This window comes from Nocardioides sp. NPDC047086 (genome assembly GCF_040643685.1).
Lineage (GTDB): Bacteria > Actinomycetota > Actinomycetes > Propionibacteriales > Nocardioidaceae > Nocardioides.
Genome location: NZ_JBEYUV010000025.1, coordinates 1 through 90,455 on the forward strand (window position 1 = coordinate 1; position 90,455 = coordinate 90,455).

Annotated in this window: 90 protein-coding genes and 1 tRNA gene; 27 read left to right on the plus strand and 64 right to left on the minus strand. The window is 69.0% G+C overall.

The window, feature by feature from the left end:
- The 4 genes from ABZ796_RS17845 to ABZ796_RS17860 form a co-directional block, all read right to left on the minus strand.
- The coding region (locus tag ABZ796_RS17845; RefSeq protein ID WP_357338605.1) for a DUF222 domain-containing protein at positions 1 to 459 on the minus strand (459 nt) is incomplete at its 3' end.
- 553 nt (positions 460 to 1,012) lie between these two features.
- Entirely contained in the window at positions 1,013 to 2,086 is a 1,074-nt protein-coding gene (locus ABZ796_RS17850; RefSeq protein ID WP_357338607.1) for an MFS transporter, read from the minus strand.
- Between the two features lie 7 nt (positions 2,087 to 2,093).
- Complete coding sequence (locus tag ABZ796_RS17855) at positions 2,094 to 2,990, minus strand: RNA polymerase sigma-70 factor (RefSeq protein ID WP_357338609.1); 897 nt, start codon at positions 2,988 to 2,990, stop codon at positions 2,094 to 2,096.
- Positions 2,987 to 3,571, minus strand: a complete 585-nt coding sequence (locus tag ABZ796_RS17860; RefSeq protein WP_357338611.1) for a carboxymuconolactone decarboxylase family protein — start codon at positions 3,569 to 3,571, stop codon at positions 2,987 to 2,989. Before ABZ796_RS17860 ends, ABZ796_RS17855 begins: the two co-directional genes overlap by 4 nt.
- A gap of 94 nt (positions 3,572 to 3,665) precedes the next feature.
- Here ABZ796_RS17860 and ABZ796_RS17865 point away from each other — a divergent pair, with 94 nt between their 5' ends.
- Positions 3,666 to 4,409: an NUDIX hydrolase gene (locus ABZ796_RS17865; protein ID WP_357338612.1), complete on the plus strand. Its 744-nt coding sequence runs from the start codon at positions 3,666 to 3,668 to the stop codon at positions 4,407 to 4,409.
- Positions 4,410 to 4,431: 22 nt separating this feature from the next.
- Here the strand turns inward: ABZ796_RS17865 and ABZ796_RS17870 are convergent, their stop codons facing one another.
- Positions 4,432 to 5,661 carry a glycosylhydrolase-like jelly roll fold domain-containing protein gene (locus tag ABZ796_RS17870; protein WP_357338614.1) on the minus strand — a complete coding sequence of 410 codons (1,230 nt, stop codon included), beginning with the start codon at positions 5,659 to 5,661 and terminating at the stop codon, positions 4,432 to 4,434.
- 22 nt (positions 5,662 to 5,683) lie between these two features.
- Positions 5,684 to 6,622 (minus strand): EamA family transporter, encoded by a 939-nt coding sequence (locus ABZ796_RS17875; RefSeq protein ID WP_357338616.1) that lies wholly within the window; start codon positions 6,620 to 6,622, stop codon positions 5,684 to 5,686.
- Between the two features lie 73 nt (positions 6,623 to 6,695).
- Between ABZ796_RS17875 and ABZ796_RS17880 the strand changes: the two genes are divergently transcribed.
- On the plus strand, positions 6,696 to 7,622 hold the full coding sequence (locus tag ABZ796_RS17880; protein WP_357338618.1) for a LysR family transcriptional regulator: 927 nt from the start codon (positions 6,696 to 6,698) through the stop codon (positions 7,620 to 7,622).
- Here ABZ796_RS17880 and ABZ796_RS17885 read toward each other — a convergent pair.
- The 4 genes from ABZ796_RS17885 to ABZ796_RS17900 form a co-directional block, all read right to left on the minus strand.
- The gene (locus ABZ796_RS17885; protein WP_357338619.1) at positions 7,595 to 8,554 is read right to left on the minus strand and encodes a tetratricopeptide repeat protein; all 960 of its coding nucleotides are present in this window, start codon (positions 8,552 to 8,554) and stop codon (positions 7,595 to 7,597) included. The two genes, ABZ796_RS17880 and ABZ796_RS17885, sit on opposite strands and share 28 nt — an antisense overlap.
- A gap of 60 nt (positions 8,555 to 8,614) precedes the next feature.
- The gene (locus ABZ796_RS17890) at positions 8,615 to 9,118 is read right to left on the minus strand and encodes a PH domain-containing protein (protein ID WP_357338621.1); all 504 of its coding nucleotides are present in this window, start codon (positions 9,116 to 9,118) and stop codon (positions 8,615 to 8,617) included.
- A gap of 204 nt (positions 9,119 to 9,322) precedes the next feature.
- The gene (gene meaB, locus ABZ796_RS17895) at positions 9,323 to 10,288 is read right to left on the minus strand and encodes a methylmalonyl Co-A mutase-associated GTPase MeaB (RefSeq protein ID WP_357338623.1); all 966 of its coding nucleotides are present in this window, start codon (positions 10,286 to 10,288) and stop codon (positions 9,323 to 9,325) included.
- 12 nt (positions 10,289 to 10,300) lie between these two features.
- The gene (locus tag ABZ796_RS17900) at positions 10,301 to 11,488 is read right to left on the minus strand and encodes an acetyl-CoA C-acetyltransferase (protein WP_357338624.1); all 1,188 of its coding nucleotides are present in this window, start codon (positions 11,486 to 11,488) and stop codon (positions 10,301 to 10,303) included.
- 144 nt (positions 11,489 to 11,632) lie between these two features.
- Between ABZ796_RS17900 and mce the strand changes: the two genes are divergently transcribed.
- From mce to ABZ796_RS17920, 4 genes are all read left to right on the plus strand, one after another.
- A complete protein-coding gene (gene mce, locus ABZ796_RS17905) occupies positions 11,633 to 12,094 on the plus strand; it encodes a methylmalonyl-CoA epimerase (RefSeq protein WP_357338625.1) in 462 nt (153 codons plus the stop codon).
- A 141-nt stretch (positions 12,095 to 12,235) separates the two neighbouring features.
- A complete protein-coding gene (ccrA, locus tag ABZ796_RS17910) occupies positions 12,236 to 13,576 on the plus strand; it encodes a crotonyl-CoA carboxylase/reductase (RefSeq protein ID WP_357338626.1) in 1,341 nt (446 codons plus the stop codon).
- 320 nt (positions 13,577 to 13,896) lie between these two features.
- On the plus strand, positions 13,897 to 15,060 hold the full coding sequence (locus tag ABZ796_RS17915; RefSeq protein ID WP_357338627.1) for a hypothetical protein: 1,164 nt from the start codon (positions 13,897 to 13,899) through the stop codon (positions 15,058 to 15,060).
- Entirely contained in the window at positions 15,057 to 16,256 is a 1,200-nt protein-coding gene (locus tag ABZ796_RS17920) for an AI-2E family transporter (protein ID WP_357338628.1), read from the plus strand. Before ABZ796_RS17915 ends, ABZ796_RS17920 begins: the two co-directional genes overlap by 4 nt.
- A 52-nt stretch (positions 16,257 to 16,308) precedes the next feature.
- Here the strand turns inward: ABZ796_RS17920 and ABZ796_RS17925 are convergent, their stop codons facing one another.
- The gene (locus ABZ796_RS17925) at positions 16,309 to 17,271 is read right to left on the minus strand and encodes a DMT family transporter (RefSeq protein ID WP_357338629.1); all 963 of its coding nucleotides are present in this window, start codon (positions 17,269 to 17,271) and stop codon (positions 16,309 to 16,311) included.
- Between the two features lie 38 nt (positions 17,272 to 17,309).
- On the opposite strand from ABZ796_RS17925, the gene ABZ796_RS17930 reads away from it, so the two are divergent.
- Positions 17,310 to 17,870, plus strand: a complete 561-nt coding sequence (locus tag ABZ796_RS17930; RefSeq protein WP_357338630.1) for a CGNR zinc finger domain-containing protein — start codon at positions 17,310 to 17,312, stop codon at positions 17,868 to 17,870.
- Here the strand turns inward: ABZ796_RS17930 and ABZ796_RS17935 are convergent.
- A complete protein-coding gene (locus ABZ796_RS17935) occupies positions 17,852 to 19,138 on the minus strand; it encodes an ArsB/NhaD family transporter (protein ID WP_357338632.1) in 1,287 nt (428 codons plus the stop codon). The two genes, ABZ796_RS17930 and ABZ796_RS17935, sit on opposite strands and share 19 nt — an antisense overlap.
- Positions 19,139 to 19,322: 184 nt before the next feature.
- Here ABZ796_RS17935 and ABZ796_RS17940 point away from each other — a divergent pair, with 184 nt between their 5' ends.
- Both ABZ796_RS17940 and ABZ796_RS17945 read left to right on the plus strand, forming a co-directional pair.
- The gene (locus ABZ796_RS17940; protein WP_357338634.1) at positions 19,323 to 20,270 is read left to right on the plus strand and encodes a sensor histidine kinase; all 948 of its coding nucleotides are present in this window, start codon (positions 19,323 to 19,325) and stop codon (positions 20,268 to 20,270) included.
- Positions 20,267 to 20,929, plus strand: a complete 663-nt coding sequence (locus ABZ796_RS17945) for a response regulator transcription factor (RefSeq protein ID WP_091047850.1) — start codon at positions 20,267 to 20,269, stop codon at positions 20,927 to 20,929. The genes ABZ796_RS17940 and ABZ796_RS17945 overlap by 4 nt, the downstream gene beginning before the upstream one ends.
- Before the next feature lie 19 nt (positions 20,930 to 20,948).
- Here the strand turns inward: ABZ796_RS17945 and ABZ796_RS17950 are convergent, their stop codons facing one another.
- From ABZ796_RS17950 to ABZ796_RS17965, 4 genes are all read right to left on the minus strand, one after another.
- Positions 20,949 to 22,640 (minus strand): FAD-dependent oxidoreductase, encoded by a 1,692-nt coding sequence (locus tag ABZ796_RS17950; RefSeq protein ID WP_357338636.1) that lies wholly within the window; start codon positions 22,638 to 22,640, stop codon positions 20,949 to 20,951.
- Positions 22,641 to 22,690: 50 nt separating this feature from the next.
- Positions 22,691 to 23,470, minus strand: a complete 780-nt coding sequence (locus ABZ796_RS17955; protein WP_357338637.1) for an alpha/beta fold hydrolase — start codon at positions 23,468 to 23,470, stop codon at positions 22,691 to 22,693.
- Positions 23,471 to 23,487: 17 nt separating this feature from the next.
- Entirely contained in the window at positions 23,488 to 24,276 is a 789-nt protein-coding gene (locus ABZ796_RS17960) for a hypothetical protein (protein WP_357338639.1), read from the minus strand.
- 73 nt (positions 24,277 to 24,349) lie between these two features.
- Complete coding sequence (locus tag ABZ796_RS17965) at positions 24,350 to 26,128, minus strand: 3-hydroxybutyryl-CoA dehydrogenase (protein ID WP_357338640.1); 1,779 nt, start codon at positions 26,126 to 26,128, stop codon at positions 24,350 to 24,352.
- A gap of 62 nt (positions 26,129 to 26,190) precedes the next feature.
- On the opposite strand from ABZ796_RS17965, the gene ABZ796_RS17970 reads away from it, so the two are divergent.
- Positions 26,191 to 26,709, plus strand: a complete 519-nt coding sequence (locus ABZ796_RS17970) for a polyketide cyclase (RefSeq protein WP_357338641.1) — start codon at positions 26,191 to 26,193, stop codon at positions 26,707 to 26,709.
- A gap of 116 nt (positions 26,710 to 26,825) precedes the next feature.
- On the opposite strand, the gene ABZ796_RS17975 is transcribed toward ABZ796_RS17970, so the two are convergent.
- A complete protein-coding gene (locus ABZ796_RS17975; RefSeq protein ID WP_357338643.1) occupies positions 26,826 to 27,992 on the minus strand; it encodes a 3-hydroxyacyl-CoA dehydrogenase NAD-binding domain-containing protein in 1,167 nt (388 codons plus the stop codon).
- A gap of 88 nt (positions 27,993 to 28,080) precedes the next feature.
- On the opposite strand from ABZ796_RS17975, the gene nucS reads away from it, so the two are divergent.
- Positions 28,081 to 28,755, plus strand: coding sequence for an endonuclease NucS (nucS, locus tag ABZ796_RS17980; protein WP_357338645.1), 675 nt, complete (start codon positions 28,081 to 28,083; stop codon positions 28,753 to 28,755).
- 89 nt (positions 28,756 to 28,844) lie between these two features.
- Positions 28,845 to 29,093 carry a hypothetical protein gene (locus ABZ796_RS17985; RefSeq protein ID WP_143033774.1) on the plus strand — a complete coding sequence of 83 codons (249 nt, stop codon included), beginning with the start codon at positions 28,845 to 28,847 and terminating at the stop codon, positions 29,091 to 29,093.
- A gap of 106 nt (positions 29,094 to 29,199) precedes the next feature.
- Here the strand turns inward: ABZ796_RS17985 and ABZ796_RS17990 are convergent, their stop codons facing one another.
- The 6 genes from ABZ796_RS17990 to ABZ796_RS18015 form a co-directional block, all read right to left on the minus strand.
- Complete coding sequence (locus tag ABZ796_RS17990; RefSeq protein ID WP_357338646.1) at positions 29,200 to 31,038, minus strand: 5'-nucleotidase C-terminal domain-containing protein; 1,839 nt, start codon at positions 31,036 to 31,038, stop codon at positions 29,200 to 29,202.
- An 82-nt stretch (positions 31,039 to 31,120) separates the two neighbouring features.
- Positions 31,121 to 31,297, minus strand: a complete 177-nt coding sequence (locus tag ABZ796_RS17995; RefSeq protein WP_008362162.1) for a hypothetical protein — start codon at positions 31,295 to 31,297, stop codon at positions 31,121 to 31,123.
- 21 nt (positions 31,298 to 31,318) lie between these two features.
- Positions 31,319 to 32,212 carry an FAD-dependent oxidoreductase gene (locus ABZ796_RS18000; protein ID WP_357338647.1) on the minus strand — a complete coding sequence of 298 codons (894 nt, stop codon included), beginning with the start codon at positions 32,210 to 32,212 and terminating at the stop codon, positions 31,319 to 31,321.
- 19 nt (positions 32,213 to 32,231) lie between these two features.
- On the minus strand, positions 32,232 to 32,654 hold the full coding sequence (locus ABZ796_RS18005) for a DUF6069 family protein (protein WP_357338648.1): 423 nt from the start codon (positions 32,652 to 32,654) through the stop codon (positions 32,232 to 32,234).
- A gap of 136 nt (positions 32,655 to 32,790) precedes the next feature.
- Positions 32,791 to 34,818, minus strand: coding sequence for a protein meaA (locus ABZ796_RS18010; RefSeq protein WP_357338649.1), 2,028 nt, complete (start codon positions 34,816 to 34,818; stop codon positions 32,791 to 32,793).
- 83 nt (positions 34,819 to 34,901) lie between these two features.
- Entirely contained in the window at positions 34,902 to 35,210 is a 309-nt protein-coding gene (locus ABZ796_RS18015) for an STAS domain-containing protein (protein ID WP_357338650.1), read from the minus strand.
- Between the two features lie 198 nt (positions 35,211 to 35,408).
- On the opposite strand from ABZ796_RS18015, the gene ABZ796_RS18020 reads away from it, so the two are divergent.
- A complete protein-coding gene (locus ABZ796_RS18020; RefSeq protein ID WP_357338651.1) occupies positions 35,409 to 35,981 on the plus strand; it encodes a cob(I)yrinic acid a,c-diamide adenosyltransferase in 573 nt (190 codons plus the stop codon).
- 9 nt (positions 35,982 to 35,990) lie between these two features.
- On the opposite strand, the gene ABZ796_RS18025 is transcribed toward ABZ796_RS18020, so the two are convergent.
- On the minus strand, positions 35,991 to 36,986 hold the full coding sequence (locus ABZ796_RS18025) for a helix-turn-helix domain-containing protein (protein ID WP_357338652.1): 996 nt from the start codon (positions 36,984 to 36,986) through the stop codon (positions 35,991 to 35,993).
- Positions 36,987 to 37,364: 378 nt separating this feature from the next.
- Here ABZ796_RS18025 and ABZ796_RS18030 point away from each other — a divergent pair, with 378 nt between their 5' ends.
- Positions 37,365 to 40,532 carry a DEAD/DEAH box helicase gene (locus ABZ796_RS18030; protein WP_357338653.1) on the plus strand — a complete coding sequence of 1,056 codons (3,168 nt, stop codon included), beginning with the start codon at positions 37,365 to 37,367 and terminating at the stop codon, positions 40,530 to 40,532.
- A 93-nt stretch (positions 40,533 to 40,625) separates the two neighbouring features.
- Here the strand turns inward: ABZ796_RS18030 and ABZ796_RS18035 are convergent, their stop codons facing one another.
- From ABZ796_RS18035 to prmC, 18 genes are all read right to left on the minus strand, one after another.
- The gene (locus ABZ796_RS18035; protein ID WP_357338654.1) at positions 40,626 to 41,783 is read right to left on the minus strand and encodes an MFS transporter; all 1,158 of its coding nucleotides are present in this window, start codon (positions 41,781 to 41,783) and stop codon (positions 40,626 to 40,628) included.
- 56 nt (positions 41,784 to 41,839) lie between these two features.
- The gene (locus ABZ796_RS18040; protein ID WP_357338655.1) at positions 41,840 to 42,463 is read right to left on the minus strand and encodes a DUF1707 and DUF4870 domain-containing protein; all 624 of its coding nucleotides are present in this window, start codon (positions 42,461 to 42,463) and stop codon (positions 41,840 to 41,842) included.
- 103 nt (positions 42,464 to 42,566) lie between these two features.
- Complete coding sequence (locus tag ABZ796_RS18045; protein ID WP_357338657.1) at positions 42,567 to 42,983, minus strand: DUF2550 domain-containing protein; 417 nt, start codon at positions 42,981 to 42,983, stop codon at positions 42,567 to 42,569.
- A 51-nt stretch (positions 42,984 to 43,034) separates the two neighbouring features.
- Positions 43,035 to 43,427, minus strand: a complete 393-nt coding sequence (locus tag ABZ796_RS18050; protein ID WP_357338658.1) for a F0F1 ATP synthase subunit epsilon — start codon at positions 43,425 to 43,427, stop codon at positions 43,035 to 43,037.
- Complete coding sequence (gene atpD / locus ABZ796_RS18055) at positions 43,427 to 44,863, minus strand: F0F1 ATP synthase subunit beta (RefSeq protein ID WP_357338659.1); 1,437 nt, start codon at positions 44,861 to 44,863, stop codon at positions 43,427 to 43,429. The genes ABZ796_RS18050 and atpD overlap by 1 nt, the downstream gene beginning before the upstream one ends.
- A 26-nt stretch (positions 44,864 to 44,889) precedes the next feature.
- On the minus strand, positions 44,890 to 45,816 hold the full coding sequence (locus tag ABZ796_RS18060) for a F0F1 ATP synthase subunit gamma (protein WP_357338660.1): 927 nt from the start codon (positions 45,814 to 45,816) through the stop codon (positions 44,890 to 44,892).
- 3 nt (positions 45,817 to 45,819) lie between these two features.
- Positions 45,820 to 47,460 carry a F0F1 ATP synthase subunit alpha gene (gene atpA, locus ABZ796_RS18065; protein WP_357338661.1) on the minus strand — a complete coding sequence of 547 codons (1,641 nt, stop codon included), beginning with the start codon at positions 47,458 to 47,460 and terminating at the stop codon, positions 45,820 to 45,822.
- Between the two features lie 109 nt (positions 47,461 to 47,569).
- Entirely contained in the window at positions 47,570 to 48,382 is an 813-nt protein-coding gene (locus tag ABZ796_RS18070) for a F0F1 ATP synthase subunit delta (RefSeq protein ID WP_357338662.1), read from the minus strand.
- Entirely contained in the window at positions 48,382 to 48,918 is a 537-nt protein-coding gene (locus tag ABZ796_RS18075; protein ID WP_357338664.1) for a F0F1 ATP synthase subunit B, read from the minus strand. Before ABZ796_RS18075 ends, ABZ796_RS18070 begins: the two co-directional genes overlap by 1 nt.
- A 26-nt stretch (positions 48,919 to 48,944) precedes the next feature.
- Entirely contained in the window at positions 48,945 to 49,163 is a 219-nt protein-coding gene (locus ABZ796_RS18080) for an ATP synthase F0 subunit C (protein WP_357338665.1), read from the minus strand.
- 79 nt (positions 49,164 to 49,242) lie between these two features.
- Positions 49,243 to 50,049 carry a F0F1 ATP synthase subunit A gene (gene atpB / locus ABZ796_RS18085; RefSeq protein WP_357338666.1) on the minus strand — a complete coding sequence of 269 codons (807 nt, stop codon included), beginning with the start codon at positions 50,047 to 50,049 and terminating at the stop codon, positions 49,243 to 49,245.
- 114 nt (positions 50,050 to 50,163) lie between these two features.
- Positions 50,164 to 50,580, minus strand: coding sequence for a hypothetical protein (locus ABZ796_RS18090; RefSeq protein ID WP_357338667.1), 417 nt, complete (start codon positions 50,578 to 50,580; stop codon positions 50,164 to 50,166).
- A 103-nt stretch (positions 50,581 to 50,683) separates the two neighbouring features.
- Positions 50,684 to 50,944 carry a hypothetical protein gene (locus ABZ796_RS18095; RefSeq protein WP_357338668.1) on the minus strand — a complete coding sequence of 87 codons (261 nt, stop codon included), beginning with the start codon at positions 50,942 to 50,944 and terminating at the stop codon, positions 50,684 to 50,686.
- Positions 50,944 to 51,483 (minus strand): hypothetical protein, encoded by a 540-nt coding sequence (locus ABZ796_RS18100; protein ID WP_357338669.1) that lies wholly within the window; start codon positions 51,481 to 51,483, stop codon positions 50,944 to 50,946. Before ABZ796_RS18100 ends, ABZ796_RS18095 begins: the two co-directional genes overlap by 1 nt.
- Positions 51,484 to 51,540: 57 nt before the next feature.
- Positions 51,541 to 51,999 (minus strand): hypothetical protein, encoded by a 459-nt coding sequence (locus ABZ796_RS18105; protein WP_357338670.1) that lies wholly within the window; start codon positions 51,997 to 51,999, stop codon positions 51,541 to 51,543.
- Between the two features lie 98 nt (positions 52,000 to 52,097).
- A complete protein-coding gene (locus ABZ796_RS18110; RefSeq protein WP_357338671.1) occupies positions 52,098 to 53,273 on the minus strand; it encodes an MraY family glycosyltransferase in 1,176 nt (391 codons plus the stop codon).
- Positions 53,273 to 54,004 carry an L-threonylcarbamoyladenylate synthase gene (locus ABZ796_RS18115; RefSeq protein WP_357338672.1) on the minus strand — a complete coding sequence of 244 codons (732 nt, stop codon included), beginning with the start codon at positions 54,002 to 54,004 and terminating at the stop codon, positions 53,273 to 53,275. The genes ABZ796_RS18110 and ABZ796_RS18115 overlap by 1 nt, the downstream gene beginning before the upstream one ends.
- Positions 54,001 to 54,858 carry a peptide chain release factor N(5)-glutamine methyltransferase gene (prmC, locus tag ABZ796_RS18120; RefSeq protein ID WP_357338674.1) on the minus strand — a complete coding sequence of 286 codons (858 nt, stop codon included), beginning with the start codon at positions 54,856 to 54,858 and terminating at the stop codon, positions 54,001 to 54,003. Before prmC ends, ABZ796_RS18115 begins: the two co-directional genes overlap by 4 nt.
- 175 nt (positions 54,859 to 55,033) lie before the next feature.
- Here prmC and ABZ796_RS18125 point away from each other — a divergent pair, with 175 nt between their 5' ends.
- On the plus strand, positions 55,034 to 55,945 hold the full coding sequence (locus tag ABZ796_RS18125) for a hypothetical protein (protein WP_357338676.1): 912 nt from the start codon (positions 55,034 to 55,036) through the stop codon (positions 55,943 to 55,945).
- A 67-nt stretch (positions 55,946 to 56,012) separates the two neighbouring features.
- On the opposite strand, the gene prfA is transcribed toward ABZ796_RS18125, so the two are convergent.
- From prfA to ABZ796_RS18165, 8 genes are all read right to left on the minus strand, one after another.
- Positions 56,013 to 57,092, minus strand: coding sequence for a peptide chain release factor 1 (gene prfA / locus ABZ796_RS18130; protein ID WP_357338677.1), 1,080 nt, complete (start codon positions 57,090 to 57,092; stop codon positions 56,013 to 56,015).
- An 87-nt stretch (positions 57,093 to 57,179) separates the two neighbouring features.
- The gene (gene rpmE / locus ABZ796_RS18135) at positions 57,180 to 57,392 is read right to left on the minus strand and encodes a 50S ribosomal protein L31 (protein ID WP_350832694.1); all 213 of its coding nucleotides are present in this window, start codon (positions 57,390 to 57,392) and stop codon (positions 57,180 to 57,182) included.
- A gap of 132 nt (positions 57,393 to 57,524) precedes the next feature.
- Entirely contained in the window at positions 57,525 to 59,267 is a 1,743-nt protein-coding gene (gene rho, locus ABZ796_RS18140) for a transcription termination factor Rho (protein ID WP_357338678.1), read from the minus strand.
- 212 nt (positions 59,268 to 59,479) lie between these two features.
- A complete protein-coding gene (thrB, locus tag ABZ796_RS18145; RefSeq protein WP_357338680.1) occupies positions 59,480 to 60,403 on the minus strand; it encodes a homoserine kinase in 924 nt (307 codons plus the stop codon).
- Between the two features lie 5 nt (positions 60,404 to 60,408).
- On the minus strand, positions 60,409 to 61,482 hold the full coding sequence (gene thrC / locus ABZ796_RS18150; protein ID WP_357338681.1) for a threonine synthase: 1,074 nt from the start codon (positions 61,480 to 61,482) through the stop codon (positions 60,409 to 60,411).
- Positions 61,482 to 62,795 (minus strand): homoserine dehydrogenase, encoded by a 1,314-nt coding sequence (locus ABZ796_RS18155; protein ID WP_357338682.1) that lies wholly within the window; start codon positions 62,793 to 62,795, stop codon positions 61,482 to 61,484. Before ABZ796_RS18155 ends, thrC begins: the two co-directional genes overlap by 1 nt.
- Positions 62,796 to 62,857: 62 nt before the next feature.
- Positions 62,858 to 63,802 (minus strand): zinc-binding dehydrogenase, encoded by a 945-nt coding sequence (locus ABZ796_RS18160; protein WP_357338683.1) that lies wholly within the window; start codon positions 63,800 to 63,802, stop codon positions 62,858 to 62,860.
- 53 nt (positions 63,803 to 63,855) lie between these two features.
- Positions 63,856 to 64,518: a hypothetical protein gene (locus ABZ796_RS18165; RefSeq protein ID WP_357338684.1), complete on the minus strand. Its 663-nt coding sequence runs from the start codon at positions 64,516 to 64,518 to the stop codon at positions 63,856 to 63,858.
- Between the two features lie 81 nt (positions 64,519 to 64,599).
- Between ABZ796_RS18165 and ABZ796_RS18170 the strand changes: the two genes are divergently transcribed.
- Positions 64,600 to 65,172 carry a hypothetical protein gene (locus tag ABZ796_RS18170; protein WP_357338685.1) on the plus strand — a complete coding sequence of 191 codons (573 nt, stop codon included), beginning with the start codon at positions 64,600 to 64,602 and terminating at the stop codon, positions 65,170 to 65,172.
- A gap of 108 nt (positions 65,173 to 65,280) precedes the next feature.
- On the opposite strand, the gene lysA is transcribed toward ABZ796_RS18170, so the two are convergent.
- Positions 65,281 to 66,669: a diaminopimelate decarboxylase gene (gene lysA / locus ABZ796_RS18175; RefSeq protein WP_357338686.1), complete on the minus strand. Its 1,389-nt coding sequence runs from the start codon at positions 66,667 to 66,669 to the stop codon at positions 65,281 to 65,283.
- 148 nt (positions 66,670 to 66,817) lie between these two features.
- Positions 66,818 to 68,482, minus strand: a complete 1,665-nt coding sequence (gene argS, locus ABZ796_RS18180) for an arginine--tRNA ligase (RefSeq protein ID WP_357338688.1) — start codon at positions 68,480 to 68,482, stop codon at positions 66,818 to 66,820.
- 86 nt (positions 68,483 to 68,568) lie between these two features.
- On the opposite strand from argS, the gene ABZ796_RS18185 reads away from it, so the two are divergent.
- Together ABZ796_RS18185 and ABZ796_RS18190 are read left to right on the plus strand one after the other, a co-directional pair.
- A tRNA-Arg gene (locus tag ABZ796_RS18185) sits at positions 68,569 to 68,641 on the plus strand.
- A gap of 118 nt (positions 68,642 to 68,759) precedes the next feature.
- Complete coding sequence (locus ABZ796_RS18190; protein WP_357338689.1) at positions 68,760 to 69,905, plus strand: AAA family ATPase; 1,146 nt, start codon at positions 68,760 to 68,762, stop codon at positions 69,903 to 69,905.
- Positions 69,906 to 69,943: 38 nt separating this feature from the next.
- Here ABZ796_RS18190 and ABZ796_RS18195 read toward each other — a convergent pair whose 3' ends face one another.
- On the minus strand, positions 69,944 to 70,150 hold the full coding sequence (locus tag ABZ796_RS18195; RefSeq protein ID WP_357338690.1) for a DUF4287 domain-containing protein: 207 nt from the start codon (positions 70,148 to 70,150) through the stop codon (positions 69,944 to 69,946).
- 101 nt (positions 70,151 to 70,251) lie between these two features.
- Between ABZ796_RS18195 and ABZ796_RS18200 the strand changes: the two genes are divergently transcribed.
- From ABZ796_RS18200 to ABZ796_RS18210, 3 genes are all read left to right on the plus strand, one after another.
- Complete coding sequence (locus ABZ796_RS18200) at positions 70,252 to 70,857, plus strand: acetoacetate decarboxylase family protein (protein WP_357338691.1); 606 nt, start codon at positions 70,252 to 70,254, stop codon at positions 70,855 to 70,857.
- 176 nt (positions 70,858 to 71,033) lie between these two features.
- Positions 71,034 to 71,381: a VOC family protein gene (locus ABZ796_RS18205; RefSeq protein ID WP_357338692.1), complete on the plus strand. Its 348-nt coding sequence runs from the start codon at positions 71,034 to 71,036 to the stop codon at positions 71,379 to 71,381.
- 54 nt (positions 71,382 to 71,435) lie between these two features.
- A complete protein-coding gene (locus tag ABZ796_RS18210; RefSeq protein ID WP_357338693.1) occupies positions 71,436 to 71,714 on the plus strand; it encodes a MazG-like family protein in 279 nt (92 codons plus the stop codon).
- On the opposite strand, the gene ABZ796_RS18215 is transcribed toward ABZ796_RS18210, so the two are convergent.
- Positions 71,711 to 72,487: a lysophospholipid acyltransferase family protein gene (locus tag ABZ796_RS18215; RefSeq protein ID WP_357338694.1), complete on the minus strand. Its 777-nt coding sequence runs from the start codon at positions 72,485 to 72,487 to the stop codon at positions 71,711 to 71,713. The genes ABZ796_RS18210 and ABZ796_RS18215 overlap by 4 nt on opposite strands.
- 134 nt (positions 72,488 to 72,621) lie before the next feature.
- Between ABZ796_RS18215 and ABZ796_RS18220 the strand changes: the two genes are divergently transcribed.
- Positions 72,622 to 73,479, plus strand: coding sequence for an alpha/beta fold hydrolase (locus ABZ796_RS18220; protein ID WP_357338695.1), 858 nt, complete (start codon positions 72,622 to 72,624; stop codon positions 73,477 to 73,479).
- Here the strand turns inward: ABZ796_RS18220 and ABZ796_RS18225 are convergent.
- Together ABZ796_RS18225 and ABZ796_RS18230 are read right to left on the minus strand one after the other, a co-directional pair.
- Entirely contained in the window at positions 73,457 to 74,404 is a 948-nt protein-coding gene (locus ABZ796_RS18225) for an LCP family protein (RefSeq protein ID WP_357338696.1), read from the minus strand. The genes ABZ796_RS18220 and ABZ796_RS18225 overlap by 23 nt on opposite strands.
- Entirely contained in the window at positions 74,401 to 75,054 is a 654-nt protein-coding gene (locus ABZ796_RS18230) for a hypothetical protein (protein ID WP_357338697.1), read from the minus strand. Before ABZ796_RS18230 ends, ABZ796_RS18225 begins: the two co-directional genes overlap by 4 nt.
- A 220-nt stretch (positions 75,055 to 75,274) precedes the next feature.
- Between ABZ796_RS18230 and ABZ796_RS18235 the strand changes: the two genes are divergently transcribed.
- Positions 75,275 to 79,021 carry a multifunctional oxoglutarate decarboxylase/oxoglutarate dehydrogenase thiamine pyrophosphate-binding subunit/dihydrolipoyllysine-residue succinyltransferase subunit gene (locus ABZ796_RS18235; RefSeq protein ID WP_357338698.1) on the plus strand — a complete coding sequence of 1,249 codons (3,747 nt, stop codon included), beginning with the start codon at positions 75,275 to 75,277 and terminating at the stop codon, positions 79,019 to 79,021.
- Between the two features lie 175 nt (positions 79,022 to 79,196).
- Here the strand turns inward: ABZ796_RS18235 and ABZ796_RS18240 are convergent, their stop codons facing one another.
- Complete coding sequence (locus tag ABZ796_RS18240) at positions 79,197 to 81,368, minus strand: MMPL family transporter (protein ID WP_357338699.1); 2,172 nt, start codon at positions 81,366 to 81,368, stop codon at positions 79,197 to 79,199.
- 77 nt (positions 81,369 to 81,445) lie between these two features.
- Between ABZ796_RS18240 and ABZ796_RS18245 the strand changes: the two genes are divergently transcribed.
- Complete coding sequence (locus ABZ796_RS18245; RefSeq protein WP_357338700.1) at positions 81,446 to 82,141, plus strand: TetR/AcrR family transcriptional regulator; 696 nt, start codon at positions 81,446 to 81,448, stop codon at positions 82,139 to 82,141.
- A gap of 13 nt (positions 82,142 to 82,154) precedes the next feature.
- Complete coding sequence (locus ABZ796_RS18250; RefSeq protein ID WP_357338702.1) at positions 82,155 to 82,331, plus strand: DUF6104 family protein; 177 nt, start codon at positions 82,155 to 82,157, stop codon at positions 82,329 to 82,331.
- A 99-nt stretch (positions 82,332 to 82,430) separates the two neighbouring features.
- Here the strand turns inward: ABZ796_RS18250 and ABZ796_RS18255 are convergent, their stop codons facing one another.
- From ABZ796_RS18255 to ABZ796_RS18265, 3 genes are read right to left on the minus strand one after another with little or no spacing between them, the layout of a single operon-like run.
- A complete protein-coding gene (locus ABZ796_RS18255; RefSeq protein WP_357338703.1) occupies positions 82,431 to 82,634 on the minus strand; it encodes a hypothetical protein in 204 nt (67 codons plus the stop codon).
- 26 nt (positions 82,635 to 82,660) lie between these two features.
- Positions 82,661 to 83,785 carry an acyl-CoA desaturase gene (locus ABZ796_RS18260; protein ID WP_357338704.1) on the minus strand — a complete coding sequence of 375 codons (1,125 nt, stop codon included), beginning with the start codon at positions 83,783 to 83,785 and terminating at the stop codon, positions 82,661 to 82,663.
- A 24-nt stretch (positions 83,786 to 83,809) separates the two neighbouring features.
- Positions 83,810 to 84,904: an iron-sulfur cluster-binding domain-containing protein gene (locus tag ABZ796_RS18265; protein WP_357338705.1), complete on the minus strand. Its 1,095-nt coding sequence runs from the start codon at positions 84,902 to 84,904 to the stop codon at positions 83,810 to 83,812.
- A gap of 146 nt (positions 84,905 to 85,050) precedes the next feature.
- Here ABZ796_RS18265 and ABZ796_RS18270 point away from each other — a divergent pair, with 146 nt between their 5' ends.
- Positions 85,051 to 85,686: a TetR family transcriptional regulator gene (locus tag ABZ796_RS18270; RefSeq protein WP_357338706.1), complete on the plus strand. Its 636-nt coding sequence runs from the start codon at positions 85,051 to 85,053 to the stop codon at positions 85,684 to 85,686.
- A 7-nt stretch (positions 85,687 to 85,693) separates the two neighbouring features.
- Here ABZ796_RS18270 and ABZ796_RS18275 read toward each other — a convergent pair whose 3' ends face one another.
- The 4 genes from ABZ796_RS18275 to ABZ796_RS18290 all read right to left on the minus strand — a co-directional run bounded on the left by ABZ796_RS18275 (position 85,694) and on the right by ABZ796_RS18290 (position 90,279).
- Positions 85,694 to 87,259 (minus strand): MDR family MFS transporter, encoded by a 1,566-nt coding sequence (locus tag ABZ796_RS18275; protein WP_357338707.1) that lies wholly within the window; start codon positions 87,257 to 87,259, stop codon positions 85,694 to 85,696.
- A gap of 200 nt (positions 87,260 to 87,459) precedes the next feature.
- Positions 87,460 to 88,428, minus strand: coding sequence for a zinc-binding dehydrogenase (locus tag ABZ796_RS18280; protein ID WP_357338708.1), 969 nt, complete (start codon positions 88,426 to 88,428; stop codon positions 87,460 to 87,462).
- Between the two features lie 121 nt (positions 88,429 to 88,549).
- Positions 88,550 to 89,743, minus strand: a complete 1,194-nt coding sequence (locus tag ABZ796_RS18285; protein WP_357338709.1) for an NADP-dependent malic enzyme — start codon at positions 89,741 to 89,743, stop codon at positions 88,550 to 88,552.
- A gap of 161 nt (positions 89,744 to 89,904) precedes the next feature.
- Complete coding sequence (locus ABZ796_RS18290) at positions 89,905 to 90,279, minus strand: S24/S26 family peptidase (RefSeq protein ID WP_357338710.1); 375 nt, start codon at positions 90,277 to 90,279, stop codon at positions 89,905 to 89,907.
- Positions 90,280 to 90,333: 54 nt separating this feature from the next.
- Between ABZ796_RS18290 and ABZ796_RS18295 the strand changes: the two genes are divergently transcribed.
- A partial coding sequence (locus tag ABZ796_RS18295) for a superoxide dismutase [Ni] (RefSeq protein ID WP_357338711.1) occupies positions 90,334 to 90,455 on the plus strand: 122 nt, incomplete at its 3' end.

Here is a 90,455-nt window from a genome sequence, read left to right on the forward strand (position 1 = left end):
CTTTTCGGCGTGGGCCAGGTCCTCAGCGCTGACGGCGGGGTCGGTCTTGATGGCGTCCAAGGCTTGGGTGATCACCTGGGCCTTGTCCTGGGACACCACCCCCTCAGCCAGGCCGGCAGCAACCAGGTCGTACTTGGCCACGACGGCGGCGAATTTGAGCTGGGAGCGGGCCATACCCCTGTCGATGAGGAGTTCGGTCCGCATCCACCCGGAGGCGTCCTTGGCCCCGGTCTCCTCGGCGATATCACCCGCCGTGGCGAGGACCCGTAGCTTCAACGCGGCCTGTTGGGCCTGGAGTTTCTCCAAGCGTTCCAGCAGGTCTTTCTTCAGCTCGGTGCGCCAATAAGCCGGGTCACTCGCGAGGAGCTCGTGGAGGGCGGTCTCGATGGCCTCGAGGGCAGCGTCAATCGCGTCGCCGGGGCTGGTGCCCCAGTGGTCGATGTCGCGGCCGAGACTCATCAGATGCCTCTCATAGAGGTGTGTTGTGATGGCTCTGATTCTACGCCTCAACCACCGATCTGACTATCTATTTACGCAGGTCAAACCCTGTTTTGCGGCGAGCGAACGGCATCGCTCCTGTGGAGCGTAAGTGGCCCGGAGGGCCACCCCTCCGCCCCCAGCAACACCACCGGTCCCAAGTAAGAATGCGCTGCGCCACACCCGGGCCGCCGCCCCGATAGCCAGCCAAGTTTTTTCTCGACGGGCGCCGGTGTCCAGGACCGCGAAGCGGCCGGCGAAGCCGGCGGCCGTAGGCCGTCCTTGACTCCGGGGTTCGTCGAGAAGACCCTCAAAGAACGGGTCGGCGGCCCAGGCCAGCCCTCGGGCGAAACGTTCCGGCAGGGAGTTCTCGGTAGGCTCGATCAGTCGAGGACTGTGTTGGTCTCGACACGCCTCCGCCTAGCGGCTCCGGCGGCTCGACCAGCGGGGTGGGGTGGTCTCGACCAGCGGGGTGGGGTGGTCTCGACCAGCGGGGTGGGGTGGTCTCGACAAGCCCGACCACCGGGCAGAGAGATCACCGCTCGAGCGATGCCAACGCGACCCAGGCAAGCACCCCGGCAACCAGGACAGTCCCGGCAAGAACCCAGTAGAGCGCGTCGTACCCACCGAGCACAGCAGCGAGCGCGGCACCCACGGCAGGAGCGAGCGCACCCGCGACCCCGGCAGGAGCGGAGTAGACCCCGTTGAGCGCGGCGTACCTCTCCGGCCCCCACACATCGCTGACGACGGTCGCGGAGATGAGCGTGTAGAGCCCGCGGGCGGTGCCGGTGAGCACGGCGACGACGATCATCACCCAGCCGACCGCGGGCAGCAACGGAAGCAGCGCGACCGAGGCGGCGAACCACAGCACTCCCCCGATCATCCGGGCACGGACGCCGAAACGTCGCGCCAGCATCGGGTAGAACGCACGCCCGGCGACCTGGCCGGCGCCGCTGAGCCCGAGGGCCCAGGCGGCGGTGGTCGCGCTCAGCCCGTGCTCGACGAGGAACGGCACCAGGTGGACGATCGACGCGAACACGACCATCGAGACCAGTGTGCCCGCGAGCGTGAGCAGCACGAACCGGCGGCTCCGCAGCACGTCCCGGTCCCGTACAGGTCGGCCGTCCTTGCTCGCGGCGGTGGGCTCCCAGGCGAGATCGAGCACGACGACGCTCGGTACGAACGTCAGCGCGACGAAGGCGCCGGCCAGGATCACGTACGTCCATCGCCACTGCACCCACCCCGCCAGTGCATCGGTGAGCGGCGCGAAGATCGTCGAGGCGAACCCGCCGGCGAGGGTGAGCGTCGTGATCGCATCGACCCGCCGCGTACCGAACCAGTGGGTCAGCGCCGCGAAGGCCGGCGGGTAGAAGGTTCCGGCGGTCGAGAGCCCGACCAGCAGCCAGCCCAGCGCGAAGATCCAGTACGAGGACGCCGCGGCGACCACGAGCAGCGACACCGCCCCCAGCAGGCTGGCCCCGGCCATCACCCACCGCGGCCCGAAGCGCTGGATGACCCGCCCCACCGGGATGCCCGCCACGGCCCCCACGAGCGTGCCCAGCACCGCGACCAGCGGCCGGTCCTCAACCAGCCGTTCGTCCGCTACCACGCCTTCGTCAGCGTTCCAGGTGGATCTGTTCGGCGACGCCGCTGAGCTTGGAGGGGTTGCGTACGTAGTAGAGGCCGGTGACGAGACCGTCCTCGACGTGCAGCGTGACGACGCCGTCGACCTCCTCGCCGAAGTAGAGCAGCATCCCCGGGGCGCTGTTGACGCTGGTGAGCTCGAACCTGGGGACGCCGTACTTCGTCGCCAGCCCCGCGAAGAACCGCAGCACCTTGTCGGCACCGTGGATCGGCTTGCGGGCCGCCTGGACCACACCGCCGCCGTCGGAGAACAGCACGACGTCGGGAGCGAGCACGTCCAGCAGCGACTGCAGGTCACCGCCGGTCGCGGCGTCGCGGAACCGCTCCAGCGCGTGGCGCGCCTCGGCCGCCGAGACCGGCGCCCGCGGGCGCCGCTCGGCGACGTGGTCGCGGGCGCGGTGCGCGATCTGCCGCACCGCGGCGGGCGACTTGTCGACGGCTGCCGCGATCTCGTCATAGCCGAGCGCGAACACCTCGCGCAGCACGAAGACCGCCCGCTCGGTCGGCGAGAGCGTCTCCAGCACCAGCAGCACCGCGGTCGAGAGCGAGTCGGCGAGTTCCGCGTCCTCGGCGACGTCCGGTGCGGTCAGCAGCGGCTCGGGCAGCCAGGGACCGACGTACGTCTCCTTGCGACGCGACAGCGTCCGGATGCGGTTGAGCGCGAGCCGGGTCGTGATCCGCACCAGGTAGGCGCGGGGGTCGCGCACCTCCTCCAGCGGCACCTCGGCCCAGCGCAGCCAGGTCTCCTGGAGCACGTCCTCGGCGTCGGCGGCCGAGCCGAGCATCTCGTAGGCCACCGTGAAGAGCAGGTTGCGGTGGGCGACGAAGACCTCCGTCGCGGCCTCGCTCGTCGGCTGGGGCTCACTCATGTCGCCGACCCTACCGACGCGGGAGCCAGCGGGATCTCGCAGACATCGGAGTAGCCCTGGCTCTGCAGCCCGGCAGCGGAGTTGAACCGGGAGCGCATGTTCTCGAGCGCGATCATCTGGGTCAGCTCCACCATCGCCTCGGTGCCCAGCTCGGCCAGCAGGTCGGCGACCATCTCGTCGGTGACGGTCATCGGCGTGGACGACATCGCCTCGGCGTACTCGATGACCTTCCGCTCGGTCGCGTCGAAGACGTCGGCGGTCCGCCACACCTGCACCTGGCTGATCTTCTCGAGGTCGAGACCCTCGTTGCGGGCGAGGTAGTAGCCGAAGTCGAGGCACCAGCTGCACCCGATCGTGCTCGCCGCCGCCAGCTCGGCCAGCGACTTGTACGTCGGGTCGAGCGCCTTCCACTTCCCCACCTTGGTCTCGAAGCCCATCACCGCCCGCAGCAGCGGCTTGTGGTGGAAGTAGACGTAGCCGACATCGGGAACCTCGCCGTACATCTTCCTGCTCACCCGCCTCACCACCGCTCCGTAGAGACCGGTCAGCTCCGCCTTCGGGATCCGGAACGTGCTGGGCATGTCGCCCTCCTCTTTCTGGGGTCGAGCATCTCGTCACCATCCAGACACCGACAACCGCCGGGCTGTGACAGGTCCGGCTCGCTAGGGTGGTCGCGTGAGCGAGCCAGAGACGACGACGGTGGCGGAGGGCGTTGCCCGGATCGAGTGGGCCGCGGGTGAGGCCGTCGATGTCGTACGCCGCGAGGTGGCCGCCGCGCTGCTCACCCATCATCGGGTGGAGGCGCTGATCGACCCGCAGGACCCGTCCGAGCAGCGCACCGCGACCTGGTCGGGGCTCCACCGCGAGGGTCTGCTCCGGGGCGTGGCCGGTGGCCAGGACCGGATGCTCTACGCCCGCGTGGCGAGCGATGCCCCGGTGGAGGCTCCCGAGGGCTTCCGGGCGCTGCTCAACTCCTTCCTCCCGCGCAAGCGCGCGATCGGCCAGATGCTGGTCCGTGACGCCGACGAGCGGGTCCTGATGTGCCAGCTGACCTACAAGAAGGACTGGGACCTGCCCGGCGGGATCGTGGAGGTCGGCGAGTCGCCGAAGCTGGCCACCACCCGCGAGATCGAGGAGGAGCTCGCCCTCGTCCTGCCCGCCGGTGACCTGCTCCTCACCGACTGGCTGCCGCCGTGGGGCGGCTGGGACGACGCCGTCTGCCTCGTCTTCGACGGCGGCGTCCACTCGTCCTCGATCCTCGAGCAGACCACCCTCCAGCCGCGCGAGATCCGCTCGGTGGCGTTCTGCACCCTCGACGAGGTCCGCGAGCGGGCCGCCGACTTCACCGCACGTCGGGTCGAGGCCGCTCTGGCTGCGCTGAAGGGCGGCCCGACCTATACCGAGTCGGGCCACCCCTAGCGCGCCTACCTCACCGCGAGCCTCACCGCGACCGGGTCAGCTCCGCGAGGACCACGGCTCGCGGACGGAGGCTGACCGGCCCCAGCAGACCGGAGGTCGGCGGGACCTGGTTGGCCTTGCCGCGCTGGTTCAGCAGCGTGTTGGTGACGCGGACCTCGATCGTGTTGGCGCCGGCACGTAGCGCCTCGGTGGCGTCGACGACGTACGGACTCCACAGCGCCCGCGGCAGCACGACACCGTTGATGGTGACCTGGGCGATGTCATGCACCTCGCCGAGGTCGAGCAGCATCCGGCGGCCGATCAGGTCGGCGGCGGTGATGTCGACCGAGGTGCGGTAGGTCGCGCTTCCGGAGAAGCGGGGGTCGATGGTCGTCCACGATCCCAGCGGCCGGGCCTGCTCCGTCTCACCTTCGCGCTCGAGCTTCACCGTCCACGGACCGTCCAGCGCGATCGGCGCCAACGAGTCGGTCACCGTGGCCTCGCCGCGGTACGTCCCCTGCCCGTCCTTGGCGGCGAGCCTCGTCGTCCCAGGCCCGTCGACGAGGACGGTCGCTTCGAGCGACTTCCCGCTCCGGGTCACCGACTCGGCCACCTGGTCGCCGACCAGGTGCGCTCCCGCCTTGGTGCCCTTCGGGAAGACGATCGCGAGCGTCTCGTAGGGGTCGAGGCGCAGCGGCACGATGGTCTCCTCGCGCCCGCCCTCCTCGTACGTCGCGGCCACCTCGGTGCTGCCGGCGCGCGGGTCCCAGATCTCCGGTACGCCGTCGACCGGGAGCGTCGCCGAGGTGCTGATCGGCCGGTCGCTCTCGTTGTTGACCAGGAACGCGACGTCTCCGTCCCGACCGGTACGCAGCACCCGCACCGCCGGCGCCGCCGGGCTGAGCTCGGCCGCGGAGACACCGGCGTCGGCCGCCAGCCCACCGAGAGCGTCGGCGTCGGACACGACCGCGACCGCCCCGTCCCCGGCTCGGGTCCACCTCTCGGCGGCACCCGCGAACAGCGAGCCCATCTCCCGGTCCAGCGCGGCGTCGCGACCACCGGCCTCGCGCTCCGGCAACGGCCCGGCGGCCACCACTCGCCCACCGCTACGTATGAACTTCTTCAGGGTCTTCGCCGTCTCCAGGTCCAGCACCGGCGTCGTCGGCAGCACCAGCATCCGGTAGCTCGCCTCGCCGACCCTCAGCTCGCCGTCGTCGGAGCGAGCCTGGTAGCGCGTGCCCGGGTCGCCGGAGAGCGAGCCGCATGCGGCCATCGCCGGACGGATCCGGCTCCGCTCAGCGGCGCCGGCCGCTCTCGACGCTCTCGACGAGATCCGGGAGCGGCTCGACGCCGCGCGACCGAGGCATGCGCACCACCCCCTGCGCGACGAGCGCACCGATCACCAGGAGCGCGCCACCGGCGAGCTCGCCAGCGCTCGGCACCTCCCCGAGCAGCAGCCACGCCGAGCCGATCGCGACCGGCGGCACCAGCAGGATCCACGGCACCACCGACGACGCCGGGTGCCGTGCGAGCAGCGAGTTGAAGATCCCGTAGCCGACGAACGAGGCCAGCACCACCGTGTAGGCCGTGGACACCAGCGCCTCCCAGCCGAAGGCGGCCACTCCCTCGCGGACGCCCTCGGGTCCGTCGAGAACCAGCGAGAGCACGAGCAGCGGGAGCGGCACGACCAGCGCGGACCAGACCGTCAGCGAGAGTCCGCCGGGCACCTTCGCCGCCCGCGAGATCACGTTGCCGATCGCCCACGACAGCGCAGCCAGCAGGCACAGCACCAGCGCGACGACGGGCACGTGACCACCCCGCCCGAGCGCCACCACGACCAGCCCGAGGGCACCGGCGACGACCCCGACCACCTGCATGAGGGTCGGCCGCTCGCGCAGCACGCCGGCCGCGATCACGATCGTGAGCACGACCTGCGCCTGCAGCACGAGCCCGGCGAGGCCGGGCGGCATCCCGGCGGCCATGCTCGTGTAGAGCAACCCGAACTGGCCCAGGCTCATGAAGATCCCGACCGCCGCCACGACCCGCCACGACGCCTTCGGACGCGGGAGCAGGAAGACCGCCGGGAAGGCGACCAGGACGAAGCGCACGGCGAGCAGGAGCAGCGGGGGAACCGAGTGCCCGTCGCGCGTCTCGAGGCCCCAGTCGATGACGACGAAGTTGAAGCCCCACAGGACGGCGACGAGGACGGCGAGCAGCGAGTCACGACGGTTCACACCATCCAGGATGAGGGCCGAGACAATGAAGCACCAGCGACTTGTTCTTCACCGAACGACGTAGCATTGCTTCATGATCGATCTGGCCGCGCTGGTCGCGCTCCGCACCGTCGACACCCACGGCTCGGTCGTGGCGGCCGCCGACGCCCTGGGCTTCACGCCCAGCGCCGTGTCACAGCAGGTCAAGCGGCTCGAGCGGCAGGTCGGCGTACCGCTTCTGGAGCGAATAGGGCGCGGCGTGATGCTCACCCATGCCGGCCGGCACCTGGTCGAGGAGGGGTCGCGGCTGCTCGCCGACATGGAGTCGCTGGAGTCGGGGCTGCACGAGCAGGCGACGACCGTGGCCGGCCGGCTACGGCTGACCGCCTTCTCGACCGCGATGCGCGGGCTGATCGCGCCCGTCGCGGGCGAGCTCCGCGTCGCCCACCCCGAGCTCGCCCTCACCCTCTCCGAGCGCGAGCCGTGGGACACCGTCGACCTGGTCGCCACCGGTCACAGCGAGATCGGCGTCGTCCACTCCTGGGGCGACGTGCCGCTCTCCATCCCCGACCACCTCGTCACCACCGAGCTCCACCGCGACATCGCCGACGTGATCGCCCACCGTGACCATCCGCTGGCCCAGCTGGCCAAGGTGACCCCGCACGACCTCGTCGCCGAGGGCTGGATCGCGACTCCAGAGGGCACGATCTGCCGGCAGTGGCTGAACCGGATGTACGCCGGCACCGGCCACCTGCCGCGGATCGCGCACGTCTCGATGGAGTTCGACAGCCATCTCGCGCTGGTACGGGCCGGCCTCGGGATCGCGCTCATCCCCCGCATGGGGCGTGCGGCGCTGGGTGAGGACCTGGTCGCCGTACGCGTCGTCGACCCGGTCCCCACGCGCGAGATCCTCGCGCTGCACCGGCGCACGATGGCCGCCTCGCCGGCGGTCACCGCCGTGCTAGCGGCCCTCGCGGCTCAGAACAGCTCCGATCAGAACAACGCCGAGGCCAGCGACTGACGACCCTTGAGCACCCGCTCGTCGTCGTTGCCGACCGCGGCGAAGAGCCCCAGCAGGTGCTCGCGCGCCTTGTTGCGCTCATCGCCCGACGTACGCCGCACCAGCTCGACCAGCCGGATGAAGGAGTCCTCCACGTGGCCGCCGAGCAGGTCCAGGTCGGCAACGAGGGTCTGGGCGTCGACGTCGTCAGGAGCGGCCGCCGCGGCGGCACGGGCGGCGTTGAGGTCGACCCCCTGCGTACGCTGCAGCACCTTGGCCATCGCCAGTCCGGCGGCGGCCTCGGAGTCGGCGGGGTTGGAGGCGATCAGCTTCTCGTACTCGGCCACGGCCGCGTCGATGTCGCCGCGCTCCAGCGCGTCCTGGGCCGGGGCGTAGCGCGGGTCGAGGGCCGGCTCCTCGCCGTCCTCGGTCGCCACGGCACCGCCGAGGGCGTTCGGCTTGTGCCGACCGCCGATCCCCTGGGTGGTGAGCTGCTGCCCGAGCTGCTGGAAGACCGTACGCAGCTCCTCGAGGGCGAGCGCGCCCGGGATCGGCTGGGTGACCGGCCGGCCGTCGAGCAGGATGTAGAGGAGCGGCACCTGGGGCACCTGCAGCGCCTGCGCGATCTGCGGGTTCTTGTCGATGTCGACCAGACCGACCAGGAAACGGCCGTCGTACTCCTCCACGACCGTCGAGACGTCGCGGGCGTAGGTGACGCTCTCGGGAGCGCGGGAGGCGGAGTAGAAGACCAGGACGACCGGAGCGGTCATCGACGCCTCGAGCACCGACTGGAAGATCTGCTCGTCGACCTCGACGGTGTAGGAGCCGGCGCTCCGCCCCGGGGCGGGAGCCGCATCGGCCGGACCACCGAAGGAGGCGTCCTGTGCGGGCGTGGTGCTGGCGAGCCCGGAGAGGTCGACGGCTCCGGGACGGGAGAACGGCTGCTGCGTCATGTGGTCAATCCTAGGGGCTCGGGGCAGGCACCGGCGTGGCAGCCACCCGACGCCGGCCTATCACACGCTGCCGCGCAGACCGGCGCGCTGCACGACTCGCTGGATGGTCAGGTCACGCTCGTTCGGCCGGCCGACGAAGTAGATGTTGTTGAGGCCCTGCTCCTGGGCGGCCGACTCGAAGACGAAGTGGCCGTAGTTGAAGATCTGGCCGGTGAAGGACTGCTTCACGGTGATGTCGAGAACTCGTGACAGGGGCATGGTCGCCAACTCGCTCGAGAGCACGCCATGGACACGGAAGATGCGCATGTTGGTGACCACGAACCGGTCCCGGCTGACCACCAGCGCCCGCCAGAACGCGTGGCCGACCAGTGCGAAGGCGAGCAGCACGAGGATCCAGGCGACGTTCATGTCGATCGTCGCCGCGACGATCATCAGCGCCAGCCCGAGGATCGCCTCACCCACCGGACGGAGGTAGGAGACCCAGTGATGGGTGACCTCGTCGACGACCACCTCACCTTCGTCACGAAGAAGGTGCTTGGAGATGTCGACACCGAAGAGGTTCACGGAGTCAACGATAGTGAGTTCTCGAAGCGGGAGTCGACAGAACAAGCCGTACGCCGGGACAACCTCTCCCGAGAAGTCGGTTTCTGAGCGCGAAAGGTCAGTTATCGATGCCGAGACGCCAGTTATTGACGCCGAGACGTCGGTCCGCGACGTACGCCCTGCCCATTCACCGCCGAGATCTGACCTCTCGACGTCAAAAATCGACTACTCGGCGCCAGAAACCGACTTCTCGGCGAGGAGGGTGTCGGCGGCTGCATAGGGGTCACGTGCGCCTTTGACCACATCCGCCGCCAGGACGTCCAGGTCGCTTGCCGAACCCACCGTCGACCATCTCGCCCGCAGGGTCTCGACGGCGATGGCCTCGACCTCGGCCCGGGCACGACGCGTACGCCGCAGCTCCAGCGTGCCGCTGGAGCGCAGCCACTCGCGGTGCTCGTCGAGCGCGCCGACGACCTCGGCCAGCCCCTTGCCGGACTGAGCGACGGCGGTGAGGACGGGCGGCGTCCAGGCCCCCTCGGAGCGGTCGGTCAGGCGCAGCATGCCGCGCAGGTCGCGCTGGACCTTGGTCGCGCCGTCGCGGTCGGCCTTGTTGACGACGTAGAGGTCGCCGATCTCCAGGATCCCGGCCTTGGCCGCCTGGATGCCGTCACCCATCCCGGGCGCGACCAGCACCACGGTGGTGTCGGCGAGACCGGCGATCTCGACCTCCGACTGGCCGACACCAACGGTCTCGACCAGCACCACGTCGAACCCGGCGGCGTCGAGCACCCGGATCGCCTGCGGCGCCGACCAGGCCAGGCCGCCGAGGTGCCCCCGGGAGGCCATCGAGCGGATGAAGACACCCGGGTCGGTGGCGTGGTCGGTCATCCGGATCCGGTCCCCCAGCAGCGCGCCACCGGAGAACGGCGAGGACGGGTCGACCGCCAGCACCGCCACGGTGCGACCCTCCGAGCGCAGCTCGCGGACCAGTGCGGAGGTGGTGGTCGACTTCCCCACCCCGGGCGCCCCGGTGAGCCCCACGATGTGGGCGTGCCCACCGTGAGGAGCAAGGGTGGCCATCACCTCGCGGAGCCGCTCTCCCCCGCCGACGGGGGCGTTCTCGACGTACGACACCAGCCGCGCGACCGCCCGGGGCTCACCGCCCCGGGCGCGCGCGACCAGGTCGCTCACATCAGAGATGGCTCAGGCCTTGGGCACGCGCACGATCAGGGCGTCGCCCTGACCGCCACCGCCACACAGCGCGGCGGCACCGGTGCCACCGCCGCGGCGCTTGAGCTCGTGGGCCAGGTGGAGCACGACCCGGGTACCTGACATGCCGACGGGGTGGCCGAGGGCGATCGCACCGCCGTTGACGTTGACGATCTCGGGGTCGAGGCCGAGCTTCTTGGTGGACTCGATGCCGACGGCGGCGAACGCCTCGTTGAACTCGACGAGGTCGAGGTCGGCGGCGGTGATGCCCTCCTTCTCGAGAGCCTTCGCCGTGGCGTTGGCCGGCTGCAGCTGCAGCGAGGAGTCGGGGCCGGCGACCATGCCGTGGGCACCGATCTCGGCCAGCCACTCCAGACCCAGCGACTCGGCCTTCTCCTTCGACATGACCACGACGGCGGCAGCACCGTCGGAGATCTGCGAGGCGGAGCCGGCGGTGATGGTGCCGTCCTTGGAGAACGCCGGGCGCAGCTTGCCGAGCGACTCGGCGGTGGTGTCGCCACGCACGCCCTCGTCGGCGCTGACCACGACCGGGTCGCCCTTGCGCTGCGGGATCGACACCGGGACGATCTCGTCGTCGAAGACGCCGTTCTTCTGGGCCGCGGCGGCGCGCTGGTGCGACGTGGCGGCGAAGGCGTCCTGCTCCTCGCGGGTCAGCTTCACGCCCTCGGCGTTGATCTGCTCGGTCAGGCCGCCCATCGCCTGCTGGGTGGCCTGGTCGTAGAGCGCGTCGTAGGCCATCGAGTCCACCAGCGTGGTGTCGCCGTACTTGAAGCCCTCACGCGACTTCGGCAGCAGGTGCGGCGCGTTGGTCATCGACTCCATGCCGCCCGCGACGATGACCTCGGCCTCGCCGGCACGGATCAGCTGGTCGGCCATCGCGATGGTGTTCAGGCCGGAGAGGCACACCTTGTTGATGGTGATCGAGGGCACGTTCATCGGCAGCCCGCCGGCGATGCCGGCCGCGCGCGCCGGGTTCTGGCCGGCCCCGGCCTGGATGACCTGGCCCATGATCAGGTAGTCGACCTGCTCCGGCGTGACGCCCGCCTTCTCCAGGGCGCCCTTGATGGCGATGCCGCCCAGATCGGCCGCGGACAGGCTCTTCAGCCCGCCGAGCAGGCGGCCGATCGGCGTACGCGCCCCGGCGACGATGACGTTGGACATGGGTCCTCCAAGAATGTTGGGTGGTGCTGATCTGCCTTGAGGTTACTAATTAGTAACCTCAGTGGGAAGAGTGTTGAGCACAGCCTGATGTGGCTGTCATCACACATTGTGCCCGTTGCCCCCGACCTCAAGCAGAGTAGGCCCATGACATCCACTGCGAACACTGCCGGGATCCCGCCGCACCTGTTCACCCAGATCGATCACGTCGGTCTCGCCGTCGCCGACCTGGACGCGGCGATCGACTTCTACGAGAAGACCTTCGGCATGAAGCTCGCCCACCGCGAGACCAACGAGGAGCAGGGCGTCGAGGAGGCGATGATCGCCATCGGCGACTCCGACAACAAGCTCCAGCTGCTCGCGCCGCTCAACGAGAACAGCACCATCGCCAAGTTCCTCGACCGCAACGGCCCGGGCATGCAGCAGCTCGCCTACCGGGTCACCGACGTGGAGCAGGTCTCCGCGATCCTCCGCGACCGTGGCGTACGTCTTCTCTACGACGCACCGCGACGCGGCACCGCCGACTCCCGGATCAACTTCATCCACCCCAAGGACGCCGGCGGCGTCCTGGTCGAGCTCGTCGAGCCGGCCGCGAACCCCGCCCACTGAGCTCGTCCCACCGAGCCCACCACGGCACGTGAACGATCCAAGAGTCATGTGTCACATCAGGCTGGCAATAACGGTTACTCACCAGTAATGTCCAGCGAACTAGAGTCAACCGCGACCCCTACGACGACGCAGGAGCCGACCATGCAGAACATCCTCGACGCGATCCTCGCCGGTGATACACCGGGCGAGGAGTTCGCGAACCTCGAGATCCCCGACCACTACCGTGCCGCCACCGTCCACAAGGACGAGGTCGACATGTTCGAGGGCGTCGCGACCAAGGAGAAGGACCCCCGCAAGTCCCTCCACGTCGAGGACGTCGCCCTCCCCGAGCTCGGGCCGGGCGAGGCGTTCGTCGCGGTGATGGCCTCGGCGATCAACTACAACACCGTGTGGACCTCGATCTTCGAGCCGGTCTCCACCTTCGGGTTCCTGGAGCGCTACGGCAAGGAGTCCGAGCTCGGCGCCCGCCACAACCTCGACTACCACATCGTCGGCTCCGACCTGTCCGGCGTCGTGCTGGCCGTGGGCGCCGGCGTGACCAAGTGGAAGCCGGGCGACCGCGTGGTGGCCCACTGCCTCTCGGTCGAGCTCGAGGCCCCTGACGGCCACAACGACACGATGATGGACCCCTCCCAGCGCATCTGGGGCTTCGAGACCAACTTCGGCGGCCTCGCCGACGTGGCGATGGTCAAGGCCAACCAGCTGATGCCGAAGCCCGAGCACCTGACCTGGGAGGAGGCCGCCTCCCCCGGCCTGGTCAACTGCACCGCCTACCGCCAGCTCGTCTCCGCCAACGGCGGCAACATGAAGCAGGGCGACAACGTCCTGATCTGGGGTGCGTCCGGTGGCCTCGGCGGCTTCGCGACGCAGTACGCCCTCAACGGCGGCGCCAACCCGGTCTGCGTGGTCTCCAACGAGGAGAAGGCCAAGATCGTGCGCAACATGGGCGCCGAGATGGTGATCAACCGCTCCGAGATGGACTTCAAGTTCTGGAACGAGGACGGCACCCAGCAGAACCCGAAGGAGTGGAAGCGGCTGGGCAAGGCCATCCGCGAGCTCACCGGCGGCGAGGACATCGACATCGTCTTCGAGCACCCGGGCCGCGAGACCTTCGGCGCCTCGGTGTTCGTGACCCGCAAGGGCGGCACCATCACCACCTGCGCCTCGACCTCGGGCTACATGCACGAGTACGACAACCGCTACCTGTGGATGAACCTCAAGAGGATCATCTCGAGCCACTTCGCGAACTACCGCGAGTCGTGGGAGGCCAACCGCCTCATCGCCCAGGGCAAGATCCACCCGACCCTGTCGCGGACCTACACCCTGGAGGAGGTCGGCCAGGCCTCGCTCGACGTGCACCACAACAAGCACCAGGGCAAGGTCGGCGTGCTCTGCCTGGCTCCCGAGGAGGGCCTCGGCGTCCTCGACGAGGAGAAGCGTGCGGCGCACATCGACAAGATCAACCTGTTCCGCGGAATCTGAGACGTCGAGTCCGGGGTAAATAGCCCATTTGAGACTGGATTCACGGCCGGTCTCCCCTTGCGCGACGGGTGACCGGCCGTAGTCTTGCCCTTTGGGAGCAGAGGGCAAGACACAAACCCCCCTAAAGTGTGAGGAATCCGCCACAAATGACGAATGAGGGACTATCCATCTTCAACGAGGCTTCAGAGCCTCGGAAGAAGCCCGACCAGGACTCGACGGAGACACAGGTTCTCCCTCGGGTTCCTGGCGCTTCCGGATCGCCCAGCTCCGGCCACAGCTCGACCCCACCGGCTCCAGGCTCACTCCCAGCCTTCCCGGTCGTGCGGCGTGGCGGATACGACCCCGGCACGGTGAACGCGCGGGTGCAGCAGCTGCTCCAGGCCAACGGCCAGGGTCAGTCGGCGCTGCGCAACGCCCAGCGACGCATCGCCGAGCTCGAGCGCAAGGTCGCCGACCTCAAGGCCGCTGCCACCCAGGGCAACGAAGCCCCGTCCTACGCCTCCCTGGGTGGTCGCGCGAGCGCGATGCTCCGGCTGGCCGAGGAGGAGGCCGCCGCGGTCAAGGAGTCTGCTGAGAAGGAGGCCGCGGTCATCCGCGAGGCCGCTCAGCGCGAGGCTGCCGCGACCAAGGCGTCCGCCCAGCGTGACATCGAGGCGCTGCGTACGACGCACTACAAGGAGATCGACGATCACCGCGAGAAGGTGACCTCGGAGGTCCAGCAGGCCCGCAAGATGGTCCAGGCCGAGAGCGACGAGCTGCTCGCCGCCGCCAAGCGCGAGGCCGACCAGATCCGGCTCGCCGTGCAGCAGGAGGTCACCCAGCTGCGCACCTCGACCCAGCGTGAGGTCGAGAAGGCACGCGCCGGCGCGGACCGTGAGGTCCAGGAGGCCCGCCGGATGCTCGCCGTCGAGCGGGAGCGTCTCGCCCGCGAGGCAGCCGACCACCACGACCAGGCGATGGCCGAGACCGCTCGGATCGTGACCGAGGGCGAGACCCGCGCCGCGGACGCCGAGGAGCGGGCCCGGATCGCCGCCCAGCACGTCGCCGACCAGCGCGCCGAGCTGGCCAAGGAGTCCGAGGGCATCGTCGCTCGCGCCCGCCGCGACGCCGAGGCGATCCTGTCCAAGGCTCGTGCCGAGGCCGACCACCTCGCGTCCACCGCGACCGTCGAGGCCGAGAAGGGCCACGCGATCATCAAGGCCGAGGTCGACCGTCTCACCAAGCGCCGCGACGCGATCGCCGCTCAGCTCTCCTCGCTCACCGACCTGGTCTCCGGGTTCGGCAAGACCGAGGACCCGGCCGAGCTCGAGGCGCCGAAGCCGATCACCGAGGACGAGGACATCGTCGACGGTGAGCTCGTGGTCGACGAGAGCGTCACCCTGGTCGACTCCGACGACGACCTCTCGGACGACTACGACGACTACGACGAGCCCTCCGAGAAGACCGCCATCCGCGATCCCGAGACTGCGACCGAGAGCCGGTGAGCGGGGCCGCTGCCGACCGTCCTGCGGACGGTCCGGAGACGACGTCTGCCCAGACCGACTCCACCGACGAAGCGACGGCCGACAGCGAATCCGCGATCGACGTCACCGAGCCGGAGGAACAGGAGAGCGAGCGGGACAAGCGGTTCGGTAAGCCCGGACCGCCGTTCGACCGTAGGTCTCCCTACCTGTTCGGGCTGCTCCTGGGTCTCGGCCTGCTGACGGCGTACGCGGCAGGCAACCTCCTCACCACGATGGGGAGCGTGATCCTCCAGGTGGTGGTCTCGCTCTTCATCGCCGCTGGGATCAACCCGATGGTGGTGTTCCTGCAGAGACGGGGCTTCCCGCGGCCGTGGGCGGTCCTGTCCGTCATCCTCGGCGTGCTGGGCGCCCTCGCCCTCTTCTTCGTGGCGCTGGTGCCGGTGATCAGCGACCAGGTCGCCAAGATCTCGGCCAACGTCCCGGACTGGATCGAGGAACTCCAGCGCAACCAGCGCGTTCAGCAGCTCAACGAGGAATATCAGATCCTCGACAAGGTGCAGGACTACGTCGCCAGCGGCGACTTCGTCAGCAGTGCCTTCGGCGGAGCGCTCGGCGTGGGCCTGGCGGTGATCAACGTGCTCGTCACGGGCTTCATCGTCGTCGTCCTGACGCTCTACTTCATCGCAGCCTACGACCAGACGAAGAACGCCATCTACCGCCTCGCTCCGGCCTCGCGCCGCGAGCGGGTCAGCAAGCTCGGTGACCGGGTCTTCGACGGCATCGGGGGCTATGTCTCCGGGGCGTTCATCGTCGCGCTGTGCGCCGGCCTGTCCACCCTGGTGCTGCTCTTCGTCATCGGGATGGGCGAGTACGCCGTGGCCCTGGCGTTCGTCGTGATGATCACCGACGTGATCCCGATGATCGGGGCCACCATCGGTGCGGTCATCGTCTGTGCGATCACCTTCGCGACGACCGACCTGAAGACGGGGCTCATCGCGGTCATCTTCTACATCGCCTACCAGCAGTTCGAGAACTACGTCGTCTACCCGCGGGTCATGTCCCGCTCGGTCGACATCCCCGGCGTGGTCACCGTGATCGCGGCCCTCGTCGGCGCCTCGCTCCTCGGTGTCGTCGGCGCGCTGCTGGCGATCCCGACCGCGGCGGCCGTCCTGATGCTGGTCCGGGAGGTCTACATCCGGGCCCAGGACGAGCGCTAGCAGGACCCCTCGAAGCGCCGCACGCAGCTGATGCGTGCGGCGCTTCGTGCGCTCAGGAGGCGGTCGTGGACTGCTCGCCCTGCTGGACCGCGATGATGCCGGCCAGCACGACCAGCCCGCCGATGAGCTGGATGAGGCCGGGCGCCTCGCCGAGCAGGAGCCAGGCGACGATGACGGCGGAGACGACCTCGAGGAGGCCGACGAAGGAGGAGAGCCGCGAGCCGAGGGTGCGGGTGGCGGCGATGCCGGTGGCGTACGCGACCGAGCAGGTCAGCACACCCAGACCCACCAGCGGCATCCACCAGGCCAGCTGCACGCCCGCCAGGACCACCGGCGAGGTCTCCATCGCGAACGGGATCGCCCCGATCAGGCAGAGCAGCGCGAGCAGGATCGTGGCCCCGGTCAGGCCGAGCCAGGCCAGCGCGAGCGGCGGCAGCGTGGTGCTGGAGTGGGCGTTGAGCACGTAGTAGCCGGCCAGTCCGACGGCGGCCGCGGAGCCCCACAGGACACCGAGCGGGTGCACGTTCGCACCGCTGACCAGGTCGAGGACCAGGACGAGCCCGGCGATCGCGACCAGCGCCCCCACCATCGTCAGCCGCGAGGGCCGCTCGCCGTGCCGCAGCCACATCCAGGCGACGACGAGCACGACCCCCATGTACTCCAGCAGCAGCGCCGGGCCGACCGCCATCCACTGGACCGCCGAGAAGAAGGCGAACTGCGGCACCACGATCGCCAGCAGTGCGTACGCCACCACGACCCGCCAGCTCCCGGCGATGTTCCGCCACCGCCCGGCCAGCGCGCGCACCGCGAAGGGGGCCAGCACGACCGCGCCGATGCCGACGCGGAAGACCAGCACCCCTCCGGTCGACCAGCCGGTGTCGAAGAGGCCGCGTCCCAGCGGCCCGGAAAGACTGAACGTGACCGCCGAGACGACCGCCATGAGCAGTCCGGCCGCCACCAGCGGCGTCTTCGTCGTGCTCTGCGGCACCGCCTCGTCATTGGTCAAAGTCGTCATAGCACATGACGATCCCAGCGACGCGGTAATGTGTCAACATGGTTTTCACCCATGACACCGACGTCGGCCTCCAGGCAGCCGCGGCGCTGGCGAACACCCTTGCCCTCTCCCCCGGCTCGGTCGACGAGCTGGCGACCGTGGCAGCCCTCGACGAGTTCTTCGTGACGTACGACTACACGGGGCGGCACGACCGCGACCGCGCCGAGCTCGACGAGGTCCGCGCCCTTCGCGTCCGGCTGCGCGACCTACTCACCGCCGAGCGCGACGAGGCCGTGCGGCTGACCAACGAGATGCTCGCCGAGCACCGCGCGACACCTCAGCTGGTCCGCCACACGACCTATGACTGGCACATCCACGCCACCGAGCCCGACGCCCCGCTGGCCACCAGGATCGCCGTCGAGACCGCGATGGCCATGGTCGACGTGATCCGGGCCGGCGAGCTGTCCCGGCTCTCGATCTGCGCCGACGACGGCTGTGCCGGCGTCGTCGTCGATCTCTCCCGCAACCGTTCCAAGCGCTACTGCTCGCCGACCTGCACCAACCGCAACGCCGTGGCCGCGTATCGGGAGCGTCAGGCGGGTCAGGCCAGCACGAAGTAGCGCAGGGCGACGTAGACCCAGGCGACGGCCAGCGTCACGATCGTCACCACGATGCCGTACTTGGTGAACTTCCAGAAGCTGATCGGGTGGCCGGCCTTGGCGGCGAGGCCGAGCACCACCACGTTCGCACCGGCGGCGACGGCGGTCGTGTTGCCACCGAGGTCGGCGCCGAAGACGAGGGCCCACCACAGCGGGCTGTCGGCGCCCGAGGACGGCGTCGAGGCGACCATCTCCTCCACGATCGGCACCATCGCCGCGGTGTAGGGGATGTTGTCGACGAACCCGCCGACGACGGCCGAGCCGATCATCAGCCCGGTCACCCCGGCGAGCTCGTTGTCGCCCATCAGGTCAGCGGCGTACGTCCCGAGCGACCCGATCACCCCGACCTCGACCAGGCCGCCGACGAGCACGAACAGCGCCATGAAGAAGGCCAGCGTCGACCACTCGACCTCCTCCAGGAACGCCTCCGTACGTGTCTGGGAGACGACCACCATCGCGCCGGCGCCGAGCATCGCGACCATGGAGGGGTCCAGGTGCAGCTCGGTGTGCAGGCCGAAGGCGAGCATCACCAGGGCCAGGACCGCCAGGCAGCGGTAGAGCAGCCCACGGTCCCGGATCGCCGAGGCGGGCGGCTCGATCAGGCCGTCCAGATCGACCCGGCCACGGAAGTCGCGCCGGAAGAGCACCCGGACCAGACCGATCAGGACGACCAGCAGGATCAGGCACAGCGGCAGGGAGTGGATCAGGAAGTCGTCGAAGGTCAGGTTGGCCCGGCTGGCCACGATGATGTTGGGCGGGTCGGCGATCAGGGTCGAGGTGCCACCGACGTTGGCGGCCAGGATCAGCGAGATCAGGTAGGGCATCGGGCGCAGGCCCAGGCGCTCGCAGACCGACAGAGTCACCGGCGTGACGAGCAGCACGGTGGTCACGTTGTCGAGGATCGGCGAGAGCGCCGCGGTGACCAGGATCAGCAGCGTCGCCAGCCGTGCCGGGCGGCCGCCGGACTGCTTGACCGCCCACAGCGCGAGGAACTCGAACAGGCCCGTCTGTTTGAGGACACCGACGATCACCATCATCCCGAAGAGCAGGAAGATGACGTCCCAGTCGACCCCGGTCTCATGGCTGAAGAAGGCCGATTCGGCGCTGATGATGCCGAGCACGACCATCGCGGCGACGCCACCCAGGGCGGCGGCGACGCGGTGGACGCGCTCGGTGGCGATGAGGCCGTAGGTGACGATGAAAACAGCCACCGCTGCGTACACGATCATGCGTTGAGCTCCATGCCATCGACTCTCCGTGACCGGACACTCGATCCGAATGGGTGCTGCCACCCATAAGTCCTGGACAGGGGACATGTCAGGGTTGGGTCATGAGCGAGCGCCAGCGAGCGACCATCGGCCTCAGGCCGCCACCTCCGTACGATCGCGCTTACGCTACGGGGGTGGCGGCGGCATGAGCCATCTACCCCTCTACTGGCGGGTCTGCCTGACCAACTGGGCGGTGTTCTGCGTCGGCACCCTGGTCCTGGCACTGTCCCCGGCCCGGGTCTCGGAGCGCGTCCTGGCCTCGGAGGCGGTGGTGCTGGTGGTCGGGCTGGTGGCGATGGCGACCCTCAACGCGCTCCTGCTGCTGCGCAGCCTGGCGCCGATCGACCGGGTGATCCGCACCATGGACTCGGTCGACCACCTCTCCCCCGACCAGCGACTGTCGACCCACGGCAAGGGCGCCGGCGCGCGTCTGGTGGCCAGCTACAACGCGATGCTCGATCGGCTGGAGACCGAGCGGAGCACCAGCAACGCCAAGGCGCTCGCCGCGCAGGAGGCTGAACGACACCGGATCGCCCAAGAGCTCCACGACGAGGTGGGACAGTCGCTCACCGTCGTACTCCTGGGACTCAAGGGGCTGGAGCGAGAGGTGCCGGAAGCGGTGCGCCCGGAGCTCGCCGCCGTCCGTGAGTCCGCACGCACCGGGATCGACGACGTACGCCGCGTGGCCCGCCAGCTGCGGCCGGGCGTCCTCGAGGACCTCGGCCTCCACGCCGCCCTGGCCTCGCTGGCCACCGACGTGGGCGCCCTGGGCCGTACGACCGTACGCCGCACCATCGGCCGCGGGCTTCCCGACCTGCCGCAGGACCGCGAGCTGGTGATCTACCGCGTCGCCCAGGAAGCGCTCACCAACGTCGTCCGCCACGCCCACGCCGCCACCGCCGAACTCTCCCTCTGCAAGGTCGGCGACATGGCCGTCCTCACCGTCTCCGACGACGGCCGCGGCAGCGCCGCCCTCGTGGCCGGTGCAGGGATCAGCGGCATGCGGGAGCGGGCCCTGCTCGTCGGTGCCGACCTGAGCGTGAGCAGCACGCCCGGCCGCGGCACCACCGTCCGCCTGGAGGTGCCGCTGTGACACCCACACCTGCGAAGATCCGGATCCTGCTGGCCGACGACCACACCCTGGTACGCCGAGGGGTCCGCCTCATCCTCGACGCCGAACCGGACCTCGAGGTCGTCGCCGAGGCCGCCGACGGAGCCGAGGCCGTCGCGGCGCTGCGCGACGTCGAGGTCGACCTGGTGATCCTCGACGTCGCCATGCCCCGGATGACCGGGCTCCAGGCCGCGCGCACGATCGCCCGGATGCGTACGCCTCCGAAGATGCTGATGCTCTCGATGCACGACAACGAGCAGTACTTCTTCGAGGCGCTCAAGGTCGGCGCCAGCGGGTACGTCCTCAAGTCGGTCGCCGACGAGGACCTGGTCAAGGCGTGCCGCACCGCGATGAGCGGCCAGGCCTTCGTCTACCCCGGCGCGATGAGTGCGCTGGTTCGTGACTACCTCGACCGTCTCAACCGTGGGGAGAGCCTGCCGCGCACCGTGCTGACCGAGCGCGAGGACGAGGTGCTCAAGCTCATCGCCGAGGGCCACTCGACCCGCGAGATCGCCCGCGAGCTGACGATCTCCTACAAGACCGTCGAGCGGCACCGCGAGAACATCCTCGCCAAGCTGGGCCTGCGCGATCGCACCCAGGTGACCCGCTACGCCATCAGGGCGGGCCTCATCGAGCCCTGAGGTGCGAGCTCCCAGGGGCTCAGGCGCCGAACTCCCGGGCGCGCAAGCGTGCCAGGTGGGCGTGCACCAGCGGAAGCACGGAGGCACCCTCACCGCTCGCGGAGGCGACTCGTTTCATGGATCCGGCGCGCGCGTCGCCGACGGCGAACACGCCCGGCACCGTCGTCTCCAGGCTGGCGGGCGGGTTCCCGTCGACCCACGCGTCGCGCGGTACGTCGCGGCCGGTCAGGACGAACCCGTGCTCGTCGAGCGCCACCGCCTCCGCCAGCCACGAGCAGTCGGGTTCCGCTCCGAGCAGGCAGAAGAGACCGTCGGCCGACGTCGTGGTCTGCTCACCGGTGTCGAGGTCCTCCAGGCTCAGCCACCCCAGCTGGCCGTCGCCCCCGCCGTCGGCGACGACGGTGCGGGTCCGGACCTGGATGTTCGAGGTCGCCTCGATCTCTCGGACCAGATAGGCCGACATGGTCTCGGCGAGCTCGTGACGCCGGACCAGGATCGTCACCGCGGTGGCGAACTTGGCGAGGTGGATGGCCGCCTGCCCGGCCGAGTTGCCCCCGCCGATCACGAAGACCTCACGGCCCTGCATCTCGCGCGCCATCGACGTCGCGGCCCCGTAGTAGACGCCCGCGCCCACCAGGTCGTCCACACCAGCCACCCCGAGACGCCGGTAGGTGACACCCATCGCGAGCACGACCGTACGGGCGCAGAACTGCGCGCCGCGCACGTGCACGTGCTGGTGCTCGGGCTCGTCGTCCGGACCGGGCTCGATCCGGGTCACCGGTCGCCCCGTGAAGAAACGCGCACCGAACCGTCCGGCCTGGATACGGGATCGCTGGGCGAGGCGCATCCCCGAGATGCCGCGCGGGAAGCCGAGGTAGTTGCGGATCATGGAGCTCGAGCCCGCCTGGCCACCGATCGCGTCGCGCTCCACGAGGACCGTCGCCAACCCCTCCGACGCCGCGTAGACGGCTGTCGCGAGGCCCGCCGGCCCGCCGCCCACGATGGCGACGTCGGCGATCACACCCTCGGGAATCTCGTCGAACCCGCCGTAGATGGCCTCGGCGGCCGTCGCTGCCGTCGCCCCGGAGACCACGCGACCCGAGAACGTACGGACCAGCGGCAGCCGTGCCCCTGGGCCGGCGGCCTCGATGAGCTCCTGCGCCTCGTCGTCGCTCGGCTCGAGCGCGCGATGCGGGAAGCCCATGCGGTCGAGCAGGTCCCGGACCGCCGCCGCGGCTCGGTCGCCGGGCTCGGCCACGACGTCGGTCACGGTCACCAGGGGCCTGCCCACCGACCAGCCCCATTCAGAGAGCAGCTCGATCAGCGCGGTGTGGAACTCCTCGTCCCGCGGGCCGCGTGGGATGAGCACGAAGGTGTCCATCTCACGCTGGAGCGCCGCGGCGCGCAGGTCGTCGAGAGCATCGGAGAAGTCGTCCCACGAGACCAGCGCGACACGCCGCGCCGTCGCCACGATGGCCGGCACGCGGTGCAGGAACTGGATCGAGGTGCCGTCGTCGAGCACGTGCTCGGCGGCGACCATCGCGATCTGCGCACCCTCGGCCACGAGCTCGCGCGTCCTGTCGAGTCCCGCGGCGAAGCCCACCACCGGCTCGATCCGGTAGTCACGGTCGTACCGGGCCCGGAACTCCTGCTCGATGATGTCGGCGTGCTCGCCGCCGACCAACACGATGACGGGTCTGTCACGCTCCATGCCGCACAGCGTAGACGCGGGCCGGCCGCTGCTCGGTCCCTTTTGACGTCTCAGTCGCCCAGGAACTGACGAAGAGCCGCCAGGAAGGTCTGCGGCTTCTCGGAGTGGACCCAGTGACCGGCACCCTTGATCGTCACCTTGCGGTAGCGCGGGAACCACTCCTTCATCGCCGGCGCGTACTCGTCGGTGACGTAGTTCGACAGCTCTCCGGCGAGCCACAGAACCGGCCCGTCGTACGGCTCGTACGCCTTCAGCTCCTCCGTCGGCCAGTCGCCGATGCGGTCGAGGTCACGGCCGAGGACGTCCAGGTTCATCGCCCAGCGCCAGCCGTCGCCGTCGCGGCGCAGGTTCTGCAGCAGGAAGCCGCGGACCGTGGCGTCGGGGACGGCCTCCTGCATCCCGGCGTCGGCCTCCTCGCGGCGGGTGATGCGGTCCAGGTCAAGACTCTGCATGGCGTCGACGTACGTCTTGAACCCACCGACGCGCTCGTAGACGACCGGGGACATGTCGGCCACGACGAGCTTCGCGACCAGCTCCGGGCGGGTGATCGCGAGCAGCATCGCCACCTTGCCGCCCATGGAGTGGCCGACCACGGTCGCGGGGTCGTCGGCGGAGAGCAGCTCGGCGACGGCCGCGGTCACCTCGAGGTAGTCGAAGGTGTCAGGCTGCGGCGAGCGGCCGTGGTGAGGCAGGTCGACGAGCGTGACCCGATGCCTGTCGGCCAGCTGCTTGCCGAGCGTGTTCCAGTTGCGTCCCTGTCCGAAGAGTCCGTGCAGGAAGACGACGCGACTTCCGGCCTCGCCGAGCTCGAGCGTGTGAAGTGGTGGCACCGGGGAAGCGTACGCCGCTAGAAATCGAAGCCGTCGAACATGTCGCCGATGCCGTCCCCGATCCCGCCGAACATGTCACCCATGCCCTCGCCGATGCCGCCGATCGCATCGCCCATGCCCTCGCCGATCTCACCGAAGGCGTCGAAGCCGCCGAAGGCGCTGAACATCAGCCCGGCGAACATCCAGTCCATCGGCGAGAAGGCGCCGAAGTAGCCGGCGGCGTAGGGCCGGTAGGCCGGGCCACCCTGCCAGTAGGGAACGCGCTCGTTGCCCACCATCACCTTGCGGGTGTCGGGCTCCGCGCCGACCTTGACGCGCTCGGCGTCGAGCGCACAGGCGGGCACGTCACGAGTGGTGCCGCCCGGCGGCGCCCAAGCGACGTCCTCGACCGAGAGCCCGTGGCGGGGGTCGAAGAAGCACGGCGGGCGACGCTTCGGCAGCGGCTCGCCGGCCACCCGCGCCTTGACGCAGGCGACCGCATAGCGGCCGTCCTCGACGATCGTCGTGATCTTCTTGACGTCGTCGGGCTCGGTCATCTTGTCGACGGTGCGCTTGGCCGTCTCGTACTCGTCCAGGGCGCGCTGGTAGTCGGCGTTGGCGCCCTCGTCGAGCTCCTTGCCGGCCATGTCCAGGTCGAGCTTCTGCAGCTCTTCGCCGAACGCGGTCACGTCCTCGAAGGCGAGCTGCTTGACCGGTTCGAGGTCAGCGCGCTGCTTTTCCAGCGCTCGCGCCTGCGAACGCTTGCTGGTCACTACCACGGTCCCGATCACCGCGACGACGATGAGAAGTGCGATCAGAAGTCCCACGTCCTCCAATGTACTGGCACAGTGGTGGGACCTGGGACTTCGTCAAGGCACGCGCTCAGCCGTGCCCAGCGCTTCAGCTGTAGTCGCGGAAGCCCTTGCCGGTCTTGCGGCCGAGGTAGCCAGCGGTGACCAGGTGCTCCAGCAGCGGCGCGGGCGCGAAGCCCGGCTCACGGAACTCCAGGTAGAGCTCGCGCTCGATGGCCAGCGAGACGTCGTTGCCGACCACGTCGAGCAGCTCGAACGGCCCCATCGGCAGCGCACAGCCGAGCTTCATGGCGGTGTCGATGTCGTCGGCGGTCGCGTAGTGCCCCTCGAGCATCTTGACCGCGTCGTTGAGGTAGGGGAAGAGCAGCGCGTTGACGATGAACCCGGCCCGGTCACCGCACGAGACCGGCGACTTCCCGACCTCCGTGCAGAGGGCGCGGACGGTCTCGGCGACCTCCTCGTCCGTGGTCACGGTGGAGACGACCTCGACCAGCTTCATCACCGGTGCCGGGTTGAAGAAGTGCATCCCGACGACGTCGGACGGCCGCTTGGTCACCTTCGCCAGCTCGATGACCGGCAGGCTCGAGGTGGTGGTCGCCAGGATCGCGCCCGGCTTGCAGATGTCGTCGAGGTTCTCGAAGAGCGTGGTCTTGATGGCCAGGTCCTCGGCGATCGCCTCCACGACGATGTCGACGTCGGCCAGGTCGTCGAGCGAGGTGGTGCCGGTGAGCCGGCCGAGGATCTCCGGCTTCGCCGACTCCTCCAGCTTGCCCCGGCCGATCGCCTTGTCCAGGCTCTTGGTGATCCGCGCGGCGACACCGTCGACCTTGTCCTGACCGCGCCCGACGTACATCACGTCGTAGCCGCCCTTGGCGAAGACCTCGACGATCCCCGACGCCATCGTCCCGGTGCCGACCACGCCCACCTTGGCGATCGGACGACGCAGCGCGTGGGTGGCGTCGGCGCTCGGGGTCAGCGCGTCCGGGACCACGATCGGCGAGTCGGCGGCCTCGTAGGTGTAGAAGCCGCGGCCCGACTTCCGCCCGAGCATCCCGGCAGTGACCATCTGCTTGAGGATCGGCGCGGGGGCGTGCAGCCGGTCGCGACCCTGGCGGTACATCGTGTCGAGGATCTCGTAGGAGGTGTCGAGCCCGATCAGGTCCAGCAGCGCCAGCGGGCCCATCGGGTAGCCGCAGCCGAGCCGCATCGCGGTGTCGATGTCCTCGCGAGTGGCGTAGTGGCCCTCGAACATCGAGACCGCGTGGTTCAGGTAGCCGAAGAGCAGGGCGTTGGCGATGAACCCGGCCCGGTCACCGCAGACCACCGGCGACTTGCCCAGCTTGCCGACGACCTGGCGCGCCTCCTCGAGCACGTCCGGCTCGGTCACCACGGTGCGTACGATCTCGACGAACTTCTGCACCGGGGCAGGGTTGAAGAAGTGCACGCCGACGACCCGCCCGGGGTGCTTGGACGCGGTCGAGATCTCGGTCACCGACAGCGACGAGGTGTTGGTCGCCAAGATGGTCTCGGGGGCCACGATCTCGTCGAGGGTGGCGAGGATCGACTTCTTCAGCTCCAGCGACTCCACGACGGCCTCGACGACCATGTCGACGTCCTTGAGCGCGGTCGCGTCGGTGGCGAAGGAGATCCGGCCGAGCAGCGCCTCCTGCTCCTCCTCGCTGAGCTTGCCGCGCTTGACCGCGCGACCGGTCGAGTGCGCCAGGTGGGCCTTGCCGCGCTCGAGGCCCTCCTCGTCCCGCTCGATCCCGACCACGGTGAATCCGTTGCGGGCGAACACCTCCGCGATCCCCGCACCCATGGTGCCCAGGCCGACGACTCCGACTGTCTCGATCGTGCGCTCACTCATGCCGAGCATCCTGCCATGGGGTGAGGTTCGGCACGCCGGGGATGCCGCTAGATTCGGGCGCTGTGACCGACCAGACCCAGACCGCCGAACGCATCGAGGCCGAGCGCATCGACGCCGAGCGGATCATCCCCGCCTCCCCCGCCGACATCTTCGCCGTTCTCATCGACCCCGACGGACACGTCGCCATCGACGCCGCTGGCATGCTCCAGTCCGCGGAGGGATCGCCGGTGGGGGCGGTCGGCGACCGCTTCGTCGTCCACATGGACCGCGAGGCCCTCGGCGACTACCCCCTGGGCAAGTACGACGTCACCGTGATCATCACCGGGTTCGAACCCGACCGGGCGATCGAGTGGACCATCGACGGCACCATCAAGCCGGCGATCGGTCACCGCTTCGGCTACCAGCTCGAGCGGCTCGACTCCGGCGACACCCGCGTCACCTCGTACTGCGACTGGTCCACCGCACTCCCCGAGTGGAAGTCGATCTTCCCGGTCATCGACCAGAAGTCGATCCGGGCCACCCTGGGGATCCTGGACCGAGCCGTACGCCGCGGCTACCCCAAACCCCGAGCCGAGAAGTGACCTATGGCGGCCGAATGGTGAGAAATGGCGGCCGAATCTGCAGTTGTGGTCGACGAAAATGTCGATTCGTCGCCCATATCTGCAGACTCGGCCGCCACAGGTGCGGAGTCGGCTGATCAGTAGGTGTGGAAGCCCTCGCCGGTCTTGCGGCCGAGCTTGCCCTCCTGGACCTTCTCGACCAGGAGCGCGGCGGGCTCGAAGCCGGGCTCGCCGAACTCGTTGCGGAGCTCGGACTGGATGGCCAGGGAGACGTCGTTGCCGACGACGTCGAGGAGCTCGAACGGGCCCATCGGGAAACCGGCGGTCTCCTTGATCGCGGCGTCGATCTCGGCCATCTCGACGCCGGACTCGTGGAGCTTCACGGCGTCGTTGAGGTAGGGGAACAGCAGCGCGTTGACGATGAAGCCGGAACGGTCGCCGCAGGAGACCGGGACCTTCTTGACCGCGGTGGACAGCGCGCGCACGGTCTCGTCGACCTCGGGCGAGGTGAGGTCGGTGGTGACCACCTCGACGAGCTTCATGACCGGCGCGGGGTTGAAGAAGTGCATCCCGATGACGTCGCCGGGGCGCGCGGTGACCTTGGCGAGCTCGGTGATCGGCATCGAGCTGGTGGTCGTGGCCAGGATCGCGCCCGGCTTGGCGATCCGGTCGAGGTCCTTGAAGAGCTGGGTCTTGATCTCGAGATCCTCGGCGATGCCCTCGACGATCAGGTCGGCCGCGCCGAGATCCTCGCGCGAGGTGGTACCGGTGAGGCGGCCGAGCACCGCGACCTTGGTCTCCTCGTCCGAGCGGCCCTTCGCGATGGCCTTGTCGAGCGACTTGGTGATGCCGGCGACGACCCCGTCGAGCTTCTCCTGGGAGCGGCCGACGAAGACGACGTCGTACCCGGCCTGGGCGAAGACCTGGACGATGCCCGAGGCCATGGTGCCGGTGCCGACCACGCCGATCTTCTCGATCGTGTGGCGCAGCTCCGGAGCCTTCAGGTGGTCCCCGGCCACCGCGGCGAACGTCCCGGTCTCGCCGGCGACCTTGGTGAGCAGGTCGGCGGGCTTGTGCAGGTTGTCGCCCGTCTCCTCGAAGCGGGCGAGCAGCGCGTCGCGTACGGCGGCGGCACCGATCTCGTCGGCCGTGGCCAGCGGACCCTGGGGGTAGCCGCAGCCGAAGCACATGGCGTTGTCGATGTCGGTAGCGGTGGCGTAGCCCGACTCGAGCATCCGAATGGCGTGGTTGAGATAGGGCAGCACGAGCACGTCGTGGATGGATCCCTGGGTCGAAACCGTCATGCGACGGAAGACTGCCAAATTTATTACCCATGAGTAACCCCTGGTGGCGTGACGCTGCTCACATCAGCCCATGCGATACGTTCTCCCGGTGAGACTCGTCGTTGCCACCTGCCAGGTCGACTACGCGGGGCGGCTCACCGCCCACCTTCCGATGGCCACCAGGGTGTTGATGCTCAAGGCCGACGGATCGGTGCTGGTCCACTCCGACGGGGGCTCCTACAAGCCCCTCAACTGGATGTCGCCGCCCTGCACCCTCTCGGAGGGCAAGGCCGACGACGGCCGCCTCGAGTGGACGGTCACGTCCAAGACGGACGACACCCTGCGCATCCTGATCGACGAGATCCACCACGAGTCCTCCCATGAGCTCGGCATCGACCCCGGTCTGCAGAAGGACGGCGTCGAGAAGCACCTCCAGGAGCTCCTCGCCGATCACCCGGCGACGCTGGGCGAGGGCCTGATCCTCGTACGCCGCGAGTACCCCACCGCGATCGGACCGGTCGACCTGATGTGCCGCGACGCCGCCGGCAGGTCGGTCGCGGTCGAGATCAAGCGGCGCGGCGAGATCGACGGCGTCGAGCAGCTGACCCGCTATCTCGAGCTGCTCAACCGCGACCCGCTGCTCGCCCCGGTGCGCGGTATCTTCGCCGCCCAGGCGATCAAGCCGCAGGCGCGAGTGCTCGCCGAGGACCGCGGGATCACCTGCGCGATCGTCGACTACGACGCCCTCCGCGGCCTCGATGATCCGACCGAGAGACTCTTCTGACCAACAGTTGGTGCACGGTCAGGCAAGTTCACGCAGGTGAAACACCATTTCTTACCTTTGAGTAGGGTTGGCGTGACAATATTCACGCCATGTCCATGAACTACTCGGGGCATGGCGTTGGGGGCCGCCTGTCCGTGAGCGACGTCGAGGCGATCATGATCGATCTCCTGACGATGCAGCAGATGCACACGGCAGAGTTCCATGCGATCAAGAGCCGGATGGAGCGCACCGACGCCGCGATCGACAGCGTCAACGCGCGTCTGGACAGCGTGGAGCGGCGGCTGGACGATCTGCTGATCTCGATGAGCCAGCTGCTCAACTGGATCAACCCCCGCTGACTCGGCTGCCGAGTCGGCTCATCTTGACGTAGAAACCTGCCGAGTCGGCTCGTCATGACGAGCCGACTCGGCAGGAATTTCGGTCAGGACGAGCCGACTCGGCGTCTCAGGAGTTGACGGTGATGGGCTCGCCGCCGGAGACGAGGCGCCAGTCGACCGAGGCGAAGGCGGCCGGGTCGATGACCTGGTGGGCGGTGACCCAGTCGATGAGCAGCTGCCGGATCTCGACCTGCTGGTTGTAGACCACGGTGGCGTCGGTGACGTGCGGGAAGCCGCCGCCACCGGACTGGCGGTAGTTGTTGACCGCGAGCACGAACTCCTGCGCATCGGTCACCGCGACGCCGTCGTAGGCGAGGTCGGTGATCCGCGAGCCCACCGCAGCCGCGATGTCGATGTCGTAGGTCAGCGCCGCGTCCAGCCCGGCGATCGTGTCGAAGTTGTAGTCGGGCGTGCCGTTGGGCGCGGTGTCCGTCGGCGCGTTGGTCACCTCGTCGATCGGGAACGGGCCCGTGCCGCTGACCTGCTTGAAGTAGCGGGCGGTGAACTCGAGGTAGTCCTTGAGCTGGGCGCCGGTGATGCGCACCGCCATGAGGGTGTTGTCGTAGATGTAGAGACCGGCCACGTCGCGTACGGTCACCTCGCCCGCGGGGAAGGCCGCGGCACGGCTGAACGGGGCCGCGATCGAGATGACCGGCAGCTCGGCGTCCGACCCCGTCAGCGCCGCCTTGACCGCGTCGGCCTGGACGAAGTTGACGAAGTCGATGATGGGTACGTCCTCGACGACCGCCCGAGCGGCCAGCATCTCCACCGCCGAGGTGCCGACGACGGAGTTGACGTAGTCGATCACGACGTCGTGCTGCTCCTGCACCGCAGCGGAGACCTCGGGGTCGGCGTCGACTGTGTTGGAGTTGAGCGTCTGCGAGGTCGCCGACTCCAGGACCCAGCGGGGCCGGCCGTGACGCTTCTCCTGGCGTACGACCAGGTCCATCACGGAGACGCGCATGCCCCAGTAGAGGGGCTCGGTCAGCAGGACCTGCTTGCCGGTCTCGGTGTTGGTGACGAAGCGCTCGGTGATCTCCCGGTGGGCGTGGCCGACGAGGATCGCGTCGACGTCTGGGACCTGCTCGGCGACCAGGGTCGCGGCGTTCTCCGGGGGCAGGTCGTCACCGTAGGAGCTGGAGGTGTCGGCGCCGGAGTGGGCACTGATGATGACCAGGTCGCAGCCGGCCTTCTTGAGCTCGGGGACGAAGATCTTGGCCTGCTCGACCAGGCCGGGGAACTCCATCCTGCCCTCGACGTTGGCCTTGTCCCAGATCGCGATGCCGGGGTTGGTGAGGCCGAGCACGCCGACCTTGAGGCGGCGGCCGCGGCTGAGACGGAACTCCTTGATGACGTAGGGCGGGAAGACCGGGCGCTTCGTCGACGGGTCGACCGCGTTGGCACCGAGCATCGGGAAGTTCACCTGCTCCTCGAACTTCCGGATCGTGTCGATGCCGTAGTTGAACTCGTGGTTGCCGAGCGCGGCGGCGTCGTAGCCGACCAGGTTCATCGCCCGCGCCATCGGGTGGATCGCGCCCTCGGTGATCGGGTCGATCCGGGCGTAGTAGTAGGCCAGCGGGGTGCCCTGGATGGTGTCACCGGCGTCGATGGTGAGGATCGGCTCGCCGCGACGCTCCTCGCGGACGGCATCGATCAGCGTCTTGACCTTGGCGACGCCGATCTCGTTGCCGGCGCTGTTCGAGAACTCGGCGTTCTTGTAGTAGTCCCAGTTGAAGACGTTGCCGTGCAGGTCGGTCGTGCCGAGCACGGTCAGCCGGACGGCGTCCGGCTTGCCCGCGCCGTTCGCACCGTGGGCCGGCGTGGCGGTGTAGCCGGCAGCGCTCAGCGCCGCGGCGCCCGTGACAGCAGCACCGGACAGGACAGAGCGGCGGGTGGCATGAGGCATCGGTAACGTCCTTGCACGAGTAGGTAATCGACTGCAAGGCAATTCCTACCACCTCGGGCGCAACTTGGCGGCGCCTTTCCCGTCAAGCGGCCAGGTGCTTCTTCTTGACCGGCTTGCCGTCGAGGGTCACCAGACGGCGCTTCTTGACCGTCATCCCCTCAGGCAGGGTGCCTTCCTTCAGCATGCGGATCGGGCACCGCTTGCAGCGCGACTTCGACACGCAGCACTCCGTCTTGGGAGGCTTCCTCTTCTTGCCCACGCTCGAAGGGTAACAGCCGGGTTAGGTGTGCCTTACTTCCGCGAGTGCCGCCACCTCAGCAGCACAGCCCCAGCTCAGCGTCACCCCGGCGCCGCCGTGGCCGTAGCAGTGGACCACCCGCCCCTCGCGTTCCAGCCGGACCGACGGCCGTGCCGGGCGGAGGCCGACCAGATGGGCCCTGACCTCGGCGTTCGCGATCTCCGGCACGGCGGCGGTGGCGTCGGCCAGGATCCGCTCAGCCGTACGCGGGTCCGGGCTCTGGTCCCAGGCGTGCGGCACCGACGTACCTCCGACCACGGTGTCGCCACCGCGCGGGAAGACGTAGGAGGGCGCCTCGCCCTCGGTCTCCAGCCACTCCTCGGTGGCGCCCGGCCCCAGGACGACGATCTGGCCCTGCACCGGGTACAGGCTGGTGTCGCCGACCAGCTCTCTCGAGCCGAGCCCGGTCGCGTTGACCACGAGATCGGCGTCCAGACTCGCCAGATCGTCGACGGTCCCGGTCGTGATGCGCCCACCCGCCTCGGTGACCCGGCGCTCGAGCCACGGCAGGTAGACCGGCATCTCGGCGATCGGGGCGGTGAACTCGGCGCGGCCCTCGGTGACGGTCAGGTCGGTGAGCGGCGCGGCCCACCACAGGTCGGCCTCCGGGTTGTGCTGGGTGCCGTGCACCATACGTACGCCGGCCTCCGGCTCCTCCTCGGCCAGCCGGGCGAGCTCCCGGAAGGTCTCGACGGCCCAGGCGGTCACCCGGTCGCGCGGCTCGGCCAGATAGGGGAACCAGAACCCGCCGGCCACCGCCGAGGTGGTCCCGCTCGTCCGCTCCCGGCCGATCACGCTGACCTCGTGACCGGCCTCCAGCAGCCGTACCGCGCACGAGAGCCCGATGACCCCGGCTCCGACCACCGTTACTCGCATGCTCGGCAGGCTACTCGCCTCACGCGGCGAGACGACGAGCCAGCACCGGGATGACGATCGCGGCGGCGACGACGTGCAGGAGCATCAGGACGACCGCGCTGGCGGCATCGAAGCCGAAGGCCACGTCAGGGACGAGCGAGGCGACGGTCAGCACGACGGTGGTGACCACGAACGTACGTCGCGGGCGGCGGGCCACGCGCGCCATCACCGCGGCCATCGCGACCCCGATGAGCGAGAAGAGGGCGGTCAGCTGGGCGTAGCCGGCGAGCGGGATCGTGCCGCTGGCGGTCTCGAAGCTCACCCCGGCCGCCGAGGCAGCCACGGCGAGGACGGTGACGACGGCGCTGGCGACGACCGTGGCACCGAGGCCATGGAGCCAGACAGGCTTGCGGGCCGCGCGGGTCGAGCGGGTGGTCTGCTGGGCGGTGGTGATCGTGGACATCTCGTACTCCCGTGAAGTGGCGGGAGGCGCTGTCTGCCTCCCTCTGCCCACATCACGAATGGCGACGACACCGGATCGACACGGCTCCCGAAGTTTTTTCGGGAGCCGTGTCGAGCCTCGGCTCAAGAGAGGCCCGTCAGGAGAGACCGTTCGCCTTACGGATGACCTCGACGATGTCGGCCATGATCTCGGTGAGGCTGAAGTCCTTGGGCGTGTAGACCGCCGCGACTCCCGACTCGAGCAGCGTCCTGGCGTCGGACTCGGGCACGATGCCACCCACGATGACGGGTACGTCACCGAGACCCGCCTCGCGCAGCCCCTCGACCACCGACGGCACCAACGACATGTGCGAGCCGGAGAGGATGGAGAGCCCGACGACGTGTACGTCCTCGGCGACCGCCGCGGCCACGATCTGCTCCGGGGTGAGCCGGATGCCCTGGTAGATGACCTCGAAGCCGGCGTCACGGGCCCGGACGGCGACCTGCTCGGCACCGTTGGAGTGACCGTCGAGGCCCGGCTTGCCGACGAGCATGCGCAGCTTGACGCCGAGCTCCTCGCCGGTGGCCTTGACCCGGTCGCGTACGGCCGAGAGCTCCGCACCTGCCTCCGCGGCGCCGACGGCGCCGGAGACACCGGTGGGCGCCCGGAACTCCCCGAAGACCTCGCGCAGGGTGCCGGCCCACTCGCCCGTGGTCGCGCCCGCACGGGCCGCTTCCAGGGTCGCCGACATCAGGTTGGCGTCGGTCTTCGCGGCGGCCGCCAGCGCGGCCAGCGCCTCGGCGACGGCCGACTCGTCACGCTCGGCCTTCCACGCCTCGAGGGAGGCCTTGGCGGCCTCCTCGGCGCGGGGGTCGGCCACCATGATCGCGGCGTCCAGGTCGGCGGTCAGCGGGCTCGGCTCGGTCGTGGTGAACTTGTTGACGCCGACGATGATCTCGTCGCCGGACTCGATCGCGGCGCGACGGCGCGCGTGGGAGGAGACCAGCTCGGACTTCATGTAGCCGGTGTCGACCGCGGCGATCGCTCCGCCCATGGCCTGGACCCGGTCGATCTCCTCCTTGGCACCGGCCACGAGCTCGGCCACCTTGGCCTCGACGACCGGCGAGCCGTCGAAGAGGTCGCCGTACTCCAGCAGGTCGGACTCGTAGGCCAGCACCTGCTGCAGGCGCAGCGACCACTGCTGATCCCACGGACGCGGGAGGCCCAGCGCCTCGTTCCAGGCGGGCAGCTGCACCGCGCGTGCACGCGCGTTCTTGGACAGCGTCACGGCGAGCATCTCCAGCACGATCCGCTGGACGTTGTTCTCCGGCTGCGCCTCGGTCAGGCCGAGGGAGTTGACCTGGACGCCGTAGCGGAACCGGCGCATCTTCGGGTCCTCGACCCCGTAGCGCTCACGGGTGATCTCGTCCCACAGCTCGACGAAGGCGCGCATCTTGCACATCTCCTCGACGAAGCGCACGCCCGCGTTGACGAAGAACGAGATCCGCCCGACGACCTTGCCGAAGTCCTCCTCGGAGACCTGGCCGGAGGCCTTGACCTGGTCGAGGACCGAGATGGCGGTGCACATCGCGTACGCGATCTCCTGCACCGGCGTCGCCCCGGCCTCCTGCAGGTGGTAGCTGCAGATGTTGATCGGGTTCCACTTCGGGATCTGGTGGACGGTGTAGGCGATCATGTCCGAGATCAGCCGCAGGGAGTGCTCCGGCGGGAAGACGTACGTCCCCCGGGAGAGGTACTCCTTGATGATGTCGTTCTGGGTGGTGCCGGCCAGCTTGGCGGCCACCTCGGCAGGGTCCATCCCGGGGTTCTGCTCCTCGGCGGCGACCTGATACATCGCGAGCAGCCACATGGCGGTCGCGTTGATCGTCATCGAGGTGTTCATCTCGGTGAGCGGGATCTGGTCGAAGAGCTTGCGCATCTCCCCCATGTGCATGATCGGCACGCCCACCTTGCCGACCTCGCCGCGGGCGAGGACGCTGTCGGGGTCGTAGCCGGTCTGCGTGGGCAGGTCGAAGGCGACCGAGAGACCGGTCTGACCCTTGGCGAGGTTGGTGCGATAGAGCTCGTTGGACGCCTCGGCGGTCGAGTGGCCGGCGTACGTCCGCATCAGCCAGGAGCGATCCTTCGCCGGGCGGCTCTGCTCGGAAGGCGTGGTGTCCGTCATAAGAGGCATGCTAGCCCCTCGGTTACCGCTCAGTAACCGGCTCCGGTGTGGAAGATGTCACTCGCCGGCCACTCCTTGACCCGCTACGCGATGAGCGGGGAGTTCTCCACCTCGAGCACACGATAGAGCCTGGAGAGGTGGAGCATCCGGCGCACCGCCGGGGTGCACCCCTGCAGAGTGAGGCGGCGGCCCTCCGCGTGGGCCTGGCGGGTCGCGACGGCGAGCAGCTTCAGCGCCGTCACATCAGCACTGCTCACGCCGGAGACGTCGAGCACGACGTCACCCTCCACCGAGTCGAGATGGTCATAGATCACGCTGCGTGCCATCCAGGTGCTGCGTACGTCGAAATCCCCGTTCAACACCAGCGTCGGCCCGTCGATCAAGATCTCCATGCCCTGCCTCCATCCCCCAGGAAGTGGATTGCCCTACACAGAAGCTCTACGCGTCACACGACGCTCCCTCTCGCCCACTATGACGCGCGGCAGCTTCGATTGGTTGCACCTCACCAGCCTCATTGGCCACTACCGTCACTATTTTCTGTCAAATGACCACGCTCGCCGGGAAGTGGGCCGTCCGCATAGGCTCAGCGCATGGTCAACCTGACACGCATCTACACCCGCACCGGCGACGCCGGTGAGACCCGGCTGGGCGACATGAGCCTGACCGCCAAGACTGATCTGCGGCTGGAGGCGTACGCGACCACCGACGAGGCCGGGGCGGCGATCGGTGTCGCACTGGCCCATGGCGGCATCGACGAGGACGTCGTGAAAGTGCTGACGACCGTCCAGAACGACCTGTTCGACGTCGGCGCCGACCTCTCGACCCCCGTCGTCGACGACCCCGAGTACCCGCCGCTGCGCGTCGAGCAGACCTACATCGACCGGCTCGAGGCCTGGTGCGACGAGTACAACGAGTCCCTGGAGAAGCTGCGCTCGTTCATCCTCTCCGGCGGCACCGTGGCCGCGGCCCACCTCCACGTGGCCCGCACCGTCGTACGCCGCGCGGAGCGGGCCGCCTGGGCCGCGTACGAGCTCCATGGCGAGACCATGAACAAGCTCGCCCTGACCTACCTCAACCGCCTCAGCGACCTGCTCTTCATCCTCGCCCGGCACGCCAACCGCGAGCAGGGCGACGTCTTGTGGGTGCCCGGCGGCGAGCGGTAGGGCTCGGCGTCACAGCCAGCCGCGACGCCCCGCCTCATAACCGAGCTGGAGGCGGGTGTCGACGTGCGCACGGTCCATCATCTGGCGCACCCGCCGCTGGACCGTACGCAGCGACAGCCCGAGCTGGGCCCCGATGGAGGCATCGGTCAGGCCGGCGAGCAGCAGCGAGAGCACCTTGGTGTCCAGGGGCTCGAGGCGATCGGCGGCCGTCTCGACCGTGCCCTCGGGCGTCGCGACCAGCTTGGGCGCGGAGGTCCAGATCAGGTCGAAGAGGGCGATGATCGCGTCGAGGAGACCGCTGGGGTGGAGCAGCAGGGCGTCCTGGACCGTGTTGTGCTCGCCCGAAGGAGTCGAGCCCTGCATGAGCGGGATCAGGGCGATCTCCCGGTCGACGATGAAGGCGCGCAGCGGCACCGTCGGCACCACCCGCAGCTCGATCCCGATCTCGAGGCCGGAGTCGATGGTCTCGTAGATGCCGGGGGTGTCGAAGACGGAGCGCTCGAGGACGATGTCGTGCCGGACCCCGCGTTCGATCGCGGCCCGCTCGGCCTCGTCGGCATCCTCCCGGGTGACGACCGCGGCCTGCGGTTTCTGCAGCGCCTGGATGCACTTCTTCGCCGAGTACTGCAGCTGGGCGAACCGCTGGGCGATGGCCTCGGTGCCGTGCACGACGTCCACGACGTCGGCCACGTCCCGGCGAGCCACCGAGCCGCGATAGAGCCCGGCGAGCTCGGTCATCTCGACCTGCGCGCGGCGCAGCTCGTCCTGGCGCTGCACGAGCAGCGCCCCGAGCGCCACCGCCGGCGGGGAGGCGACGTATCGGTCCTGGCCGGCCGAGGCCCGAGCGACCAGACCCTTCCCCTCCAGCGCGGACAGCACCGCCGAGACCGCGTAGGTGTCCAGCTCGGCCACCTCGGCCAGCTCCTCGAGGTTGGCCGAGGGCGCGCCGACCAGCTGGCGGTAGACCGCCTCTTCCAGGTTGTCGAGACCGAGCGCATCGAGCATCCGAGATGCCTTTCCGTGGCGGGGGAACGAACACCCGCAATCATGGCAGATATATGACACGTCACATTCCCGCCATAGCGGTTCGACTTGCATTCACCGGCAACTTGGCCGAAAGTATTCATCGCCACCTCGGTCCGGATCCCCCCGCTCGGATCGAGGTGGCTTTCCTTTTGCGCGACAAAGTTGTCGCGATCGCTTCGGATCCGGTTGTCCCGGACGAGATGGCGGACATGCGCCTATGCACGCCGCTGAATGCACCGCCACCCCGTCCTGGCGCCTCGCCGGTCTAGACCACTGCCACCGCAACGAACGAGACGCTGCTCACCACCAGCGTCCACGAAGTCGCAGAACCCGCCTCATGCTGGAAGAATAGATCGGGTGCCCTTGCTCGAAGCTCTCACGAACGACCTGCTCCGCGAGACCTTCGACCCTCAGACCATCGAGCGTGGCGAGGCCTACGCAGCCCAGGGCCGCGTCGGTGAGCCCCGGGTCACGGAGGTCGGCAACACGCTGCGAGCGGCAGCCGAGGTCAGGGGCACCAGCCCGGCTCCCTACCGCGTGACGCTCAACCTGGACTCCAGGAACGGCGTCGTCCGAGCGACGAGCTCGTGCAGCTGCCCCGTGCACAACAACTGCAAGCACGGTGCCGCGCTGGGCCTGGTCCTCGCCGGCTCGCGCACGGCGGCGACGCCGCTGGGCCCGTCGTGGGAGACGGAGCTGCGTACGCTCCTGGGCCAGCTCGCCGAGGACAACAAGCCCGAGGACGACCTGCCCGCGCTGGCGCTGGAGATCGACGTGCACAGCCCGCGATCGGCCGTTGCGGGCTCTCCGAGCGTCGAGCTGCGCCCGATGCGCATGGGCAACCGCGAACGCTGGGCGAAGACCGGCGCCGACTGGGCCAACATCCCCAACGCGGTGCCCGGCAAGGACTTCCCCCGCAGCCAGCTGCTCCCCCTGCAGGAGCTGGCTCGCCAGCTCCGCTCCGACCGGCTGCTCTACGCCCGTGGCTCCTCGCTCGGTCTCGCCGACTTCGGCGAGCACGCGGTCACCCTGCTCCGCGACGCGATCCGTGGCGGTGTGACCGTCCTGCCCGGCGAGAACGTACGCGGCGTGGTGATCTTCGACGAGCCGCTCTCGCTCGCCGGTGAGCTGCGCCGCGAAGACGGCGAGGCCGTCCTCCGCTTCGGGCTGGCCCACGGCGACCGGGTCTTCGCCGGCCCGACCGTGCTCCCGATCGGTCGCCCGACCCGCTCGGTGGGCGTGCTCGACGCCGGGGTGCTCCACCTCGCCGACCTGTCCGGACCGCTCTCGACCCACGCACAGCGACTGGTGACCGCCCGGGACCCGCTGACCGTCCCCGAGGCCGAGATCGGCACCCTGAGCGCTCTGCTGGGCCCGCTGGCCCGCCTGGTGCCACTGCGCTCGGCCGACGGCTCCCTCGACATCCCCGAGCCTCCCGCGCCCCGGCTGACCCTGACCGTCACCTGGCGCAGCTCGACCCATGCCACGCTCGGCTGGACCTGGGCCTACGGCGTACGTCACTACCCGGTGGACTCCCGCGAGGACCTCGGTCTGGTCCGCAACCCGGCCGAGGAGGCCGCGCTGCGCGCGAAGGTCTCGGCCGAGCTGCTCCGCAAGCAGGAGGTACGCGACGGCGACGCGCTCGCGCTCGCCATCCACGACCTGCCGGCGCTGCGTGAGGTCGAGGGCGTCGAGATCACCGAGGTCGAGCGGCCCGACTTCCGCGAGACCGACGAGGATCCCGAGATCTCCTTCGAGGTCACCTCGCCCGACGGTGCTGCCGTGGCCGGGCAGGACTGGCTCGATCTGCAGGTCGTGATCCGGATCGGCACCGAGGCCGTCCCGCTTCCCGACGTACTCGGCGCCCTGACCCGCGGCGACGACCACCTGATCCTCCCCAGCGGCACCTACATCACCACCGACCGACCCGAGCTCGACCGGCTGCGCAACGTCGTCGAGGCCGCCGGGCAGCTCCACGAGCGCACCGGCGACGGGCTCGCGGTCGGCAAGCACGACCTCGGCGTCTGGGCCGAGCTCGCCGAGCTCGGCGTGGTCGACCAGCAGGCCGCCGAATGGGTCCAGCGGGCCCAGGCGCTGCGCGACCTGCGCGAGATCCCCCGGCCGGAGCCGACCGGGCTGGCGACCGAGCTGCGTCACTACCAGCTCGACGGGTTCCACTGGCTGGCGTTCCTGCACGAGCAGGGCCTCGGCGGGATCCTCGCCGACGACATGGGTCTGGGCAAGACGCTCCAGGTGCTGGCCACGATCTCCCATGCCGTGCACTCGCAGCCGGGGCCGCGAGCGCCCTACCTCGTGGTGGCACCCACCAGCGTCGTACCGGCCTGGGTCCAGGAGGCCCGCCGCCACACCCCCGGTCTCCGGGTGAGCACGGTCAGCAAACGCATCGACTCCGTCGCCGAGGCGCGCGAGGATGCCGACGTCGTGGTCACGACCTATGCCATCCTCCGGCTCGAGCAGGACGCCTTCGCCGGGCGCCCCTGGGCCGGTCTCGTCCTCGACGAGGCCCAGCAGGTCAAGAACCACCAGTCCAAGACGTACGCGGCCGCCCGCCGCATCGACGCCCGCTGGCGTCTCGCGGTGACGGGCACGCCGTTCGAGAACCGGCTGATGGAGCTGTGGGCGCTGCTCTCGATCACGGCGCCGGGGCTCTACCCCAGCCCGCGGCTGTTCCGCGACACGGTGGTCTCTCCGGTGGAGAAGTCGGGCGATGATGCGGCGCTGCGCCGGTTCCGGACCCGGCTGCGACCGTTCCTGCTGCGGCGTACGAAGGAGCTCGTCGCCGACGACCTGCCGCCCAAACAGGAGCAGGTGCTCGGCGTCGACCTCAACCCGGCTCACCGCAAGATCTACGACGCCCACCTGGCCAAGGAGCGGCAGCGGATCCTGCACCTGCTCGACGACTTCAACGACAACCGGGTCGCGATCCTCAGTGCGCTGACCAGGCTGCGGCAGCTCTCCCTCGACCCCGGCCTCGTCGACCCCGATGACGACGAGGTCGGCTCCGCCAAGCTCGACACCCTCGTCGACCACATCGAGGAGCTCGCCGCCGAGGGCCACAAGGCGCTGGTCTTCAGCCAGTTCACCTCGTTCCTCGGCCGGGCACGCACCCGGCTCACGGAGGCGGGCATCGACGCCGCCTACCTCGACGGCGCCACCCGCGACCGCGGCGCGGTGATCGAGAGCTTCCGCGACGGCGACGCCCCGGTCTTCCTGATCTCCCTCAAGGCCGGCGGCGTCGGCCTGACCCTCACCGAGGCCGACTACGTCTTCGTGCTCGACCCCTGGTGGAACCCCGCCGCCGAGGCCCAGGCCGTCGACCGCGCCCACCGCATCGGCCAGACCCAGCACGTCATGGTCTACCGGCTGGTGTCGACCGACACGATCGAGGAGAAGGTCATGGAGCTCAAGGAGCGCAAGGCCGAGCTCTTCGCGAAGGTCGTCGACGGCGAAGGCGCCATGGGCTCCACCATCGGCGCCGACGACATCCGCGCTCTCTTCGACTAACGGGCGAAGCCCGTCTCGTGTAGCCGACTCGGCTCGTTCTAACGCGCCGACTCGGCATGTGTTCACGTCAGGATGAGCCGACTCGGCAGGCGTCTACGTACGCCGCCGCGCCACCGTCGCGGCCAACGCCGCAGCCGGGAGCATGAGGACGGCGACGACCAGGAGCGCCCTCAGGGTGCCGACCTGGTCCCCTACGGCCCCCAGGATCGGCGGGAAGCCCAGGAAGGCTCCGTAGGCCAGCGTCGAGACGACCGAGACGCGAGCGGCGGCCCGGGTCTCGTCGTCGGCGGCGATGCTGATCCCCAGGGGGAAGCCGAGGGCCGCGCCGAAGCCCCACAGGACGATCCCGGCCAGGGCGAGTCCGAACGAACCGGCGAACACGGTCAGCACGATCCCGGCACCCGCCAGCGCGGCCGAGGTGATCAGGACCGGCTGCCGACCGACCCTTTCGATCACCTTCGCGCCGGCGAAGCGCGCGAGGCTCATGCAGAGCACGAACGCCGCGTAGCACGCCACGCCGACCCGGTGGCTCACGTCGTAGCCGTCGATCATCGCCAGCGAGACCCAGTCGTTGGCGCTCCCCTCGGCGGCGGCGAAGGCGAGCACCATCAGCCCCAGCAGCAGCGTGTGGGGCGAACGCCAGGCGGCGAGCAGCTCACGCCGCGGCGAGTGCCCCTCCGGAGGCGGCTCCGCGGGGAGGAAGCCCGCGGTCCCCCACCAGCAGACCACCAGCGCGATGCCCGCGACCCCTGCGATGTGCCACACCGTCGGCAACGTACCCACCAGGGCGATGCCCAGCAGTCCACCGAGCACGGTGCCGACGCTCCACATCGCGTGCAGCTGCGGCATCAGCGTCTTGCCGCCGAGCCGCTCGACCGCAGCCCCCCCGACGTTCATGGCGACGTCCCAGATCCCGTAGCCGACGCCGTACGCCACCAAGAACAGCGCCACCAGCCACGCCTGCCCCAGCCAGCTGCCGGAGACCGCCACCATGGTCAGGGCGGCGACACAGAGGGCCGCGCAGCGGCGTACGACCCGGGCGGCGCCCCAGCGCATCACCAGCCCGCCGGCGAGCGGCAGCACGGCGACAGAGCCCACGCCCATCGCCAGCAGCATCAGGCCGACGGCCGAATTGTTCAGGCCGAGGCTCTCTCGGAGCGCCGGGATGCGGGAGATGAAGGTCGCGGACAGCAGGCCGTTGGTGGCGAACGCCACCACGGACCCGGCCTGAGCACCGCGAAGAGGCGTCACGAGTAAAGGCTAGTGGGCCCCGGGCTGCGTCCAGACGATGGGATCAGGTGCGGGAGTCAGTCCCGCTTCTTCTCGTACGGGCCGCCGCGGCCGAAGATCGGCAGCACCCACGGCTGGCGCAGCGGGGCGCCCGCGAGCGCGACGACCGCGAAGGCGGTCGCGAGGACCCAGGCGATCCCGTAGAGCGCGCCACCGAGCCCGAAGGTCACGATCGTGACCGCGAGCAGGGTGAGCTGCAGGTTGAGGGCGCCGGCGGCGTGGTGCTTCACGAACTCGGAGCGCTTGCCGACGGTGTAGTAGAGGATCGCGGGACCGACGACGATCGGCACCCAGGTCGTCGCCTGGGCGAGGGCAGCCAGGAGCCGCTCCTCGGTGGTGGGCGGCGGCAGCAGGTCGCGGGCGGGCTTCGCGGCCGCCGGAGCCGGGATCGGCGTCGGCTGCGCCACGAGGTCGCGGGTGATCGGCTCCAGGGCGGCGTACGTCTTCGCCTTCATGGTCAGGTCGAACCGGACATCGAACTCGGCCTGGTCGAGCCGGCCGTCGGCGTAGGAGGTCTTGAGCACCTCGATCACGCGGTCGCGGTCGGCATCGGTGCAGCGGAGCTCGTCGCCGGCGGGCGCAGTGGGCGGAGCGGGCGGTGTGGGCTGGCCGGGAACAGGAGTGGGAACAGTTGAGGACATACCTCAACGATCCGCCGCAGATGCCTTCTGGACAATCAGGGAAGCCCCCGAATGCAGACCGACCGACCCCGGTGTTGTGCCGGAGACGGTCAGAGGAAGACGCTCAGAAGACGGTCCAGGTGGACCGCATCGGGCGGGACTCGAGCCAGGCCTGGAAGCCGATCAAGGTCTGCTGGTCCATGGCGAGGTCGATGTGCTCGCCCTTGACGTCGCAGGTCACGATCAGGCTCTCGGGGTAGAGGACGAGCTCCTCGATCCCCTCGGGAGAGCGACTGGAGATGTAGGAGATCTCGACGCGGCGCCAGACCCGTTTGGGCTTGGGCGAGAGCGAGAAGATCCGGAACCACTCCAGCTGGGCATCACCGGAGTAGCGACCGATACCGATGACCCAACCGCGCCCGGGACTGGTGTCCCGGACGCGGTGGCTCAGTTCGAAGACGCCGCCGTTACGAGCGAGCAGGCGGCGGCGTACGGCGATCCCGATGCCGTAGGCGAGGACAAGCAGAAGCGATGCGGCCACAACGACCAGTAGCAGCTCCCACCATGCCATCCGGGTATCGCCTCTCTTCCCCTATGAGGCCTTCTCGACAGCGCGGATGCGCGCCTCGGCGTGGCGGATGCGCTTCTCGGCGTCGTTGTTCGTGCCGAGCAGGCGACGGGCCTCCTCGAGGTCGACCTGAGCCTGGTCGAGGTCGATCTCGTGGGCCAGCAGCACGTACTCGGACAGGATCGAGACGCGGTCGTTGGCCACCGAGAGGAAGCCACCGTCGACGGTCGCGATGACCTCGGTGCCCTCCTCCGGAGTGATCTCCACGACCGCCTCGGTGAGAGCCGACAGCACCGGCGCGTGACCGCGCAGGACGCCGACATCACCGTCGACCGTTCGGGCGATGACCATGGTGGCCCCACCGCTCCAGACCACGCGGTCTGCAGCGACGAGCTCCACCTGAAGTGCGTCCGTCATCAGAGGCTCTTCTGGATCTCGGCCCACTTCGCCTCGACGTCGTCGAGGCCACCGCACATGAAGAACGCCTGCTCGGCGACGTGGTCGTACTCGCCGTCGGCGATCTTGTTGAACGCCTCGATGGTGTCCTTGACCGGAACCGTCGAGCCCTCGATGCCGGTGAACTGCTTGGCGACGTAGGTGTTCTGCGACAGGAACCGCTGGATCCGGCGAGCGCGGGAGACGATGATCTTGTCTTCCTCGGAGAGCTCGTCGACACCCAGGATCGCGATGATGTCCTGCAGCTCCTTGTTGCGCTGGAGGATCTGCTTGACGCGGACGGCGCAGTCGTAGTGGTCCTGACCGATGTACTGCGGGTCCAGGATTCGCGACGTCGAGGTCAGCGGGTCCACCGCCGGGTAGATACCCAGCGACGCGATCTCGCGGGAGAGCTCGGTGGTCGCGTCCAGGTGGGCGAACGTGGTCGCCGGAGCCGGGTCGGTGTAGTCGTCGGCCGGCACGTAGATCGCCTGCATCGAGGTGATCGAGTGACCACGCGTCGAGGTGATCCGCTCCTGGAGCAGACCCATCTCGTCGGCGAGGTTGGGCTGGTAACCCACGGCCGAAGGCATCCGGCCGAGCAGGGTCGAGACCTCGGAGCCCGCCTGCGTGAAGCGGAAGATGTTGTCGATGAACAGCAGCACGTCCTGGCCCTGGACGTCGCGGAAGTACTCCGCCATCGTCAGCGCCGAGAGGGCCACGCGAAGACGCGTGCCCGGCGGCTCGTCCATCTGGCCGAAGGTCAGGGCGACCTTGTCGTAGACGCCGGCCTCCTGCATCTCGTGGATGAGGTCGTTGCCCTCACGGGTGCGCTCGCCGACACCGGCGAACACGGAGACACCACCGTGGTTCTTGGCGACTCGGGCGATCATCTCCTGGATGAGGACGGTCTTGCCGACGCCCGCACCACCGAAGAGGCCGATCTTTCCACCGGTCACGTAGGGGGTGAGGAGGTCGATGACCTTGATGCCCGTCTCGAACATCTGGGTCTTGGACTCGAGCTGGTCGAAGGCCGGAGCCTTGCGGTGGATGCCCCAGCGCTCCTTGACCTCGACCGTGGCCGGGTCGACATCGAGGATGTCGCCGGTCGCGTTGAACACGTGGCCGAGGGTGACGTCACCCACGGGCACCGTGATCGGGGCGCCGGTGTCGCTCACGGAGGCACCGCGGACGACGCCGTCGGTCGGCTTCAGCGAGATCGCGCGGACCATGCCGTCACCGATGTGCTGGGCAACCTCGAGCGGCAGGACGGAGGTCTCACCGCTGATGGTGACCTCGACCTCGAGCTTGTTGTAGATGTCCGGCATGGCGTCGACGGGGAACTCCACGTCGACGACCGGGCCGATCACGCGGGCGATGCGGCCCGTCGTGGTCTTCTCGTCAACCTGTGCGGTCATTTTCTAGTCAGTCTTTCTGTGGGTTCTCAGTCGTTCGCAGCCTGGGCGTCGGCCAGCGCGTTCACGCCACCGACGATCTCGCTGATCTCCTGGGTGATGCCTGCCTGGCGAGCCTGGTTGGCAACCCGGGTGAACTTCTTGATGAGCTCGTCGGCGTTGTCGGTAGCCGACTTCATCGCCTTCTGACGCTGGGCCAGCTCGGAGGCGGCTGCCTGCAGCAGCGCGAACCAGATCCGGCTCACGACGTACTGCGGGAGCAGCGAGTCGAGCACGGTCTCGGCCGAGGGCTCGAACTCGTAGAGCGGCAGGACGTCGCCCTCGGCCGGAGCCTCGGTGCCCTCCACGACCTCCAGAGGCAGCAGACGTACGGCCGTGGGCTTCTGCGTCATCATGGTGATGAACCGCGTGTAGACCACGTGGACCTCGTCGACGCCGGGAGCGGCGGCCTTCTCGGCCTCGGTGCCCTCGACGAAGACCTCGATCAGCTTCTCGCCGATCTCCTTGGCCGCGTCGTAGTCCGGGCGGTCGGAGAAGCCGGTCCAGGCCTGCGCCACGGAACGACCGCGGAACTTGTAGAAGGCCTCCGCCTTGCGTCCGGTGACGTAGAGGTCGACCTCCTTACCCTCGGCCTTGAGCTTCTCGACCAGGCCCTCGGCCTCCTTGAGCACGCTCGAGGAGTAGGAGCCGGCCAGGCCACGGTCGCTGGTGACCACCAGCACGGCGGCGCGGGTGGGCGTCTCCGGCTCGGTGGTCAGCGGGTGGTCCACGTTGGAGTAGGACGCCACCGCCGAGACGGCGCGGGTGAGCTCACGGGCGTACGGCGCGGCCGCATTGGCCCGCTGCTGCGCCTTGATGATCCGGGACGCAGCGATGAGCTCCATGGCACGCGTGATCTTCTTCATCGACTCCGTCGACTTGATCCGCGCGCGGAGTTCACGCACTGACACGGCCATGGGTCAGCCCCGCTTCTGCTTGACGATCTGCTCCTGCTCGACGTCCTCGTCAGCGAGGGCCTCTTCCTTGGCGGAACCCGGCTTGACCGAGGCGCCCTCCGAGGTCTCGAACTGGTCGAGGAAGCTGTCGTACGCCCCGTTGAGCGCGGACTCCGTGGAGTCGTCGAACTTCAGCGACTCGCGGATCGCGGCCAGCACGCCCTCGTGCGAGCGACGCAGGTAGTCGAGGAACTCCTGCTCGAACTTGAGCACGTCCTCGGTCGGGACGATGTCCAGGCGGCCGGTGGTGCCCAGCCACAGGGAGACGGTCATCTCGTCGATCGGGTAGGGCGAGTAGGCCGGCTGCTTGAGCAGCGCCATCAGCCGCTGACCACGGGCCAGCTGCTGCTTCGAGGCCGCGTCCAGGTCGGAGGCGAACATCGCGAAGGCCTCCATCGCGCGGTACTGCGCGAGGTCGACCTTGAGCGAGCCGGTGACGCCCTTGAGCGCCTTGGTCATCGCCGCGCCACCGACGCGGGAGACCGAGACACCGACGTCGATCGCCGGACGCTGGTTGGCCGCGAACAGATCGGACTGCAGGAAGATCTGACCGTCGGTGATGGAGATGACGTTGGTCGGGATGAACGCCGAGACGTCGTTGGCCTTGGTCTCGATGATCGGCAGACCGGTCATCGAGCCCGCGCCCATCTCGTCGGAGAGCTTCGCGCAGCGCTCCAGCAGCCGGGAGTGCAGGTAGAAGACGTCGCCCGGGTAGGCCTCACGGCCCGGCGGACGGCGCAGCAGCAGCGACACGGCGCGGTAGGCCTCGGCCTGCTTGGTCAGGTCGTCGAAGACGATCAGGACGTGCTTGCCCTCGTACATCCAGTGCTGGCCGATGGCCGAGCCGGTGTAGGGGGCGAGGTACTTGAAGCCGGCGGAGTCGGAGGCGGGAGCAGCCACGATGGTCGTGTACTCCAGCGCGCCGGCCTCCTCGAGGGCGCCACGCACGGAGGCGATGGTCGAGCCCTTCTGGCCGATGGCGACGTAGATGCAGCGAACCTGCTTGTCGGGGTCACCCGAGTCCCAGTTCTGCTTCTGGTTGATGATCGTGTCGATGGCGACCGTGGTCTTACCGGTCGCGCGGTCGCCGATGATCAGCTGACGCTGGCCACGGCCGATCGGGGTCATCGCGTCGATCGCCTTGATGCCGGTGGCGAGCGGCTCGTGAACCGACTTGCGCTGCATCACGCCGGGAGCCTGGAGCTCCAGGGCGCGACGGCCGACCGTCTCGATGTCACCGAGACCGTCGATCGCGGTGCCCAGCGGGTCCACGACGCGGCCGAGGTAGCCGTCACCGACGGGGACGGAGAGAACCTCGCCCGTACGTCGGACCGACTGGCCCTCCTCGATCTTGTCGAAGTCGCCCAGGACGACGACACCGATCTCGCGGGTCTCGAGGTTCAGGGCGAGACCGAGGGTCCCGTCCTCGAACTCGAGGAGCTCGTTCGCCATGGCCGAGGGCAGGCCCGAGACCTGGGCGATGCCGTCGGCAGTCCGCGCGACAGTGCCGACCTCCTCGGTCTTCGCCGCCTCGGGCTTGTAGTCCGCGACGTACTTTGCCAGCGCGTCCCTGATCTCGTCGGGACGGATGGTGAGCTCCGTCATCTCTGCCTTCTCTCTCGTTCTTACGTCGAAGTCTGTGTCACACAGGGGTCGTACGGCCAATTGGTCTGCTTCGGGCTTCGCTTCAGCATGGTGAGGCCGTGATGCCGGATCAGCCGGCGAGTGCTCGCTGCGCCCCGTCGAGGCGGCTGGAGATGGTGCCGTCGATGACGTCGTCACCGATCGAGACCTTGATGCCGCCGACGATGGCCGGGTCGACCACGATGTTCAGGTGGACCTCGCGGCCGTACTTCTTCGCGAGGGCCGCGGCCAGGCGGGTGGTGTCCGCCTCCGAGAGCGGAGCGGCCACGCGGACGACCGCGGTGCTTTCGCCCGCGACCGCGGCGGCGACCTTCTGGTACTCACCCAGCGCGACCGTGGCGGTGCGGTAGGTGCCAGCGAGCGCCTGCTTGGTCAGCGTGACCGTCGCGGGCAGCGCCTTGCCGCCGAGAAGGTCGTCGACCAGCCTGATCTTGTCCTCGGTCGTGCGGGCCGGGTCGGAGAGCGCGTCGCGCAGCTCCGGCGTCTCCTGCACGGCCTGCTGGACCGCGAACAGCTCGTCGATGAGGCGATCAGCCTCGCCGCCGGCGCTGAGGACCGCGGCGATCTCGCTCAGTCGCTCGAGCGCGTCGCTCAGGTCGCCGGCGTGCGTCCAGCGGCACTTGACCGCCGACTCGACCACACCGAGGGCCGTTGCGTCGACCTTCCCGCCGAACAGCTCACCGACGAGGCCGGTCTTGGCCTCTGCCGGCACCGATGCGTCGGTGACGAAGCGGCGCAGAGCTGCCTCGGCGCGGAAGGCCTGGGAGACCTCGAAGAGGGTGTCGGCCGCCTTGGCCGCCGCCTCAGGAGAGGCGGAGACAGCGGTCTTCAGCTCCTCGGTCAGGGCGGCAACGGCGTCGGCCGACGCTCCACGGAAGTCCATCAGTGAACCCCTGCCTCGAGGTCGGCGAGGAACCGCTCGACCACACGGCTGGCACGCTCCTCGTCATCGAGGGACTCGCCCACGATGCGACCGGCGAGACCGGTGGCCAGCGAGCCGACCTCGGTCTTCAGCGACGTAGCAGCCGCCTGGCGCTCGGCCTCGATCTGCGCCTTGCCGGCGGTGATGATGCGCTCGGCCTCGGCCTGCGCCTCGGCGCGAAGCTCGGCCTTGATCGCAGCGCCCTCCTCGCGAGCCTGCTCGCGGATGCGGGCCGCCTCGTGGCGGGCCGACGCGAGCTGCTCCTCGAGCTGGGCGAGCTTGGCATCTGCCTCGGCCTGCTTGGCCTGGGCGTTCTCGATGCCGCCTTCGATCGCTGCGGTTCGATCGGCGTACGCCTTCTCGAAGTTCGGGACGATGAACTTGGAGATCCCGATGTAGAGGATGGCGATGACGATGAAGCCGAGGATGATCTCCGGAACGTGCGGGATCAGCGGGTTGGGCGCTTCCTCCGCTGCCATTACCTGGGTAAGGATCATGTCGAAACCTCAGTCGTTCCCCGGCGTCAGGGCTTGAGGACGAAAGCGAGAGCGAGGGAGATGATGAAGAACTGCTCACACAGGACGAAGCCGAAGATGGCGATCGTCTGCAGGCGGCTCTGAGCCTCCGGCTGGCGGGCAACGCCGGCGACGTACGCCGCGAAGATCAGGCCGACGCCGATGGCCGGGCCGATCGCAGCGAGGCCGAGGCCGACCATGTTGAGGGTGCCCAGGGCGATCTCCATGGGTTTTCCTTTCGGGTTGTTGACGCCTGATGCGTCAGTTGTTGTGCGTCGTTGGTTTGGTAGGGGGTTGCTTCGGAGCTCAGTGCTCGTCGGCGATTGCCTGGCCGATGTACATGGCCGAGAGCAGGGTGAAGACGTAGGCCTGCAGGAACATGATCAGCATGTCCAGGAAGCTCACCGCGATGCCGATGATGAACGACAGCACACCGGCGGTGACACCGAGGAAGACCGGTGAGTAGTGCAGGATCAGGTACGCGCCGCCGATGGAGAACAGCGCGAGCAGCAGGTGACCGGCGAACATGGTCGCGAACAGACGAAGCGCGAGCGTGAACGGCCGGACGATGATGTTGGAGAAGAACTCCAGCGGGACCAGCATGATCAGGATCGGACCGCTGATGCCGGCCGGAACCGTCTGGTGCTTCAGGTAGCCGAAGAAGCCATGCTTGGCGATGCCGACGGCGTTGTAGATCAGCCAGGTGAGCAGCGCGAGCGCCGCCGGGTAGCCGATGTGCGACATCGTCGGGAACTGGACGAACGGGATGATCCCGTAGAAGTTGTTCACCAGGATGAAGAGGAAGATGGTGAACAAGTAGGGCACGAACTTCATGAAGTCGTGCGAGCCGATGTTGTCGCGGGCGATGCTGTTGCGCACGAAGCCGTAGGCGTACTCGCCGACGAACTGCAGGCGCCCAGGGACGACGGCCGCCTTGCGCGACATGGCGTAGAACAGCACGAAGGCGACCACGGCGGAGAGGATGACCAGGAGCGAGATCTTGGTCAGAGCCCAGTCGCCGGATCCTGCGATCGGCGGCAGGTTGAAGTCCGCGGGCCCCGGGATGTGGGGCTCCGGTGCGGACGCCAAGACACTGGCGGCAAGCGACTTCACGCTGTCTCCTGTTTCTTCGAAACTTACGATTCTGGGGGGGCGAGCCCTGTGGCTCAGGTATCATCCCGGCGGCCACCCCCGACGGCCCGGACGATATCAGGCGTTACTGGCGAGTCATGCGTCTGCCCCCGGGAGGTCGAAGAGCGGGATCCGCTCTCGTCGCACCAGGAATGCAAAGGACGTTGTCCAAGCGATGGTGACCACAACGATCAAGAGGGCAGCCGTGCGAACGACAACACTCTCTGCCTGGGTCGAGAGCACCAACAGGACCGCGAACAGCAGCAGCCCCTGAAGGGTGAAGACACCGAACGACCCCGGAAGCGAGAGGACCGGCCACTTGGCAGCGATCCAGAACATCGCCCAGGTGCCGGTACCGAGCACGACCAGGGCAGCGATGGAGCCGATCAGCGCGCCGATCAGGCCGGTGCTTCCGGCCACGAAGAAGGCCACCACGAGGGCTACGAGCGCAGCGGCACCAGAGACTGCGGCAGAACCTCGCAGCACCATGGTCTTGCTGGTTGCGGTCGTCATCGTCGGCGGCCGTTCTCTCTGGGGGCATTTCACGTGTTCAGGAGCGTATCCCGAACGCTCGTGAAAACTATCACAAGCGTGTTTGGGTGCCCTAATTGATCGATCAAGATCGCCTGATCGACTCGTGCTCCCACTGCCTCCAGACCTGTGCACCGACCTTCGCCAGGTCGATCCCACGCTGACGGTGCTCGTCAATGACCTCGTCGTACCACTGCTGCATGGCCTCACCGAAGCCCGCGTCGCGCATCAGGTCGAAACGGCTCGAACTGCCTACCTGATAGGCCTGGATCCGGCGGGCGAGGTCTGCGTCACGAGTGCGCTCGAGCAGCCCCTTGACCGTCTCGTCGAACAACTCCCGTGCCATCACACGGCCCCATTGACGTCTGGCGCAGTCCAACGCGGAACCTCGGGAAACTTGGTGTCCTGCTGGAACCGCGCAAGCTGAGAGAAACCCGCGACGAGCTGCTGCGCGGCAGCGAGCGCCAAGTCGAACGCGGTCTTGTACATGTTGACCTTCGAGAGCAATCTACTCAGACCCGCCGGGGTCACCGTGTTCAGCGCGGACGTCAGCAGTTCCGCCAGACTCTTCGGCTCGGGAATCTCATCCAGGACCAGTCCGAGCAGTTCGTTCAGGGCGTCGATCCGCGCCCTGTATGCCAGTGACTCTGCGATCATCCGGTCCCGGTAAGCCCCGAATCCAGAACCGCTCTCGCACACCACGTCTCGTACCTTCTTGAGGTACTCACGGGCAGAGTTGGACGCGTTGCCCTCCCACTTGCCGTCCAGTGACTCGATGACTCCATCGAGGTCCCAGATGATGTCGGTCAACGTCTGGATCGCCATATCCAGCGCACCCAGCGCTTCCCCCACCTTGGTCCAGTCCCCGCTCAGCTGGAGCTCCAACTTCTTGAGTGGATCCTCGATCCCCAGTTTCTCCAACGTGTTGCCGACCCACTTGAACTAGAGCTGATCGTCGATCTTCTTGCTGATGTCGAGGAACTGGTCATAGTCCTCGAAGCTCCCGCTTGGCCCCTCCTTGAACTTCGAGGCGTACTCCTCTTCGTCGATCCCCGGTGTGGCGAACGAGCCCGTGCCAGGTCGGTCGATCTCGGGCATCACTTCGTCCGCCCTCCGAGCCACATCAAGGTCCGTGGTCTCGTAGTCGCGAGCGATCGCGCGGAGCGTTTCGGCGACTCCTTCCATCATCCGACGGTATTCGCCGGTCGACCCGTAGGAGTCGAGGAGAGCTTCACGGAGCATGTCGACTTCGGACGCAATCTCGCTCAACACGCTGGAGTCGCGGGGTACATGCATCCATTCGGACGCCGCCTTGCGGATGTAGTCCGCCTTGTCCGACAAGCTGTCGAAGTCCCTGGCAGCCGCACGGATGGCCGCGGGCCGCACAACGAAACCGTCCACCTGAACCCCATTCAACCCGAGATATCGGTCAGTTGACCGAGGCGACCAGTTTGCATCGACCCGACGAAACCGACAAGGGCAATGTGCGCCTCAGGAGATCAGTGGGGCTGGTTCTCCAGCGGGGTGATGTCCTCAGGGACCTCGAGGAGCTTGTCGGTGCGCTCGCCGCGGATCTTGGGGAGGGCGAACGTGAGGATCACGATGAGGGCGGTGGCGACCACGACGCCGACGATGACGACCGGGCCGCGGTAGAGGGTCACGAAGACGGAGCCGAAGGACATCAGCCCGGCCCAGAGCCACATGATCAGCACGGCACGACGCTGCGAGTGGCCGATCTCCAGGAGGCGGTGGTGGAGGTGCTTCTTGTCCGCGGCGAACGGGGAGCGGCCGGCGCGGGTGCGGCGTACGACGGCCAGGACGAGGTCGACGAGCGGCACCACCAGGATGGTCAGGGGGAGCAGCAGCGGCAGGAAGGTGACCAGGAGGGCCGTGGAGGCGTCGAAGGCGTTCACGTTCAGACCGCCGGCGTTGTACGAGCCCGAGAGGGTGACCGCGCTGGCGGCGAGGATCAGGCCGATCAGCATCGAGCCGCTGTCCCCCATGAACAGCCGAGCGGGGTGCCAGTTGTGGATCAGGAAGCCGACGCAGGCTCCGGCGAGCGCGACGGTCAGCAGAGCCGCGGTCGACGCGCGGCCGATGTCGTTGATCCGGGTGAACTGGTAGCAGAACAGGAACAGCGCCAGCGCTCCGATGCCGACGACACCGGCGGCCAGACCGTCGAGACCGTCGATGAAGTTGACCGCGTTGACCACGGTGATCACGACGAGCCCGGTGAGCAGCGCGCCCTGGGCGGGGTCGATGGAGAACTGGGTGCCGTCGGGGAAGGTGATCAGGCTGTACTGCAGGTTGAAGCCCACCAGGATCGCGGTCGCCAGCACCTGACCGCCCAGCTTGGTGAGGGCGTCGAGCTCGAAGATGTCGTCGACGACGCCGACGACACAGATCAGCGCACCGGCGAGGATCACGACGCCGGTGTCCTGGAGCACGAAGTCGGGCGCATCGGCCAGGAACGGCAGCTCACGGGCGACCAGGTAGGCCGCGACCAGGCCACCGAGCATCGCCACGCCACCCATGTAGGGGATCGGAACGGCGTGTACGTCACGGTCGCGGACCTTCGCGACGGCCCCCGTGCGCATCGCGAACTCGCGGGCGACGACGGTGAGCAGGTAGGTCACCACGGCGGCGACCAGGAAGAGGAGGACGTAGGCGCGCATCAGGCTTCTGAGTCGGCGTCCGTGGCGGGCATATCGGTCTCGGCCTCGGCTGCGGGATCAGGATCACCGGGTCGGCGGATGGCGACGTCGTGCTCGGCGAGGATCTCGTTGATCCGGTCGATGCTGATCGCGCCCTCCCGCAGGACCTTCGGCTCGTCACCGGTGGCGGAGATGATCGTGGAGGCCTCACCGACGGGCGACTCGCCGCCGTCGATGATGGCCTTGACCATCTTGCCGAGCATCTCGTCGGCCTGGTCGGCGTTGGTCGCGGCCGGCTTCGTGGTGCGGTTGGCCGAGCTGGTCGCCAGCGGACCGACCCGGTCGATGATCCGGCGCAGGATGTCGGAGTCGGGGATGCGTACGGCCACGGTCTGGCGCGCCTCGCCGAGGTCCCACTGCAACGACGGCTGCTGGTGGAACACCACCGTCAGCGCGCCCGGCCACAGCTCCTCGACGAGGCTGCGCGCCCAGTCCGGGACCCGGGTCGCGAGGGCGTCGAGGGTGGCGACGTTGGAGATCAGGACAGGCGGCGGCATCGCGCGGCCCCGGCCCTTGGCAGCGAGCAGGCCCGCCACCGCGCCCTTGTCGAACGCGTCGGCGGCGATGCCGTAGACCGTGTCGGTCGGGACGATCACGAGCTCGCCGGCCTGCAGGGCCGCCGCCGCAGCATCGATCGCCTTGGTCTGCTCGTCCTCGGTCGCGATCGGGTAGCGCTCAGTCACAGTGCTCATGTTGCCAGTTGCGCGGTCGTGAAGCGCGGACGGCCTGCCAGATCGAGATGATCGCGTACGTCCTGCCAGCGTCCGGTGGCCGAGAAGACCGCCGGCGCTCCGCCGTTGTCGGCGTTCGACCCCTGCTCGTCGGCATGCTCGAAGCCGACCACTCCCCCGGGCCTGAGCAGCTCGGCGGCTCGCCGTTCCAGGACCCGGATCGCGTCCAAGCCGTCCTGCCCGGAGAAGAGGGCGAGGTCGGGGTCGTGGTCGCGTGCCTCGGCCGCCACCGACTCCCAGGCCTCGAGCGGGATGTAGGGCGGGTTGCAGACGAGCACGTCGACATGGCCGTCCAGATCGGCGAACGCCTCGGCCATGTCACCCTGCCGGAGGTCGACGCCGGTGCCGGTCAGGTTGCGTACGGCCCAGGGGTAGGCGTCCTCGGAGAGCTCGACCGCATGCACCTGCGCGCCCGGGACCTCGTCGGCGATGCTCTTGGCGATCGCTCCCGATCCGGTGCAGAGATCGACGACGACGGGGGCCTCGATCGCGGTGGCCCGCTCGATCGCCCAGCCGGCGAGCAGCTCGGTCTCGGGCCGAGGCACGAAGACGCCAGGACCGACGGCGAGCTCGACGTGCCGGAAGTACGCCACGCCCGTCAGGTGCTGCAGAGGCTCGCGTCCAGCACGGCGGGTGAGCAGGTCCGCATAGGCCTTCTCCTGGTCCTCCGACACGTCATCGACCAGGACGAGGCGGTTGCGGTCGGTGTCGAGGACATGGGCCAGCAAGATGGCCGCATCGGCGTCCGGGCTGTCGATTCCGGCCTCTTCGAGCTCCTTTCGGGCACTTGCCAGAAGTGTGCGCGGGGCGGTCATGGGCAACAGCTCCTGAATGTGTTAGTCATGCTTTACCCGGCTGAGGGTAACGTTCGGGCGCTTCAACGGTTCTTCCGGTCATATCGGGGGACGCGGGACTGGCCGCACACCTCGTCGGGCGCTGTGCTGCCCCACCATCACACCCGAGATCTCCCCCGGAAGGAAACATCACCCCATGTTGAAGTGGCTTTTGCTGCTTGCACTCATCCTCGTCCTCGCTCTTCTGATCTGGTTCTTCTTCGGACGTCCGATCCGCAAGGACGCCAAGGCCGCACATCAAACGGACGACGACAGCCCGGCGACCGAGCCCACCAGCGCTCCCGTGGCCGCTGCTGCGGTTCCCGCCGAGACGTCCGTGACCGAGCCGGTCGCCGACGAGACTCCGGCGGCTGAGGCTCCGGCTGACGAGACCGCCGAGGCATCGGAGACCTCCGCCGCCGAGGTGACCGAGGCGGACACCGCTGCCGTGGTCGCCGAGGCTGAGAGCGTCACCGCCGCTGCGGCTGCCGAGGCGACCACCGAGCCGACGGCCGACGACGCCGAGACCCCGGCTCCCACCGCCGAGGTCATCCCCGAGACCGCTCCCGCCGAGGCGCCCGCCGCGACCAAGGGTGCTCCCTACGCCGGGGCAGTGCTGCCGGCTGCTGACGGGAGCAGCTCGGATGCTGCGTACAGCATCAAGGGCAGCAGCGGGAAGAAGTACCACACGACGGCGAGCCCTTACTACGGCCGTACGAAGGCGGCCGTCTACTTCGACTCCGAGGAGTCGGCCGAGGCGGCCGGGTTCGTGCGGGCGAGCAGCGACTTCTACGACCGCAGCAAGAAGGCCGACACCACCGAGACCGAGCAGCCGCTGCCGCCGGCGAGCAGCTACGGCGCCGGTAGCGCCGACCCGCTCGAGGACGGCTCCAGCCCCCACGCGACGTACGTCGTGAAGGGCAACATCCGTAAGGACGGCGCGAAGCGCTACCACACCTCCGCCAGCACCGCCTACAAGCGGACCCAGGCCGAGGTCTGGTTCGACAGCGAGGCCTCCGCCCAGGCCGCCGGGTTCGTGGTGGGCTTCAAGAAGAAGGCCGACGCCTGACCCGCATCGGCAGAACTCGAAGGTCGCAGTCACCCAGTGACTGCGACCTTCGACGTTGTGGTGGTCCTCAGGAGTCGAGGGAGGCCAGGCGGGCCGCCAGGTCGGCGTCCACGGCGCTGCCGATCACCGGCTCCAGGTCACCGTCGAGGACCTGGTCGAGGTTGTACGACTTGTAGCCGGTGCGGTGGTCGGAGATGCGGTTCTCCGGGAAGTTGTAGGTGCGGATGCGCTCGGAGCGGTCGACGGTGCGCACCTGGGAGCGGCGGGCGTCGGAGGCTTCCGCGTCGGCAGCATCCTGGGCCGCCTGGAGCAGGCGGGAGCGGAGCACGCGCATGGCCTGCTCCTTGTTCTGCAGCTGCGACTTCTCGTTCTGCATCGAGACGACGATGCCGGTGGGGATGTGGGTGATCCGGACCGCCGAGTCGGTGGTGTTCACCGACTGGCCGCCGGGCCCCGAGGAGCGGTAGACGTCGATGCGGAGGTCGTTGTCGTTGATCTCGACATCGATGGGCTCCGCCTCGGGAACCACCAGGACGCCGGCCGCGGAGGTGTGCACGCGACCCTGCGACTCGGTGACCGGCACCCGTTGGACACGGTGTACGCCGCCCTCGAACTTGAGCAGGGCATAGGGCGCCCGGCCGGGCTCGGAGGTGCCCTTCGCCTTCACCGCGACGGTGACCGACTTGTAGCCGCCGAGGTCGGACTCGTTGGCGTCGAGGAGCTCGAGCTTCCAGCCCTGACGCTCGGCATAGCGCGTGTACATCCGCAGCAGGTCGCCGGCGAACAGCGCCGACTCCTCACCGCCCTCCCCCGACTTCACCTCGAGGATGGCGTCCTTGTCGTCGGTCGGGTCACGGGGCACGAGCAGGCGACGGAGCCGCTCCTCGGCCTCCTCGCGCTGCGGCACCAGCGCCTCGGCCTCCTCGGCGAACGCGGGGTCCTCCCCCGCCAGCTCACGGGCGGCCTCGATGTCGTCACCGAGCTGCTGCCAGGAGCGGTAGGCGTCGATGATCGAGCTCAGCTCGGCGTACCGCTGGTTGAGCTTCTTCGCCAGGCGCGCGTCGGCATGGGTCTCCGGCTCGGCGAGCCGCTTCTCCAGCCCCCCGTGCTCCTCGATGAGCCCTTCGACTGCTTCGAACTGTGACATCTCCGCCTCGCTTCCTACGCCGGTGAAACCCTCCGAACACACCAGCGCCGGCCACCTGCGGATGCAGGGGCCGGCGCTGGGAGGCAGCTACTTGTTGCGCTTGCCGAAGCGAGCCTCGAAGCGAGCCACACGACCGCCGGTGTCGAGGATCTTCTGCTTGCCCGTGTAGAACGGGTGGCAGTTGGAGCACACGTCGGCGCGGATGGCGCCCTCGGCCACGGTGCTGCGCGTGGTGAAGGAGTTGCCGCAGGTGCAAGTGACCTGGGTCTCGACGTACGTCGGGTGGATGTCGGTCTTCATGAGGTTCCTCTCAAGACATGGGGTTCCGGGTCGCCTCCGCAGGTTGCGGGACGTGAACCGGCACCGAGGATTCAGTGTATGTGAACGCCTGGAGCCGCCAATAATTCCCGGCGGCCCCAGGACGCACGGCACTCAGCTCTTGGTGACCTCGTTGAGCAGCACCATGTTGGTGGCGGACCCGGCGACCTTCTCGACCAGGACCGAGGCGGCCTTGGCCCCGTCCAGCGTGGCCAGCGAGGCGCGCAGCTTGCGCACCGCGTCACCCTCGCCGCCGGTGAAGAGCAGATCGTCGCGGCGGGTGCCGGAGGCGTGGACGTCGACGGCGGGGAAGATCCCGGCCTCCGCGTAGTCCTCGCTCAGGCGCAGCTCGGAGTTCGCGGTGTCCTTGAACGCCTCGAAGATGATCTCGTCGGTCTTCGAACCGGTCTCGACCGCGGCCGTGGCGAGGATGGTCAGCGAGCCGCCGTCCTCGATGTTGCGGGCCGCACCGAAGAACCGCTTGGTCGGGTAGAGCGCCGCGGAGTCGACGCCGCCACCGAGGATCCGGCCCGATGCCGGGACGGAGAGGTTGTAGGCCTTGCCCAGTCGAGTCAGCCCGTCGAGCAGGACGACCACGTCGTGGCCGAGCTCGACCAGACGCTTGGCCCGCTCGATGGCCAGCTCGGCGACGACGGTGTGGTCGGCGGGCTGACGGTCGAAGGTGGAGGCGATGACCTCACCCTTGACGCTGCGCTCGAAGTCGGTGACCTCCTCCGGGCGCTCGTCGACGAGCACCACCATCAGGTGGCACTCGGGGTTGTTGGTGGTGATCGCTCCGGCGATCGCCTGCAGGACGGTCGTCTTGCCCGCCTTCGACGGCGAGGCGATCAGGCCGCGCTGGCCCTTGCCGATCGGCGCGATCAAATCGATGACCCGACCGGTGACCGGGTCGGAGCCGCCCTCGAGGCGGAGCCGCTGGTCGGGGTGGACCGGCGCGAGCTTGTCGAACTCGACGCGGTGCTTGGCGACCTCGGGGTCGGCACCGTTGACCGAGTCGATGCGCACCATCGGGTTGTACTTCTCCTTGCGCTCGCCCTCGCGGGGCTGACGCACCTGGCCGACGATCGCGTCGCCACGGCGCAGGCCGAGACGCTTGACCAGCGACAGGGAGAGGTAGACGTCGTCGGGGCCGGGCAGATAGCCGGAGGTGCGGACGAAGGCGTAGTTGTCGAGTACGTCCAGGATGCCTGCCGCGGGCACGAGCACGTCGTCCTCGAGGACGGTCGTGTCCGGCTCGCCGCGACCCGGGCGGTTGCGGTCGCGGTCGCGACCCCGACGACGACGGTTGCGGCGGCTGCCACCCTCACCGTCGTCATCGCCCGTGTCGTCGGCCGACTCCGCGGGCCGCTCCTTCTGGGCGTCCTCGTTCTTCTTCTCGGCGGCAGGCTGGCCGGCCTTGGCCGGACCCTTGCCCTGGCCACCGCCGGCGGACTGGCCGCCCTGGCCGCCCTGACCGCCCTGGCCACCGCTCTTGTTCTGGTTCTGGTTCTGGTTGCGCTGGCGACGCGGGCGCTGGGGGCCCTCGCTGCCGGCGTCAGCAGCCTCGGCGGACTTCTCCGCGGGCTTCTCGGCCGGCTTCTCTGCGGCCTTCTCCACAGGCTTCTCAGCGGCAGGCTTCTCGACCTTCTCGACCTTCTCGACCTTCTCGGCCGTCGCCGACTGCGCACGGCTGCTCTGCGCAGCCTTGATCGCGTCGATCAGCTGGGCCTTCTTCATCGAGTTCGCCCCGGTGATACCCATACCGTTCGCCATCGCCTTGAGATCGGCGAGGAGCATTCCGCCAAGGCCACCGCGCTTCTTCGGGGCTGCGTTCGGCTCCGGCGCAGTGGATTCCATGGTTTCAGTCACGTGAGTCCTTTCCCACGTATCGCCGATCGGCGTACGACGCCGACGGCTCGTTTGTCAGAACCCCTGACGCGCCGGTGCGCGCCAAACGAAGTGGCACGGCACGAAAGGGGGATAGCACACCCGCAGGCCTGAACGGCCCAACGGATGTATGTCCAGGCTAACACGCATGGCACCCCTCAGAGCAGGGGCCCGGACGCGGCTCAGAGGATGCGTACGCCGTCCATGTCGACGCTCAGCGCATGACAGGTCCAGCCGGCCGGACAGCGGCCGGTGAGCTTGGTCGTCTCGGCCGACTCCACACCGCTGCTGAACGCCAGCACGGTGGGTCCGGCGCCGGAGACGATCGCCGCGACGCCGTCGGCGCGCAGCTCGTCGACCAGGGCGAGCGACTCCGGCATCGCGGGCCGGCGGTACTCCTGGTGGAGGAAGTCGCGGGTGGCGCGGTGGAGGTGTTCGGGCGCATCGCACAGCGCCGCGACCAGGAGAGCCGTACGTCCGGCATCGGCCGCTGCGTCGGAGTGTGGGACGGTCTCGGGCAGCAGGCTGCGGACGGTCTTGGTCTCGACGCCGGTCGCGGGGACGAAGACGACGACGCTGACCCTCGGGTCGACGGCGGTGCGGACCGCGAAGAAGCCCTCGTCGTCACCCGCGATCGTGAAGCCGCCGTGGAAGGCAGGCGCGACGTTGTCGGGGTGCCCCTCGATCTCGGCGGCCTTCTGGAACAGGGTGTCGTCGTCCAGGATCAGCTCTCCCCCGGCGACCAGGGCCCGAGCGAGCACGAGGCCGCCGATGATCGCGGCCGAGGACGAGCCCAGACCACGCGCGTGCGGGATCCGGTTGCGACAGTGCAGCCGGAGGCCCGCCGGCTGCTTGCCGATGATCTCGAAGGCGGCCCGCATGGAGCGGACCACGAGATGGGACTCGTCGAGCGGGACCGTGTCCTCGCCCGCCCCCTCGACGGTGACCTCCAACGTCGATTCCCCGGAGATCGAGCCTGTCGAGATCACCTCGCCGGTGAGCTCGTCGCGCAGGTCGAGCGCGAGTCCCAGCGAGTCGTAGCCGGGGCCGAGGTTGGCGGAGGTGGCCGGGACGGTGACGGTGACCGGGCCTTCAACGAACGTCATCGGTGCTACGCGAGCCCTGCTGCTGCCGCCGCGGCCTCGAGGTCGGCGTCGATGATGATCTCGGGCAGCTCACCGAAGAACTCCAGCGCGGTGGCGGTGTCCTTGAGCCCGTGGCCGGTGACGGTGATGACCGTGGTGGCCCCGGCGTAGGTATCCCCCGCCTCGAGGTCGGCAAGGAGCCCGGCGACACCGGCCGCCGAGGCGGGCTCGACGAAGACGCCGTCGTTGCGGGCGAGCAGCGCCTGGGCGGAGAGGATCTGGTCGTCGGAGAGCGCCCGGAAGCGGCCACCGGACTTGGCGGCCGCGGCCTCGGCGAGCTGCCACGAGGCCGGGTTGCCGATGCGGATCGCGGTCGCCCTGGTCTCCGGGTGCTCGACGGGGTGGCCGAGCACGAGCGGCGCCGCGCCCTCGGCCTGGAAGGCACGCATGACCGGGGTCTTGGTGGCGTGGCCGGCCGCTGCGTACTGCTCGTAGCCGAGCCAGTAGGCGGAGAGGTTGCCGGCGTTGCCGATGGGCATGAGGTGGTAGTCAGGGGCATCGCCGAGGCGGTCGACGACCTCGAAGGCGGCCGTCTTCTGGCCCTCGAGGCGGACCGGGTTGACGGAGTTGACCAGCGCGACCGGGTAGCTGTCGGCGAGCGCGCGGGAGAGCTTGAGGCAGTCGTCGAAGTTGCCGCGTACCTTGACCACCTCGGCGCCGTGGACCAGCGCCTGGGCCATCTTGGCGGCGCTGATCTTGCCGTTGGGGACGAGCACGACCGGGGTGATCCCGGCCTTGGCGGCGTAGGCGGCCATCGAGGCGCTGGTGTTGCCGGTCGAGGCGCAGACCACGGCCTTGGCGCCCTCGTGGACGGCGACGGAGATCGCCGCGGTCATGCCGCGGTCCTTGAACGAGCCCGTCGGGTTCTGGCCCTCGACCTTCAGCCACACCTCGCCCTTGGTGGCGCCGGAGAGCCACTCGGAGTGGACCAGCGGGGTGCCGCCCTCTCCGAGCGTCACCGCCGGGGTGTCCTGGGGGATGTCGAGGAGGGTGCGGTACTCCTCGATCACGCCGCGCCATTGCTTTGTCGGGCCGGTCATCAAACTGCTCCTTCTACGCGCATCACCGAAGCGACGTCGCGGACGAACTCCATCTCGCGCAGGTGCTGCACGGTCGCCGCGAGCGCGGCATCGGGGGCCTCGTGGGAGACGACGACGAGCTGGGCGTCCTCTCCCCTGCCTTCTTGGCGTACGGCCTTGATCGAGACGCCGTGCTCGGAGAAGGCGGTCGCGACGGCGGCGAGCACGCCGGCCTTGTCGGCCACGTCGAGGCTGACGTGGTAGCGGGTGACGGTCTCGCCCATCGGGCGCACCGCGCGGGCGGCGTAGGCGGACTCGCCGAAGCCACGGGTGCCGAGGACCTTGTTGCGCGCGATCGTGACCAGGTCGCCCAGGACGGCGCTCGCGGTGGGATCGCCGCCCGCGCCCTGGCCGTAGAACATCAGGTCGCCGGCCGAGGCGGACTCGACGAAGACGGCGTTGTAGGCGCCGCGTACGGTCGCCAGCGCGTGCGTGCGCGGGATCATCACCGGGTGGACCCGCGCCGAGACGTCGTCGCCGTCGAGCTCGGCGATCGCGAGCAGCTTGACGACGCTGCCCATGGCCTTGGCCGAGGCGACGTCGCCGGCGGTGACCTCGGTGATGCCCTCGCGGTAGACGTCGCTGGCGGTCACCCGGGTGTGGAAGGCGAGGCTCGCCAGGATCGCGGCCTTGGCGGCGGCGTCGAAGCCCTCGACGTCGGCGGTCGGGTCGGCCTCGGCGTAACCCAGGTCCTGGGCTTCGGCGAGGGCCTCGTCGAAGCCGGCACCGTAGGTGTCCATCTTGTCGAGGATGTAGTTGGTGGTGCCGTTGACGATGCCCATCACCTTGGTGACGTGGTCGCCGACGAGCGAGTCGCGCAGGGGGCGCAGGATCGGGATCGCGCCGGCGACTGCGGCCTCGTAGTAGAGGTCGGTGCCGGCCTTCTCGGCGGCCTCGTAGAGCGTCGGGCCGTCCTCGGCCAGGAGCGCCTTGTTGGCGGTGACGACGCTGGCGCCGTTCTCCAGCGCCTCGAGGATGAGGCCGCGGGCCGGCTCGATGCCGCCGATCACCTCGACCACGAGGTCGACGTCGTCGCGGGCGACCAGGCCGTGGGCGTCGGTGGTGAGCAGCTCCGCGGGCACCTCGACGTCGCGAGGAGCGTCGAGGCGGCGTACGGCCACGCCCTTGATCTCCAGCGGCGCACCCACTCTGGCGGCGAGATCCGCATCGCCCTCGAGCAGGAGCCGGACCACCTGGGACCCCACCACACCGCAGCCGAGGACGGCGACGCCCAGGGGATCGACGGCGTGCGCGGTCGTCTTGTTGCTGCTCACGCGCCCAAGGGTATCCGGGACGGGCTCCAGGGTCCGACTTCCGCTCTAGGCGCGGACACCTCTCACGTCAGGAGCACGACCTTGCCGGTGGTCTCTCGCGCCTCGAGCGCACGATGGGCGTCTGCCGCCTCGGCGAGCGGGAAGGCGGAGCCGACGTACGGCGAGCGGGTGCCGTCCGCCGCGGCCTCGAGGGAAGCCTGCTCGAACTCCTTGATCCGGCCCTGGACCCAGGGCCCGAGGATGTCGATGATCTTCGCGCCGCCCTCGTAGCCCTCCTGGTCGCCGGAGAAGCGGACCATTCGCCCCTCGTTCTCGAGGTGGGCGTAGACCTGCCTGGGTACGTCACCCCCGACTCCGTCGAGAAGGACGGTGATCCGTGGCTCCTCTTCACGAAGCCGCTCGAGCCAGCCGTCCGTGCGGTAGTCGATCGCCGTCTGCGCACCGAATCCGCGGGCGATCTCGAGCTTGGCGTCCGAGCCGGCGAGACCCACCGCACGAGCGCCCGCGTTGCGGATGCCCTGCAGCAGGATCGCGCCCATGCCACCGGCCGCCGAGGTGACCACGACGACGTCGTCGGGAGTGATCTGGGCGGCCTCGAGCACCGCCGCCGAGGTGCGGCCGGTGCCGATCGCGGCGACGGCCTCCGGCGACCCCAGACCGTCGGGGCGTCGGTAGAGCTGCGTCTCGTCCGCGACGGCGAGCTCGGCGTAGCCGCCGCTGCTTCCCGGGCCGAGGTGGGCGACGACCTTCGCGGCCCGCCAGGCTTCGTCGACGCCCTCACCGAGTTCGTCGACCACGCCCGCGACCTCGCGGCCGGGAGTCATCGGGAGCTCCGGCCGCGGCATCGTCGGCGGCAGGTCGCCCGCCCTGATCGAGGTGTCGAGACGGTGGACGCCGGCCGCCTCCACCCTGATGCGTACCTGGCCCGGACCTGGTCTCGGGTCGGGCACCTCCTCGAGGCGCAGGACCTCCGGTCCACCGAACTCGTGCTGTCTGATCGCTCGCATGTGTCGAGTCAACATGCTCAAGTTCACTTGAGGTCAAGAGATTTGCGGAGATCTCAGGCGAGCTCCGGGATCGGCCGGAGCACCGCGGCGACATCGCGCGCCAGACGTACGCGACGGAGCAGCTCCTCCGCGTCCGGCTCCACGTCGGTGGTCACCGTGATCGCATCGTTGCGGGCCACCACCCACAGCCGCTCGTCGACGACGTGGCTGGCGAACCGGGACAGCGACCGCGCATGCTCCTCGTCGGCGGCGATGACGGCGCCGTCGGGGGTGGTCACGTTGGTCTTGGCGCGGAACTCCGGCGGGAAGAAGACCGGCGTGGGCACCCGGCCGGTGCCGGTGTTGCCCGAGCCCGGCGAGAGCCCGATCATCGCGGCCGTCTTCGGGAGGTGGGCGGGGACCCGCACCACCACCCAGCGGGCCGGTCGCCAGGGACCCTTCCCGGGAGACGCCTTGCCGTGCCAGTACTCGACGAGGATGCCGTCGCAGGTGCCGTCGACCACGAAGTCGCAGCGCTCGGCGCGTACGTCCGGACCCAGCACCTCCCACCGCACCGGCCGCTGCGCGGCGGCCTTGCCGGTCACCACCGGCCAGCCGAACGTCTGCGCCGCCCGGGTCACGCTGTCGCGCCGCTCCTTCGTCAGCCGGGCGAAGGAGGCTCGCGGCGCCTGGGACGGCGCCGCGAGCGTCCTTTCTGAGTAGACCCCCCTCGGCATGCGGACCATCGTAGGCTCACGGACCCCGTGATTTCGGGAAGGCGAAACCGAATTTCGTACGCCGCGCGGTTTGATGGGTGCGTGCTGTTCCCCAACGCCGACCTCGAACGCATCCGCACCGGCGAGGTCGACCTCGCCTTCCGCCGCTGGAAACGTCCGATGCATGTCGCCGGCGGCCGCCAGCGCACCCGGATCGGCGTGGTCGAGTTCGTCTCCGTCGCGCCGGTCTCGTCCGATGCGCTCACCGAGGACGACGCCTGCCGTGCGGGCACGACCCTCCCGGACCTGCTGGCGTTCCTGTCCCGCAAGGACGGCGACGTCTATCGGATCGAGATGCGCTACGGAGGCGACGACGAGCGGGTCGCCCTGCGCGCGAGGCGCCCCGGGAAGAAGGAGACCGCCGCGTTGGTCGCGAAGCTGGCCGACATGGACCGGCGCAGCCGCCGCGGCCCGTGGACACGGGAGCACCTGGAGCTCATCGAGGCCCGGCCCGGCGAGCTGGCCGAGACCATCGCGGCCTCGATCGGACGGGAGAAGAAGCCGTTCAAGGCCGACATCCGCCGGCTCAAGGAGCTCGGCCTCACCGAGTCCCTCCCCGTCGGCTACCGCCTCTCACCCCGTGGACGGGCGGTGCTTCGGGCGCTGCGGGCGTGAGGAATGTTCGTCTAGGTATGCAGCCGAACCGTCGCTTCCCTGGTGGAACTCCACAGGGGAAGCGACGGTTCGGCGACATACCTAGACGAACCGCCCGCCCACGTCGCCTCAGCCCAGGTCCGTGGCGAAGAGGTCGTCCTCGGTCTCGCGCCGGACGATGACCCGGGACTCACCGTCGCGGACCGCGACGACGGGCGGCCGCAGGGCGTGGTTGTAGTTGGAGGCCATCGAGCGGCCGTACGCACCGGTGCCGGGGACCGCGATCAGGTCGCCGGGGGCGATGTCGGCGGGCAGGAACTCGTGCTTGACCACGATGTCGCCGGCCTCGCAGTGCTTGCCGACGACGCGACCGAGCACCGGCCCGGCCGACGAGGACCGTCCGGCGAGAGTGGCGGAGTAGTCGGCGTCGTAGAGCGCAGTGCGGATGTTGTCGCTCATCCCGCCGTCGACGCTGACGTACGTCCGGGTGACGCCGCCGTCGAGGGCGACCTCCTTGACCGTGCCGACGGTGTAGACGGTGCACATCGACGGCCCGACGATCGCGCGACCGGGCTCGATCGAGAGGTGGGGCACCGCGAGGCCGAAGCCACGGCACTCGTGCTCGACGATCGCGGTGAGCTCCTCGGCCAGAGCCTTGGGCGTCGAGGGGTCGTCCTGGGTCGTGTAGGCGATGCCGAAGCCGCCGCCGAGGTCCATCTCGGGCAGCTCGGTGCCGAGCTCGTCCCGGATCCGCGCCTGCAGCGCCAGCACGCGCCGGGCGGCGACCTCGAACCCGGAGGAGTCGAAGATCTGGGAACCGATGTGGGAGTGGAGCCCGCGCATCTCGACGTTCGGGGCGTCCAGCAAACGGCGTACGGCCTCGAAGGCGTCGCCCGAGGAGATCGAGAAGCCGAACTTCTGGTCCTCGTGGGCGGTGGCGATGTACTCGTGCGTGTGGGCCTCGACGCCGGCGGTCACCCGCACCATGACGCGGGCGGTGATGCCGGTCTCGGCAGTGATCGCGGCGACCCGCTCGACCTCGTCGAAGGAGTCGACGATGATCCGTCCGACGCCCGCGACGATCGCCCGGCGCAGCTCCATCGGGGTCTTGTTGTTGCCGTGGTAGCCGATCTTCGCCGGGTCCACCTCGGCCCGAAGCGCGACCGAGAGCTCGCCGTTGGAGCAGACGTCGAGGCAGAGCCCCTCCTGCGCCACCCAGCGCGCCACCTCGGTGCACAGGAACGCCTTGCCGGCGTAGTAGACGTCGTAGCCGGTGAAGGCGTCACGGAAGGCGCGGGCGCGCTCGCGGAAGTCGGCCTCGTCCAGGACGTACGCAGGGGTGTTGATGTTGGCGACCAGGTCAGGCACCGCGACGCCCCCGACCGTGAGGACACCGGTCGCATCCTTCGACGCCGTCGCCGACCACAGCGCCGGCACCAGCGCGTTGACGTCCTCCGGCTCACGCAGCCATACCGGCGACGTCCCGGTGAACCCACCGGGCGAAACATGCGAGCTCATCCCCGCTCCTCTCCACGCCGAGTCGGCGCACATTCACGTATCGATCCGCCGAGTCGGCGCATCTTGACCAATTTCCTTGCCGAGTCGGCTCGTCATGACGAGCCGACTCGGCGGGAAATCCGGTCAGGATGAGCCGACTCGACGATTGTCACATCCGCTCGGGGGCGGAGACGCCGAGCAGCCCGAGGCCGTTGGCGAAAACGGTGCGGGCCGCGGAGACGAGCGCCAGCCGGGCGAGGTTGACGGGCGCGACCGGCTCGTCGCCCTTGGGCAGCATCCGGCAGTCGTCATCGTCGTACCAGCGGTGGAAGATCCCCGCGGTGTCCTCGAGGTAGCGCGCGACCCGGTGCGGCTCGCGCAGCTCGGCGGCGGTCGCGACCACACGCGGCAGCTCGGCCAGCGCACGCAGCAGCTCACCCTCGCGCTCGTGGGTGAGCAGCTCCGGCTCGAAGGTGTCGAGGTCGATCTCCATGCCCAGGTCGGCCGCGTTGGCCATCATCCGGCAGGTGCGCGCGTGGACGTACTGCACGTAGTAGACCGGGTTGGCGCTGTCGGCCTTGGCCCACAGGTCGAGGTCGATGTCGATGTTGGAGTCGCTGGAGTAGCGGGCCAGCGCGTAGCGGGCCGCGTCCACGCCGATCGCCTCGACGATGTCGTCGATGGTGACCACGGTGCCAGCACGCTTCGACATCCGCATCGGCTGGCCGTCCTTGAGGAGGTTGACCATCTGGCCGATCAGGATCTCGAGGTTCTCGTGGGGCGTGTCGCCGAAGGCGGCGCACATCGCCATCATCCGGCCGACGTAGCCGTGGTGGTCGGCGCCCAGCATGATGAAGCACCGGTCGAAGCCGCGCTCGCGCTTGTCGAGGTAGTAGGCGAGGTCGCCGGAGAAATACGCCCCGTTGCCGTCTGCCTTGATGACGACGCGGTCCTTGTCGTCACCGAACTTCTCGGTCGCCAGCCAGATCGCGCCGTCCTTCTCATAGACGTTGCCGAGCTCGCGGAGCTTCTCGATGGCGCGGTCCACGGCTCCGGACTTGTGGAGGTTGTCCTCGTGGAAGTAGACGTCGAAGTCGACGTTGAAGTCGTGCAGGCTCTGCTTGATCTCGGTGAACATCAGGTCGACGCCGATCTCGCGGAACACCTCCTGCGGGTCCGCGGCCTCGAGCGCATCGGGGCGCTTGGCCAGCACCTGCTTGGCGATCTCCTCGATGTACGCCCCGCCGTAGCCGTCCTCCGGCACCGGCTTGCCCTGCGCCCAGGCCAGGAGGCTCCGGGCGAACCTGTCGATCTGCCCGCCGTGGTCGTTGAAGTAGTACTCCCGGGTGACCTCGGCGCCGGACGCCTCCAGGACACGGCCCAGCGCGTCACCGACCGCAGCCCAGCGAACACCACCGAGGTGCAGCGGGCCGGTCGGGTTGGCGGAGACGAACTCCAGGTTGATGTTGTGGCCCTTGAAGGCCTCGTTGTTGCCGTACGCAGCGCCGGCGGCGACGATCTCGCCCGCCAGCTTGCCCTGGGCACCGGCCTCGACGGAGATGTTCAGGAAGCCCGGACCGGCGATCTCGACATCCGCGATCCCGTCGGTCGCCTTCAGCCGCTCCGCGACCTGCTCCCCCAGCGCACGCGGGTTCATCCCCGCCTTCTTGGCCAGCTGCAGCGCCACGTTGGTCGCGTAGTCGCCGTGCCCCTTCTGCCGGGGTCGCTCCACCGTGACAGTGCTCGGTACGCCGTCGGGAAGGGTGATCGCACCCTCATCGACGAGCGCGGTGAGGACATCGACGACCGCGGTGGAAAGCTGCTCAGGAGTCACGGGGTCCAGCGTATAAGCGCCAGTCGGTTTCACCGTTATCCGTCCCAGCCTGTAGGGTTCCATCTGCACTGCTCAGGCGGTGCACTGCCTCCGTAGCTCAGGGGATAGAGCGCCGGTTTCCGGTACCGTAGGCCGCAGGTTCGATTCCTGCCGGGGGCACAGTTGAAACCGCTGGGTGACCAGCGGTTTCTCTCATTTCAGGCCGAGCAGGCGGCATCGGACAGGTGGCAGCCTACGGCGTCCCTCTGAGCTGCTCTAAACCGTTCGAAGAGTGTCGGTGCTCGCCCGTAGAGTCGAGGCCGACTACGGAGGGAAGAGCTTGCAGAGCATTCGTGAAACCGGGCTGGACGTACGCGTCGACACCACTGACCACGACCTTGTCGAGGCTGCCACGCTGGCCGACATCGTCGAGGGCCTGCGCAGCCGTGCCCTGAACCGGTCAACAGTGGTGAGCCGCGACTTCGCCGCCCCTCTCGAAGAGACCGTTCCCTCGGGATTCACGGTGGTCCGCACCGACAGGCGCAGCCGGTTCGCCTTCGCGTACGCCACGGCAGCCGGCGCCGCGCTGACCATCCACGTCACCGAGCGCACGAACGTGGCGATCTACGCCGACACCGACCAGCGCCTGTTGGACGTGACGAACGACGTGGCCGCTCTGCTGGCGGTTCATGAGCCTCCTGAGTCCGACGAGCTCGACATCAAGGTGTGGGCCGAGGGCTTCAAGGGAGAGTTCGACTCCCTGCACATCCCCAAGGAGCCCTGGGAGGTGAACCGCCGCAACTACGCGACTTCGACTGCCCGAGGGATCGACCCCCTCATGGAGATGTCCACGGCACCTTCCGGGGGCAAGCTCCTGCTCTGGTACGGCTCGCCGGGCACGGGCAAGAGCCATGCGGTGACCAGTCTCGCCTCGGCGTGGGCCCCGTGGTGCGAGACCCACCTGGTCACCGATGCCGAGCAGTTCTTCACCGATCCGACATATCTCCGATCCATCGTGGAATCTGGGTCCCACCGCAACGTGCCGCACTTCCTCCACTCCTACGCCGACGGGGACGACAAGCCCACGAAGGCGAAGCTCATCGTCTGCGAGGACGCGGACGAGTACCTGCGCGTCGATGCTCGCGAACGCTCAGGACCGGCGCTCGGGCGGCTTCTCAACCTCACCGACGGTCTCTATGGACGCGATCGCGACTGCTACGTGCTGCTCACGACGAACGACGACATCGCCCGGCTGCACCCGGCCGTCGTGCGCCCCGGTCGCTGCCTCTCGCAGGTCGAGTTTGCTGCGCTCCCTGCCGCCGAGGCCCGCGCGTGGGCCAGTGACCCGTCAGTGACGCATGACATGACCATCGCCGAGCTCTTCGCCCGTGGTGGCGGGCACCGCGTCGAGACCACCACCGAGCGCATCGGCGCGTATCTCTGACCTGACCACCGGCATTGGGTTCAACGCACACACTCGGGTCACAGGCCCTCGGCGAGGGTGTGGGCGACCAGGGCGTTGGCGTGACCGTGCCCGAGGGCGTACTCGGTCTTCAGATGGGTCACGAGCTCCATGTGCTTGGTGATCCCGCTGTCACGGATGATCTGCTGCCACTCCGCGATCGGGCGGCCGTACTTCTTCTCGATGGACGGGAAGTAGGAGGCGGGGCCCTTCACCTGGTCGGTCATCTCTGGTCTCCTTGGGTGACTCGTGGCGACGATCGCCACCTACGCGTCGAATGATGCTCGACCGCTTCGACACGGCCCACCAAAATATTCGGGAGACCCACGTGACCAGCTATCCCCCAGCCCCTTGGCACATGCACGGATCGATGTGGCTCTCGGTCTACCGGCTCGCCCACGACGCCGACGAGCGTCACCCGAAGGGCATCTACGCCGTCGCCCTGGTCGACTACACCGAGCCGAGCCCGCTGACCTATCACGAGCTCCTCTCGGCCCGGGTGATCACCGCGTCCAATGGGAAGAAGGCGGTCAGCGTGGTCGACATCTGGGTGGACTCCCCCGACTCCGTGGCCGGCGGACGTACGTTGTGGGCGATCCCGAAGGGACTGGCCAAGTTCAGCGGGGGCGCGTCCACCAAGGGGCCGCTGGCGACCCACACCTGGGAGGCGAGCGACGACGAGGGTCCGATCGCGACGGCCAAGTTCAACGATGTCACCCAGATCGCTCCGCGCCTGCCGATGCAGGGCAGCGTGGAGCAGCCGGGCATCGAGGAGCACCCCGACACCGCCTGGCTCACGATGAAGGGCCGCGCCAAGCTCCTGCCCGCGCGCGGGAGCTGGAACTTCGACCCCGACGGCCCGCTCGCCTACCTCCGCGATGCCACCAAGCTCGGCTCCTTCCGTGGCAAGGGCTTCGAGATCGCCTTCGGCTGAGTCCTGAGGAGCTGCGGATCGGGCGATCCTGACGCGGAACGGCTGGGTCTCGACCCGCTTCGCGGGTTCGCAGGCTCACCCGCTGCGCTTGCTCGACCTCCTCGCGTAGCGCCGCCGCTCGTCCCTCGCGGCGCCGCAGGCTCGGATGTCGGTGGTCGCGGGTAGCGTCGAGCGGCATGAATGCACGCCACATCGACTACCTCGAGCTCGCGGTCGCCGACCTCCCGAGCTCCCGCACCTTCTACGAGTCCGCCTTCGGCTGGTCCTTCAACGACTACGGCGGGATGTACGCCGGGATCGTCGGGCCAGACGGCAAGGACGAGAACGGCGGGATGTACGTATCCGAGGCCCCCGTCGCGCCGCTCCCGCTGATCCGGACGACCGACCTGGAAGCAGCGGTGGCGGCGGTCGAGAAGGCCGGCGGCACGATCGCCGAGCCGCCCTACGACTACCCCGGAGGGCGCCGGTTCATCTTCACCGATCCGTCCGGGAATCGGCTCGGCGTCTACCAGCCCGGCGAGTAGTCCTTAAACCTAAGGCTCGACCGAATTACGGGAACCGCCCTAGACTCCCACCGCATGACCGACGCTACGCCGGCTCTGCTCGCGTACCTGTCCCGGTGGCTCGATGAGTCCCAGGGCGATCGCGACGTGGAAGCCGTTCTCTGGGGGAGAGTTGCGAAGGTGAGCGAAGAGGCCGGCGAGGCGATCGCCGGACTTGTCGGAGCCACCGGGCAGGATCCCCGACTGAGTCCATCTCTGGGAAACATCCACAGCTACGACGACGTCGTCGGTGGGTTCCTCGATGTCGCCATCACCGCGATGACCGCGGTCGAGCACGCGGGCGTCCCCACCTAGGCCTTCTTCTTATTGGCCAGCCGCTTCGCAGTCTTCCGCTGAGCGCGCAGCCGGCGCTCCTCGGCGTACATCGCCTCGGCCTCCTCGAGCGTCGGGGCCGAGCCGCCGTACGCCTTTGGCAGCCACCACGAGCCCGGGGGCTGCTCCTCGGCGGGGTGCGCCTTGATCAGCCGGTCGAGCATGGCCTCCATCTGCGACTTGAGCGCAGCGGTCTCGGCGGCCGGGTCCTCACCGGTCACCGGCAGCGGCGGCCCGATCTCGATGCCGATCGTCTTGTGACGCGACAGGTCGACCTTCTGACCCTTGGTCATGATCCGCTGGGTGCCCCACAGCACGACGGGGATCAGCGGGACCCCGGCGTCGGCGGCGATGCGTACGGTGCCGGTCTTGAGGTCCTTGATCAGGAACGAGCGCGAGATGGTGGCCTCGGGGAAGATCCCGACGACCTCTCCGTTCTGGAGGTACTCGACGGCCTTCTTCATCCCGGCCGCGCCGTAGCTGCGGTCGATCGGGATGTGGTGGAACGAGCGCATCACCGGGCCGCCGACGGGGTGGTCGAAGACCTCCTTCTTGGCGATGAACCGGGTCAGCCGGCCGCGCTCCACACCCGGGAACCCGGCCATGACGTAGTCGACGAAGGAGAGGTGGTTGACCGCCAGCAGGGCACCACCGGACTCCGGGATGTGCTCCGCGCCGGTCATGTTGATCTTGATGTCGCCGAGCTTGAACCAGGTGCGAGCGGCGGCGATCGTGACCGGATAGCTGATGTCCATGGGCGAATCGTGTCAGATCGGCGTGAACGCCGCCCGACTAGCCTCGCCGACGTGAGCGAGCGCCAGCGAGTGAACCAAAGAAACAACACGCGACCGCGTCCGTATCCTGGCGCTCGCGTCACGGAGGTGGTCGCGTGAGCACCCTTTACGTGACGACCACCGACGGGCTCCGGGTGGCCGTCACCGACTTCGGGTCTCCCGGCGACACCCGGCCGACGCTGGTCTGCGTCCACGGATACCCCGACAACTCCAGCGTCTGGCTCCCGCTGGTCAGGATCCTCGGCAGCGAGCTGCGGATCGTGACCTACGACGTACGCGGCCACGGCAGCTCCCAGGCACCGGCGACGCGCGAGGGCTACCTGATCGAGCAGCTCAACGCGGATCTGCACTCCGTCATCGACGCGGTCAGCCCCTCGGAGCCGGTGCACCTGCTCGGCCACGACTGGGGCTCGACCCAGACCTGGGATGCGGTCGCCGGCAACGTGCCGTCCGAGCGGATCGCGTCGTTCACCTCGGTCTCGGGGCCGAGCCTCGACCAGACCGGGGCCTGGCTGCGTACGCCCGGCGGGACCGCCCGCGGCGTCCTCGAGCGTCTCAAGCAGGGTGTCGAGTCGACCTACATCGGGATCTTCCTGGCCCCGCTGCTCCCCGAGCTCGCCTGGCGCTCCGGGTTCCTCGACCGGGTCGTCGGCGGCTCGGCCGTGGACCGCACCCGGGCCGACCGGATCAACGGCCTCGAGCTCTACCGCGCCAACGTGACCGCCCGGATGGGGCGCCCGCAACCGCGGCCGGTCACCGTCCCGGTCCAGGTCATCGCCCCGGTCGGTGACGCCTACGTCAGCCGGGCGCTGGCGACCGAGGCACCGCGGCCGTACGTCACGGACCTGACGGTCCGCGGGGTCGAAGGCTCACACTGGGTGGTCGCCGATCACCCCGAGCGGATCGCTTCGCTGGTGCGCGACTTCGTCCTCAGCCGCGGCAGCCGCGGTTGAGGCGGCCGTCGTTGCGCGCGTCGTTGCCCATCGCCCGGGCCGCCCCGACGTTGGGGAAGACGACGCTGGCGGCGCCGGCGTTGCCGATCCCACCGGGAACGACGCAGGTCCGGACCTTGCTCGGGTTGATCGCGGCGACCGCGCTGGCGAGCTGGTAGAGGTCACGGCCGGAGAGGCCGGTGGTGTGCATCTTCTTCATCACCAGCGAGACTCCCTTGGCCTTGAAGCCGATGTCGTACTGCCGGGCGACGATCTTGCGGTGGATGCCGCGGATCACCCGGGACTGGTTGGCCGAGCGGTCGAAGTCGCCCCCGGGCAGCGTCTTGCGGGCCCGGGCGAAGTCGACCGAGTGCGGCCCGCTGATGTGGATCCGGCCCTTCTTGAAGCCGTAGGGCGCGACGTACGGATCGCTGAAGGCACGCGGGTTGTCGACGTCGACGCCGCCGATCCCGATCACCATGTCGCTCATCCCGGAGAAGGAGGTGACGAAGACGTACTGCGGCTGAACGCCGACCAGGTTGCCGACGGCGCGGCCCATCAGCTTCGGGCCGCCGTAGAGGAGCGCCGAGTTGATCTTGTCGCGCCCGTGGCCGGGGATGTTGACGTAGGAGTCGCGCGGGATGCTGATGTCGGTCGCATAGCCGGAGGACGGGTTGAAGCCGATCAGGTGCAGCGCGTCGCCACGGGTGCGGGTGACCTTCTGGCCGGGGCGGGCGTCCGAGCCGACGGCGAGGACCCAGATCGTGCCGCCCTTGCGGGTGAACTTGGCGACGTCGAGACCCTTGGCCCACTTGGTCGCGATCAGTTCCGCGCGCGGCTCGGCGACCTCGGCGTCGGGCACCAGGACCGCGGTCAGCGCGAGCACCACACCCAGCGCGAGCGTGGTCAGGATGCGGCGGCGCAGGACCGTCGTCATCCGGCTCATGACTTGTCTCCCGAGGGGCTCGGCGAGGCGGACGGAGGCGTGTCCAGCTTCTCCTCGCGGGTGATGTTGAAGCCGAAGACGGCCCAGGAGGTCTTGGTCGGCACCATGTCCAGGGTGCCGCGGACGGTCTGGCGCGCGACGCGGTCCCCGGTGGTGTCGTAGACCAGCCGCACTCGCGCGACCGCACCGACCGGGTAGTTGTTGTTGGCCAGCAGGTCGACATGGATGTCGCTGGCGGCCACCTCGACCCCGTCGATGTGAGGAGCGATCGTGGCGTTGCTCATCAGGCTCATCTGCTTGCCCGCCTGGGCGATCGCGACCTTGGAGAAGCCCGGAAAGGACTTCGCGGTGAAGGTGGAGGTCGCGCGCGGGTAGTCGCCCCCGACGTACGCCGCCTGCAGCCATCGGTCGACGGCCTTGGCCACGTTGGTGGCGACCGCCTGGTGCCTGCTCCTGGGGAACTTGCCCTGCACGTGGACGAGCTTCGCGGCCGACTTCACCGTGGTCGCGGGAGTCGGCGACGGGGACGGCGAGGAGGCCGACTTGTCAGGCTCGCCGCCGCATCCGGTGAGCGCCAAGGTGCTGCTCAGGGCCACCGCCGTGAGTGCCGTTGCGACGCGCAGAAGGCGCCGCGTACTGCTGCTCGTCATGTGGGGAATCCGCCTCATCGACCTGCTCCGGGACCGGGCCACTGTACGCATACCGACCCGGGTTGCAAGTACACCCGGTAGGTAACGCAAGATGTGGGACGGATTACATCCTGTCCACAGGGAGAGCCTGCGTCGGGCATTTGCGTGTTCGGGGGGATAGCCTTGCCCGTGGGCAACCCATTTCTTACAGTGCGAAAATTCGGAAGAGGCGAATCAAGCCGTGTCCTCAGGCACCCCGTCCCCCAACACTGCCGACATCCCAGCGGAATTCGGCGCCAACGAGTGGCTGGTCGAGGAGATGTACGACCAGTACACGAAGGATCCCAGCAGTGTTGACCCCGTGTGGGTGAAGTTCTTCGAGACCAACGGACAGCCCGGCGCGTCGCCGAACGGCGCCGCGGCCAAGGCGACGCCCGCCGCAGCCCCCGCAGCCAAGGCTCCGGTCTCCCCCGCGCCGGCCACCGCGCCCGCGCCGACCACGCCCGCCTCCGCCGAGGCGCCGGCGGCCAAGGCGGCTCCGGCTCCCAAGGCCAAGCCGCGCCCGGCCGCGCAGGCCGCCGAGCCGGCCACGGGCACCGCGACGCCCACTCCCAAGGACGCCCCGAAGCCGACCGCTGTCGCCGTCACCGACGAGCCGACCTACACCACGCTGCGCGGCATCCCCGCCGCCACGGCCAAGAACATGGACCTGTCGCTCTTGGTGCCGACCGCGACCTCCGTGCGCAACATGCCGGTCAAGCTGCTGTGGGACAACCGCACGGTCATCAACAACCACCTCAAGCGCGCCCGCGGCGGCAAGGTCTCCTTCACCCACCTCATCGGCTACGCCATCATCAAGGCGATCAAGGCGATGCCGGCGATGAACAACACCTACGCCGAGATCGACGGCAAGCCGACCCAGGTGACCCCGCCGCACATCAACCTCGGTCTGGCCATCGACCAGCAGAAGAAGGACGGCACCCGCCAGCTCGTCGCGCCGTCCATCAAGGGCTGCGAACTGATGGACTTCGCCGGCTTCTGGACGGCGTACGAGGACATCGTCCGCAAGGCCAAGGACAACAAGCTGTCCATGGCCGACTACTCCGGCACCACGGTCAGCCTGACCAACGTCGGTGGCATCGGCACCAACAACTCGGTGCCGCGGCTGATGCAGGGCCAGGCCGCGATCATCGGCGTCGGCTCGATGGACTACCCGCCCGAGTTCCAGGGCGCCTCCCCCTCGAAGCTCGCCCAGAACGCGGTCTCGCGGATCATGACGATGACCTCGACGTACGACCACCGGGTCATCCAGGGTGCCCAGTCGGGTGAGTTCCTGGCCACCGTCCACCGGCTCCTGCTCGGGGAGAACGACTTCTACGACGAGATCTTCGCGTCGCTGCGGATCCCCTACGAGCCGATCCGCTGGAACCAGGACATCGACACCACCCACGACGACCAGATCTCCAAGCAGGTCAAGGTCGGCGAGATCATCCACGCCCACCGCGTGCGTGGTCACATGATGGCCGACACCGACCCGCTGGAGTACAAGCAGCGGTCGCACCCCGACCTGCAGATCGAGTCGCACGGGCTGACCCTGTGGGACCTCGACCGCGAGTTCCCGGTGGGCTCGTTCGCTGGCGGCCGCAAGCCGTTCATGAAGCTGCGCGAGATCCTCGGTGTCCTGCGTGACTCCTACGTCCGCACCACCGGCATCGAGTACATGCACATCCAGGACCCCGAGCAGCGCCGGTGGATCCAGGACCGCGTCGAGCGGCCCTACGACAAGACCCCGCGCCAGGAGCAGCTCCGGATCCTGTCGAAGCTCAACGAGGCCGAGGCCTTCGAGACCTTCCTGCAGACCAAGTTCGTCGGCCAGAAGCGCTTCTCCCTCGAGGGTGGCGAGACCGCGATCCCGGTCATCGACGAGGTCTGCGAGGCCGCTGCCGAGGCCGGTCTGGACGAGGTCACCATCGGGATGGCCCACCGCGGCCGCCTCAACGTGCTCGCCAACATCGTCGGCAAGTCCTACAACCAGATCTTCCGCGAGTTCGAGGGCAACATCGACCCGCGCACGGTCCAGGGCTCCGGCGACGTGAAGTACCACCTCGGTGCCGAGGGCGAGTTCCTCTCCGACCTGGGCGACACGATCAAGGTCTCCGTCGCCGCGAACCCGTCCCACCTCGAGACCGTCGACCCGGTCCTGGAGGGCATCGCCCGCGCCAAGCAGGACGTGCTCGACCAGGGCGCCGTCTTCCCGGTGCTGCCGCTGCTGGTCCACGGTGACGCCGCCTTCGCCGGCCAGGGTGTGGTCGCGGAGACGCTCAACCTCTCCCAGCTGCGCGGCTACCGCACCGGTGGCACCGTCCACCTGGTCATCAACAACCAGGTCGGCTTCACCACCTCGCCCGGCTCCTCCCGCTCCTCGCTCTACGCCACCGACGTCGCGCGGATGGTCCAGGCGCCGATCTTCCACGTGAACGGCGACGACCCGGAGGCCTGCGTGCGCGTCGCGCGGCTCGCCTTCGAGTACCGGCAGGCGTTCAACAAGGACGTCGTCATCGACCTCATCTGCTACCGCCGCCGCGGTCACAACGAGGGCGACGACCCGTCGTTCACCCAGCCGATGATGTACGACCTGATCGAGCAGAAGCGTTCGGTCCGCAAGCTCTACACCGAGTCGCTGATCGGTCGTGGTGACATCACCATCGAGGAGGCCGAGCAGGTGCTGGCCGCCTACCAGGCCCGCCTGGAGCAGGTCTTCACCGAGGTGCGCGAGGCCGACAAGATGCCGCAGGCCTGGGAGACCGTCCCGGACTACCCCGAGAAGCCTGCCGGCGAGACCGTCACCGCGATCACCAACGATGTGCTGAAGCGGATCGCGGATGCGTACGTCACCCCGCCGGAGGGCTTCACGGTCCACCCGAAGGTGATGCCGCAGCTGCAGCGCCGCGCGACCGCGATCACCGAAGGCAACATCGACTGGGGCACCGGCGAGATCCTCGCCTTCGGCTCGCTCCTGCTCGACGGCCGCCCGGTGCGTCTGGCCGGTCAGGACTCGCGTCGCGGCACCTTCGCCTCGCGTTTCGCGACCATCATCGACCGCAAGAACGCCGATGAGTGGACGCCGCTGAACAACCTGACCGAGGAGCAGGCGAAGTTCTACGTCTACGACTCGCTGCTCTCGGAGTACGCCGCCCTCGGTTTCGAGTACGGCTACTCGGTCGCGCGTCCGGACGCACTGGTCGTGTGGGAGGCGCAGTTCGGTGACTTCGTCAACGGCGCCCAGTCGGTGATCGACGAGTACATCTCCGCAGGCAAGACCAAGTGGGGCCAGGACTCCGGTGTCGTGCTGCTGCTGCCGCACGGCTACGAGGGTCAGGGTGCCGACCACTCCTCGGCGCGTATCGAGCGGTTCCTCACGCTGTGCGCCGACGAGGCCATGGTCGTGGCGCAGCCGTCCTCGCCGGCGTCCTACTTCCACCTGCTGCGTACGCACACCCTCGGCGCCGAGCACCGGCCGCTGATCGTCTTCACCCCGAAGTCGATGCTGCGCCGGAAGGAGGCCGCCTCCCAGCCGGCCGACTTCACCGCGGGCTCGTTCCAGCCGGTCATCGCCGACACCGAGGCGGACGCCTCGAAGGTCAGCACCGTCCTGCTGGTCTCCGGCCGCCTCACCTGGGACCTCACGGTCGAGCGCAAGAAGCGGGAGCGCGACGACGTCGCGATCGTCCGCGTCGAGCAGCTCTACCCGTGGCCGACCGAGCAGCTCGCGGCCGAGCTCGCCAAGTACCCCGACGCGAAGGTCAAGTGGGTCCAGGACGAGCCCTTCAACCAGGGCCCGTGGCCGAGCTACTACCTCAACGTGGTCCCCGAGCTGGGTCGCGAGGTCGAGCCGATCACCCGCACGGCCTCCTCCACCACCGCCGTCGGCACCATCAAGCGGCACACGGCCGAGCAGAAGGAGCTCATCGACCGCGCGTTCGCCTGATCGCCCTGCCAGCGGAGCGCGACGTAGGAGCGCTCCGCGTCGGCCGGGCGGGTTGAGCGAGCGCACGGCCGAGCCTGCGAGGCCGTGACCGCGAGTCGATACCCGCACAGCACGTACGAAAGGTCCCTCGGTGCGAGCACCGAGGGACCTTTCGTACGTCCTCACCCCGGTCGACTCAGACGGGGACCGGGACCGGCTCCTCGCTGAGCCCGACCTTGCGGTGCAGGCGCCGCAACGGGCGGGGCGCCCACCAAGCGGCTTCGCCGAGCACCCGCATGGCCGCCGGGAGCAGGATGCCGCGGATCAGGACCGCGTCGATGAGGATCGCCAGCCCGACCCCGAGGCCGAAGAACTTCATGAAGCTGATGTCGCTGACCATGAACGCGAAGAAGCTGGTCGCGATCAGGGCGGCGGCCGTGGTGACGATCCGACCGGTGTGAGCCAGCCCCTGCACGACCGCCTCGACGTTGCCCAGACCACGTCGGCGCATCTCGGTGATCCGGCCGAGCACGAAGACCTCGTAGTCCATCGACAGGCCGAAGGCGATGACCAGCAGCAGGACGACCATCGAGACGTTCAGCGGCATGGCGGTGAAGCCGAGAAGGTCGGCGCCGAAGCCCTCCTGGAAGATCACCACGGTCGTCCCGACGGTCGCGCCGAGGCCGATGACGTTGAGGACCAGCGCCCGGAGCGGCTGGACCAGGCTGCCGGTGAACAGGAACAGGATCACCACCATCGCGATCGCGAGCCCGCCTGCGGCGAACGGGAGCTTGGCGCCGATCGCGTCCAGGGAGTCCAACAGCTCCGCCGCGCCGCCACCGACGAGAGCCTCGGTCCCGGCTGGTGCCGGGACGGCACGTACGTCGCGGACCAGGTCACGCGCCTCCTCGGACTGGCGGTCGAGCTGGTTGACGACGGCGAGCTCGTCCGCGCCGTCACCGGGCGGGAGGGCCGGTGTCTTCGAGGCGAGGGTGCCGTCGACGTACGTCCCGACACGGGCGTCGACACGGTCGACGTCGGCGACCCGGGAGAGGTCGGCGGCGTACGTCACCAGGCTCGCGTCGTCGACGGCCGAGGTGGTCACGACGCGGATAGGGCTGGTGCCGTCGCCGTCGAACTCCTCGCGAAGCAGGTCGCCGGCCTGGCGGCTCCCCGCCGATGCCGGGAGAACCCTGTCGTCGGGGGTGCCGAACTCGATCCCGGCCAGTGGCGCGGCCATCGCGAGCAGAACGGCCACGACGGGGAGCGCGACCCACGGCTGCCTGGTGACGGAGCGGGCCAGCCGGGTCCAGAACGGGGCCGCGCCACCGCGCAGACCGCGTACGCCGGGGACGCGGAGGGCGTCGATCCGATCTCCCAGGAGGGTGATCGTGGCAGGGAGCAGCACGACCGCGACCACGGCGGTGATCACCATGACCCCGATGCCGGCGTACGCCGAGGAGCGCAGGAAGTAGAGTGGGAAGAACAGCAGCGAGGCCAGTGAGACCGCGACCGTGGTGGCGCTGAAGACGATCGTCCGGCCGGCGGTCTCCACCGCGCGCACGACGGCATCGGCGTGCTCCGCTCCGGCGGCCCGCTCCTCGCGGACCCTCGCCACCATCAGCAGGCCGTAGTCCACCGCGAGGCCGAGCCCGAGGCCGGTCGTCAGGTTGAGGGCGTAGATGGAGACGTCGGTGAAGTTGCCGAGCACCGAGAGCTCGGCGAAGGTGCCGGCGATGGCGAACCCGCCGACTCCGATGGTGACGAAGGCGGCGACGACGTTACCGAAGGCGAGGACCAGCAGCGCGATCATCAGCGGGATCGCGATCGCCTCGGCGAGACCCAGGTCGGCGCCGATCTGGGTGCCGACCTCCTCGAAGGTCGCGAGCTGACCGCCGACGTGGACCGTCGTGGCCCCATCAGTCGCGGTCTCGTCGGTGTAGCGGTCGATCACCGCGGCGGCGTCGACGCTGTCCGGGTTCTTCGCGCCGACGGAGATCAGTCCGTGGGTGCCGTCGTCCGAGACCATGCCGGGACCGGGGGCGTCGAGGTAGGAGGCGACGTCGGTCAGGTCGTCATCGGCTCGGAGGCGATCGACGAGCGCCTGAGCGTCCTTGGCGGCGGTGCCCTCGGTCACTGCGCCGTCGGCGGCGCTGACAGTCAGGAGGAACCCGGCCTCGTTGCCGAACCCCTCCTCCAGCGCGATGGCTGCGCGGCTGCTCTCCGAGGCGGGGTCGTCGAAGCCGGCGTCGTCGAGCTTGCCGAAGGCCGAGGTGGCCAGATAGATCGCGCCGAGGAGGGCGACCAGGCCGATCACCAGGACCCGGCGCGGATTTCGCACCACAAGGGTGCCGAGTCGGTGGAACACGATTCCTCCAGAATGAATGTGGACAGGCGTAAACTTTGTAGGTGTTAACTTTCCCTTTGATGTGGGTAGGTGTCAACATGAATTCCGTGAAATCCTCAGAGAGCTCGGACGAGGGCGTCCGGCCTTACCACCACGGCGACCTCCGCAACGCGCTGGTCCATGCGGCCGCGGCACTTGCCGAGGAGGGCGGCCCGGACGCCGTGACCATCCGGGCCGCGGCCCGCGCCGTCGGCGTGACCCCGACCGCGACCTACCGCCACTTCGCCAACCAGGCCGACCTGGTCGTCGCCGCCAAGCACGAAGCCATGGACAGGCTGGCCGCGACGATCCTCGACCTCCTGGCTGCCGAGAAGCCGTCCCCGCATCCGGCCGAGGCGGCGGTGCAGCGTCTCGCCGCGGCCGGGCGCGGCTACATCCGCTTCGCGCTCGCCCAGCCCGGCCTGTTCCGGACCGCCTTCCTCCGCCCGCACGACGGAGACGCACACCCGCCCGGGGAGCTCTCCACGATCCTCGCCGAGGCCCCGCCGTACGCCTTCCTCACCACGGCCCTCGACGACCTCGTCGCAGCCGGCTGGCTGGCCCCGGAGCTTCGCCCCGACGCCGAGACGGCGGCCTGGTCCACCGTCCACGGCCTCGCGGTCCTGCTCATCGACGGCCCCTACGCCGCCTGCCCCGACGCCGAGCGCGACCGGCTCATCAACGCCACGCTCGGGATGGTCGTACGCGGTCTCTCCGGCGGCCCGGCCTCCGACTCACCACTGAACGCAGAATGAAAGACTGAGACCCATGTACTTCACCGACCGCGGCATCGAGGAGCTCGTCACCCGAAGGGGCGACGATGAGGTCACCCTCGCCTGGCTGGCCGAGCAGCTCCAGGCATTCGTCGACGTCCACCCCGAGCACGAGACGGCCATCGAGCGGCTCGCCACCTGGCTGGCCCGCCTCGACGACCCCGAGGACTGACGCCGCCGAATCCTCACCTCTGGCGAGCCGAGAAATCAATTGTGGCGACGAAACCAGGGTTTCGTCGCCCACAACTGCGGATTCGGCCGTCAGAACTACCTATTCGGCGAGGTCCTTCTCGGCTCGTTTGGCGGCGGCACGGAGCTCGAAGAGCTCGGTGGCCATGCCGCCGATGGCACCGGCCACGTCACGTACGGCGCCGGTGATGATGACCGCGACCTGGCCGACGGTGGTCGCGGTGACCTCGACGGCACTCTGGGCGACATCCTTGCGGATCTCGTTCTTGCTCAGCTCGGGCTCCATGACAACCCATTGTGGCTGGTCAGGCGTCATGCCGCGACCCCCTGAAGCGCGGGAGCGGTCTCGACGTCGTCGGCGGCGGAGCGCTTGCGGTCGGGGAGGGCGTACTTGCAGATCTTCTTGAAGACGCCCCACAACTGCTGGTGCAGCGGACCGGCGTTGTACGCCAGGTCGTAGCGCTCGCAGATCTCGCGGACCTCCTCGGCGATCTCCGGGTAGCGGCGCGCGGGGAGGTCGGGGAAGAGGTGGTGCTCGATCTGGTGGGACAGGTTCCCGGACATGAGGTGGAAGATGCGCCCGCCGGTGATGTTGGCGGAGCCGAGGAGCTGGCGGTAGTACCAGTGACCCTGGGTCTCGTCCTCGCACTCCTCCTGCGAGAAGGAGGCGACGCCGGCCGGGAAGTGGCCGCAGAAGATGATGTTGAACGCCCAGATGTTGCGCACCAGGTTCGCCACACCGTTGCCGAGGAACGTCAGCGGCGCCAGCGGACCGGTGAGCAGCGGGAAGAGCACGTAGTCCTTCAGCGCCTGGCGCTTGACCTTCTTCATGAGGCCGCGGTGCAGCTCGGCGTTGTCCGACATCTTCCGCTTGCCGGCGACGATGTTCTCGACCTCGAGGTCGTGCATCGCGACGCCCCACTCGAAGAAGACCATCAGCAGGAACGCGTAGACCGGGTTGCCCAGGAAGTAGGGGTGCCACTTCTGGTCCTCGTCCATCCGCAGGATGCCGTAGCCGATGTCGCGGTCCTTGCCGAGGACGTTGGTGAAGGTGTGGTGGATGTAGTTGTGGGAGTACTTCCACTGGTCGGAGGGGCAGACGTTGTCCCACTCGAACATGCGCGAGTTGAGGTCGGGGTCGCCCATCCAGTCGTACTGGCCGTGCATGACGTTGTGCCCGATCTCCATGTTGTCGAGGATCTTGGAGATCGACAGGCAGGCGACGGCGGGGACCCAGCCGATCACGGGCAGGTAGAAGAGCGCGCGGCCGGCGAGCTCGAAGGCGCGCTGCTTCTTGACGATGTCGTAGATGTACGCCGAGTCCTTCTCGCCGAGGTCGGCGACGATCCGCTGGCGGATGGCGTCCATCTCGGCGCCGAAGGCTTCGAGCTCCTCGGCAGAGAGGCGGCGGTTGCCGGTTTTCTCAACAGTGGTCATGGGGGTGTCTCCTTGAAGGAATCGTCAGAGGTCCACGGAGCAGTCGCCCTCGGGCGTGCTCACGCAGATCCGGATCTGTTCGTCGGGGAGCTCGGAGGTCTCGCCGGTCAGCACGTTGCGGACGCGTCCGGAGCTCTTGTTGGTCGTGCAGGAGAAGCAGATCCCCATCCGGCAGCCGGACTCGGGGCTCAGCCCCGCGGCCTCGGCCTGGTCGAGGATCGTGGCGCCGTCGTTGGCGACGGTCTTGCCGGTGCGCGCGAACTCCATCTCGCCACCGGCCACGCCGGCGGTCTTCGGCGGCTTGAAGTACTCCACCCGGAGCGACTCGGTGCCGTCGTACGCAGCCTGGGCGGCCTCGATGAGCGACGCCGGTCCGCAGGCCCAGGTCGGCAGGTCCTGATATCCCGGGACCAGCTTCTCCAGCAGCGCCGGGGACAGGTAGGGCGCCCCGTCGGCCGTGTGGAGGATGTGCAGGTCGACGCCATGGCCCTGGTGACGGATCTCCTCGAGCTCGTCGGCGAAGATCTGGCGGTCGGCGCTGGGCGCCCAGTGCAGGAAGCTGACCTTGCCCCGGTGCGTACGCCGCTGCAGGGAGCGCAGCATCGACATCACCGGGGTGATGCCGGAGCCACCCGAGATCAGCACGATGTGCTCGGGCACGCGGTCGGGAAGGACGAAGTCGCCCTCGGCCTGGGACAGGTGCACCAGCGTGCCGACGGTGGCTCGCTCGGTCAGGAACTTGGAGATGCTGTAGGGAGTCGCGTGCTCGTCGTCGTGAGCACGCACCGTGATGGTGAGCGGCTCACCCGGCTTGCCCTCGGTGTTGGAGACGGTGAAGACGCGGGTCGTACGCCGCCCCTCCCCCGTGTCGATGCCGACGGTCACGTGCTGACCGGCACGGTGGCCGCGCCAGGTCGAGGTGGGCTGGAGCGTCACGGTCGCCACTCGGGGCGCGCCGGGCGCGCTCACCTCCGGGTGGATGTCGGTGATGCGGGCGCGCACCTCGTGCGCGGCCAGCATCGGGTTGATCTCGGTCAGATAGCGGTCGATGCCATGCGGTGAGGCGAGCGCCGCAACCGTGCGGGAGCGGAGGATCCGGCCGCCGAGGTCGAGTGCCATGTGTTTCGCCTTTCAGTGAACATCTGTACACCGACAACCATGGTGGGTCACTGGCGTACGCGTCAAGACACCACGCACGTGGTCCAGATCACGGTGTACAGGCGTGCACCTGACGGCCCACCGGCCGCTGCCCCTAGGATGGTCTGGTGATCGAGACGGGTGCGGAGCCGGAGAGCCGTGCGGAGCGCAAGCTCCGGACCCGGCGAGCGATCCTGGACGCGACGCTGGAGCTCTGCTCCGACAGCTCGCTGACCGCGCTCTCGCTACGCCAGGTCGCCAAGCAGGTCGGCATCGTGCCGACCGCGTTCTACCGCCACTTCGACTCCATCGAGTCGCTCGGACTGGCGCTGGTCGAGGAATCCTTCGACTCGCTGCGCGACCTCTTCCGCGACGTACGCCGCAACGCCCGGGCCGACCAGGATGTCGTCGACGGCTCGATCGATGCCCTCGTCGACCACGTCCACCGGCGCCGCGACCACTTCGGCTTCATCGCCCGCGAGCGCGTCGCCGGCCCGCGTTCGGTGCGTGATGCCATCCGACGCGAGATCGAGCTCTGCGAGCGCGAGCTCGCCACCGACCTGGCACTGATGACCGGTACCGACGCCTGGACGGCCAAGGACCTGCACGTGCTCTCGTCGCTGTTCGTGAACGTGCTGGTCGCCACCGCGGAGCAGATCCTCTCCACCTCCCGTCCCGAGCAGGAGGAGCAGATCGTCGCGACCGTGCGCACCCAGCTGAGGATGCTGCTGATCGGCGTCTATCAGTGGCGCTCGGAGTCGTAGGACCGACTCAGCAGCCGCACACCGCAGGCTCGCGCCCGTGCTCGCACAGTTCGGCGAGCTCGGCGTCAAGATCCGCCTCGAGGCGATGTCCTGAGCTTGTCGAAGGGTCCGCCTCGGGCTCCGCCGCAGGCTCCGCGGCAGCCTCCTCGTGCCCCTCCGCCCGAGCCGGCAGCAGGACCGCCATCACGACCACGATCAGAGCCAATCCGGCGCTGACGAGGAACGCGGCCTGCAGGCCGCTCACGTGAGCCGCGACGGCACCGACCTCGTCGATGACCTGGTCGCTGCGTACGGACATCACGGTGACCGCCAAGGCGGTGCCGAACGCGGCCGCGACCTGCTGCAGCGTGCCCAGGATCGAGGAGCCGTGGGAGTAGAGGTGTGACGGCAGCGACCCGAGACCCAGCGTGAAGACCGGGGTGAAGGCGGCGGCCAGACTGACCATCAGGATCAGGTGCAGCACCAGCACGAGCGCGTAGGGCGTCGTCAGCGAGATCTGCGAGAGCCCGCCGAGAGCGACCACGATTCCGACGGAACCCGGGATGACGAGCACCCGGCCACCGTAGGTGTCGAAGATCCGCCCCACGGTCGGCCCGAGGAGACCCATGGCGAGACCGCCCGGCATCACCAGGAGACCGGTGTAGAGCGGAGAGAGCCCGCGCACGGTCTGCAGGTAGAGCGGCAGCAGGATCATCGAGCCCATCATCGCCAGGAACGCGATGGCCATCAGAACCAGCGACTTGGTGAACGTGGGGTGCAGGAACGCGCGCAGATCCAGCAGGGGCGAGCCGACCCGCTGCAGCCGGAGCTGACGGAGCACGAACCCGAGGATCAGCAGGGCGCCGAGCCCCGCGATGACCAGCGGAAGCCCGACCTCACCCTCGGCGAACCGGCTCAGGCCGTACACGAGCGAGCCGAACCCGAGCGCGGCGATGACCACGGAGGCCCAGTCCACGCTCGACTCCGCGGGCTCGTTGACGTTCTCCAGCCGGCGCAGCCCGGACCAGGCGACCCCGACGGCGATCGGCAGGACCAGCAGGAAGAGCAGCCGCCACGAGCCGAAGCCCAGGATCAGACCGGACAGGGTCGGCCCGAGCGCCGGCGCGACCGAGATCGCCATGGTGACGTTGCCCATCACCCGGCCACGGTCGCTCTCGTCGACCACCGTCATCAGCGTGGTCATCAGCAGCGGCATCATCACCGCGGTGCCGGCCGCCTGGATGACGCGGCCGGCGAGCAGGACCCCGAAGACCGGCGCGATCGCCGAGATCAGGGTGCCGGCGATGAAGACGGCCATGGCCGTCGCGTACGCGGTCCTGGTCGTCACCCGCTGCAGGAACCAGCCGGTCACCGGGATCACCGAGGCCATGGTGAGCATGAACGCGGTCGAGACCCACTGGGCGGCATGCTCGGTGACCCCGAAGCTGTTCATCAGGTTCGGGATCGCGTTGAGCATGATCGTCTCGTTGAGGATCACCACGAAGGTGGCCAGCACGAGCAGAGTGATGACGGCAGGCGTACGCCGCTTCTCACCGTCGGCCGGACGATGCGATGTTGTGACGGCAGCAGTCATGACTAGTTCCTCGGGTCGTGCGCAGGGGCCCGGTGCCGCCCGCTCTCATACATAGATCGAACGGGCAGCGCCGATTTCGACATCACGCCACGAGAAACTTTTCGAGCCCCCCGGCGCTGACACTCAATGGTCCCTTGCAGAACCGGGGGGAGTCGAACGATATTCCGTACGTCACACAGCAGCTGTCACGGCATGCGGTGTCACAGGGTGAAGACGACCTTCCCGAAGAGATCACCGGCGTGCATCGCCTCGAAGCCGGCCTTGGCCTCGGTCAGCGGCATGGTGCGGTCGATCAGCGGCCGCGCGCCGGTGGCCTCGAGCAGCGAGACCAGGCTCGCCAGCTCGTTGCGGGTGCCCATCGTCGAGCCAATCACCTTCAGCTGCAGGAAGAAGATGTTGGTCAGCAGCGCGTCGTCGAGGTTCGCCCCCGAGGTGGTGCCGCTGATGATGATCGCCCCACCCGGACGCAGCGAGCGCACCGAGTGCTTCCAGGTCGCCCGCCCGACGGTCTCGATCACCGCGTCGACCTTGACCGGCAGCCTCTCCCCCGACGGCAGCGCCTCGTGGGCACCGAGCTCGAGGGCACGCTTCTGCTTCGCCTCGTCACGCGAGGTCGCGTAGACCTTCAGGCCCGCCGCCCGGGCGAGCGTGATCGCCGCGGTGGCCACGCCACCGCCGGCGCCCTGCACCAGCACCGAGTCGCCGGCCTTGAGCCCACCCTGGGTGAACAGCATCCGGTAGGCCGTCAGCCATGCCGTCGGCAGGCAGGCGGCCTCCTCGAACGACATCCCGGCCGGCTTCGGCACCACGTTGCGACGCGGCACGATCACCTTCTCGGCGAAGGTGCCCTGATGACGCTCGGAGAGCAGCGACCGCTTCGGGTCGAGGGTCTCGTCGCCGGTCCAGTCGGGCGAGGAGATCACCGAGTGCACCACGACCTCGTTGCCGTCCTCGTCGAGCCCGGCCGCGTCGCAGCCCAGGATCATCGGCAGTGCCTCGGCCTTGAGCCCGACCCCTTGCAGCGACCAGAGGTCGTGGTGGTTGAGCGAGGCGGCCTTGACGGTGACCGTCGTCCAACCGTCCGGAGCGACAGGGTCGGGCCGCTCCCCCAGCACGAGGCCGGAGATCGGGTCGTCGGATGAGAACTTCTCGGCGTACGCAGCGAACATGCGCCCGACACTACCGACCCTGGTGGATCCTCGATCAAGGTATGCAGATGGCGGGACGCTTCCCTCGGGGAGCTCCGCGAGGGAAGCGGTCCTTCGGCTGCATACCTTGACGAAGGAACGCTCAGGCCCGAGCGACCCCGTCAGCCCGAGCGGCCTCGGCGACCGCAGCAGCGACCGCGGGGCCGACACGCGGGTCGAACGGCTCCGGGATGACCTTCGACTCGGAGAGCTCGTCGCCGACCAGCGCAGCCAGCGCCTGCGCGGCGGCGAGCTTCATCCCCTCGGTGATCGAGGAGGCGTGCACGTCGATCGCGCCCCGGAAGATGCCGGGGAAGGCGAGGACGTTGTTGATCTGGTTGGGGAAGTCCGAGCGGCCGGTGGCGACGATGCTGGCGTACTTGTGCGCGACGTCGGGGTGGATCTCCGGGTTGGGGTTGGCCATCGCGAAGACGATCGCCTTCTCGGCCATGGTCGCGACGAGCTCCTCGGGGACGGTGCCGCCGGAGACGCCGACGTAGACATCGGCGCCGTCGAGGGCGTCGGCGAGCGAGCCCGTGCGGCCGGTGACGTCCGCGGTCACCTCGGCGATCGCCTTCTTCGACGCGGTCAGGTCCGAGCGGGTGGAGGAGATGACGCCCTTGCGGTCGAGCAGGGCGAGGTCCTTGATGCCGAACTCGAGCAGGATCTTGGCGACCGCGACCCCGGCGGCACCGGCGCCCGAGATGACCACACGGGTCGACTCCGGGTTGCGGCCGGTCAGCTTCAGCGCGTTCATCAGCGCGGCCAGCGTGACCACGGCGGTGCCGTGCTGGTCGTCGTGGAAGACCGGGATGTCGAGCGCCTCCTTGAGGCGGTCCTCGATCTCGAAGCAGCGGGGCGCGGAGATGTCCTCGAGGTTGATCCCACCGAAGCTCGGCGCCATCCGGATGACGGTCTCGACGATCTCGTCGACGTCGGTGGTGTCCAGGCAGATCGGGATGGAGTCGACGCCGCCGAACTCCTTGAACAGCACCGCCTTGCCCTCCATCACCGGCATCGCGGCGGACGGGCCGATGTCACCGAGACCGAGGACCGCGGTGCCGTCGGTGACGACCGCGACGGTGTTGGGCACCCAGGTGTAGGTGTGGGCCAGCTCCGGGTTCTCGGCGATCGCGGTGCAGACCCGGGCGACACCGGGGGTGTAGGCCATCGACAGCGATGCCTTGTCAGAGACCGATGCGGTCGCCGCGATCGCCATCTTGCCGCCGCGGTGAAGCTCGAACACCGGGTCGCCGTCATAGGCGGTGGTCTCGGTGGACAGGGTGGACTCGGTCATTGGGGGCCTCCAGAAACTACGGACTCGGACGTCGGGCGGTCGAACGCGAGCCGAGGGTGGAGCCGCGCAAGGCGCCATCTACAGGGATGTGATGCCCGGATGGCAGTTTCCCACAGGTTACCCGAGGAAGCGGTTGATGTTTCCTACAGGTGACGAAGCCCTCATCTGGAGGGCTCATCCAGAGACTCACCCAGAATCCGCGGTCGCGGCCACAGCCGCGCCACGACGACACCGTGCACGTCGGCATCCGCCACGGGCCCGCGATGACGGGAGTCGATCACCCCCGGAGCGGCCGGATTGTCCGAGAGCAGCCACCATCCGGAGCGACCCGACGCGGTCGTACGCCGCTCCACGGCCCGCTTCACCACGACCGCCCCGTCGGCGAGCCGGGCGACGACCACGCACCCGGGCACCGGCGTACGTCCGTAGGAGACCCACAACCGGTCCCCTGCCCGCAACGTCGGCTCCATCGAGACCCCTACGACCTTCGCCATTCCCCAGCTGTGTCGGGGTGCCCTGGCCGCGATGTCTTCCATGCGGAGTAGTGTCGCAATCCGTAGGACACATGAACACTCTTTGAGAGGACCCGCATGTTCGCGCGACTTTTCGCTCCCACCATCGAGGTCTCGGCCCACTGCGACCTGCCCTGCGGCGTCTACGACCCCGCCCAGGCCCGCATCGAGGCCGAGTCCGTCAAGGCCGTCATCGCCAA

What these genes read in the sequence shown, in the direction of transcription:
- ABZ796_RS17855 (WP_357338609.1), bottom strand. Translation starts at nt 2,990, where the DNA reads ATGAGTGAGCCCCAGCCGACGAGCGAGGCCGCGACGGAGGTCTTCGTC.
- ABZ796_RS17860 (WP_357338611.1), bottom strand. Translation starts at nt 3,571, where the DNA reads ATGCCCAGCACGTTCCGGATCCCGAAGGCGGAGCTGACCGGTCTCTAC.
- ABZ796_RS17870 (WP_357338614.1), bottom strand. Translation starts at nt 5,661, where the DNA reads ATGGCCGCATGCGGCTCGCTCTCCGGCGACCCGGGCACGCGCTACCAG.
- ABZ796_RS17880 (WP_357338618.1), top strand. Translation starts at nt 6,696, where the DNA reads ATGATCGATCTGGCCGCGCTGGTCGCGCTCCGCACCGTCGACACCCAC.
- ABZ796_RS17885 (WP_357338619.1), bottom strand. Translation starts at nt 8,554, where the DNA reads ATGACGCAGCAGCCGTTCTCCCGTCCCGGAGCCGTCGACCTCTCCGGG.
- ABZ796_RS17900 (WP_357338624.1), bottom strand. Translation starts at nt 11,488, where the DNA reads ATGTCCAACGTCATCGTCGCCGGGGCGCGTACGCCGATCGGCCGCCTG.
- mce (WP_357338625.1), top strand. Translation starts at nt 11,633, where the DNA reads ATGACATCCACTGCGAACACTGCCGGGATCCCGCCGCACCTGTTCACC.
- ccrA (WP_357338626.1), top strand. Translation starts at nt 12,236, where the DNA reads ATGCAGAACATCCTCGACGCGATCCTCGCCGGTGATACACCGGGCGAG.
- ABZ796_RS17925 (WP_357338629.1), bottom strand. Translation starts at nt 17,271, where the DNA reads ATGACGACTTTGACCAATGACGAGGCGGTGCCGCAGAGCACGACGAAG.
- ABZ796_RS17930 (WP_357338630.1), top strand. Translation starts at nt 17,310, where the DNA reads ATGGTTTTCACCCATGACACCGACGTCGGCCTCCAGGCAGCCGCGGCG.
- ABZ796_RS17935 (WP_357338632.1), bottom strand. Translation starts at nt 19,138, where the DNA reads ATGATCGTGTACGCAGCGGTGGCTGTTTTCATCGTCACCTACGGCCTC.
- ABZ796_RS17940 (WP_357338634.1), top strand. Translation starts at nt 19,323, where the DNA reads ATGAGCCATCTACCCCTCTACTGGCGGGTCTGCCTGACCAACTGGGCG.
- ABZ796_RS17950 (WP_357338636.1), bottom strand. Translation starts at nt 22,640, where the DNA reads ATGGAGCGTGACAGACCCGTCATCGTGTTGGTCGGCGGCGAGCACGCC.
- ABZ796_RS17965 (WP_357338640.1), bottom strand. Translation starts at nt 26,128, where the DNA reads ATGAGTGAGCGCACGATCGAGACAGTCGGAGTCGTCGGCCTGGGCACC.
- ABZ796_RS17975 (WP_357338643.1), bottom strand. Translation starts at nt 27,992, where the DNA reads ATGACGGTTTCGACCCAGGGATCCATCCACGACGTGCTCGTGCTGCCC.
- ABZ796_RS17985 (WP_143033774.1), top strand. Translation starts at nt 28,845, where the DNA reads ATGTCCATGAACTACTCGGGGCATGGCGTTGGGGGCCGCCTGTCCGTG.
- ABZ796_RS17990 (WP_357338646.1), bottom strand. Translation starts at nt 31,038, where the DNA reads ATGCCTCATGCCACCCGCCGCTCTGTCCTGTCCGGTGCTGCTGTCACG.
- ABZ796_RS18000 (WP_357338647.1), bottom strand. Translation starts at nt 32,212, where the DNA reads ATGCGAGTAACGGTGGTCGGAGCCGGGGTCATCGGGCTCTCGTGCGCG.
- ABZ796_RS18005 (WP_357338648.1), bottom strand. Translation starts at nt 32,654, where the DNA reads ATGTCCACGATCACCACCGCCCAGCAGACCACCCGCTCGACCCGCGCG.
- ABZ796_RS18010 (WP_357338649.1), bottom strand. Translation starts at nt 34,818, where the DNA reads ATGACGGACACCACGCCTTCCGAGCAGAGCCGCCCGGCGAAGGATCGC.
- ABZ796_RS18015 (WP_357338650.1), bottom strand. Translation starts at nt 35,210, where the DNA reads ATGGAGATCTTGATCGACGGGCCGACGCTGGTGTTGAACGGGGATTTC.
- ABZ796_RS18020 (WP_357338651.1), top strand. Translation starts at nt 35,409, where the DNA reads ATGGTCAACCTGACACGCATCTACACCCGCACCGGCGACGCCGGTGAG.
- ABZ796_RS18025 (WP_357338652.1), bottom strand. Translation starts at nt 36,986, where the DNA reads ATGCTCGATGCGCTCGGTCTCGACAACCTGGAAGAGGCGGTCTACCGC.
- ABZ796_RS18040 (WP_357338655.1), bottom strand. Translation starts at nt 42,463, where the DNA reads ATGTCCTCAACTGTTCCCACTCCTGTTCCCGGCCAGCCCACACCGCCC.
- ABZ796_RS18050 (WP_357338658.1), bottom strand. Translation starts at nt 43,427, where the DNA reads ATGACGGACGCACTTCAGGTGGAGCTCGTCGCTGCAGACCGCGTGGTC.
- atpD (WP_357338659.1), bottom strand. Translation starts at nt 44,863, where the DNA reads ATGACCGCACAGGTTGACGAGAAGACCACGACGGGCCGCATCGCCCGC.
- ABZ796_RS18060 (WP_357338660.1), bottom strand. Translation starts at nt 45,816, where the DNA reads ATGGCCGTGTCAGTGCGTGAACTCCGCGCGCGGATCAAGTCGACGGAG.
- atpA (WP_357338661.1), bottom strand. Translation starts at nt 47,460, where the DNA reads ATGACGGAGCTCACCATCCGTCCCGACGAGATCAGGGACGCGCTGGCA.
- ABZ796_RS18070 (WP_357338662.1), bottom strand. Translation starts at nt 48,382, where the DNA reads ATGGACTTCCGTGGAGCGTCGGCCGACGCCGTTGCCGCCCTGACCGAG.
- ABZ796_RS18075 (WP_357338664.1), bottom strand. Translation starts at nt 48,918, where the DNA reads ATGATCCTTACCCAGGTAATGGCAGCGGAGGAAGCGCCCAACCCGCTG.
- ABZ796_RS18080 (WP_357338665.1), bottom strand. Translation starts at nt 49,163, where the DNA reads ATGGAGATCGCCCTGGGCACCCTCAACATGGTCGGCCTCGGCCTCGCT.
- ABZ796_RS18090 (WP_357338667.1), bottom strand. Translation starts at nt 50,580, where the DNA reads ATGACGACCGCAACCAGCAAGACCATGGTGCTGCGAGGTTCTGCCGCA.
- ABZ796_RS18095 (WP_357338668.1), bottom strand. Translation starts at nt 50,944, where the DNA reads ATGGCACGGGAGTTGTTCGACGAGACGGTCAAGGGGCTGCTCGAGCGC.
- ABZ796_RS18110 (WP_357338671.1), bottom strand. Translation starts at nt 53,273, where the DNA reads ATGCGCGCCTACGTCCTCCTCTTCCTGGTCGCCGCCGTGGTGACCTAC.
- ABZ796_RS18115 (WP_357338672.1), bottom strand. Translation starts at nt 54,004, where the DNA reads ATGAGCACTGTGACTGAGCGCTACCCGATCGCGACCGAGGACGAGCAG.
- prmC (WP_357338674.1), bottom strand. Translation starts at nt 54,858, where the DNA reads ATGACCGCCCCGCGCACACTTCTGGCAAGTGCCCGAAAGGAGCTCGAA.
- ABZ796_RS18125 (WP_357338676.1), top strand. Translation starts at nt 55,034, where the DNA reads ATGTTGAAGTGGCTTTTGCTGCTTGCACTCATCCTCGTCCTCGCTCTT.
- prfA (WP_357338677.1), bottom strand. Translation starts at nt 57,092, where the DNA reads ATGTCACAGTTCGAAGCAGTCGAAGGGCTCATCGAGGAGCACGGGGGG.
- rpmE (WP_350832694.1), bottom strand. Translation starts at nt 57,392, where the DNA reads ATGAAGACCGACATCCACCCGACGTACGTCGAGACCCAGGTCACTTGC.
- rho (WP_357338678.1), bottom strand. Translation starts at nt 59,267, where the DNA reads ATGGAATCCACTGCGCCGGAGCCGAACGCAGCCCCGAAGAAGCGCGGT.
- thrB (WP_357338680.1), bottom strand. Translation starts at nt 60,403, where the DNA reads ATGACGTTCGTTGAAGGCCCGGTCACCGTCACCGTCCCGGCCACCTCC.
- thrC (WP_357338681.1), bottom strand. Translation starts at nt 61,482, where the DNA reads ATGACCGGCCCGACAAAGCAATGGCGCGGCGTGATCGAGGAGTACCGC.
- ABZ796_RS18160 (WP_357338683.1), bottom strand. Translation starts at nt 63,802, where the DNA reads ATGCGAGCGATCAGACAGCACGAGTTCGGTGGACCGGAGGTCCTGCGC.
- ABZ796_RS18165 (WP_357338684.1), bottom strand. Translation starts at nt 64,518, where the DNA reads ATGCCGAGGGGGGTCTACTCAGAAAGGACGCTCGCGGCGCCGTCCCAG.
- lysA (WP_357338686.1), bottom strand. Translation starts at nt 66,669, where the DNA reads ATGAGCTCGCATGTTTCGCCCGGTGGGTTCACCGGGACGTCGCCGGTA.
- ABZ796_RS18195 (WP_357338690.1), bottom strand. Translation starts at nt 70,150, where the DNA reads ATGACCGACCAGGTGAAGGGCCCCGCCTCCTACTTCCCGTCCATCGAG.
- ABZ796_RS18205 (WP_357338692.1), top strand. Translation starts at nt 71,034, where the DNA reads ATGAATGCACGCCACATCGACTACCTCGAGCTCGCGGTCGCCGACCTC.
- ABZ796_RS18210 (WP_357338693.1), top strand. Translation starts at nt 71,436, where the DNA reads ATGACCGACGCTACGCCGGCTCTGCTCGCGTACCTGTCCCGGTGGCTC.
- ABZ796_RS18215 (WP_357338694.1), bottom strand. Translation starts at nt 72,487, where the DNA reads ATGGACATCAGCTATCCGGTCACGATCGCCGCCGCTCGCACCTGGTTC.
- ABZ796_RS18225 (WP_357338696.1), bottom strand. Translation starts at nt 74,404, where the DNA reads ATGAGCCGGATGACGACGGTCCTGCGCCGCCGCATCCTGACCACGCTC.
- ABZ796_RS18230 (WP_357338697.1), bottom strand. Translation starts at nt 75,054, where the DNA reads ATGACGAGCAGCAGTACGCGGCGCCTTCTGCGCGTCGCAACGGCACTC.
- ABZ796_RS18245 (WP_357338700.1), top strand. Translation starts at nt 81,446, where the DNA reads ATGAATTCCGTGAAATCCTCAGAGAGCTCGGACGAGGGCGTCCGGCCT.
- ABZ796_RS18250 (WP_357338702.1), top strand. Translation starts at nt 82,155, where the DNA reads ATGTACTTCACCGACCGCGGCATCGAGGAGCTCGTCACCCGAAGGGGC.
- ABZ796_RS18255 (WP_357338703.1), bottom strand. Translation starts at nt 82,634, where the DNA reads ATGGAGCCCGAGCTGAGCAAGAACGAGATCCGCAAGGATGTCGCCCAG.
- ABZ796_RS18260 (WP_357338704.1), bottom strand. Translation starts at nt 83,785, where the DNA reads ATGACCACTGTTGAGAAAACCGGCAACCGCCGCCTCTCTGCCGAGGAG.
- ABZ796_RS18265 (WP_357338705.1), bottom strand. Translation starts at nt 84,904, where the DNA reads ATGGCACTCGACCTCGGCGGCCGGATCCTCCGCTCCCGCACGGTTGCG.
- ABZ796_RS18275 (WP_357338707.1), bottom strand. Translation starts at nt 87,259, where the DNA reads ATGACTGCTGCCGTCACAACATCGCATCGTCCGGCCGACGGTGAGAAG.
- ABZ796_RS18280 (WP_357338708.1), bottom strand. Translation starts at nt 88,428, where the DNA reads ATGTTCGCTGCGTACGCCGAGAAGTTCTCATCCGACGACCCGATCTCC.
- ABZ796_RS18285 (WP_357338709.1), bottom strand. Translation starts at nt 89,743, where the DNA reads ATGACCGAGTCCACCCTGTCCACCGAGACCACCGCCTATGACGGCGAC.
- ABZ796_RS18290 (WP_357338710.1), bottom strand. Translation starts at nt 90,279, where the DNA reads ATGGAAGACATCGCGGCCAGGGCACCCCGACACAGCTGGGGAATGGCG.